The organism is Claveliimonas bilis, from assembly GCF_030296775.1.
Taxonomy (GTDB): Bacteria; Bacillota; Clostridia; order Lachnospirales; family Lachnospiraceae; genus Claveliimonas; species Claveliimonas bilis.
In genome coordinates, this window is sequence record NZ_AP027742.1 from 2,189,730 (window position 1) to 2,305,072 (window position 115,343).

Annotated in this window: 108 protein-coding genes (2 of these 108 cut by a window edge); 20 read left to right on the forward strand and 88 right to left on the reverse strand. The window is 44.6% G+C overall.

Annotated features, from left to right (window positions below; genetic code table 11):
- The 3 genes in view from topA to R2J37_RS10700 are tightly spaced (at most 30 nt apart) and all read right to left on the reverse strand, a layout consistent with a single transcriptional unit that may run on beyond the window.
- Positions 1-658, reverse strand: the beginning of a protein-coding gene (topA, locus tag R2J37_RS10690) for a type I DNA topoisomerase (protein WP_316264956.1). The gene continues 1,421 nt to the left of window position 1, outside the view; only the first 658 of its 2,079 coding nucleotides appear in the window; its start codon is at positions 656-658; the stop codon falls past the left edge of the window.
- 30 nt (positions 659-688) lie between these two features.
- Entirely contained in the window at positions 689-1,777 is a 1,089-nt protein-coding gene (dprA, locus tag R2J37_RS10695) for a DNA-processing protein DprA (RefSeq protein WP_316264958.1), read from the reverse strand.
- Entirely contained in the window at positions 1,774-3,315 is a 1,542-nt protein-coding gene (locus R2J37_RS10700; RefSeq protein WP_230105709.1) for a YifB family Mg chelatase-like AAA ATPase, read from the reverse strand. Before R2J37_RS10700 ends, dprA begins: the two co-directional genes overlap by 4 nt.
- A gap of 257 nt (positions 3,316-3,572) precedes the next feature.
- On the opposite strand from R2J37_RS10700, the gene sigK reads away from it, so the two are divergent.
- Entirely contained in the window at positions 3,573-4,190 is a 618-nt protein-coding gene (sigK, locus tag R2J37_RS10705) for an RNA polymerase sporulation sigma factor SigK (RefSeq protein ID WP_230105708.1), read from the forward strand.
- A gap of 22 nt (positions 4,191-4,212) precedes the next feature.
- Here the strand turns inward: sigK and R2J37_RS10710 are convergent, their stop codons facing one another.
- The 8 genes from R2J37_RS10710 to mtaB all read right to left on the reverse strand — a co-directional run bounded on the left by R2J37_RS10710 (position 4,213) and on the right by mtaB (position 10,778).
- Positions 4,213-5,445, reverse strand: coding sequence for a peptidase U32 family protein (locus tag R2J37_RS10710; RefSeq protein ID WP_230105707.1), 1,233 nt, complete (start codon positions 5,443-5,445; stop codon positions 4,213-4,215).
- 55 nt (positions 5,446-5,500) lie between these two features.
- Complete coding sequence (locus R2J37_RS10715; protein ID WP_230105706.1) at positions 5,501-6,142, reverse strand: O-methyltransferase; 642 nt, start codon at positions 6,140-6,142, stop codon at positions 5,501-5,503.
- 110 nt (positions 6,143-6,252) lie between these two features.
- Entirely contained in the window at positions 6,253-7,920 is a 1,668-nt protein-coding gene (locus R2J37_RS10720) for a ribonuclease J (RefSeq protein ID WP_230105705.1), read from the reverse strand.
- A gap of 18 nt (positions 7,921-7,938) precedes the next feature.
- A complete protein-coding gene (locus tag R2J37_RS10725) occupies positions 7,939-8,409 on the reverse strand; it encodes a Fur family transcriptional regulator (RefSeq protein WP_230105704.1) in 471 nt (156 codons plus the stop codon).
- 6 nt (positions 8,410-8,415) lie between these two features.
- Positions 8,416-8,673, reverse strand: coding sequence for a DUF1292 domain-containing protein (locus R2J37_RS10730; RefSeq protein ID WP_230107604.1), 258 nt, complete (start codon positions 8,671-8,673; stop codon positions 8,416-8,418).
- A gap of 47 nt (positions 8,674-8,720) precedes the next feature.
- Positions 8,721-9,152, reverse strand: coding sequence for a Holliday junction resolvase RuvX (gene ruvX / locus R2J37_RS10735; protein WP_256193762.1), 432 nt, complete (start codon positions 9,150-9,152; stop codon positions 8,721-8,723).
- A gap of 5 nt (positions 9,153-9,157) precedes the next feature.
- Positions 9,158-9,421: an IreB family regulatory phosphoprotein gene (locus tag R2J37_RS10740; RefSeq protein WP_230105702.1), complete on the reverse strand. Its 264-nt coding sequence runs from the start codon at positions 9,419-9,421 to the stop codon at positions 9,158-9,160.
- 55 nt (positions 9,422-9,476) lie between these two features.
- A complete protein-coding gene (gene mtaB / locus R2J37_RS10745; RefSeq protein ID WP_316264964.1) occupies positions 9,477-10,778 on the reverse strand; it encodes a tRNA (N(6)-L-threonylcarbamoyladenosine(37)-C(2))-methylthiotransferase MtaB in 1,302 nt (433 codons plus the stop codon).
- A gap of 195 nt (positions 10,779-10,973) precedes the next feature.
- Here mtaB and R2J37_RS10750 point away from each other — a divergent pair, with 195 nt between their 5' ends.
- Complete coding sequence (locus R2J37_RS10750) at positions 10,974-11,210, forward strand: HPr family phosphocarrier protein (protein ID WP_230105700.1); 237 nt, start codon at positions 10,974-10,976, stop codon at positions 11,208-11,210.
- Between the two features lie 84 nt (positions 11,211-11,294).
- Here R2J37_RS10750 and thiI read toward each other — a convergent pair whose 3' ends face one another.
- The 5 genes from thiI to R2J37_RS10775 form a co-directional block, all read right to left on the reverse strand.
- Positions 11,295-12,476, reverse strand: coding sequence for a tRNA uracil 4-sulfurtransferase ThiI (thiI, locus tag R2J37_RS10755; protein WP_256193755.1), 1,182 nt, complete (start codon positions 12,474-12,476; stop codon positions 11,295-11,297).
- Between the two features lie 26 nt (positions 12,477-12,502).
- The gene (locus R2J37_RS10760; RefSeq protein WP_230107603.1) at positions 12,503-13,660 is read right to left on the reverse strand and encodes a cysteine desulfurase family protein; all 1,158 of its coding nucleotides are present in this window, start codon (positions 13,658-13,660) and stop codon (positions 12,503-12,505) included.
- A 56-nt stretch (positions 13,661-13,716) separates the two neighbouring features.
- Entirely contained in the window at positions 13,717-14,454 is a 738-nt protein-coding gene (locus R2J37_RS10765; protein WP_230105698.1) for a 16S rRNA (uracil(1498)-N(3))-methyltransferase, read from the reverse strand.
- Complete coding sequence (gene prmA, locus R2J37_RS10770; protein ID WP_230105697.1) at positions 14,455-15,408, reverse strand: 50S ribosomal protein L11 methyltransferase; 954 nt, start codon at positions 15,406-15,408, stop codon at positions 14,455-14,457.
- 78 nt (positions 15,409-15,486) lie between these two features.
- Positions 15,487-16,068, reverse strand: a complete 582-nt coding sequence (locus R2J37_RS10775; protein ID WP_230105696.1) for a manganese efflux pump MntP — start codon at positions 16,066-16,068, stop codon at positions 15,487-15,489.
- A gap of 286 nt (positions 16,069-16,354) precedes the next feature.
- On the opposite strand from R2J37_RS10775, the gene R2J37_RS10780 reads away from it, so the two are divergent.
- The 3 genes from R2J37_RS10780 (at position 16,355) to R2J37_RS10790 (ending at position 18,378) form a co-directional block, all read left to right on the forward strand.
- Positions 16,355-17,419, forward strand: coding sequence for a sensor histidine kinase (locus R2J37_RS10780; protein ID WP_316264968.1), 1,065 nt, complete (start codon positions 16,355-16,357; stop codon positions 17,417-17,419).
- A gap of 1 nt (position 17,420) precedes the next feature.
- Positions 17,421-18,128: a response regulator gene (locus tag R2J37_RS10785; protein WP_316264970.1), complete on the forward strand. Its 708-nt coding sequence runs from the start codon at positions 17,421-17,423 to the stop codon at positions 18,126-18,128.
- A gap of 97 nt (positions 18,129-18,225) precedes the next feature.
- Positions 18,226-18,378, forward strand: a complete 153-nt coding sequence (locus tag R2J37_RS10790; protein ID WP_230105693.1) for a hypothetical protein — start codon at positions 18,226-18,228, stop codon at positions 18,376-18,378.
- A 243-nt stretch (positions 18,379-18,621) separates the two neighbouring features.
- On the opposite strand, the gene R2J37_RS10795 is transcribed toward R2J37_RS10790, so the two are convergent.
- The 13 genes from R2J37_RS10795 to R2J37_RS10855 all read right to left on the reverse strand — a co-directional run bounded on the left by R2J37_RS10795 (position 18,622) and on the right by R2J37_RS10855 (position 31,504).
- Positions 18,622-19,080: a CRISPR-associated endonuclease Cas3'' gene (locus R2J37_RS10795; RefSeq protein WP_230105692.1), complete on the reverse strand. Its 459-nt coding sequence runs from the start codon at positions 19,078-19,080 to the stop codon at positions 18,622-18,624.
- A gap of 141 nt (positions 19,081-19,221) precedes the next feature.
- Positions 19,222-20,181, reverse strand: coding sequence for a DUF2971 domain-containing protein (locus R2J37_RS10800; RefSeq protein WP_316264972.1), 960 nt, complete (start codon positions 20,179-20,181; stop codon positions 19,222-19,224).
- 368 nt (positions 20,182-20,549) lie between these two features.
- Entirely contained in the window at positions 20,550-21,716 is a 1,167-nt protein-coding gene (locus R2J37_RS10805) for a helix-turn-helix domain-containing protein (protein WP_316264973.1), read from the reverse strand.
- Positions 21,717-21,937: 221 nt separating this feature from the next.
- Positions 21,938-22,270, reverse strand: a complete 333-nt coding sequence (locus tag R2J37_RS10810; protein ID WP_230105689.1) for an antibiotic biosynthesis monooxygenase family protein — start codon at positions 22,268-22,270, stop codon at positions 21,938-21,940.
- Positions 22,267-22,890: a class IV adenylate cyclase gene (gene cyaB, locus R2J37_RS10815; protein WP_230105688.1), complete on the reverse strand. Its 624-nt coding sequence runs from the start codon at positions 22,888-22,890 to the stop codon at positions 22,267-22,269. Before cyaB ends, R2J37_RS10810 begins: the two co-directional genes overlap by 4 nt.
- Before the next feature lie 61 nt (positions 22,891-22,951).
- Positions 22,952-24,559 (reverse strand): potassium/proton antiporter, encoded by a 1,608-nt coding sequence (locus R2J37_RS10820; RefSeq protein ID WP_316264975.1) that lies wholly within the window; start codon positions 24,557-24,559, stop codon positions 22,952-22,954.
- Between the two features lie 191 nt (positions 24,560-24,750).
- Complete coding sequence (locus R2J37_RS10825; RefSeq protein ID WP_230105686.1) at positions 24,751-25,545, reverse strand: HAD-IIA family hydrolase; 795 nt, start codon at positions 25,543-25,545, stop codon at positions 24,751-24,753.
- Positions 25,546-25,548: 3 nt separating this feature from the next.
- The gene (locus R2J37_RS10830; RefSeq protein ID WP_230105685.1) at positions 25,549-26,706 is read right to left on the reverse strand and encodes an ABC transporter ATP-binding protein; all 1,158 of its coding nucleotides are present in this window, start codon (positions 26,704-26,706) and stop codon (positions 25,549-25,551) included.
- A gap of 18 nt (positions 26,707-26,724) precedes the next feature.
- The gene (locus tag R2J37_RS10835) at positions 26,725-27,561 is read right to left on the reverse strand and encodes a carbohydrate ABC transporter permease (RefSeq protein WP_230105684.1); all 837 of its coding nucleotides are present in this window, start codon (positions 27,559-27,561) and stop codon (positions 26,725-26,727) included.
- Entirely contained in the window at positions 27,551-28,435 is an 885-nt protein-coding gene (locus R2J37_RS10840) for a carbohydrate ABC transporter permease (RefSeq protein ID WP_230105683.1), read from the reverse strand. The genes R2J37_RS10835 and R2J37_RS10840 overlap by 11 nt, the downstream gene beginning before the upstream one ends.
- A 57-nt stretch (positions 28,436-28,492) precedes the next feature.
- Positions 28,493-29,347, reverse strand: a complete 855-nt coding sequence (locus R2J37_RS10845; protein WP_316264976.1) for a MurR/RpiR family transcriptional regulator — start codon at positions 29,345-29,347, stop codon at positions 28,493-28,495.
- 4 nt (positions 29,348-29,351) lie between these two features.
- Positions 29,352-30,164: a metallophosphoesterase family protein gene (locus R2J37_RS10850; protein WP_230105681.1), complete on the reverse strand. Its 813-nt coding sequence runs from the start codon at positions 30,162-30,164 to the stop codon at positions 29,352-29,354.
- A gap of 14 nt (positions 30,165-30,178) precedes the next feature.
- Complete coding sequence (locus R2J37_RS10855; protein WP_316264978.1) at positions 30,179-31,504, reverse strand: ABC transporter substrate-binding protein; 1,326 nt, start codon at positions 31,502-31,504, stop codon at positions 30,179-30,181.
- A gap of 283 nt (positions 31,505-31,787) precedes the next feature.
- Between R2J37_RS10855 and R2J37_RS10860 the strand changes: the two genes are divergently transcribed.
- The 5 genes from R2J37_RS10860 (at position 31,788) to R2J37_RS10880 (ending at position 37,578) form a co-directional block, all read left to right on the forward strand.
- Positions 31,788-32,969, forward strand: a complete 1,182-nt coding sequence (locus R2J37_RS10860; RefSeq protein WP_465221512.1) for an IS91 family transposase — start codon at positions 31,788-31,790, stop codon at positions 32,967-32,969.
- Between the two features lie 25 nt (positions 32,970-32,994).
- Complete coding sequence (locus R2J37_RS10865; RefSeq protein ID WP_230105678.1) at positions 32,995-33,204, forward strand: hypothetical protein; 210 nt, start codon at positions 32,995-32,997, stop codon at positions 33,202-33,204.
- Positions 33,205-33,444: 240 nt separating this feature from the next.
- A complete protein-coding gene (locus tag R2J37_RS10870) occupies positions 33,445-33,924 on the forward strand; it encodes a DUF2798 domain-containing protein (protein WP_316264979.1) in 480 nt (159 codons plus the stop codon).
- Between the two features lie 86 nt (positions 33,925-34,010).
- Complete coding sequence (locus tag R2J37_RS10875; protein ID WP_334303270.1) at positions 34,011-35,744, forward strand: ABC transporter ATP-binding protein; 1,734 nt, start codon at positions 34,011-34,013, stop codon at positions 35,742-35,744.
- Positions 35,731-37,578 carry an ABC transporter ATP-binding protein gene (locus R2J37_RS10880; RefSeq protein ID WP_316264980.1) on the forward strand — a complete coding sequence of 616 codons (1,848 nt, stop codon included), beginning with the start codon at positions 35,731-35,733 and terminating at the stop codon, positions 37,576-37,578. Before R2J37_RS10875 ends, R2J37_RS10880 begins: the two co-directional genes overlap by 14 nt.
- A 22-nt stretch (positions 37,579-37,600) precedes the next feature.
- Here R2J37_RS10880 and R2J37_RS10885 read toward each other — a convergent pair whose 3' ends face one another.
- The 4 genes from R2J37_RS10885 to R2J37_RS10900 form a co-directional block, all read right to left on the reverse strand.
- Positions 37,601-38,734: a linear amide C-N hydrolase gene (locus R2J37_RS10885; RefSeq protein WP_316264981.1), complete on the reverse strand. Its 1,134-nt coding sequence runs from the start codon at positions 38,732-38,734 to the stop codon at positions 37,601-37,603.
- Positions 38,735-38,823: 89 nt separating this feature from the next.
- Positions 38,824-39,642 carry a DNA-3-methyladenine glycosylase family protein gene (locus R2J37_RS10890; protein WP_316264983.1) on the reverse strand — a complete coding sequence of 273 codons (819 nt, stop codon included), beginning with the start codon at positions 39,640-39,642 and terminating at the stop codon, positions 38,824-38,826.
- A 174-nt stretch (positions 39,643-39,816) separates the two neighbouring features.
- Positions 39,817-40,842, reverse strand: a complete 1,026-nt coding sequence (locus R2J37_RS10895) for a DnaJ C-terminal domain-containing protein (RefSeq protein ID WP_316264985.1) — start codon at positions 40,840-40,842, stop codon at positions 39,817-39,819.
- A 76-nt stretch (positions 40,843-40,918) separates the two neighbouring features.
- Positions 40,919-41,350, reverse strand: coding sequence for an Hsp20/alpha crystallin family protein (locus tag R2J37_RS10900; RefSeq protein ID WP_316264987.1), 432 nt, complete (start codon positions 41,348-41,350; stop codon positions 40,919-40,921).
- A 319-nt stretch (positions 41,351-41,669) separates the two neighbouring features.
- Between R2J37_RS10900 and R2J37_RS10905 the strand changes: the two genes are divergently transcribed.
- Entirely contained in the window at positions 41,670-42,989 is a 1,320-nt protein-coding gene (locus R2J37_RS10905) for an IS30 family transposase (RefSeq protein WP_316264989.1), read from the forward strand.
- Between the two features lie 380 nt (positions 42,990-43,369).
- Here R2J37_RS10905 and R2J37_RS10910 read toward each other — a convergent pair whose 3' ends face one another.
- The 23 genes from R2J37_RS10910 to rho form a co-directional block, all read right to left on the reverse strand.
- Positions 43,370-44,185, reverse strand: a complete 816-nt coding sequence (locus R2J37_RS10910) for a class I SAM-dependent methyltransferase (protein ID WP_256194939.1) — start codon at positions 44,183-44,185, stop codon at positions 43,370-43,372.
- A gap of 42 nt (positions 44,186-44,227) precedes the next feature.
- On the reverse strand, positions 44,228-44,848 hold the full coding sequence (locus R2J37_RS10915; RefSeq protein WP_316264991.1) for a GNAT family N-acetyltransferase: 621 nt from the start codon (positions 44,846-44,848) through the stop codon (positions 44,228-44,230).
- A 223-nt stretch (positions 44,849-45,071) separates the two neighbouring features.
- Positions 45,072-45,722 carry a YczE/YyaS/YitT family protein gene (locus R2J37_RS10920; protein WP_316264993.1) on the reverse strand — a complete coding sequence of 217 codons (651 nt, stop codon included), beginning with the start codon at positions 45,720-45,722 and terminating at the stop codon, positions 45,072-45,074.
- Positions 45,723-45,922: 200 nt separating this feature from the next.
- Complete coding sequence (gene yedF, locus R2J37_RS10925; RefSeq protein WP_230105658.1) at positions 45,923-46,534, reverse strand: sulfurtransferase-like selenium metabolism protein YedF; 612 nt, start codon at positions 46,532-46,534, stop codon at positions 45,923-45,925.
- Between the two features lie 31 nt (positions 46,535-46,565).
- Positions 46,566-47,717 carry a double-cubane-cluster-containing anaerobic reductase gene (locus R2J37_RS10930; protein ID WP_230105657.1) on the reverse strand — a complete coding sequence of 384 codons (1,152 nt, stop codon included), beginning with the start codon at positions 47,715-47,717 and terminating at the stop codon, positions 46,566-46,568.
- A gap of 2 nt (positions 47,718-47,719) precedes the next feature.
- Positions 47,720-48,496: an acyl-CoA dehydratase activase gene (locus R2J37_RS10935; RefSeq protein WP_230105656.1), complete on the reverse strand. Its 777-nt coding sequence runs from the start codon at positions 48,494-48,496 to the stop codon at positions 47,720-47,722.
- A gap of 45 nt (positions 48,497-48,541) precedes the next feature.
- Entirely contained in the window at positions 48,542-48,802 is a 261-nt protein-coding gene (locus R2J37_RS10940) for a putative Se/S carrier protein (RefSeq protein ID WP_230105655.1), read from the reverse strand.
- A 4-nt stretch (positions 48,803-48,806) separates the two neighbouring features.
- Positions 48,807-50,081: a double-cubane-cluster-containing anaerobic reductase gene (locus R2J37_RS10945; protein ID WP_230105654.1), complete on the reverse strand. Its 1,275-nt coding sequence runs from the start codon at positions 50,079-50,081 to the stop codon at positions 48,807-48,809.
- A gap of 164 nt (positions 50,082-50,245) precedes the next feature.
- A complete protein-coding gene (locus R2J37_RS10950; RefSeq protein WP_256194946.1) occupies positions 50,246-51,397 on the reverse strand; it encodes an aminotransferase class V-fold PLP-dependent enzyme in 1,152 nt (383 codons plus the stop codon).
- A 185-nt stretch (positions 51,398-51,582) separates the two neighbouring features.
- Entirely contained in the window at positions 51,583-52,845 is a 1,263-nt protein-coding gene (locus R2J37_RS10955; RefSeq protein ID WP_316264997.1) for a nickel pincer cofactor-dependent isomerase, group 22, read from the reverse strand.
- A 144-nt stretch (positions 52,846-52,989) separates the two neighbouring features.
- On the reverse strand, positions 52,990-53,571 hold the full coding sequence (locus R2J37_RS10960; RefSeq protein ID WP_230105651.1) for a 50S ribosomal protein L25: 582 nt from the start codon (positions 53,569-53,571) through the stop codon (positions 52,990-52,992).
- Positions 53,572-53,706: 135 nt separating this feature from the next.
- Entirely contained in the window at positions 53,707-54,729 is a 1,023-nt protein-coding gene (locus R2J37_RS10965; protein WP_316264999.1) for a DNA/RNA non-specific endonuclease, read from the reverse strand.
- Positions 54,671-55,462, reverse strand: coding sequence for a zinc dependent phospholipase C family protein (locus tag R2J37_RS10970; RefSeq protein ID WP_316265000.1), 792 nt, complete (start codon positions 55,460-55,462; stop codon positions 54,671-54,673). Before R2J37_RS10970 ends, R2J37_RS10965 begins: the two co-directional genes overlap by 59 nt.
- A gap of 263 nt (positions 55,463-55,725) precedes the next feature.
- A complete protein-coding gene (locus R2J37_RS10975; RefSeq protein WP_316265002.1) occupies positions 55,726-56,808 on the reverse strand; it encodes a substrate-binding domain-containing protein in 1,083 nt (360 codons plus the stop codon).
- Positions 56,809-56,851: 43 nt separating this feature from the next.
- The gene (locus R2J37_RS10980) at positions 56,852-57,700 is read right to left on the reverse strand and encodes a DUF368 domain-containing protein (protein ID WP_230105647.1); all 849 of its coding nucleotides are present in this window, start codon (positions 57,698-57,700) and stop codon (positions 56,852-56,854) included.
- Between the two features lie 13 nt (positions 57,701-57,713).
- Positions 57,714-58,769 carry a histidinol-phosphate transaminase gene (gene hisC / locus R2J37_RS10985; RefSeq protein WP_230105646.1) on the reverse strand — a complete coding sequence of 352 codons (1,056 nt, stop codon included), beginning with the start codon at positions 58,767-58,769 and terminating at the stop codon, positions 57,714-57,716.
- Positions 58,770-58,779: 10 nt separating this feature from the next.
- A complete protein-coding gene (locus R2J37_RS10990) occupies positions 58,780-59,967 on the reverse strand; it encodes a pyridoxal phosphate-dependent aminotransferase (protein ID WP_230105645.1) in 1,188 nt (395 codons plus the stop codon).
- A 12-nt stretch (positions 59,968-59,979) separates the two neighbouring features.
- Complete coding sequence (locus tag R2J37_RS10995) at positions 59,980-60,900, reverse strand: DUF2156 domain-containing protein (protein ID WP_316265005.1); 921 nt, start codon at positions 60,898-60,900, stop codon at positions 59,980-59,982.
- Between the two features lie 53 nt (positions 60,901-60,953).
- Positions 60,954-62,027 carry a peptide chain release factor 1 gene (gene prfA / locus R2J37_RS11000; protein WP_230105643.1) on the reverse strand — a complete coding sequence of 358 codons (1,074 nt, stop codon included), beginning with the start codon at positions 62,025-62,027 and terminating at the stop codon, positions 60,954-60,956.
- Between the two features lie 26 nt (positions 62,028-62,053).
- Positions 62,054-62,911, reverse strand: a complete 858-nt coding sequence (prmC, locus tag R2J37_RS11005; protein WP_416386683.1) for a peptide chain release factor N(5)-glutamine methyltransferase — start codon at positions 62,909-62,911, stop codon at positions 62,054-62,056.
- Entirely contained in the window at positions 62,901-63,839 is a 939-nt protein-coding gene (locus R2J37_RS11010; protein ID WP_230105641.1) for a DUF1385 domain-containing protein, read from the reverse strand. The genes prmC and R2J37_RS11010 overlap by 11 nt, the downstream gene beginning before the upstream one ends.
- A gap of 75 nt (positions 63,840-63,914) precedes the next feature.
- On the reverse strand, positions 63,915-64,118 hold the full coding sequence (rpmE, locus tag R2J37_RS11015; RefSeq protein WP_230105640.1) for a 50S ribosomal protein L31: 204 nt from the start codon (positions 64,116-64,118) through the stop codon (positions 63,915-63,917).
- Positions 64,119-64,217: 99 nt separating this feature from the next.
- Positions 64,218-65,690 carry a transcription termination factor Rho gene (gene rho / locus R2J37_RS11020; RefSeq protein ID WP_316265009.1) on the reverse strand — a complete coding sequence of 491 codons (1,473 nt, stop codon included), beginning with the start codon at positions 65,688-65,690 and terminating at the stop codon, positions 64,218-64,220.
- Between the two features lie 254 nt (positions 65,691-65,944).
- Here rho and R2J37_RS11025 point away from each other — a divergent pair, with 254 nt between their 5' ends.
- The 3 genes from R2J37_RS11025 to R2J37_RS11035 are packed head-to-tail and all read left to right on the forward strand — an operon-like array spanning position 65,945 to position 68,551.
- The gene (locus R2J37_RS11025; RefSeq protein ID WP_316265011.1) at positions 65,945-67,093 is read left to right on the forward strand and encodes an NAD(P)-dependent malic enzyme; all 1,149 of its coding nucleotides are present in this window, start codon (positions 65,945-65,947) and stop codon (positions 67,091-67,093) included.
- 7 nt (positions 67,094-67,100) lie between these two features.
- The gene (gene mnmL, locus R2J37_RS11030) at positions 67,101-68,069 is read left to right on the forward strand and encodes a tRNA modification radical SAM protein MnmL/YtqA (RefSeq protein WP_316265013.1); all 969 of its coding nucleotides are present in this window, start codon (positions 67,101-67,103) and stop codon (positions 68,067-68,069) included.
- Complete coding sequence (locus R2J37_RS11035) at positions 68,039-68,551, forward strand: DUF4364 family protein (protein WP_230105636.1); 513 nt, start codon at positions 68,039-68,041, stop codon at positions 68,549-68,551. The genes mnmL and R2J37_RS11035 overlap by 31 nt, the downstream gene beginning before the upstream one ends.
- 12 nt (positions 68,552-68,563) lie before the next feature.
- Here R2J37_RS11035 and R2J37_RS11040 read toward each other — a convergent pair whose 3' ends face one another.
- From R2J37_RS11040 to R2J37_RS11070, 7 genes are all read right to left on the reverse strand, one after another.
- The gene (locus R2J37_RS11040) at positions 68,564-70,279 is read right to left on the reverse strand and encodes an ABC transporter ATP-binding protein (protein WP_256194965.1); all 1,716 of its coding nucleotides are present in this window, start codon (positions 70,277-70,279) and stop codon (positions 68,564-68,566) included.
- Between the two features lie 15 nt (positions 70,280-70,294).
- On the reverse strand, positions 70,295-71,224 hold the full coding sequence (cysK, locus tag R2J37_RS11045) for a cysteine synthase A (protein WP_316265016.1): 930 nt from the start codon (positions 71,222-71,224) through the stop codon (positions 70,295-70,297).
- Between the two features lie 40 nt (positions 71,225-71,264).
- Complete coding sequence (locus tag R2J37_RS11050; protein ID WP_256194969.1) at positions 71,265-72,047, reverse strand: SseB family protein; 783 nt, start codon at positions 72,045-72,047, stop codon at positions 71,265-71,267.
- Positions 72,048-72,180: 133 nt separating this feature from the next.
- Entirely contained in the window at positions 72,181-74,010 is a 1,830-nt protein-coding gene (locus R2J37_RS11055) for an ABC transporter ATP-binding protein (RefSeq protein WP_230105632.1), read from the reverse strand.
- Between the two features lies 1 nt (position 74,011).
- Positions 74,012-76,291, reverse strand: a complete 2,280-nt coding sequence (locus tag R2J37_RS11060) for an ABC transporter ATP-binding protein (RefSeq protein WP_256194972.1) — start codon at positions 76,289-76,291, stop codon at positions 74,012-74,014.
- A 28-nt stretch (positions 76,292-76,319) separates the two neighbouring features.
- Positions 76,320-76,820 (reverse strand): MarR family winged helix-turn-helix transcriptional regulator, encoded by a 501-nt coding sequence (locus R2J37_RS11065; RefSeq protein WP_230105630.1) that lies wholly within the window; start codon positions 76,818-76,820, stop codon positions 76,320-76,322.
- A gap of 190 nt (positions 76,821-77,010) precedes the next feature.
- Positions 77,011-77,616 carry a nucleotidyl transferase family protein gene (locus tag R2J37_RS11070; protein WP_230105629.1) on the reverse strand — a complete coding sequence of 202 codons (606 nt, stop codon included), beginning with the start codon at positions 77,614-77,616 and terminating at the stop codon, positions 77,011-77,013.
- Positions 77,617-77,812: 196 nt separating this feature from the next.
- Between R2J37_RS11070 and R2J37_RS11075 the strand changes: the two genes are divergently transcribed.
- Positions 77,813-78,487, forward strand: coding sequence for a Crp/Fnr family transcriptional regulator (locus R2J37_RS11075; protein ID WP_230105628.1), 675 nt, complete (start codon positions 77,813-77,815; stop codon positions 78,485-78,487).
- Between the two features lie 36 nt (positions 78,488-78,523).
- On the opposite strand, the gene R2J37_RS11080 is transcribed toward R2J37_RS11075, so the two are convergent.
- Genes R2J37_RS11080 through R2J37_RS11090 form a run of 3 tightly spaced genes read right to left on the reverse strand, consistent with a single transcriptional unit; the run spans position 78,524 to position 81,482 of the window.
- The gene (locus tag R2J37_RS11080) at positions 78,524-79,216 is read right to left on the reverse strand and encodes a site-2 protease family protein (protein ID WP_256194976.1); all 693 of its coding nucleotides are present in this window, start codon (positions 79,214-79,216) and stop codon (positions 78,524-78,526) included.
- Positions 79,217-79,218: 2 nt separating this feature from the next.
- Positions 79,219-81,045, reverse strand: a complete 1,827-nt coding sequence (ftsH, locus tag R2J37_RS11085; protein WP_316265021.1) for an ATP-dependent zinc metalloprotease FtsH — start codon at positions 81,043-81,045, stop codon at positions 79,219-79,221.
- An 11-nt stretch (positions 81,046-81,056) separates the two neighbouring features.
- Positions 81,057-81,482, reverse strand: a complete 426-nt coding sequence (locus tag R2J37_RS11090; RefSeq protein WP_316265023.1) for a hypothetical protein — start codon at positions 81,480-81,482, stop codon at positions 81,057-81,059.
- Positions 81,483-81,708: 226 nt separating this feature from the next.
- On the opposite strand from R2J37_RS11090, the gene R2J37_RS11095 reads away from it, so the two are divergent.
- Positions 81,709-82,254 carry a TetR/AcrR family transcriptional regulator gene (locus tag R2J37_RS11095; protein WP_230105624.1) on the forward strand — a complete coding sequence of 182 codons (546 nt, stop codon included), beginning with the start codon at positions 81,709-81,711 and terminating at the stop codon, positions 82,252-82,254.
- 26 nt (positions 82,255-82,280) lie between these two features.
- Here R2J37_RS11095 and R2J37_RS11100 read toward each other — a convergent pair whose 3' ends face one another.
- The 11 genes from R2J37_RS11100 to R2J37_RS11150 form a co-directional block, all read right to left on the reverse strand.
- Entirely contained in the window at positions 82,281-83,294 is a 1,014-nt protein-coding gene (locus R2J37_RS11100) for a P1 family peptidase (protein WP_316265026.1), read from the reverse strand.
- 35 nt (positions 83,295-83,329) lie between these two features.
- Positions 83,330-85,966 (reverse strand): heavy metal translocating P-type ATPase, encoded by a 2,637-nt coding sequence (locus tag R2J37_RS11105; RefSeq protein WP_316265027.1) that lies wholly within the window; start codon positions 85,964-85,966, stop codon positions 83,330-83,332.
- 119 nt (positions 85,967-86,085) lie between these two features.
- Positions 86,086-87,147: a ribonucleotide-diphosphate reductase subunit beta gene (locus R2J37_RS11110; protein ID WP_230105621.1), complete on the reverse strand. Its 1,062-nt coding sequence runs from the start codon at positions 87,145-87,147 to the stop codon at positions 86,086-86,088.
- A 36-nt stretch (positions 87,148-87,183) separates the two neighbouring features.
- Positions 87,184-89,709 (reverse strand): ribonucleoside-diphosphate reductase subunit alpha, encoded by a 2,526-nt coding sequence (locus R2J37_RS11115; RefSeq protein WP_316265030.1) that lies wholly within the window; start codon positions 89,707-89,709, stop codon positions 87,184-87,186.
- 6 nt (positions 89,710-89,715) lie between these two features.
- Positions 89,716-90,864: a sporulation integral membrane protein YtvI gene (ytvI, locus tag R2J37_RS11120; RefSeq protein WP_316265032.1), complete on the reverse strand. Its 1,149-nt coding sequence runs from the start codon at positions 90,862-90,864 to the stop codon at positions 89,716-89,718.
- A 12-nt stretch (positions 90,865-90,876) separates the two neighbouring features.
- The gene (gene yihA, locus R2J37_RS11125) at positions 90,877-91,479 is read right to left on the reverse strand and encodes a ribosome biogenesis GTP-binding protein YihA/YsxC (protein ID WP_230105618.1); all 603 of its coding nucleotides are present in this window, start codon (positions 91,477-91,479) and stop codon (positions 90,877-90,879) included.
- A gap of 50 nt (positions 91,480-91,529) precedes the next feature.
- Positions 91,530-93,884, reverse strand: coding sequence for an endopeptidase La (lon, locus tag R2J37_RS11130; RefSeq protein WP_316265034.1), 2,355 nt, complete (start codon positions 93,882-93,884; stop codon positions 91,530-91,532).
- A 94-nt stretch (positions 93,885-93,978) separates the two neighbouring features.
- Positions 93,979-95,238, reverse strand: a complete 1,260-nt coding sequence (gene clpX, locus R2J37_RS11135; RefSeq protein WP_230105616.1) for an ATP-dependent Clp protease ATP-binding subunit ClpX — start codon at positions 95,236-95,238, stop codon at positions 93,979-93,981.
- Positions 95,239-95,326: 88 nt separating this feature from the next.
- Positions 95,327-95,911: an ATP-dependent Clp endopeptidase proteolytic subunit ClpP gene (gene clpP, locus R2J37_RS11140; protein WP_230105615.1), complete on the reverse strand. Its 585-nt coding sequence runs from the start codon at positions 95,909-95,911 to the stop codon at positions 95,327-95,329.
- Between the two features lie 38 nt (positions 95,912-95,949).
- Positions 95,950-97,236 (reverse strand): trigger factor, encoded by a 1,287-nt coding sequence (gene tig, locus R2J37_RS11145; protein ID WP_230105614.1) that lies wholly within the window; start codon positions 97,234-97,236, stop codon positions 95,950-95,952.
- A gap of 123 nt (positions 97,237-97,359) precedes the next feature.
- Entirely contained in the window at positions 97,360-97,911 is a 552-nt protein-coding gene (locus tag R2J37_RS11150; RefSeq protein ID WP_230105613.1) for a DJ-1 family glyoxalase III, read from the reverse strand.
- 138 nt (positions 97,912-98,049) lie between these two features.
- Between R2J37_RS11150 and R2J37_RS11155 the strand changes: the two genes are divergently transcribed.
- Complete coding sequence (locus R2J37_RS11155) at positions 98,050-98,499, forward strand: CYTH domain-containing protein (protein ID WP_316265037.1); 450 nt, start codon at positions 98,050-98,052, stop codon at positions 98,497-98,499.
- A gap of 110 nt (positions 98,500-98,609) precedes the next feature.
- A complete protein-coding gene (locus R2J37_RS11160) occupies positions 98,610-99,017 on the forward strand; it encodes a helix-turn-helix transcriptional regulator (RefSeq protein WP_230105611.1) in 408 nt (135 codons plus the stop codon).
- 32 nt (positions 99,018-99,049) lie between these two features.
- On the opposite strand, the gene R2J37_RS11165 is transcribed toward R2J37_RS11160, so the two are convergent.
- The 11 genes from R2J37_RS11165 to R2J37_RS11215 form a co-directional block, all read right to left on the reverse strand.
- On the reverse strand, positions 99,050-100,264 hold the full coding sequence (locus R2J37_RS11165) for an aspartate kinase (RefSeq protein ID WP_230105610.1): 1,215 nt from the start codon (positions 100,262-100,264) through the stop codon (positions 99,050-99,052).
- A gap of 31 nt (positions 100,265-100,295) precedes the next feature.
- On the reverse strand, positions 100,296-101,498 hold the full coding sequence (locus tag R2J37_RS11170) for a cofactor-independent phosphoglycerate mutase (RefSeq protein WP_316265040.1): 1,203 nt from the start codon (positions 101,496-101,498) through the stop codon (positions 100,296-100,298).
- Positions 101,499-101,519: 21 nt separating this feature from the next.
- Positions 101,520-102,740, reverse strand: a complete 1,221-nt coding sequence (locus R2J37_RS11175) for a homoserine dehydrogenase (RefSeq protein ID WP_230105608.1) — start codon at positions 102,738-102,740, stop codon at positions 101,520-101,522.
- 19 nt (positions 102,741-102,759) lie between these two features.
- A protein-coding gene (gene prfB / locus R2J37_RS11180) for a peptide chain release factor 2 (protein WP_230105607.1) occupies positions 102,760-103,867 on the reverse strand; the annotation gives its coding sequence in 2 pieces (ribosomal slippage) (positions 102,760-103,791 and positions 103,793-103,867; 1,107 coding nt in all).
- A gap of 42 nt (positions 103,868-103,909) precedes the next feature.
- Positions 103,910-106,483: a preprotein translocase subunit SecA gene (secA, locus tag R2J37_RS11185; protein WP_316265042.1), complete on the reverse strand. Its 2,574-nt coding sequence runs from the start codon at positions 106,481-106,483 to the stop codon at positions 103,910-103,912.
- A 98-nt stretch (positions 106,484-106,581) separates the two neighbouring features.
- Complete coding sequence (gene hisA, locus R2J37_RS11190; protein ID WP_230105605.1) at positions 106,582-107,352, reverse strand: phosphoribosylformimino-5-aminoimidazole carboxamide ribotide isomerase; 771 nt, start codon at positions 107,350-107,352, stop codon at positions 106,582-106,584.
- A gap of 109 nt (positions 107,353-107,461) precedes the next feature.
- A complete protein-coding gene (locus R2J37_RS11195; RefSeq protein WP_230105604.1) occupies positions 107,462-107,782 on the reverse strand; it encodes a hypothetical protein in 321 nt (106 codons plus the stop codon).
- A 113-nt stretch (positions 107,783-107,895) separates the two neighbouring features.
- Positions 107,896-109,848, reverse strand: a complete 1,953-nt coding sequence (locus tag R2J37_RS11200; RefSeq protein ID WP_230105603.1) for a fructose-1,6-bisphosphatase — start codon at positions 109,846-109,848, stop codon at positions 107,896-107,898.
- A gap of 27 nt (positions 109,849-109,875) precedes the next feature.
- Positions 109,876-110,634 carry a 4-hydroxy-tetrahydrodipicolinate reductase gene (gene dapB, locus R2J37_RS11205; protein WP_230105602.1) on the reverse strand — a complete coding sequence of 253 codons (759 nt, stop codon included), beginning with the start codon at positions 110,632-110,634 and terminating at the stop codon, positions 109,876-109,878.
- Between the two features lie 130 nt (positions 110,635-110,764).
- Positions 110,765-111,655 (reverse strand): 4-hydroxy-tetrahydrodipicolinate synthase, encoded by an 891-nt coding sequence (dapA, locus tag R2J37_RS11210; RefSeq protein WP_230105601.1) that lies wholly within the window; start codon positions 111,653-111,655, stop codon positions 110,765-110,767.
- Positions 111,656-111,770: 115 nt separating this feature from the next.
- Positions 111,771-112,400 carry a single-stranded DNA-binding protein gene (locus R2J37_RS11215; RefSeq protein ID WP_230105600.1) on the reverse strand — a complete coding sequence of 210 codons (630 nt, stop codon included), beginning with the start codon at positions 112,398-112,400 and terminating at the stop codon, positions 111,771-111,773.
- A 180-nt stretch (positions 112,401-112,580) separates the two neighbouring features.
- On the opposite strand from R2J37_RS11215, the gene typA reads away from it, so the two are divergent.
- Both typA and R2J37_RS11225 read left to right on the forward strand, forming a co-directional pair.
- Positions 112,581-114,410 carry a translational GTPase TypA gene (gene typA, locus R2J37_RS11220; RefSeq protein ID WP_316265044.1) on the forward strand — a complete coding sequence of 610 codons (1,830 nt, stop codon included), beginning with the start codon at positions 112,581-112,583 and terminating at the stop codon, positions 114,408-114,410.
- A gap of 35 nt (positions 114,411-114,445) precedes the next feature.
- Positions 114,446-115,343, forward strand: the 5' portion of a protein-coding gene (locus R2J37_RS11225; protein ID WP_316265046.1) for a phosphatase PAP2 family protein. Its footprint extends 2 nt past the window's final position; the window shows 898 of its 900 coding nt (coding positions 1-898); its start codon is at positions 114,446-114,448; the stop codon is cut by the window's right edge — 1 of its three bases falls inside, at position 115,343.

Here is a 115,343-nt window from a genome sequence, read left to right on the forward strand (position 1 = left end):
TCGTCATTTTTTGCTTTTCAGTCCCATAGAATTTAGCTGTCAGAGGCTTCCTCTCACCCTTTACTTTTAAGACGGCATCCAGAGTCCAATATTCTTCGGGAATAAAGGCATTGATCTCTTCCTCCCGGTCTGCGATGATCCGAAGAGCCACAGACTGTACACGTCCGGCGCTTAATCCCCTCTTTACTTTCGCCCACAAAAGAGGACTGATCTTATATCCAACGACACGATCCAGCGCCCGCCGGGCCTGCTGGGCATCTACAAGATCCATATCAATCTCTCTTGCATTTTTAATGGATGCTTTTACTGCATTTTTAGTGATCTCGTTAAAGCTGATCCTATATGTCTTTTTATCTTCCAGTTTCAATGCTTTACACAAATGCCAGGAAATCGCTTCCCCTTCGCGGTCAGGGTCGGTTGCAAGATAAACTTTATCCGCTTTTTTTACTTCCTTGCGAAGGCTGGCAAGAATATCCCCCTTCCCGCGGATGGTAATATATTTCGGTTCATAATCATGCCCCACATCGATTCCAAGCTGACTTTTTGGGAGATCCCGCACATGACCATTGGAAGCCATAACTGTATAATTACTTCCCAAAAACTTTTTTATTGTTTTTACTTTTGCAGGAGACTCTACAATAACAAGATAATGAGCCATACTTTTTTCCTCCAATACCCTCTGCGTTTCTTATTCTGAACGGATATAATAATTTTTCGAAATTTCCTGAATGTATCCTTTTAATTCCAAAGCCACCAGCGTTTCCATAACCTGAAACGGTTCCAATCCTGTTTCTTCTATGAGCTGATGAACTCCCTTGGGAAACAAATCGAGACAACTATACAATATATTTTCGGTGCTTTCAAGCATTTTTTTATTTTTGTCTGATTTTTTAGCGAAATTCTTCCTTAAATAGCCCATTGTTTTCATCTCCTCCACAAAGTCTTCCGCTGAAATCAATATCCCCGCTCCCTGCCGGATCAAAGCATTGCATCCCCGGCTCAAAGGACTTGTCACCGGTCCCGGAAGCGCATACACCTCCTTTCCCTGTTCCAATGCAAAATCTGCTGTAATCAGCGAACCGCTCTTTTCTCTTGCTTCCATGACAAGTACAAGCTCCGAAAGAGCGCTGATGATCCGATTTCTTCTGGGGAAATTCCCCTGCAGAGGCGGACTGCCGGGAAGCTGCTCCGATAAGATTCCTCCTGATTTTTGTATATCAACATAAAGTCCCCTGTTCTCCCGCGGATAGCATACATCCACGCCAGATCCCAATACAGCATATGTGCATCCGCCTGCATTTATTGCCCCTCTTCCTGCCGCCCCATCTATCCCCCTTGCCATCCCGCTGATGATCTGTACTCCCGCCCCTGCAAGGAGTTCCGCAAAAGCGATTGCCTGCCTTTCTCCATAAGCACTGCACTGTCTGGCACCTACAATTGCTGCCGACACCCTGTCTTCTTTTGGCAGATTTCCCCTGACAAACAAAGCATAAGGCTGGTCATTCAAGTCTTTCATTCTCTGCGGATAAGCCGGATCAAAATAAGGGATAAACTTTATATTTTTCTCCAGAAATCTTTCATACTCTTCTCCCACTTTGCTGTTCTTCTGACAAAATCCGATGGTTTTTCTGTCATTTTCTGTCAGGTATTCCTGCTTTTTCAGCAAGCTTTCTTCTATATAATATATGGCTTCCCCACTGCCCGCTGCATCCCGCAGCCTTCTCTTTTTCTGATGTGAAAGTCCCCGGATCGAAGCAAACCAGTATTCATATTTCATTTCAGATTCCCCCAGTATCTTTGATCCGGCATACGATAGGCGATTGCCTCTCTTAAATGTCTTACGCCAATCTTCTCCTGTCCTGCAAGATCCGCAATGGTTCTTGCCACCTTCAGTGTTTTGTGATAAGTACGCGCCGTCAGCCCGATCCTTGTAAACGCTTCTTTTATCACTCTTTCTTCCTCCGCTCCCAAAGAGCAGTATAAAGAGATCCTGGATGCCGGAATCAGGGCGTTGACAAGAAAATCCTCCTCTTTGTATCTTCTCCTCTGACGTTCCCGGGCCTCACATACCCGGGCTCTGATCTCTGCAGAGGATTCCTCTTTTGATGAAGATTTCAGCGTACCGTAATCCAGTCCCGGCGAGTCAATACAAAGGTCAATACGGCTAAGCAGCGGTTGGCTGATTTTCCCCAGATACTGCTGGATCTGACCGGAAGTACAGCTGCACCTTGACAAATCCGGATAGTATCCGCAGGGACAGGGGTTCATTGCTGCAACCAGCATAAAATCAGCAGGAAATATATACACTCCCTGTTTTCTCACCAGCCGTATCCTTTTTTCTTCCAGAGGCTGACGGAGCACTTCAAGTACCGGTCTTGCAAACTCTGTCAGCTCATCCAGGAACAGAACTCCCTTATCTGCCATAGTGATTTCTCCAGGCACAGGATACTGGCCGCCTCCGATCAGCGCCGCCTTTGTCACTGTATGATGCACCTCCCGAAAAGGTCGCTTTGTTATAAGCGGGAACTCATTTTGCAAAAGTCCCTGTACGCTGTATATTTTCGTCAGCTCAATGCTCTCTTTTTCGGTCAGAGGGGGAAGTATGGTAGAAACGCGGCTTGCGATCATAGATTTTCCGCTTCCCGGCGGTCCGATCATCAAAAGATTATGCCCGCCGCTTACTGCAATTTCTGCTGCACGCTTTACACCTTTTTGCCCTTTTACATCTGCAAAATCCAGGGAAGATTCCTTCTCTGTCCTTTCTGCAGTTATTTTGCTTCTCCTACTCTTTTGGGGCACAATACCGCCGGACAGTGTTTCCCACAATTCTCGGAGCGTCCGGAATGCATAAATGCGGATCCCGTCTACTAAAGCTGCTTCCTCTCTGTTTTCTACAGGAATCAGGCACATCTTCATCCCCTGTTCTCTCGCTTCCCACACAATAGGAAGCACTCCCGCCACCTGACGGATAGAACCGTCAAGCCCCAGCTCTCCTACAACAACTGCAGATTCCAGTACCGAGATGGGAATTTCCCCCAGAGACACCAGGATAGACAGTGCGATTGCAAGATCAAAAGAAGAACCTCTCTTTCTTATATTTCCGGGAGACAGATTGATCACCGTTCTTTTGGGCGGAAAAGTAATGCCGGAATTTCGGATAGCTGTCCTTACTCTTTCTCCGGCTTCCTTCACCTCTGCCGCAAGGTACCCCACCATATGAAACATGGGGAGTCCGGTGCTTAGATCTGCCTCCACCTGTACAAATTTTACTTCAAGTCCCTGGAGAGCTGCGGAATATACCGTACCTACACTCATCATATTCCTCCTTTTTCATTTGACATGTGAGATTGTTTCCTCAGGCAGACTGCCTGAATTGAAATTGATCGAAACAGAACTTTTTGATCATTTATGTTACCTTTTATAGTCCACATAATATATTATTTACGTAAACTTGTCAACTCAAATTCCCATGTTGCTGTTTTCTTGGACAAAAGAGATATTTGCACATGGAAAAGCACGAATCAGCCTGTTTTCACATAGACTGTAATTAACTACGCTAAGAGGTGCTTCTATTGAAATCCTTTCCTTCTCCTCTAACAGCCGCTGAAGAGCAATACTACCTGCAGAAATATACGGAAGGAGACCTGGAAGCCAAACACATCCTTATCGAGAGAAACCTGCGCCTGGTCGCGCACATCGTCCGCAAATACCAGACTGCAGATGAGGACACAGAAGATCTTCTCTCCATCGGCACCATCGGGCTGATCAAAGCGGTCGTTACTTTCAATCCTGACAAATCTGTACGCCTCGGAACTTATGCGGCAAGGTGTATCGAAAATGAAATTTTGATGTATTTAAGAACGAAGAAAAAATCTTCAAAAGAAATCTCTCTCTATGAACCCATCGGAACAGATCGGGAGGGCAATGAAATCCAGCTTTTTGACATCATTGAATCACAAAATGATGATGCCCATGAGAAAGTTATGCTGGGAGACGATATCCGGCTTCTGTACTCCAAAGTGGAATCCGTCCTCTCTCCACGGGAACGTCTGGTCCTGAAAATGAGATATGGTTTATATAACGAAGAAGAATACACACAGCGGGAGATTGCCAGACAGCTTGGTATCTCTCGTTCTTACGTTTCCAGAATCGAAAAGAGTGCAATAGAAAAGCTGCGGGCCTATTTTTGATCTGCCCGCAGCTTCCTGCACTTTATTCTATTTCTTTTCTTCTTAAAATATCATACCGATCCGCTTTTTCTCCCAGATCCACATACAGAACCTGCTTCGGATGAGGCGCGCTCTCCTGTTCGTTTCCATCTTCATCAAGAATCCTCTTCACCTTTACCTCTGCATTTGTTCCGTCCGGCTTCATGATCTCAATCTGTTCCCCCACAGAAAATTTATTTCTCTGTTCGATCCGGTACAATCCGTCCTTTTCTTCTCCTATGATTCCAAGATAGGTATAATCTTTTGCGTAAGTATTGTTGTCATATATCTGGCTTGTCTCATCCGGTTTTCCAAAATAAAATCCCGTGGTAAACTGCCGGTATGTACAGCCTATGATCTGTTCCAGATACCAGGGCATATTTTTCCGATAAAGCTCCGGATCTTTCTGGTAGTCGTCAATAGCCCGGCGGTATGTTCTTGCCACTGTAGCTACATAGAGGGCTGTTTTCATGCGCCCTTCAATTTTCAGACTGTCTATACCGGCGTCGATCAATTCCGGGATATGCTCGATCATGCACAGATCCTTGGAGTTAAAGATAAACGTACCTCTTTCATTTTCATAAACCGGCATATATTCGCCAGGTCTTGTCTCCTCCATGACAGAATACTTCCATCTGCAGGGATGGGTGCAGGCTCCGTGGTTTGCATCTCTTCCTGTGAAGAAATTGCTCAGAAGACATCTTCCGGAATAGGAAATACACATAGCGCCGTGCACAAAACTTTCAATTTCCATCTCTTCCGGAATATTGCGGCGGATCTCCTTGATTTCTTCCAGAGACAGCTCCCTCGCCGACACCACCCTCTTTGCCCCCAGGCGCCACCAGAAATTATATGTTCCATAATTCGTATTGTTGGCCTGAGTGCTGATATGCCGCTCGATTTCAGGACAGATTTCTCCTGCAATATCGAAAATGGCCGGATCGGCAATGATCAGCGCATCGGGCTTCATTTCCTTCAACTCTTCAAAATATTCCCTCACTCCCGGCAGATCATCATTGTGAGCCAGAATATTGGCTGTCACATAAACTTTTACTCCGTGTTCGTGAGCAAACTTTATCCCCTCTTCCATATCAGAACGGGAAAAATTCTTTGCTTTCGCACGCAGTCCAAATGCCTCTCCGCCGATATAAACTGCATCGGCTCCAAAAATAACTGCTGTTTTCAATACTTCCAGGCTGCTTGCCGGGATCAGCAGTTCCGGGTGTCTTTTCTTCATTTTCTCCCTTTATCCTTTCCATTATTGTTTCATACTCAGCTGTTTTATACTGAATCTATTGCTTTACACTCAGCGCAATTCCATCTCCCAGCGGAACAATGGAAGTAAGAAGTCTCTCATCGTGCTTCAGTTCATACAGATATTCCCTCATTCTGCTGTGAATGGTCCGGTTTCTCCTCTCCACCGCAAAGCGGGATTCCAGAATATCTCCATCCTGCAGCACATTATCAGATACCAAAAGGCCTCCTTTTCTTAAGAGCCGGATCGCCTCCGGCATATAATGAATATACTGTCCTTTTGCCGCGTCCATGAAAATAAGATCAAAGGGTCCCTCGAGACCTTTCATCACTTCCAGGGCATCCCCCTCTACCAGGGTAATTGCCTCTTCTTTTCCTGCCCGGCGGAAATTTTCCCTCGCGATCGGAATACGCTTTTCATAATTTTCAATTGTAGTAATATGACATCCCTCCGGGGCATAGGCGTTCATCAAAAGCGCGGAAAATCCCACTGCCGTTCCGGCTTCCAGTATACGCATGGGCCGATGGATCTGAAGCAATACCTTCAGAAAGCTTTGGGTTTCCTTTCGGATGATCGGCACATTCGCATCCAGAGCCTCCTGCTCAATTTCCTCCAAAATAGGCAAATCCCGGCTCTCCAGAGAGTTGATAAATGTTGTCAAACGTTCGTCCGTTATCACTTTTACATATACTCCATTTCATTTTTACACAGGGTTATTTGCAGTTTTACCCACCACTTACGTTAATTTGGGACGTAACACTTTTGAAAAGTGTTACGTCCCAAAGTGTATTAAACATCCATAATAATCGGCAGGATCATCGGGCGTCTCTTCGTGCGTTTCCAGATAAATTCATTCATCGTGTCACGTACTACCAGCTTGATCTTGCTCCAGTCAGCGCCTCTTTGCCGATGCAGGCAATTGTCCACCGCCTCCACCAGCACTTTTCTTGCATCTTCCATAAGACCTTCGGATTCTCTGACATATACGAAGCCTCGTGATACAATATCCGGTCCTGCCAGAAGCTGGTTAGTTCCCCGCTCCAGCGTCATGACAACGATCAGGATTCCGTCTTCTGCAAGATGCTGACGATCTCTCAATACAATATTTCCTACATCGCCGACACCAAGACCGTCTACCAGCACTTCTCCTGTGTGTACTTTATCGACTACTTTTGCTTCCTTATCGCTGACTTCCAGCACATCGCCGGACTGCAGCATAAAAATGTTCTCTTTCGGGATTCCAAGGGACTGTGCCAGAGAAGCGTTTGCCTTTCTGTGACGGTATTCCCCGTGGATCGGAACCGCATATTTCGGTTTCACAAGAGAATAGATCAGTTTCAACTCTTCCTGACAGGCATGTCCGGAAACATGGGCATCCTGGAAAATAACGTTGGCCCCTTTTTCAGAAAGTTCATTGATCACTCTTGATACAGACTTTTCATTCCCCGGTATAGGATTGGAACTGAAAATAACCGTATCTCCCGGCATGATCGTCACTTTCTTATGAATATCAGCTGCCATTCTGGATAACGCAGCCATAGATTCTCCCTGGCTTCCTGTGGTGATCAGAACTGTCTTCTCCGGCGGATAATTCTTCAGCTGGTCAATCTCGATCAGAGTTTTATCCGGTACGTTCAGATAACCAAGTTCCTGAGCCGTAGAAATGATATTTACCATGCTCCGGCCTTCCACAACAACTTTTCTGTCATATTTGTAAGCCGAATTAATAATCTGCTGCACGCGGTCCACGTTGGATGCAAATGTAGCAATAATAATCCTTGTATTACGGTGTTCCGCAAACAGATGGTCAAAAGTATGACCTACTGTGCGTTCTGACTGTGTAAATCCGGGTCTCTCGGCATTGGTACTGTCTGACATCAGCGCCAATACTCCTTTCTTCCCAATCTCTCCGAATCTTTGCAGGTCAATAGCATCGCCAAATACCGGCGTATAGTCCACCTTAAAGTCTCCGGTATGCACCACGATCCCTGCCGGTGAATAGATGGCAAGGGCAGAGGCATCCTGGATGCTGTGGTTTGTCTTGATAAATTCAATCCGGAACTGTCCCAGATTGATAGACTGTCCGAATCTTACGACCTTCCTTCGTGTACTGCGCAGAAGGTTATGCTCTGTCAGCTTCTTTTCAATAATACCCATTGTAAGTTTTGTTGCATAAATGGGAAGATTCATTTCCTTTAAAACATATGACAGCGCTCCGATGTGATCCTCGTGTCCATGGGTAATGACAAATCCCTTTACTTTCTGAATATTATCCTTCAGATAAGTAATATCCGGGATGACCAGATCAATACCGAGCATATCATCCTCCGGGAAAGCCAGACCGCAGTCCACCACAATAATACTGTCTTCGTATTCAAAGGCAGTAATATTCATTCCGATCTTCTCCAGGCCTCCAAGCGGAATGATACGCAGTTTTCCATTGTTTTCTTTCTTCAAGTTTACACCTCCATAGGTTTATTTTCCGTTATTTTGCTTTTCCCGACATTTTCTGCACTGTCCATAGAATTTCAGCTCGTGATCCATAACGTGGAAGCCTGTTTCTTTCTCAATATGATCCTCCAGGTTCTCCAGAAGATCATCCCGAAATTCCATTACGCTCCCACAGTCACGGCAGATCAAATGATGATGGTGATGATGGGGTTCTGTTCTTTCGTCGCAGAAATCCCCTATCTCGTACCGCACACACCCATCATCCAAAATAATCCTATCTACAAGCTGCATTTCCAGCAGAAGCTGAACCGTCCGATAGATCGTTGCCAGACCGATCTCCGGATAGTCCTCCTTCACCAGTTCAAAAATGTCTTCTGCAGTCATGTGCTGCTCATGATGCTCTGCAAGCACTTGTAACACAAGTAACCTTTGATTGGTTACTTTGAGTCCTTTTTCTTTCAGCATTTCCTTAAATTTTTCCTGACTTATAGACATAGTATGCTACCTTTCAATTTCAACATCTTCAAGCAGTTCCTCAAATACTTTGGATACGGCCATCAGCTCTGTATCATCCTCCACAATTTCGTAAATGCTGTCTGTATCTTTATCTTCTGATCTATCCTTCAAAATCAGGCATTCTGCATCGCCTTCTTCTGAATCAGTCACCAGAATATAGGACGTTCCGTTAATTCTCGTCTGCTCCAGTACGTAAAACTCAACTTCCTCCGCACCATCTGCACAAAATTTAATTTTTTCCATCATAATTAACACCTCAAAACAAGCTCTGTAAATCTTTGGCGCCGCCTTTATCGCTCTGTCTGTGTATTTGCATCCAGATATCCCTGCAATATAAAAACAGCCGCAATCTGATCCACATACTTCTTGCGGTCTTCCCTTCTAACTTTGCTTTCTTTTAAAGTCCGTTCCGCTTCCACTGTAGTCAGACGCTCGTCCCACATCACGACCTCCAGGCCGGTACGCCGGCGGAGCATCTCACCAAACTCCAACGCTTTTTCCGCTCTTTCTCCCACATCGTAATTCATATGCCGGGGAAGTCCCAGTACGATGGACTCCACCTGATATTCCCGAATAATCTCCTCAATGCGGGCACATGTTTTTCTAAGCTTGTTCTCTTCCTTTCTCCAAATGGTTTCCACTGCCTGCGCTGTAATGCCCATGGGATCACTTACAGCCACACCTACAGTCTTGGAACCATAGTCCAGTCCCATAATTCTCATAGAAATTATTCCCAATCATGATGCGCAATATACGTCTTGAGCATCTCTTCTACCAGTTCATCCCGCTCTACTTTCATGATCAGGCTCCTCGCTCCATTATGGCTGGTAATATAAGTGGGATCTCCGGACATAATATAACCCACGATCTGGTTGACCGGATTATATCCCTTTTCGCTCAGCGCTTTATACACTATTTCTAGGATGTCCTTGGCCTGAATCTGCGGGCCGCTTTCCACCTGGAAAAACTGAGTATTTGTTAATTCTCTCATATTCACGTCCTCCAAAAATACTTCATACTTATTCTACTCTATTCCCATCTGAAATTCAATGAATTATTTGTAAACGGTTCTCAATTTCTACATTTATCAACTGATTCGCCAAATTTTCTGGCGTTTTTTGTCCGACTTTCACATATTCCGGAGTATAGCCGACCTGATAAATACCATCTTCTCTTTGCACAGCCTCCTCTATAAGCACTTCCCTGCTGGTGCCGATCAGCTTTTCTTCATAAGCGTTCTGTTTCTTCCGGCTAAGTTGGATCAGCGCATTGCTCCGCTCTGCTTTTACTTGCTCCGGGACCTGCCTGTCCATAGCAGCAGCCTTCGTCCCTTTACGGGGGGAATATTTGAAAATATGTGTCTCATAAAAATTAACTTTATCAATAAAGTCTCTGGACTTTTCAAACTCCTCCTCGGTTTCTCCCGGGAATCCTACGATCACATCTGTCGTGAGAGCCGGATCCTGAAAATATTTTCGGAGAAGACAACATTTTTCATAATATTCTTCAGAGGTATATCTCCGGTTCATTCTTTTCAGCGTTTCGTCGCATCCGCTTTGCAAAGAAAGATGAAAGTGGGGGCAAATCTTGGGAAGTTCTGCCAGAGTACGTGCAAACTCCTCTGTAATGATCCTTGGTTCCAATGAACCCAGCCGGATCCTTCGTATTCCTTCTACTTTATGCACAGCCTGGATCAGATTCAGCAAATTGTCCTCCTGATCAATTCCGTAAGAGCTCAAATGGATTCCTGTCAGTACGACTTCTTTATATCCGCCTTTTGCCAGCTCTTTTACTTCCCGAACCACATCTTCTCTTTTCCGGCTTCTCACCCTTCCTCTTGCATAGGGAATAATACAGTAGGAGCAAAACTGATTGCATCCATCCTGTACTTTGATATATGCGCGGGTATGTTCTCCCGTATGGGTCAGATGAAGCTCCTCATACTCCGAAGTATGACCAATATCTACAATTTCTTTTTGAACAGCAGTCTGCCTGCCTCTCTTTTCCCTCTCCTGCCAATAGTGTTCCAGGATTCCGGCAAGCTCCTGCTTTCTGTTGTTACCGATCACAATATCGATCCCTTCCTCCAGCTCATCTCCCCGCGCCTGCACATAGCAGCCTGCCGCAACAATAACCGCATCGGGATTCATTTTTCTTGCCCGGTGAATCATCTGTCTGGATTTCCGGTCTGCCATATTGGTTACTGTACAGGTATTAATAACATAGACGTCGGCTTTATCATGAAAGGAAACGATCTCATAACCGCTCTTTTCCAAAATCTCCTGCATCGCTTCTGTTTCATATGCGTTTACTTTGCATCCCAAATTGTGAAGTGCTGCCTTTTTCATTGATTTCCTCTCTTTTCTTATATTGCTTTGTATAAATGATATCGTAAGCTGCTCTGCCTGACGGCTTCATACAAATTGTTGTATGCTTTAACGAATTTCAGCCTGATTCTTTGGCAATTTGTTCCTTGACTTTTATCTATGCACCTCTTAAGATGTTTATAGAAAATGAATTAGAAATCAAGGAGGTTTTTCCAAATGAAAACAGTACAAATTTCTTTAAACTCAATTGACAAAGTAAAATCTTTTGTAAATGATATTACAAAATTTGACTATGATTTCGATTTAGTATCCGGCAGATATGTAATTGATGCCAAATCTATCATGGGTATTTTCAGCCTGGACCTGTCCAAGGCAATCGACCTGAATATTCATGCCGACAATGACAGTGATGTAGCTGAAATCCTGGAAGTTCTGAAACCATACCTTGTATAGACCGATTGGTACTGCACCGAATATCATATAGACAAACATAAAATAACAGATACGCCGAAATGCTCTGACATTCCGGCGTATTTTTTACTGAACTTCAATCACTTCCACAGAACGAACAGCCTGCTCCACAAGCTCATCAATCTTCTCTGTCAGATTTTCCTCTGACTTGTGAATTACATTGATATTAGGCTTTGTCACAGGATGCTTTGCCACAAAAATCGTACAGCAGTCTTCAAAAGGCTGAATAGAGGTCTCATAAGATCCGATCTTTTCCGACACTTCCACAATCTCTCTCTTGTCGAAACCGATCAGCGGACGATAAACCGGAAGCGTACATACTTCATTTGTCGCCGCAAGGCTCTGCATAGTCTGACTTGCCACCTGTCCGATACTCTCTCCTGTGATCATGCCAAGGCACCCGTCTTCCTTCGCAAAACGCTCTGCAATTTTCATCATATAACGCCGCATAATAATGGTCAGTTCCTCATGGGGACACTGATCATAAATATAGAGCTGAATATCTGTAAAGTTTACCACATGAAGCTTAATGGGACCCGCATAGGATGCAACGATCCTGGCCAGATCCACCACTTTTTGTTTTGCCCTTTCACTGGTATACGGAGGTGCATGGAAATAAGTGGCCTCCAGCGCCACACCCCGTTTTGCAATCATGTACCCTGCCACCGGGCTGTCAATTCCTCCAGACAGAAGGAGCATTGCTTTTCCATTTGTTCCAACCGGCATTCCTCCCGGCCCCGGTATAATTCTGGAGTAAATATAAATCTGTTCTCTTACTTCGATATTGAGCAGGACATCCGGCTTATGGACATCGACCCGTATTTCAGGAAAAGCATCCAAAACCGCCTCTCCCACCAGGCAGTTGATCTCCATGGAATTGACCGGATAAGTCTTTCTGCTTCTTCGCGCTTCTACTTTAAAAGTAAGGTTTTTATCCGGATACAATTCGTCCATATAGGCAACTACATCCTTCTTGAGCTGCTCAAATCCGCGGTCTTCCACACAGACAACCGGACAGATACCGACGATCCCGAACACTTTCTGCAGGCAGGATGTCACTTCATCTGCATCATACTCTCCCTCGCAGTCCACGTAAATTCTGCCTCTTGACTTGTGAACTTTAAAAGAACCGTCCGCTTCCCGAAGTGCATAGCGGATCTGTCTGACAAGCGCATCCTCAAACAGATAGCGGTTCTTTCCCTTAATTCCGATTTCTCCGTATTTTATCAAAAAAGTATGAAATGTCATTTTTCTTCCCTCTCCTTCGCTGACGGCTATCTTCGCGTATAGCGCCGCAGCACCGGTACTAAATTATATAGTGTTTCCAGTGTATAGTCAATCTCTTCTCTTGTAGTAAACTCTGACATACTGAACCGCAGCGTGGCATCCAGATATTCCTTTCCTGCTCCAATACCTTTAAGCACACCGCTGATGGCCGGGTGATTGGATGCGCAGGCTGATCCGGAAGAGACACAGATTCCCTTTTCTTCCAGCGCGTGAAGAAGCACCTCGCTCCTTACTCCCGCAAATCCCACACTGATGATATGGGGCGCGCTGGTCTCATCATAAAGACCGTGCACTGTCGTATCTTCCAGCTTTGTCACACCTTCAATAAAATGCTTTTTCAGCTCCCTCATGCGGGCCACCTTCTCTTCAAGGTCTGTATAGATTTCCTTTGCCGCAAGTGCAAGCCCTGCAATGCCAGGAACGTTTTCCGTGCCGGAGCGGATATTTTTCTGCTGCTCCCCGCCAAAGACAATGGGTTTTATCTTCACTCCTTCTGAAATATAAAGCACGCCAGTTCCCTTCGGCCCATGGATCTTATGCCCACTGATGGACAGCAGGTCAATCTTGGACCTTTTCGGATAAATCCTGTATTTTCCAAATCCCTGCACTGCATCCACATGAAAAACGATCTCTCTATTGTAGGCCTTGACAATCCCGGCAGCCTCATCTACCGGCTGTACAGAACCCACTTCATTATTTACATACATAACGGAAACCAGGATCGTTTCCGGGCAGAGAGCTTCCTGAAGGTCAGACAGTTTCACCCGTCCAAACCGGTCTACCGGAAGAAACGTCACCCGGAAGCCTTCCTCCTCTTCCAGATAACGCATGGTATTCAGGACAGCCGGATGCTCTATGGATGTAGTGATCAGATGATTTCCCCTTCTCTTATTGGCACGGGCAGCGCCGATCAGCGCAAGATTGTCACTCTCCGTTCCGCCGGAAGTAAAGAAAATTTCCTTTTCCTGAACTTTTAAAAGCTTTGCCAGAATTTCCTTTGCTTCTTTTATATAATGCTCTGCCTCCACTCCTTTCATATGCATAGAAGAAGGATTTCCATAATCCTCGCACATGACCTTTCTTACAAGATCCCCCACGCATTCATACGCTTTGGTAGTGGCAGAATTATCAAGATAAACTTCCATCATTTCCCAACAACTCCTGATCTATTGATTCATTTTTACTATTAACTTATGCGCTTCTAGGATTCCAGGTGATACATCAGCAATGAGAGTACGGTAATAGCAGCTGTTTCCGTTCTTAAAATCCGCCGCCCGAGTGTAATGGTCGCAGCACCCTTTTTATCTGCAAGATCAGCCTCCTCTTTCTCAAATCCGCCTTCAGGCCCGATAAACACGCCCACAGACTGTCCCTGCTTCACCGAGGAGATCACCTCCCTGGAATGAGCGATCCCCTCTGCCAACTCATAGGGAAATAAGATCACATCCAAAGCAGCGGCATATTCCAGCGCTTCCTGATAAGACATGATCCGGGAAACCTGGGGAATCACTCCCCGCCCCGCCTGTTTGGCGGCGCTTTTGGCAATCTCATTCCATCGCTGCACCTTCTTTTCTCCCTTTTTGGCATCCAGCTTTACTACTGATCTTTTCGTGATTACAGGAATGATCTCTGCCGCTCCCAGTTCTACCGCTTTCTGGATAACAAGCTCCATCTTGTCTGCCTTTGGCAGACCCTGGAACAGGCAGATCCTGGCATTGAGCTCTGTATCCAGCTCCTTTTCCTCAAGGATCGTAAGGACCGCCTTCCCTTCTTCATAGCATTCTACCGCGCACACATATTTCCGGTTGTTCCCATCGCTTATTTCCACCTTTTCCCCTTTTTTCATCCGAAGTACATTTTTCATATGGTTCACGTCAGAACCTTCCAGATAAATATAGGGCTTTTCCACCTGCATCGGTGTCACAAAAAAATGCTGCATCTATTTCTTCCTCGCTGTTACGCTGACCCATTCTCCCTGGTGTCCGATTTCCAGAATTTCCATTCCGGCTGCTTCCACAGCCTCTTTGACTGCCTCTTCTTTGTCATCTATGATTCCGCTGGTGATATAGATTCCCCCGCTCTTTAAGTGAGAAAGAATAACAGGAGTCAGAGGGATCAGGACGTCCGCCAGAATATTGGCTGCTACAATATCATATTTTTCATATCCCACCTTATCCTGGATTTCCTTATCATCAATAATATTTCCGATCATCACCTCATACTGATCTCTGGAAATTCCATTTACTTCCATATTCTCATGGGTGGCATCGATGGCACAGGGATCAAGATCCGTTCCCACACTATGCCGTGCTCCGAACTTCAAAGCCAGCATTCCCAGGATTCCGCTTCCGCACCCCACGTCCAGTATCTCTGTGTCCGGCGTGACATACTTACGGATCTGCCGGATACAAAGCTGCGTCGTTTCATGCATTCCCGTTCCAAAGGCTGTTCCCGGATCAATATGAATGATCATTTTGTTTTCATCCTCCGGCTTTACATCCTCCCAGGATGGGATGATCAGCACATCATCAATCGTAAACTGGTGGAAATACTGTTTCCAGTTATTTACCCAGTCCACATCTTCTGTCTGTGATTCCTCAATGAACGCCTCACCGATATCCAGAAATTCCGACAGATCATCCAGCTCTTCTCTTACTCTCTGAAGTACAGCGTCTTTATCTTCTTCCTCCTCCAGATAAAACGTAATGTATGCTATCCCATCATCTTCGGCTGTTTCCGGCAGGATATCCACAAACATCTGCTCTTTATCTTTCTGAGTCAAAGGGATTTTATCCTCAATCTCTACTCCCTGGATCCCCAACTCCATCAAAGTACTGCTGACGATCTCCTCTGCGGCAGTCGTTGTCTTTAACCGGAATTTATTCCATTTCATAGCTTCACCTCAATTGTTTTCTTATTTTTTCTATTTCGTCCTTTTGCAAATCGGTCAAATACCTGTCATTTTAGTGTATCATATCAGTCCCAAATGCTCAATGAGGATTTTCACGCCAAGCAAAATCAAAATCACGCCACCTGTGATCTGTGCCCCTTTCTGCCAGCGTCCGCCAAAGATATTTCCAACCTTGACTCCCGCTGCTGAAATAAGAAAGGTCGTTACGCCGATGAAGCTGACTGCCGGCACGATCTCTACTTGCAGAAATGCAAAAGTAACCCCTACTGCAAGCGCATCAATACTTGTAGCTACCGCAAGTCCCAGCATGGTTCTGATATCCAGCGATTCCTCTTCTTCTGTCGCTTCTCCACATTCTTTACATTCTCCATCTTCAAATGCTTCTTTGAGCATCCCTCCTCCAATAATGCCCAAAAGAATAAATGCGATCCAGTGATCAACAGATGTGATCACATTTTTAAACTGAATTCCCAAAAGATATCCGATCATCGGCATGCCGGCCTGGAACACGCCAAAATACAATCCAACGACCCCCGCCTTAGTCCAAGTACATTTCTTCATGGCGAGGCCCTTACAGACAGCTACTGCAAAGGCATCCATTGATAATCCTACTGCCATCAGAAAAAGTTCTGCAATTCCCATATATTTGTCTCCTTTTGTTGTTTTCCCTTCCGGAAGGTTCGGCGATATCACAAAAAAGACCTATCCGCAGGTCACTCCCACGGATAAGTCTCATTATTTAAAGTAATGCCAGATGTTCTCACATCAGTATGTTGACAATACTGCGCTTATATGCGCCAACTACTCCCTTATCGCTTGGCTTATTATATAGAAATTCCTATAGCCTGTCAACCTTTACTTTTCCTTTGTTGTATGTTACATTTTTCTTATCTTGGACAGCAATGCGATTGCAAAAGGAGGTTAAAAGGTGAAGAAGATACTTTCCAATAACTGGATGATTACATGTCTTATACTGATTCCTGCAACAATGCTTTCCTTTTTATTCTTTCGTTTTGTCCCGGAAAATTCTGCCAATATTGCTCTGATCTATATACTGGCACTGATCATCATTTCTCTTTGCACCAGCGGTTATCGATATGGTATCTTCACCGCTCTGTTTTCTGTCGTCTGCATCAATTATTTTTTTACCTATCCTTATTTTGACCTCAATTTCACATTGACCGGTTATCCTATTACCTTTATCGGAATGCTTGTCATTACCTTACTGACCACCACAGTCACCAGCAGACTGAAAAAGCAGATTGCCATTAACGCTGAAAGGGAAAAAGAAATGGAAGAAGCGGAACGTGAAAAACTAAGAGCTAACCTTCTCCGCGCTGTCTCCCATGATCTAAGAACACCGCTTACCGGGATTATCGGAGCCTCTGCTTCTTATCTGGACGCCGAGGATTCTCTCTCTTCTCAGGAGAAAAGAGAACTGCTCCAGAATATTAATGATGACTCCCACTGGCTCCTTAATATGGTAGAAAATCTGTTAAGCGTTACCCGTATCCAGACCAATGACCGAAAGGTACATAAGTCTCCTGAAGTTGTAGAAGAAGTTGTATCAGAAGCCGTATTAAGGCTGCAGAAAAGGATTCCCGACGCCCGTTTTGAAGTCCATGTGCCGGATGACTTCCTGATGATTCCCATGGACGCAACCCTAATTGAACAGGTATTGATCAATCTTCTGGAAAATGCAGTCGTTCATTCTGACAGTCATCTTCCTACTGTCCTTACTATCAGTCAATCCGACCTCTTTACCACCTTTGAAGTGAAAGATTTCGGGCGGGGAATTGATGAAAACCGGATCGACAGTTTGTTCCTCGGTACCTACTCATCCGGTGACAGCAGTGATATTCACAAAGGCATGGGAATCGGACTTTCTATATGCCGGACAATTGTAGAAGCCCATGGCGGAGAAATCACAGCCCGAAACCATGAACACGGCGCAGTATTCACATTCACCTTACCAAATTCGGAGGAAAATTAAGATGCAGCAAAAAATAACCGTCCTTTTTATTGAAGATGAGAAAAATATCCTGGCCTTTATGAGCAAAGTGTTAAAAAATCACGGGTACAAAACTGTAACAGCAAGTACCGGAAAAGAAGGACTCCAGCTGATCAGTTCCAACTGTCCCGATCTGATTCTGCTCGATCTTGGCCTGCCTGATATAGACGGACAGTCCATCATCCGCTCTGTCCGAAGCTGGACAAGCTGTCCGATCATTGTAATCTCTGCCCGAACAACAGAAAAAGAAAAGGTACTGGCTCTGGACAACGGCGCAGACGATTATATTACAAAACCCTTCGGAACCTCCGAGCTTCTCGCAAGAATCCGGACAAGCCTCCGTCACAGCAGCCGCCCTCTGGCTGCGTCGTCCGCCAATATTCATACCTATCACTGCCGTGACCTGGTACTCGATTTTGACAAGAGAAGCCTTACTATTTCCGGGGAATTTGTCCATCTCACCCCTGTCGAATATAAAATAGTGGCGCTCCTGGCTCAAAATTCAGGCAAGGTCATTACCTACTCCACTCTTCTCCATGATGTGTGGGGACCATACGCTGATGAGGACAACAAGATCCTCAGGGTAAATATGGCTAATATTCGCCGAAAAATCGAAAAAAATCCGGCGCAGCCGGAATACATCTTTACAGAAGTAGGCGTAGGATACCGCATGAAGGAGGAGGATTGTTAAAATTTTGCTAAAGAATCTCGAGATCTCTTTCCTTTGCCGGGCCCAAGAATTAAAATAAGGGTTGTACATCGTTGAAAAGGCAAAGGAGTGGTCTAAAATGGATATCGGAAATATAGGAATGATGCTGCTTGTAATTATCGGAGGATGTACCGGACTTCTGACGACAGTTGTCATCACGCTGGGAATCCCCATTGTAGTAATCTGGAAAATCATCCGCCGCATTACAAAGGGTATTCCGATCACAAAATAGAGGCATTCTGCCCCTGTAACCTTACATATCATCCCACGGATTTTTACTTGCAAATCCAAAAAACAAATGTTATAATCAAACCGCTTAAGCGAGCAGTGCATGTCACGTAAGTCCAGTTGACAGCCTGCTCGTTTATTTTTTTGCAAGAACAAAGAGTTCCCTTGCGGAACTCTCGCGCCGAGCGCGGTCGCTTTAGCGGCAACTTCCACTTCTCGCGAGTGCGCATCCCGCGGAGCGTTTTATTTAATAGGAAAGAAATTTCCTATTAAATAAAAAAACAATTAATTCCGGCAGAAACAGTTCGCTTTTATATTCACTATAGTCCTCAAACTGTCTCTTCATCCTCCCCTGCAGCGTCGGCATATCGCTGCTGTCATTTGCAAATCCCCCATCCGGTATCCCGGAATGATGTCCTGCAATGCAATATTCCATCATCAGCGCCATAGGACCAGTTGTATAATTCTCACAGGCAGCCAAGGCTCCACAGGTAGAATGCTCTACCCGGATATTGGCACCATTGATCCTTTTCGTAAAAGATTCCTGGTATTTCCCTACATCATGAAGCAGCCCTATTACAAACAAAAAGTCTTTCAATTCAGGAATAGAAAATTTCCGACATAACTCAGCCGTATTCTCACAGTGAACTTTTACTGTTTGTATCGAACCTGTAAACTCATTTCTGTGAGCTACATATTTTTCCAAACTACCCCTTCTTTCGTATAATTACATATGTTTTCACACTAACAAATAAATTTACAAAGCATTGATTCGTCCCATCATTTGTTCTATATTAAATTAATCCTTTAATTTATAATATCATAGCCCCTATCTTTTTCTTACAACTTAAATATTGGGATTTGGCTCAATAACTACTAATTTGAATCCCGGTTCCCAGTAATTAATTTCGGTTTTATATACCGATATCTTTCTTTTCCTACATATATCTATAATTTCTTTTTGATTATTTCTTTCACACTGTGCCCCCAAAATTACAGCTTTCGGTCGTACTTTCATATAACTAAGATTAGACGAATTTTCCAAATTAATATGTCTTGGAATCACACGCCATTCCCTTTCATATGACCAATCCTGTGACTTTTCTAATAAAGTTGTTCGAAGTTTTTCTACAGACAAATGACACTGTGGTGGGGTTACATCTCCTAAAGTTTTCATTCGATACGCTCTAACATATTCTTCTAATTCTTCTGTAAGATCAATTTGTTGTTCAACATAATTTACTGGTCTCAATAATGGTTTTTTTTTGATAACTGTATTATCCGCAGTAAAATTATCAGCATTAGCAATAGCGTCTCTATCATAGATAATAGCAAATCCTTTATGATTGTCTGCATAATGTGACCACATCAACATTGATAAATAATCTTCTGAAAAACATATAATTCTAGCATTATTTCTAAGGGACTCTTTTAATTCTTTTGCCGCATTATGTATAGACTGAAAAAAACTCTCTAAAAAATCATCTTTTTTATTACCATACCACATAGCAATGCCAAAAGAAGCTAAAAATTTATCTTTTTCCTTTAAACACTTAAGATAATTTTCCATTCCTATATTAAGATTTTCCGCGACATCATCTAATATTCTAAAATAGTTTGCATATAAAAGTGTATCAAACGGATCATTAAAATTAATAGGTGTCGAATAGTAAAGACGATCTTTTTTCAAATTTTCAATATTCTGTAAAATACAGGTTCTATATCTAGTTAACGTGTTTTCCTTTAGCAAAGAAGCCATCGTAAAATCATATTTTTTAAAATCAGGTGGCATTTGATTATTATTCATAATAAATATTCCTTTCACCCAAAATCTACTGTTAATGGAACACCATGTTTTATATACCGAAAAAGGACTGCGAAATCAACATCTTATTTTTATAATTTCAGCAATTCTACTACACCATTTTCTTTCAAAATGACGATTTTTGACGCTCCCAGACAAAAAGTAAGAACCCGCAAAAACCTTGTAAAATAAGGCTTTACGGGCTCTGACGCCACAGGACAAAACCACCCCAAACGAGCCAAGAGGTGAGTACTAATTTTTTTAATAATATTTTTGGAGAATTAATTCTTCTTGACCAGATCCACTCTCATCTTTAACTTTTTTTTACAGATCTCTTCATTCGCCCTTTTCTGACTTCCGCCGTTTGAGTTTTATCCCTGCTTTTCGAACAGTGCAAACACTGTCTTCACGAATTCATCCTCGTTCATCTTGCTTTCCACATATTCATCAAAAGCTTCTTCATCAATTTTCTGTCCGTTGACCACCTGATGGTACTCTGGATAATTCTGCTCCACTTCCTTTCTGGTAATCACATAACTGCTGCCGCTGAAGTTATACCGTATATATTCCAAATTCCTAATCAGGGCAAATGCGGAAACTGAATTGTAAATCAGTCCTTTTTCTGTATAGAGATCTTCATTTCCATACCAGTCTGTTGTATGGTAATCGATGGTTGCGCCACAGTTCTCCGAATCAATCTCAAATACATATCCACGCTCTGACAGAGGCAGCGCATGGAATAAATTCCCGATATTGCTGTTGTCTCCGATGTAATTACTCTGATACCGGATAATCTGCCTTATCCCGCATTTATCCCGGTTAAAGGGGCTGACCGGAACTGTATCCACGCCATACTCCTTTTTTGTATCAATAATAAAATACTCATTCGGCGTATCTGCATTAATCTGAAACACATGATAAAACAAGTTGCGGTATTCTATGATCTTCCCTTTGGTAAAATAAGTTATAGTCGAATACCGGTAACCAGGCGGGCGTTTATATTCTGATACGCCCACAAAGTCAGCCGCTATAAAACTCCCGATCAGCAGCAGAAATGCACCGGCACCGACCAGTATTCTCTTCAGCAAGGACATGGCTCTTAATTCCCGGAAAATCCCGGCTGTTATCAGAAGACATCCGAGGATGGAATAGATTTCTCCCCAACTGCTTTCCGGTTCGAATATAGAAAATGAGAATATACAGATCAGGATTCCTACGATCATGATACAAACAGATATCTTCTTATGTTCATTTTTGATTTTCTTTACACTGTAGTCAATAGCGCTGATCAAATTCTTTTCTGCACGGGCGGCACTCTCTTCCTCCCTGATCTCTTCTCCGGCCAGAAGCTCATTCAGCGTGATCTCCAGTTCCTTACTTAGCGGTTCCAGCATCGACAAGTCCGGCATATAGTTTCCATTCTCCCAGCGCGATATGGTCTTATTGGTGACGCCAAGTCTCTCCCCCAGCTGTTCCTGGGTCAGTCCTTTCTTCTTGCGATTGACGGCGATGAACGCCCCAATCTTCTTACTGTCCATATCTTCAACTCCTTTCCAGACATATCTTATCCTTTCCGCCAAAAAACGTACACCCCACAGATAGCGAATCCCGCAATATTCCATGATTTCTGATATCATACTATAAAAACACCATTGGAATCCACCCTCAAAAGGTATTGATTTCAATGGTGTTTCTTTTACCGCATGGGCACCATATCATTTGTGCGCCTCACAAAATTTTACCGGTTTGTTCCTTTCAGCTATTTTCGAATATATGCCCTGTCTTTTTCGGAGATTCTTTCTTCATCTGAAAGGTACCTTTCCACCCTCATATGGAGATCATACTTCTCTCGAAGTTCAGCAATCCTTTCCATCATGGGCGATGCATGATGCCGGTCAATGGCTTCCTGACCTTTCCAGCTGTCAATCAACAGGACGGTTTCCGGATCCTCCAGAGGGATGAAGTACTCATAACGAAGATTCCCTTCTTCATTGCGGATCATTTCAACCATCCCGCTCTTTGTCATTTCTTCTGCAAATTTTCTCGCATTTCCCTTTTCTCCCGTATAATATAAATTTACTGTTATACTCATTTCTTCTGCACCTCGCCCTCTTCTTTCTTCTGCAACATGGACAGATAAGAAGTTCTTATGGTGTCTTTCTGTTCATACCCCAGTTCCTTCATAACTGCTTCAATCTCTTTCAGGCAGGCTGGCCTCTGCTCCTCTCCCTGACCTATGATCTCCAGTTCCAGATAATTTCCCAGGCCTTCTACCCGATCTACGGCCACGGTAACTCTTCCTCTGGTATAGGTGAAACGTGTCTTTCTGACAGCGCATGGTACAGGCAGGAATGTAAGCTCTTCCAGGATCCGCTCTAGAATCTCCGGTGTTTCCAGATGCATCTCCAGCTCCATTCTGGAGACGGATACCTGATCTAGTTTCGGACCTTTGCAGTTGAATTCTGCCCTGGTTTTTCCCGTATCCAAATCTGTTACCCGGCGAATCCGAAGAGCTTTGTCATGTTCCCTCAAATCATAATGTGCGCTGTTATAATACACGTCCTCTTCCCGGCATGTACCCGCCAGGCAGAATCCATCTTGTTCCAGACGCTTTATAGTGTCTTCCAGACTGCACACCGGTATCTTCACTTCCACTTCCACCGGTGTGTATTCATTCCTCATTTCTATCTTAACCTCCGTTTTGTTATTCATCAGGCCCCTCTAATAATATTCAAATAATCATCTTCCACTTCTAAAATTGTAGCCCCTTCGTTTATATCTGCTTTTTATTGATGAACTGAGTCAGTACCAGAATATCCCCCGGTTGGATTACTGTGCTTCCATCCGGAATAATCGTTTGAATCCCTCTCTTTATCAAAATTACACGGTTGGATTTTTCGCGAAAGCTCTGTGACAGAGGCCTGTTGGCATATTGCTTTCCACGCTCTACTACAACCTCACGAAGTGCCAGTTTTGCCCGATCCTCAAAGCTTCGAGCCGCAAGCACAAGCAAATCTCCCACTTCCAGCCTGGTATCACCGTTCGGAATGACAATTTCATGATTCCGCACAATCATAGCAACCAGCAGATCAGCTGGAAACTGCAGATCAACAAGTGTTTTCCCGCACCAGGCATGACCTGCATCAATCCGAAGTTTTATAAAACTGATATCACTATCTTCCTGATAATCGTTGAAGGTACTGCCCACATCTGCCGTCAGGTCAATCATAGCAAGCTTTTTCGCTACTGCCGGAAGCAAAGTCCCCTGGATGGAGATAGATAACAATACCATACAGAATACAAGATTGTAGAGATTGTATGTTGTTTCCACGCCAGCAAGGACCACGGAAATCGCAAATACGATTGACGCCGCACCTCGAAGTCCGGACCAGGATACCAGCGCAATCTGTCTAAGTTTTGCCCTGAACGGAACTAACAGTGCTGTACAAACTACCGGTCTTGCAACCAATGTTAAAAATACCATCAGAATAACCGCCGGCACAATGACAGACGGAAGCTTTACAGGAGTTACAAGCAAACCAAGTAAAAAGAAAATCTGCACCTGTGCCACATGTGTCAACACATCAAAAAAATGTACCAGATATTTCTTTTTAGGAAGATTGGAGTTTCCAATCCAGATTCCGCATAAATACACACTCAGATAGCCATTTCCATTTAGCTGTGCCGGAATGGTATAGGCAAGGAACATAACCGCCAGTAGGAAAATGGTATGGCTTTGCTGCGAAGGAAGAAGCTGCCGATGAAGCAGCTTTACCGCCAGATACCCCATCAAAATCCCGCAAAAAACTCCAATAATGATTTGCTGTGCCAATAAAAGCGGAACCAAAACAGACTCTCCGCTCAGAAACGCAATAGCAACCGTAGTAAGCATGTAGGACATGGGGGCGTTGGAACCGGACTCCACCTCCAGCAAAGAGTCTGTGTGATATTTCAAAGCCAGATTCTGTGAACGTAAGATGTTAAAAACCGAAGCCGCATCTGTTGAAGAAATAACGGAGCCGATCAGAAAACATTCCAGCCAGGGAAGGTTTAATGCAAAATGTGCAAACATTGCTACCACTCCGGCGGTTCCTATAACACCAAGTGTCGATAACAGAATGGAGGGAGCCAGTACCGGACGGGCTGTCAGAATATTAGTCCCAAACCCGCCATAAAACATAATAAAAATCAGGCAGATGGAACAAATTACATTAACCACTCCATAATTGTCAAATGGAATTTTCAGAACTCCGTTTTCCCCAAAAAACATGCCCAGTGCAATAAAAATCAACAGCGATGGGACAGGAATTTTCTCTAGCAACTGATTCAGCAGAATACAGATCAAAATCACAACTCCCATCAACAATAAAGGTTCATTCAAACAATCACCACTTCCCTCAAATCTATTATTGATATATAAAGTTACTAAATTTTTGACTGAATATTGCCAGATAATGGCAAAAGATTATTGTTTTTAGAAAGATGGATTTATTATAACAAAAAGTATTCTACATGTCCATGGTTGCAGTTCCTGCAATAACCGGGTATATTTACTATGTGAACCATCTGATTTTATCCTATCAGCAAATTTTCTAAGAGGCTCTTTGCATCTTCAAATACATAAGATATCAAAATATTACTATTTTCCATATCCTTCTTGGAAGTCGCACCACTTAGTAGTAATGCGCCTTCCACTCCTGCATTTTGTGCACATACCATGTCAGTATCAATGCGGTCACCGACGACAATCGCTTCTTCAGAATTACAGCCTGTCTTCTTTAAGCATAACTCTACAATATCAGGTGCCGGTTTTCCTATATATCTTGGTTTTCTTCCTGTAACACATTCAATCATTTTGCAGATTGAACCACAATCCGGAATAACTCCACAATCTGTAGGACAGCTCAAATCCATATTAGTTGCATAAAATAAAACATTTTCATCCTGTAGCAAGCGGCAGGCATCCGCAAGTTTTTGAAAAGTCATAGTTTTATCCAAGCAGATTAATACGCAGTCAATATCTTCTTCATAATGATCTACAATATGTAATCCTCTTTTTGCAAACTCTTCTGTCAATTCAGAACTTGCCATAAGAAAAATTTTCTTATCAAATAAATTTTTTTTGAAATATTCTGCCGTTAAAACGCCTGCCGTCATAAACATTTCTTCAGATACTGCTATCCCCCATTGTTCAAAATACGCAACATAATCCTGCTGGCTTCTTGTAGAATTATTCGTTATAAAAAATATAGTTTTTTTCTTTTCCACTAGATAATCCAGTAATTCTCTTGCACCGTTTATCAATTGATTTCCTAAAGCTATTGTACCATCGATATCAAATAGGAAAAGTTTCTTTTTTTGCAACATATTTCATTTTTCCTTTTTATTTACATTTACCTCATTCATGTGAATGCTCATAAGCATTGGAATTTCTTTTGGATATCCGATTGATTTCCCATTTTCTTTTTTGAACAAATGAATTTTCTCTGGATTTAGGTTGATATAGACATTTTTACCACACTGTGGAACCATATCTTCACACAATGCAATCAACTCTATTCCCTCTACCTCAAGATAAACACCATATCGATTTCCGTAATCTTCCACATATTTTACTGTCGCACACAAAGTATCTTGTTCTTGCTTATCACTGAATATCAAATGTTCGGGTCTAATACCTAATAATAGGTTCTCCGTCTCAGCACATAGTATTTGTTTGCACCAAATTTCCGGTATATGAACACTTTGTTTTCCTATCCATAATTTCCCTGATCCATATTTCGCATCCACAATATTCATAGATGGAGATCCAATAAATTTTGCTGTAAAGATATTTGCCGGACGGTTATAAATCACCGATGGATGATCTATCATCTGTAGTTCTCCTTTGTTCAACAATGCAATTCTGTGCCCCACAGTCATGGCCTCAATCTGATCATGAGTCACATAAACCAGAGTCTGGTGATATCTCTCATGTATTTTCACCAGCTCTTTTCTTGCATGAAGTCTTAATTGCGCATCCAGATTAGACAACGGTTCATCTAATAGAAAATATGGGGAACGTTTTACCACCGCTCTCGCCAATGCCACTCGTTGCCTTTGTCCACCAGATAACTGCTTGGGTGTTCTTTGGGCATATTCTACTAAATCAAGCATTTCTAATGCTTCATCTAACCTTTTTTTAATTTCACCTTTTTCAATTTTATGGGCTTTTAAACCATATGTAATATTCTGGGCCACAGTCATATGTGGATACAAAGCATAGTTTTGGAACACCATTGCCACATTTCTTTCGCCGCACGGTACATCATTTACTCGTTTTCCTGACATATATAAGTTACCTGAATTAATATCTTCCAACCCTGCTATAATTCTTAATGTTGTAGATTTTCCGCATCCAGATGGTCCCAGAAGAATAATCCTTTCTCCATCTTTTATTTGCAGATTAAAATCTTTTATTACATAATTTTTACCGTAACATTTATCTACCTGCTCGAATATAATCTCTTTAGTATTCTTGTTATTCATTCCTTATCCCAAACCTTCCTATCCTTTAATGCCAGACATTGCAAACGTATTAATAATGTATCTTTGAAAAATCAGATATAATATCAGAGGAATTATCATCGTCATAACAGACACCGCCATGGCTAGAGAAAAATTTGTCCCACCTTCTGCACTGACAAACATTTGCAGCGCTAAGGATAAGGTATAGTTTTCTTTACTCTTTAGAATTAAAACCGGCCATACATATTCATTCCAAGAATTAATAAAAAAGATAATCCCTGTTGAAATAACTGCCGGACGAGCCAATGGCAATACAATGTCTTTCAATATCTTGAAATTTCCAATATTATCTAATTTTGCAACTTCAACTAGTGACTTATTGATGCCTCTCATTGCCTGCCTCAACATAAAAATTCCCAACACATCTGCAAACTGTGGCAACATAACACCCCAAATGGAATCTGACAATCCTAATTTTGAAATCAATAAATAATTAGGAATCATGGTAACAGTAAACGGTATAAACATTGTGCTCAGCATGATAAAATATATCAGCGTTTTCCCTTTAAATGTAAAATAGACAAATGCATATGCCGCCAGCAAGCTCGTAATCGTTTTAAGGCATGTCACTATTATTGCAATCACAAATGTATTCACTGTAATTTGAACAAATGGTAATTTTTCAAAAACTTGAAAATAGTTTTCTATTGTAGGGTTTTGAGGTATCAAACTCATTACTGTATTAACAGCTTCTTGATTTGTCTTAAATGAGTTGCAGATTGCAAATACAATTGGGAAAAGAGATGTAATTACCATAATTCCCAAAAGGATATGCCAAGGAATTTGCAAGTCTTTTATCTTGTGTCTAGTTTTCATAGTAAACTCCTTTCTCTACAAATCGAAATTCTAAAACAAGAAGCAGCATAAAAATAATCACTGTAATGACCGCCACAGCGGAGCTTGAACCCGTTCGATACAGAGTAAACGCCTCATGATACGCCATATATATCAAATTTGAGCTGGCATAATTAGGTCCACCCTGGGTAATGACTTTTATAGGTGTATAAACGTACTGCAGCCCCTGTACAATAGTATATATGAATACGTAAATTCCTGTTGCAGAACTCATCGGAATAATGATATCCTTGAAAATCTTAAGTGTAGAAACACCATCCAATTTAGCAGCTTCAATCACTTCCTGCGATACTCCAGATACCCCTGCTAAAATAACTATAAAATTGTATCCAAATGCTTTCCACGAAGTAATAATACATAATACTGCAATCACCCAGCCTTCCGTTTTAGACCACACAGGAATGGTTATTCCAAAATTATTACATATAATTGCTATAGGTCCAGACACTGGATTTAATATCCATGTGTATAAAATAGATCCGACCACAAGTGATATTACACTTGGAAGAAAAAATATGGCTTTATAGAAGTTTTTCCCCTTCTTAATAATCACTGACAATATAAATGATAAAATGTATGGTATCACCATATTAGCAATTAATAATATAAGAATATATACTAATGTATTTTGTAGAATTTTCCATGTATTTGAATCTGTAAATAAAGTAATATAATTATTTAAACCAACAAATTCTTTTGTAGAACTCACAAGATTCCAATCAAAAAAGCTTAAATATATCGTCTGTGCCATGGGATAAAACATAAAAATCCCAAATGCTAAAATCGATGGAATTAAAAAAAGATACCCCAGACCTTTTTGTTTTATTTTTTTCATAACGCTCTCCAATCATTGTATCTGCCTGCTAATTATCCAAAGACAGATTTCTCAAGTCTATTCAAATCTCATTTTATTAATAATTTCCGAGTTTTTCTCAATTCTTTTTGTAGTCTGCTCATATCTGGAAATTCCAAGACAAGTACAAAGAGCATCCATTACTGCAATATGACTAATTCTAGATGATACTGCCTCCATGACTCCTTCAGAAGCTGAAGAACAAATTACAAGTGAAATATCCGCGACATCTAAAATAGGACTCCTTACAAAACTTGTCAGCGCAATTACTTTTGCGCCATTTTCTTTCGCCAAACGCAAGGTCTCTATCGTTTCCTTTGTTCTTCCGGTATGAGAAACTCCCAAAACTACACAATTCTCATCCAGCATACTGGCGGCTATCTTCGCTTCATATGGATCTGTAAAACAAAAAACAGGATATCCAATTCGATACAAACGCATGTACGCATCATGCACAATTGTAGAAGATGTATACATTCCACAAAAAATAATTTTATTTGCATTTCGTATACATTCCACGGCCTCACCAAATTTTTTATGATTTATGAAATCTCGAGTTTCGCTTAACACTTGTATACTTGCCCCTAAGACCTTGTCTAATATTTCTGCCGTACTGTCATCCTTTTTTACATTCCCAAACGGAAGAACCGGTTTTTCCTTTGGACGGCATGCCAAATTGAGTTTCAATTCTCCAAATCCACCCAAATGCAGTATTTTACAAAATCTCACAATGCTGGATTCTGCAACTTCAAGATTTTTTGCCAACTCCGATATTGAAAGTGTTACCACTTCCTCTGAATTTTCCAAAATGTAATCCGCAATTTTTTTTTCTACACGATGAAAACTAGGATACATACTTTGTATTAACAAAATACAATTTTCTGCTTTCTGCATTTTTTTACTCCTTTTTATCCAATACTTCTTTCAAAATCTCCTTTGGTATTTGGTAAACCTCCTTAGTTCCACATATGCAATTTTCTACTTTCATCCCATCATTGTCCATTATACAAGAAAGATAGCCACTTCTTTCCTGCTCTGAAATACCTTTCTCAATATAATCAAACCCACATGCAGATGATTCTACTGTAAATTGGCAAATCTGTTTTTCTATCTTCATACTGTTCCTATGTACATGACCACAAAAAATACCTTTTACATTTGAACGTGACAAAAATTTCTGTAATCTTTTTCCATTTTTTCCTATTTGAAGCAAATAATCATCCCAAAAAAGCGGGTGATGCACGAAAACAACTATTTTGTCCTTTTTATCGTAAATCCGTTCCAGCCATTCTATCTGAATGTCATCAATTTCACCCACTCCATGTTCCCTGTCTGCGCTATCTAACACAACAATCTTCCATTCTCGTATCTGATAAAAATAATAGTACCTTCCATGAGTTAGCTTCTGCTCAAATACATTGCAAAACGCTTCTTTATTGTCATGATTTCCAAGCGCCAGTAAAACCGGCACCTGGATTCTTGACTCATCCAAAATCTTTTTAAACTGGTGATAGTCAACTTCTTCTCCTTCATGAACTAAATCACCGCTTATCACAATAAAATCAAGGGGTTGGCTTTGAACGACAGACAATATTTTTCTAAGCTTTTCATCCGGAGATAATAATGAAGTGAACATGCCGCTCAATAATCCTACACTGTAATCTTTTCTTATATGCGTATCTGATAATTGTGCAAAATGAAGTTGACTCATTATTTTCCTTCTTTCTATTCCATAATCTGATTAATGGAATCTTGTGTTTCTTTCATTTCCTTCTCTATGTCTACGGTTCCGCTTAATATCTGATCTCTCATATCAATTAACATTTGTTCTGCTTCCAGACCTGCATCACCTGGAAAAGATGCCCATGAAGCAACACCGTTCATTTGATCTGCCGCCGCTGTAAACATAGGGTGCTCTTCTACAAAATCTTTTAATCCGTTTTCTGCCTCAATTACATTATTTCTCGGAGGAACATAACCGGTTCCCTCGGTCCATTTTGCCATTGATTCAACAGAGTACAGATATTTTTCAAACTCCCATGCTGCCTTTTGTTCTTCTTCGTCTTGCGCAGTAATAGCTAGGAAGCATCCTCCTGCAGGTACAACTCGATCTTTCCCTTCCCACACGGGTGAACTTACTGCTCTGACATCAAACTGTGCCGTATCTTCTATCGTTGCCATATATGCTATCGTAGTATGCAACATAGCAACTTCTCCATTAATAAATGCCTGAAATCCTTCTTCCCAGCTTGCGTGCAATGCTTCCTGGTCAGATACCATATCAGCATACATCGTATATGCTTCAACCCCTTCTTCAGAAGCAAAAGAAGCTTTATATTTCCCGTCTTCTTCTGAAATAATCTGTGCGCCATTACTTTCCAACAATGCTTGTTGATTCCAACTATCAGGTCCTTCACGCATATACAGGCCATACTTACCTGTGCTTTCTTTTATTTTACTTGAAAATTCTTCCACTTCTTCCCATGTTTCGGGTCCCTCTTCTGGAAGCCCCGCTTCCTTTAATATATCAGCATTGTAGAACAAAACCGGTGTACTTAAAGAATAAGGCATTCCCACCTGCTCACCATCACTATTTTGCGCCAATTCTAAAATATTAGCATTGAAATTATCTGTAATAAAACTACTATCTTCCGGGAAAAATTCATCAATTATATTCTGTGGTGAAACATAATCAAAATTACTCGAGAAATAATTCAAATAAGTCCATCCTATCTGTACTACAGCCGGCGCATTACCTGCTGCTGTTTCAGCCTGCAAATTCTGCATTAATCCTTTATATTCCTCTGGATTGTATCGCGCTACTACTTCAATTTCATTATTAGATTCATTAAATTCCTTTACTAATTCATCAACCGTTTTTCCACCTACAGTTTCCGAATTAATATGCCAATACTCAATTACTGTTTTGTCTTCATTGTTTTTGGTATTCTCTGCCTCTCCTTCTCCTGCAATACCACAGCCTCCTAACATTCCCATCGTCAAACCACATGATAATACAACTGCTACTCCTCTTAATTTCTTTTTTCTCATGTTCTTCCTCCTTGTTTTTATTCACTTAACAAAGAACTTATTTCATTTTCTTATCATATCCGCGGAACTAAGTTCATTTTTATAATACCATGTGCCTTATCACCCAACTATCATCATTCAGTAAATCATATGTAAAGTTTTTGTAAGAAACATACATGTATGCGAATCATTCTTTGACGCTTTCATCCATAAAAAAGTGTCTTCGACACTTCAACTCCCCCGCCCCTCAATCTTGAGGGGATTAGGGGTTTCTTTTTGTGTCTTTTCCCTTCATAATAGTCTTATGAATATCTTACAGAAGATTTTTACAGACCATTTTGAAGAAATGCTCTATATCCAACATCCTCGTGACTCTGTCATCGAAAATGTAGAAAAAATGATCCATTACGGCGATCCCTCTTTTGGTGGCACCATGTATGCCTGCCCTTCCTGCGGTAATCTTAAGTTTCTCCCTTTTCGCTGTCACTCCCGCTTCTGTCCTTCCTGCGGTAACATGTATTCCATTGACAGGACTACCTCGATGTCTTTTAAAATCATCCATGTCCAGCATCTCCATTGTGTGTTTACCATTGCCAGAGAACTCCGTCCTCTGTTCCTGCAGGACCGTTCGCTCTTAAATTGCCTCTTTTCTGCTGTCAACCGCGTCGTCTCCCGTATGTTCCTCAAAGATAACTATGCTGAACGCTTTACTCCTGGTTTTATCTGTGTCCTTCATACCTTTGGCAGGGATCTGAAATGGAATCCTCATATCCATTGTCTCGTTTCCGAAGGCGGCGTTGGCCTCTCTCTGCGCTGGCGCCACAAAAAGCACTTCAACTACAAACTCCTGCGGGATTCTTTCCAGACCGTTCTTCTCAACGAATTACATTCCAGGATCGGTGACCCTTTTAAAAAGCTTAAGGCTTCTGTCTATGCCGATCACAAAAATGGTTTTTACGTCCGGGCCTTACCCAACAAATGTAATCCATCTCACGTGATCAAGTACATTGGCCGTTATCTCGGACGCCCTGTGATCGCAACCTCCCGCATTGATTCTTATGATGGCGAATTTGTTACCTTTCATTATCATCGGCATGAAGATGAAAAACTGGTCTCTGAAACCATCCCGGTCCTTGATTTCATAGCCAGGCTTACCCAGCATATCCCGGAAAAACATTTCAAAATGATCCGTTACTATGGCATCTATGCCAGGCACCGTAAATCTGACAAATACCTCCGCCGGGCTATTTCAAGAGAAAAGCATAAGATATTTCTTTCTTTTAACCGTTGGCGGGATTCCATCCTGCATTCCTTCGGATATGATCCTTTAAAGTGTCCTTCCTGTGGTACGACCATGCTTTTTCTTGAATTATATTTCAACCACAGACCGGTTCCTTTGCATGAATTATACGAAAAGGTTATGCGAAAGCATCGGTGCCGGGCTCCTGCCTCTTTTTCTTTTCTTCCATCGTCTCCTTCTGCGTGATACAATCAATATATCTGATACAGAAATGGAGGCGGACAATATCAAACGAATTACTGAGGCAGAACTTGCAAAGGAACTTCGGGAACAGTATATAAAAAATCCTCCAGAAGGTATGACCTCTGATGAAATCCGTGATATGAGCGACGATGACCTTTTGGACATGGATTATTTCTTACACGAATTTGACGATCTGGATGATGACGGTTTTGGCGAAGAAGGTTTTTATATTTTCTAAAACAAAATCGTCTGTTTCCTATGCCCGCCTTTGTGCGGGCTAGTTTCATTCAAGAGTTCAGCAAAAGTTGAACTTTCCTATAAAGGAACAAAGAGTTCCCTTGCGGAACTCTCGCGCCGAGCGCGGTCGCTTTAGCGGCAACTTCCACTTCTCGCGAGTGCGCATCCCGCGGAGCGTTTTATTTAATAGGAAAGAAATTTCCTATTAAATAAAAAAACAATAGAATGTGAGGTTATGCACATGCCAAAAAATCGTTTTCAGGAAATCATTTTTACTTTACTGATGTCTTTCTTTATGGTACTTGCGATGGAAATTTATAATACCGCTCTCCTTCAGGGAGGCATGTCTAATTCCTGCTTTATCCATGCACTGTCGGAACTTCCTTTTATGATTCCTTTGTGCTTTGCAACCAGCTATTTTCTGATGGATCGGATTGCTTCCGGAATTGCGTTTCGTATGGCGGATCCAAAGAGGGATCATCCTGTACTTGTCACTCTTGTGCGCGCTGGCGTCACTGTATGCTTTATGTGTCCTTCCATGAGTCTGTGGGCAACCCTCATCTTTAAGCAAGCTGGAGTGCAGATTGCAGCAGTGTGGCTTCAGACAGTAGCCATCAATTTTCCCATGGCGCTTTGCTGGCAGATTTTTTTCTGCGGTCCGCTTGTCAGATTTCTGTTCCGCCTGATCTTCCGCCGGCAGCTTCAGGAATGTACTCTGTAAAGAGAGGAAATTATTTCGTGATTTTCTTTCCTAACCCTGCTATAATATCTTTATAAATGAGGAAGGGAGTCCTTATCTTGCATGATCTGAAACGGATTTTTTCTCATCTCGGGCCATTCAGGCGGGAATTTATTCTCAGTATTCTCTTTATTATCGCGGAAACCGGATTTGAACTTGTCATCCCTCTGATCATGGCCGACATCATCGATGTGGGAGTGGCAAACAGAAATATACATTATATTCTTATAAAAGGTATGCAGATGGGAATCTGTGCTGTCCTGTCTCTCATTACAGGACTGTTTTACGCAAAATTTGCCGCCAAAGCCGCCCTTGGCTTTGGTGCTTTTGTGCGCGAACAGGAATTTGCCCGTATTCAGACATATTCCTTTTCCAATCTGGATCATTTTGCCACCTCCTCTTTGATCACTCGTATGACAACCGATATCACCGTGATACAAAATGCGATCACCGGAGGAATACGGCCGATGGTAAGAGGTCCTGTTATGCTCATTCTCGGACTTTTTCTTGCTTTCCTGATGAATGCAAAACTCTCGCTTGTTTTCCTTGCCTGCATCCCTGTGCTTGGAGTCATCCTTTTTTTCATTGTGCGAAAAGTCGCGCCTCTGTACGGAAGACTGCAGATATGCATGGACAGAGTAAATGCCGCTATCCAGGAAAATCTCACCGCCATCCGTGCTGTGAAGGCTTTTGTAAGAGAGGAGTATGAAGAAGAATTTTTTGAAAAGGCTAACCACTCTCTTGCAGATACCAGCCGCACTACCTTTCACTTTGCCGTTCTCAATCTCCCTGCTTTCCAGGCCACCATGTACACTGCCATTGTGCTGATTCTCTGGTTTGGCGGAAACTTTATAAGGACCGGACAGATGCAGGTAGGGCAGCTTACCGGTTTTCTAAGCTATGTATTGCAGATCGTCAATTCCCTCATGCTGATCTCCAACGTATTTCTTATGCTTACCCGATCTCTTGCCAGTGCACGGCGAATCAATCAAGTATTTGACGAATGTCCAGATCTTTCTGATCCCAAGGATCCTGTCACCGAAATTTCAGACGGACGGATCGACTTTGAACATGTATATTTCAAGTATAAAAGAGACGCACAGCAGTATACCCTTTCTGACATCGACCTTCATATCCGTTCCGGGGAAACAGTAGGAATTATCGGCGGGACCGGTTCCTCTAAAACCACCCTGGTACAGCTCATTCCCCGACTCTATGACGCATCCGGCGGCAGAGTACTTGTAGGCGGATCCGACGTCCGTTCTTATTCTCTTTGTGCTCTCCGGGACGCTGTGGGAATTGTCCTTCAAAAGAATGTGCTTTTTTCCGGGACGATCCGTGAAAATCTCCAGTGGGGAAATCCCGACGCTTCTGATACAGAGATTTGGAATGCTTGTCATACTGCCTGCGCTGATGAGTTTATCCGCCATTTTCCTGACGGACTGGATACCAGACTGGAGCAGGGCGGCATTAATTTGTCCGGCGGGCAAAAGCAGCGGCTGTGTATTGCCCGTACTCTTTTAAAGCATCCGAAAATTCTGATCTTTGATGATTCTACAAGCGCAGTTGACACCGCCACGGAAGAAAAAATGCGCCGCAGACTTTCGGCTCTTTCTTCCATGACCAAACTGGTCATTGCCCAGCGGGTTACTTCTGTCATGCATGCAGATAAAATCCTGATCCTGGATGACGGACACCTTCATGCCCTGGGCACTCATGAGTCGCTCCTTGCATCCTGCCCCGTCTATCAGGAAATTTATGATTCTCAGATGAGAGGAGGCACGACAAATGGCAACGCTTAGCAGAAAACGTCCAAAAGATCCGAAAAAAACTTTCGTCAGGCTTTTATCCTATATGGGAATGCATAAGTTTCTTCTGGCTGCCGTGGCTGTTCTTGTCACCATCAGCGCCGGAGCAAACCTTCTTGGCACCTATATGGTAAAGCCTCTTGTCAATCGGTATATTGTTCCCGGTGATTTTTCCGGCCTGCTTTTTGGTGTCCTTTTTACTGCCGCCATCTACCTCGCCGGAGCGCTCTCTTCTTATGGCTACAGCCAGACCATGGTAAAGGCAGCGCAGAAGATTATCTATGATATTCGCCGGGATCTGTTTCACACGATGGAAAAACTTCCCCTGGACTATTTTGACCGGCATCCTTACGGAGATACCATGAGCCGCTTCACCAACGATGTGGACACCATATCCGATGCCCTGAACAACAGCTTTGCCATGATTATCCAGAGTTTTATTCAGGTTGCGGGGACACTGACAATTCTTTTTGTCCTGAACTGGCGCTTAAGCTTTCTTGTTGTTCTGGGCTATATCTCTATGTTTCTCTACATTCGCTACAGCGGGAAAAAAAGCACCTACTATTTCAACCGTCAGCAGCAGTACCTTGGAGAACTGAACGGATATATTGAGGAGCTGATTCAGGGACAGAAGGTGGTAAAAGTCTTCAACCATGAATCTGACAGCCTGCAACATTTTCAGGAAAAAAATGCTCTGCTGCAGGAAGCCGGTACAAAAGCAGTTTCCTACTCCAGCACGATGATTCCCATGGTCGTCAGTATTTCCTATATTAACTATGCTGTAGTATCTGTCCTGGGCGCTCTTATGGCTATTTACGGCATGACAGATATCGGCAGCCTTGCCAGCTACCTGATCTTCGTACGCCAGTCTACCCTTCCGGTAAACCAGTTCACGCAGCAGTCTAATTTTATGCTCTCCGCGCTGGCGGGTGCAGAAAGGATCTTTCAGATGATGGAGGAAACACCAGAGGAAGACGATGGAACCATTGTCCTTGTCAATGCAGCCGAAACCGCAGATCACACCCTTGTCAAATCCAAGAAGCACACAGGAATATGGGCATGGGAGAATACTTCTTCCCACATGCTCACTCCATTAAAAGGTGATGTACGCTTCCACCATGTTTCTTTCGGATACCGGGAGGACAAAATGATTCTTGACCAGATCAGCCTCTATGCCAAACCGGGACAAAAGATTGCCTTTGTCGGTTCCACCGGAGCCGGGAAAACAACAATAATCAACCTTATCAGCCGGTTTTATGAAATCAGCAAAGGAACGATCACCTACGACGGAATTGATATACGTAATATCCGTAAGGAGTCTCTTCGCCGTTCCATGGCTGTCGTACTCCAGGATACTCACCTCTTTACCGGAACTATTGCTGATAATATTCGTTTTGGAAAACTGGACGCCTCCGACGAAGAAGTAACGAAAGCCGCTGTTCTTGCCAACGCCGATTCCTTTATCCGCAGGATGCCGGACGGATATGACACATGGATCACCGGAGACGGCCAGGGCCTTTCCCAGGGACAGCGCCAGCTTCTTGCTATTGCAAGGGCAGCCGTGGCAGATCCCCCAGTTCTCGTTCTTGATGAAGCAACCAGCAGCATTGATACGCGAACGGAACGCCTGATTGAAAAAGGCATGGACCGCCTCATGGAAGGACGTACCGTCTTTGTCATCGCCCATCGCCTCAGTACTGTGCGAAACGCCAATGCCATCCTCGTTCTGGAACACGGACGGATCATAGAACGCGGGGATCATGAGGAACTTTTGGCTCAAAAAGGCATGTACTACCAGCTCTATCATGGCATGTCTGAGCTGACCTGATCTGTATTTAAATTTACCTCCGTTATCTTACTCTTTCTTGACTGTATCCGTCCCTTCCATTCAATTCAAGCTGTACCGGCTCCTGCCGCTCTTTCAGATCGGCAAGGGCTGCACAGCGGATATTCATATTCTCAAAAGTTGTCCAGTAAAACCTTCCCGACTGTGCACACATCACGGAGGTGTAAATCGTATAGTCATAGGGAACCATTCTCTCATCATACGGCATATTCTCCCCCGGTTCGCCGACCACTGCAAGTCCCGGCGGGAACGCAGCGTGATGCATCATATGAAACAGCCTTGTCACCCCGTCTTTTTCATTCTTTCCCTTCACCCCATACTTCTTCAAAAAGGCCAGACGCACAAACCGTGACGGAGAGGTAAAATCTCCTGGAAGCCCCAGAGTACCGCTGCCGGAAAAGCAGGGCTCTACTCTCTCTCCATCAAACTCCCTTATGCCATAATCTTCCTGCCTGATCTGCACATAATTTAAGATGTTCAACCGATGCCATTCATAATCCGGGCTGTTCGTCATGATTCCCATTGTATCCGGATAGACATGAAGACCATCCCGCCGCTCCTCTACTACAATGCTTCTTCCCCTCCTGTCTGTAAACATCCAGTGCACCTGCACCACAGTTCCCAGAATCGGCAAATCTACAAGACTGATCCGGTTTTTCAGTTCTTCTTCTACTTCCTTTGTATCTTTGCACTGCAACAGGACATGTGTCAGGAGCACCGAAGGCTGTACCGGTATACGTCCGGACTGACAGTTCTTTGGATATGCGGCGAATTTACGGAAATAGAGCTGACCTCCCATCAGCCCTTCCTCGTTCATGCCTTCATAAAAAAGAGGCGTGTCGGAAAGAAAAAGCCCTCCGATTCCAATTGCCGCATATTTTCCCCGCTTCTTTGAGGGTAATGTCTTTTCTTCCGGCAGTACGCCGCCGCATGTATCATAAGGAATCTCCGCCGGGACATACAGGACATTTGTCCCTTTCGCTATCCTGTTAAAATCGAAGTTTCTTCCCCACAGTACAAGACCATCTTCTGTCTCCCAGGACATAGCGCTGCATCCTCCCTCAGATGCCAGAAGAAATTCCCTGGCATTCCGCTTTCTTTCCTCCTTCTTCAACTGGTTTTCCCTGCATTTCTCCATCTGATTTCTCCTTTTTTCACTTATGCCCTTATTATATCCTGGCTGCAAGGAAAAATATGCAGTAACTGTCACATTTGCTGTTTCCGATCTCAGATTTCCGAATGCTGCAGATCATAATAAAAAATATACTGCTGCAGGATTCCTTCCGACCCTTTATATTTTTCAAAAGGAAATCCCTGTGGATAGTTCTTTTTTAGAACTTTTTTGATATGTGTGTCAACGGGAAATGCTTCCAGATGGTGGAGTGCAAAAAGACAGATACAGTCTGCCACCTTCTCCCCTACTCCGCTAAGCTTCATCAGCTCCTTGCGTGCCTCTTGATAGCACATCCCTTTTATCTTCTCCAGGTCTGCTTCTCCGGAAAGCACACTGTTTACCGTATTTTTTATATATCTGCTTCTGTATCCAAGATTACATGCCCGAAGTGCATCTTCATCCGCCTGAGCCAGTTCTTCCGGTTTCGGGAACGCATAGTATTCCTTTCCCTGTAAATCAGTCATCTTTGTTCCATATCTCTGTGATAAAAGTTCCAGAATTTTCTTGATACGGCGAATATTATTTTGCTGTGAAACGATAAAAGACACGATCATTTCCCACAGATCCTGACGCAAAATCCGAATACCGGAACCGAAACGGGCCGCATCCATAAGATAGCTGTCCCTGGGATCAATTGCCCTTATACAGGCGCTATAGTCTCCATCCATATCGAAATATCCTCTCCAAAATTTTTCAAACTCTTCCCTGGTACAGGAAAAAAGAAAGCTCTGGTCCCCCACTTCTTCTATTTCCAGGTAATACCCGGACGCAATCAGAGCATACCGCTTCTCTCCTACAGGATCCATTCGGAAGCACTGGCCGGATGCGCAGATCTGTCCTGGATGAAAGTTCTCTTTTGTAATTTTTATCATTTTCCGGTTGTCTCCTTATTCTAAATTACCCTTTTTCCTCTACACGGGTATGTAATCATTATATCACGTGTATAAAAAAGGAAGGGAAAAATCACAGAACAGCTCCTTCGCTTTCTCAGTGATCTTCCCTTCTGGTTCTTCTTACAGATAATTTTGTATACCCTGGACTGGAACTTAAGCTACACTCTTCCTTCCATGACCGCCGTTATTCAATCCTGCCGCTTTTTCAAACTCTTTTAATTTCTTCTTTGCCTCCGGATTTAAATTTCTCGGCACCTCAATCTGTACTGTTACATAATGATCGCCGTGTATCCCCGGATTTTCCAGAGACACAATCCCTTTTCCCCGCAGCCGGATCTTCGTACCTGACTGTGTACCTTCTTTTATTTTGCACATTACATTTCCATAGAGAGTATTCACCAGAGCTTCCCCTCCAAACACTGCTGTTGTAAATGGAATTTGAAGGGTAGAATAAACATCTATTCCTTTTCGCTCAAATCCTCTCTTTTCTCCTACTTTCACTTTCAAGAGAAGATCTCCCGGCTCTCCGCCTCCGTTTCCGGGCATTCCCTTCCCTTTCAGACGTATGCTCTTCCCGGTGTCAATACCTGCCGGAATATGCACCTGAAGGGTCTGTACCTTACCGTCAGTCCCACTGGGATCCTGGAAACTTATAATCTTATCACATCCAAAGACAGCCTCTTCAAAGCTGATATTGGTTTCTGCCTTTAAATCGGCGCCCTTTTGCCTGAACCCGCCTGTATGAAAATCGTTTTGAAAACCGCCGAAATCATTGCTGTAAAAAGACCTTTTTCCAAAACCGTCTTTCTTTTTTCCATGAAAAAAGTTGCCGAAAATATCATCAAAAATGTCATCCATATTTCCATTTTCAAAATGAAATTCCTGATAACCGCTTCCTGCAGATCCTCCGTATGTTCTGCCCGAATAACCACTGCCTCCCGGTGCGCTGCCGTCAAAGGCAGCATAGCCAAACTGATCATACATTTTTTTCTTTTCAGGGTCACTTAGGATCGCATAGGCTTCCGTAATTTCCTTAAATTTCTGCTCTGCCTGCGGATTGCCGGCATTTGTATCTGGATGATACTTTTTAGCTAATTTCCTATATGCTTTTTTTATTGTACCTGCATCTGCATTTTTATCCACTCCAAGAACCTCATAGCAATCTTTTTTTGTTTCCAATTACATCACCTCCCGATCCTTTGCCTTTTCACCAACGCTAAATTCCCCGGAAATCATTCCGGGGAATTTCTGCAGGTTATCCTTCAATTGTAACATAACGGTTTTCTTCCACCTGCTTCTCATCCACTTTAGGAATGTCTAATGTAAGAATACCATTCTCAAATTTCGCATGGATATCATTCTGCGTAATATTCTTTCCAACATAAAAGCTTCTGCTCAGATTGCCTGTGAAACGCTCCTGACGGATATATTTTCCTTCCTTTTTCTCTTCATTGCTGACATTTCTGGCAGCGCTGATCGTCAGATATCCTTCTTTCAATTCTGCCTTAATATCTTCTTTCTTGAATCCAGGCAGATCAATCTCCACTTCATAACCATTGTCTTTTTCCTTAACGTCCGTCTTCATAATCTGATCCGTACGTCCTGTATATCTTCTGTCCACCTCCGGAAATGAAAAATCAAACCAGTCATTAAATAAATTCTCTCCAAAAATACTAGGCATCATCATAAATCATCTCTCCTATCTTTTATTTATATTAGCATTTCCTGCAGTAAAATATGCAGCTGAAATGTTGTTTTTGAACTTCAGGAATCTGCTCATCTCTATCTCTATCTCTATCTCTTTCCCTTTGTTCTATTTGTAATATAACACTTATTATTAGCAGTGTCAATAGGTGAGTGCTAATTTTTCTAATTTTTTACGGCTTCCGTTAATTGAAAAAGTTATTTCTGTTTTTTTTCCTTTTTTGCTTCTCTATAAATCAGGGGTGGATTTTACCTTTGCAATCGTGTTATCCTGTACTCCCCGGAGCGGATTGGAGGTCATCATGGCAACTCATCATATTGGTAACTTTAAGCATCTTACTCTTTCTGATCGTGCAGAGATTGAAATCATGATCGAAAAAGGCTTCTCTTTTTCTCAAATGGCCAGGGCTCTTTCCAAAGACTCCTCTACCATCTCTAAAGAAATCCGGCGGCATCGTTTCCTTGTTCCACACTATCGGGACGAGAACAGCCGCAGACGCTCGGAATGCGCTCATTTTTCTTCCTGTACCAGGCAGCACCTGTGCGGACGCACTTCCTGTCTCTCCCTTTGCTCCAAATGCCGCAGCAAGCGCTGTTCTTTTTACTGTCCGGACTTTTCTCCCTTGATCTGTCCACGGCTCTTAAAGCCTCCTTACGTTTGCAACAGCTGTCCTAAACTGCGTACTTGTTCCCATGACTTCTATTTTTATCGGGCAAAATACGCAGAAGATTCCTATCAGGAGGTCAAATCTTCTTCCAGATCCGGGATCAATCAGTCTCCGGAATCCCTGGAAAAACTGGACAAGCTCATCTCTCCTCTTTTGAAGCAAGGGCAGCCTCTGTCCCATATTTATCTCACCCACAGGGAGGAGATCAACTGTTCCCAGCGGACTCTTTACAACTATATCGATCTCCGTTGTTTCTCTGCAGTAAATCTGGATCTCCCCAGAAAAGTTTCTTATAAACCCAGGAAAAAACGGCGGTCTGAACCAGAAATTCCCGGCTATCGTATGGGGCGCACATATCTGGACTTTGAGCAGTACATAGCCGCTCATCCAGACTGTTCCATTGTGGAAATGGATGTGGTGGAAGGCGCCGGCGGCAAAAGCTCTCCTGTCCTCCTTACTCTTTTCTTTCGCAGCTGTTCCTTTATGCTCCTTTTTCTCATGGAGAGCGACTGCAGAGCTTCTGTCAGGGATGTTTTTGACTTCCTATATGCCTCCCTGGGACCTGCCCGGTATTCTAGGCTTTTTTCCGTGATCCTGACGGATAATGGTTCCTCTTTTAAAGATCCTTCCGTCTTTGAACGAAATAATGGCCATGGTTCTCATACTCTCATTTTCTACTGTGACCCGATGGCTTCCTGGCAAAAGGGAAGGTTGGAAAAGAACCATGAATTTATCCGCTATGTTCTTCCCAAGGGAAAAACTTTCTCCGGGTTGACACAGGCACAGGCCACGCTCATAGCTAATCATATCAATAGTACGGCAAGAGCCAGTCTAAACGGCTGCACCCCGTTTGAACTGGCTCTTCTCCTATTGGACAGAAAACTGCTGGAGCTCTGCCATATGGCATGGATCCCGGTTGATCAGGTCACACTGAAACCTACGCTTTTAAAGTAAATTTTTTCAACAACCTAAAATACAAAAAGCTCCGGGCCAATGACAGGATTTCATACAAACCATACAGAAAAACCGGTGGAAGTTAGTTTTTCAAAAACACTTCCTGCGGTCTTTTTTGAATGTCATAAAATACACATCCAGCTGCTTTTCTCCTTTTCATTATAAAGAAAATGTCCCTTAAAATCTATGGAAATCCAGAAATAAGTTTTTCTAAAATCCTTTATTTATCGATAAGATCCGATGGTGGAAATTAGTTTTTATTATAGAAACCTTTTTACGGCTTCTTGCCAGACAGTTACCCGACCCAAAAGAAGTAAAAAAATACCGGGGATTCCCGGTTATGGTATTCTGATATAAGACTGGCAGTGTATTTACCAATCTTATTTTCGTCCTACCAGCATCCGGGAGTCTCCCAGCATCATCCATGCTGCGCGGCGGTGTGAACCGAAGGCTTCCTGTGCTGTATTGATGATCTGTACTTCCTGGTATCCCATTTTGCGCAGTTTCTCTACGAACTTCTCCATATCCCCGTACATCCGAGGCTTCATGTCGTCGTTAAGGGCAAACACACCGCCTTTTTTCAGCACCCGCAGACTTTCCAGCAGCAGGGCCTGCTTGTCCGCGCCGTTGATATTATGATAGACATAGTTGCTCACCACAGCGTCAAAACTCTCATCCGGGAAATCCAGTTTCCGTGCGTCGCCGCGAAGAAACCTGCAGCGGCCGGCTGTGCCCTCGCTCTGCGCATTTCTCTCACACATGGTCTGGCTGTAATCGTAAACAGCCCCCCAGTAATCAATGCCGGTAACTTCCGTCTCCGGCCAGGATAGCGCTGCCCTGATGGAGAGCGCTCCCGATCCGCAGCCCACCTCCAAAAGCTTCCCTTTCCCGTCATAATCGAGATGGGATAAAAGAACCTCATGAACCTTTTCCATCATGCCGCCTCCGCCAAAGGCGTACTGTCGCCGGATCCAGGTGGTCCAGGCAAGCAGGATCAATACTGCTACTGCAGCGATCAACGCTAAAATTCCAATCACCCTTATGCCGGGAATAAAATGCGATACGACGCATAAAACTGCCATAAGGACAACCAGCGCGCCCATCATATAAAAGACCGGCGCGGACATCCAGTTCCCATAATTTTCTCCATGTGTACCGAGTCTAATCGAATCCCGGTTTCTTCCATTCATCTTCATATCCTTTATCTTCCTATACTTCCTTTCTGCTCGAGACGATATTCATAAATAAGCGTTTTCTGTCCGGATCCGTCCGGATCCGTCCGGAAACGGCTTTTCTGCCTTTTTTATAAATCCCCGTTTTTCATAAAATTTCCAGGTGGCCAGTGTATTGGTCAAAAGCCTCACTGTACTTGCCCTGTCAGCTTCCGCTCTGTCCATAAACTTTGACACCAGCACCGTACCCAGCCCTTTCCGATAGTCCTTTCCGGATGAAAGGGCTGCCAGTTCGAGATCGCAGCTATCAAAATATTTTTCCTCCCGCTCACGCAGCTGCAAAAGGAAATCATCCAGCTGCTTCTGAAAGGCTTCGGACAAGCGATACTGTCCCAGATAGAACTTCAAAAACATCCGGCACCACGCTCCATAATGCTTTTTACATCGGTCAAAATCCGACTTTTTCGGATGAAATTTTTTATCATAAATGCCACAGATAAACCCCACAACCTGGTGATCCGAAGTTTCCGCCACATAGGTGAAACTGCATTTTTCTATAAGGATCTGGACATAATCCCGCAAAAATCCTCTGTCATTTCCGTCAATGGGACATGTAAAAAAGTCTTCATAAAAACATCGGCTGCAGTCTTTTACATCTTCCGCTCTATATGGCCGGATCGTAAACATAAAATTTCTCCTCTCTGCCGGCTGGTCAGGTTTATCGCCTTCCTTTTGTATAAATATCTTTGCCCTTCATTTAATCAGTTTGCATGTTTCTATTTAAGTTAGTTAAAACTAACTATTTGTTGTTATAATAACCTATTTGAAAACAAATATCAATATCTTTTTCTTGTATTGACAAAATTTTATGCCGAATATGTTATAGCATCGTTATATATGACTGTCAAAACTATTCCTTTTCCAGTTCCCACTTTGACAACAATTTCCCCAGTTGTTTTGCAAGCATCCCAACCAAAAGAGCCGCTGCCACTGTTCCTTCTCTCACGCCCTGAAGCTGTCCTGTAAAGGAAAGCGACAAAATACAGGCAATTATAACCAGCGTTACGTCAAACCCTACTTTCATATATCCAAACTTTATTTGAGGAAACACTTTGCAGATTGCCAGTACTACTCCCTCTCCTGCCAATACTATCACTCCCGCCTTAACTTCAAAACTGACTCCCACGGCCACCAACAGGATACCGACAAGACAGACGAGCCACTGCTGCCAGTATGTATCACAGTGGATTCCCTGAACTGCCCACACACCGAAGTCCGTGAGATAGCCGAAGAAGAACGCCACCGGAAGCTGCATAAGCTGAATTGGGTGATAATTTTTCCTCAAGATCAGTATCTGCAGCAAAATAAATACACAATGCATTGTAATTGTAGCCGTCCCTACAGTCAGCGAAGTAAACAGACTGACCACATACGGTACGCTCGAAATCGGAGAGGTTCCCAGACTTGCTTTAATAGAAAATGCGACGCCAAATGCCATGATTGAAAGGCCCACCAGAAGGAGCAGATAGCGTTTTAAAATATAGACAGATAACTTATTCAATATATTTCATTCCTTTCCCTTTTCCGTCATTTCCATTATAACACTATCAAAAAAAATGTGTATGCCTGATACAGAGAAGTACATCACGGCTCAAAAAGCCGGGGCAATAAAATTTACCCCGGCTTTTGTCATTTTAAGTTTAATATGCTCTACTTTTTACTTGACAATTCAAATATCCTGTAACACCTCGTCTGCTTTCTTTATGGACGGATGATCCTTCCGGCTCCTGCCATTGTCTCGACAATGCTGTACATATTTGTCACAGTTCCGACAGCCAGCTTTTCTTTTAATCCGTAATAATCCAGACAGGTTCCGCATGTCATGATCTCCACGCCCTGTGCTTCCAGACTCTTTAAGTCTTCCAGCGAATCCGACCCTTCACAGGTCAGGGTTGCTCCGCCATTGTAAAACAGCATGGTTTTAGGAAGTGTATCCAGCTGTGTGACAGCAAAAATAAATCCTTTGATCAAAACTTTTCCAAGGGCATCATTTCCCTCTCCCATGCGGTCAGAAGATACGACAACAACGGTATTTCCTCTGGCATCCGGGATGCAGGCAGTTTCCTCTTCCTCTCCGGCAGCCTGTGATGGCGCTCCTTCCATTTCAATCACGATCCGGAACTCTTTTTCTCCCTTTTTCTCGGAAGTTACTTTCCCTCCGCTGGATGCTGCCATTTTTGATACATTCTGTACGGCAATCTCATTATCTACAAGAACCTCTATTGTCTCCGGTCCTGTCAGCTCCTGCATTGCCTTCTTTGTCTTAATCACCGGAATCGGGCAGTTATCTCCCATTGCATTTACTGTTATCATGTTTCTTCCACCTTTCTTTGTGTCTATATGATTACAGCATTTCAATAAATGCTGCAATTCTCGTATTCAGCTGTCCAATATCTGCCTGTGAATAATCTGTTTCCACATTGAGATATGGAATCCCTTTTTCCTGGTTTACGAATTTGCGGATGCTAAAAGCCTCCACATTATAAGTATGACACGCCTGCAGCGTCATTTCAACTACTCCATCCACTTTATATTCATCAATCAGACGTCCCAAAAGCTCCAGTCTGTTGGGATTAGGAGTCATAACGGAACATCCGATATTCAGATATCTTCTTGCCAGAGCATCATACACATCAGGATTCTCCTCATCTACCAGCTTGTCAATGGATTTGGCGCCGGTACAGTTTTCGTATGTAACAACGACTGCCCCATTGCTCTCAATTGCCTGGATCACCTTTTCTGTCGCTCCTCCAACAGGACAGCCGGTGAAAAGAATACGGGGCATCTTCTCCAGCATTTTTCCTTCCGCATATTCTTTTTGTATCTTTTCTACCAGGGCATCTACCTCTGCCGGAATTTCTCTCCGGTCAAATTTGAAGGTACTTCCATATAATACCTTAAAAAGGTCATGTCCGCAGATCGGAACCGGATCATGTTTCATAACTTCATACAATTTTCTCAAAGAGCGCCGTCCGGCATTGTTCACTTTGATTGCTTCCCGGATATCATCCTCGGTGATCGTTACGTCAAATTTCTTTTCCAGATATTCTTTAAAGCGAATGATCTCGCTTTTCCAGAGCTTCAGCGCTTCCTCGCCCTGTGTATTTGGAAGTTCCATCAAAAACACATCTTTAAATTCAGACATATATTCATACATCTTTTTCTTTCCGTCGCAGGTTGTCTCCCCGACTACCACATCGGAAAAATAGAAAAACGGGCATTTGTCTGTCTTCGCAAATCCGTAACTGGATTTGATCAGAGGACAGAGATTTTTGGGGAGATCCCTCTCTGCTTCCGGTATTGTCTCATCGGAAGTGGAACACAGTCCCACTGTGGCGGCTCCCATAGCCATTGCAATCTCCTGGGGGAAATAAGTACAATATGCTCCCACAATAGGAACTCCCTGCTCTTTTAATTTTTTTACTCCGAGAAAAGAATTTTTCCTTTGCTCTGCAAATTCTTCAAATACCTCTGGCAATTCTTTGATCAGTTCCATTTTTATCTCCTTTTATCTGTTTTTGTCTTTTCTTTTGCCAGCAGTGCCGCTCCCAAAGCGCCTGCATATCGTCCCTGTTCAGTAGGGCATACTTTCTGTCCGATTTTTTCTGACAGTATTTTTGTAAAATATTCACTGCTGCTAAGCCCACCTGTCAAAATAATATGATCCGGCAGGTTTTTCCTCATTGCAAGCTGAGCCACTTTAGCTGCAACAGAATCCACAACACCAGCCGCAATGTCCTCTCTCTTTCTGCCTTCCCCAATATAATTGATCACTTCTGATTCAGCAAAGACTGTACACAATGAGCTAATAGAAAGTGTATTTCCCGCAGCGGCCATATCAAAAAGTTCCTGAAGCGTAACTCCAAGACGGTTTGCCATGATTTCCAGGAATTTCCCGGTCCCTGCAGAACACTTATCATTCATAAGGAAATCCTGCACCATGCCATTTTCGATGAGGATCACTTTCGTGTCCTGTCCTCCCACATCGATGACTGCGCAGTGATCGCTTCCCAGCTCCCGGCCGCCTCTTGCATGGCAGGTAATCTCTGTAATAACATAATCTGCATAATCTACCGCAATTCTTCCATAGCCCGTAGCCACGACTTTTGCCTGGCCTTCCTCCATATTGATTCCGTCTTTCTTCAGATTTTCACGGATCGTCAACGCTGTTTCCTTACTGCTCCAGCCGGTAGGCATGGTAAATGCAAGTTCCTTTTCTCCTCTTACCACCACCTTGGCAGCTGTTGAACCAATATCTATTCCTATATAATTCATGTACTATCCCTTCGTCTTTTGCTTCTTCACTATTCCGGTCTTTCATCAGCAGTACCGGTCTCTGCCGGGGTTGATATCCTTTTCAACCACCACCATATCCAGAATTTCAATATCGTTTTCCTGAATACATTTCTCTATTTTCTCCCTATCTTCTTCCTGATAAATCAGGGAAATCCCGCAGCACTTGCTTGCACTTCTCGGAGTCGGGGCGATGACCGCCCTGATTCCAAGTGCCTTCAGCTCTCTGTGAAGCCGCATTCCATTATCATGATTGGGAAATAAAATGTAATGCTGTTTTTCTGACATGGGCCTATGCCCCCAGCATTTCTATAAATGCACTGATTCTTGTACGAAGCTGCTGTGCATCACTGTCTACATAGTCTGTTTCAATTCCAAGTACCGGAATTCCTGCTTCCTTCAGCGCTTTTTCCACCGTATATCCCTCTACGTCATAAAGGCTGCAGAATTTCAGATTTACATCAATAACTCCATCCACTTTATATTCTTTTGCCAGGCGGACAATATCATCAATTCTTGCGCTGTTTGGTGTAAAGCATGCACAGTTGATTCCCATATATCTTTCTGCAATAGCGTCGATCTGTTCATCTACCGTCGTCTTTGTCTCATCTACAAGGCGTTCAAAATATCTTGTGCCGGTGCACATTTCTTCACAGACAACTGCTCCTCCGCTTGTTTCTACCAGATTATGGATCTTCCAGTTTGGAATAGCCAGAGGTGTTCCTGTCAGCATAATTCTCTTTGTTCCTTCCGGAAATACGCTCACACCCTCTGCTACTCTGTTTTCCAGTTCGTCGCACAGTTTATTTGTCATTTCTGTAAATCTTGTGGGATCATCATAGAATGCGATCTGTGAGATCAGAAGTACATCTTTTCCACTGATGGGAAGCCTGTCATTTCTGCGAAAAGCGTACAGTCTTTCCAGGGCTTTCCTCTTCTGATTGATCATATGAATACTGTCAGCAAGCTTTTCCGCTGTTATTTTATTTCCGGTAAAATCCTCTACTACTTTTTTAAATTCCCGGATTTCATCCGCCCAGGAACAGACATCCTTCTCTCTCTTCATCTGGGGCAGATCCATTACATGTACCGGAACATCCTCTGCCAGAATTTCCCATGCTTTTTTCTTTCCGTCGCATGTAGTTTCTCCCACATACATGTCAGCAATACGGAAAAACGGACAGGTACGGTCCAGTCTGGCACCTACTGATGCCTTGATCAAAGGACAGGTATTGGTAGGAAGAACCTTCTCTCCTCCCGGAACCCAGAACTGTGATCCGCCGCACAGTCCTGTAGCGATCGCATCTGCTGCAAATACAATTTCATCCGGCACATAGACACAGAATGTCCCGAATACTTTCCCGCCTTTTTTCTGATGTTCGATCAGCTCTGCCGGACGGACCCCGTGTATTTCTGCAACGACAAAGTTAAAATAATCCATTGCCTCCGGCCTGTTTTCCTGGGAAAGATAAACATCGCCAAATGCCTGTGGCAAAACTTCGCACAACTGGTCGTGTGTGTCCACATCCATTCCCAAATCTTCCCACATCTTTCTGTAATCTGCCATAATAAAATAACCTCCTCTTTTTGTACTTTCCACAGTACTCCTTCTATTACGGTAACACTTTTAGAATTTCCAAACAATTATAAAGAGGCCGTTTTCTTATTGCTTTTTATAATAATTCTCTCATTTTATTGACTTTTTCTATAAGTCCTTTTCACTTTCTGCTGTTACAATTCCTTAAATGCCTGAATACACTGATCGATCTCCTCTTTTGTATTAAAAGTACTGAAAGCAAAACGAACCGTTCCCTGAGGATAGGTTCCGAGTATATAGTGTGCTGCCGGTGCGCAATGCAGGCCCACCCTGGTCATAATGCCATATTTTTGTTCCAGCTTAAAGGCTGCCACCGCGTTATCTGTCTTTAGAAAATCCAGTGAAACCACCGCAACTCTCCCTTCGGTCCCCTTCTTTCCCGCAATACGTATCTGCGGAAACTGCTTCACCTGTTCCAGGAAATATTTCGTCAGATCCATCTTTTTTTGATGAATCTTCTCTATTCCCTGCTCCTTAATATAAGATAAAGCTGCATGAAGCCCGATAATTCCGGGAAGATTAAGGGTTCCGCTTTCATATTTGTCCGGCAGGGTTTCCGGCATCTTAAGGCTGTCTGACTGGCTGCCTGTACCTCCCATGATCAGTGGTTCCATCTTGTCATCCAGAGAAGAAGAAATCAAAAATCCTCCGATTCCCTGGGGGCCTAAAAGACCTTTATGGCCGGTAAAAGCAAGGAAATCAATTCCGGTCTTCTTCATGTCAACCGGAATCGTTCCTGCACTTTGGGCTGTATCCACCACAAAATAAATCTGCCGTTCCCTGCAGATTTTTCCTATTTCCTCCACAGGCACAATCGTGCCGCACACATTAGAGGCATGAAGGACAATGATTGCTTTTGTATTTGGGCGGATTTTATGCTCCATATCTTCCAGAGACACATTTCCCTCCTCATCCGTATAGACAGCCTCATAGCAGACGCCCCTTTTTTCCATGGCGTACAGTGGCCTCATCACCGCATTATGCTCCATTCCCGTCACAAGGACATGATCTCCGGACTTTAAAAATCCGCGGATAAAATAATTCAGGGAATGGGTAATTCCCGGTGTAAATATAACCTGCCGGGAACTTTCTGCATGGAAAAGATCAGCCAGCTGTTCTCGCGTTTCCAGTACCGTATCTGCCACTTCATATGCTCCCTCATAATTCCCTCTGTTGATATTAAATGCCCCTTCTGTCAGCAATCTGCCGACTTCCCGGGCCACTCCGGGAGCCTTTGGATAGGAAGTGCTTCCATTATCAAAATAAATGGATGATTTTTTGTTCATGGTTATACCATCCCCCTTTGTTTTATCTTCCTTTTCAGCTATATATAACGGTATCACTTTTCTATATTCTCAACAATTCAGGGGAAAGTATTTCTTATCGTTTTTTTCAATAAGCACTGCTTATTTATTTGTATTCTCTATTATCCTTCTATTCAATATCCTGACACAAACAGAGGAAGGCGGCATTACAAAAATTCTTCCAGATGACCGTTGTCATCAAACTGAAGTTCCTGCCCTTCTTGAAGCAGTTCAATATCAGGATTGTTTTTCAGCTCCTCATACAGAGCTTCTGATACCCAGAGTTTTTCTATATTATTGGTATTTTTGATCCGAATGATCTTTGCTTTTTCCAGTTCGTCCAAAGCAGCAGTGGCAATGGCTGCCTCAGTAGCCTCTTGGTCATTTGCTTCTATACATGGAATTTTCCCCTGGGCAGGAGCCATGGAAGCCACTGCATTTTTGGCTGTGGCAGCAAAATCAATCTGATCCAGGACCTCCTTTGTGGAAAAATCTGCCAGACCGATCCCAATGGCGTTCCCATGAGACTCCTCTGTAAGGTGAAGAACAACGATCCTGGTGACCTGCGGGATTTTCGGTTCTGACTGTCCAGTCACAAAAACTCTTCCGATCACTTTTGTATCCATGCCTGACCCTGAAATATTTTTCCCCATCTCATCTACGATCAGAACATCGATCTGATCTGCCGGAAGCTTCATTCTTTCTTTTTTCACTTTCTCAAGCAGCTTCTTCTCTGTCTCCAAAAAATCTTCCGGTTTCCGCAAATAGATGCCACTCAATTCATGAACTGCATTTTCTGTTATCATTACTCCAAAAAGGACATTCAGCCTGGCGCTCATAAACTCTGCTGTTTCCCTGATTACCGTCCCATAGCCATATTTTAATGCAAGGGAATGGACATTCTGGCAGCCTCTTGGATTTCCGATTCCAATAGCCATCATTTTCAGTACGCCACTCTCTGTTACATCCTCAAAATCTGTGTGCATCTTCACCCTGTTTATAAGAACTACCGCGTCAAATTCCCGGCACAATACATTACCGTAAACCGTAAATCCATGCTTTTTTGTTTTTCCCCATTCTTCCGTATCTCCACTGCACAGGATGGGGGCTGCCACCTTTTCTTCTGTGATACCAAGGGATGCCAGCACCTCCCTCTGTCCTTTTGCCGTTCCGTTCCCATGAGACCCCATTGCTCCGAAAATATACGGCCTTCCGCCTGCCTCTTTTATTTTTTCTACAGTCTGCGAAACAATAGGGACAATCTTATCAATGCCCCGGCTTCCTACTGCAATTCCTACTTTTTTCCCCTTAATCCTGTCAGGATCAATGGAAGCTTTTTCATATTCCCTTTCAAATTCTGTTTCTATATTGTTGATGTTTTCCCTGCTGTAGTCGTGATTGTAAATTTGGTACATCTTTGGAAATTTCATACTCTTTTCCTCCTGTTAAATCCATTATACATCCGGCCGTCAGATCTTGTATATAGGGCAGTACGAAGGACTTTCCCATAAAACTCTCCTATAAAATAAAAAAGGATACACAAGTTGTACCTGCGTATCCTCAAATAAATATTTTTATTCTGTTTCTTCAGCCTCTTCGTCCTCTGAAGCACTGTTGTGTATTTCTGTGACAGCTACTACCGTTGTCTCCGGATTTGTAATAAGATCAATGTCTTTCTTCTTAGCAATATCCAGATCTTTCACCTGAAGCGAATCACCAAGTTTCATATCTCCCACATCGATCTCTACCTTCTCAACCAGTGCCGCCGGGACTGCTTTATAGGAAATCTCATACAACATCTGCTGTACGAGTCCTGTATTTACCTTTTCGTGATTCAGCAGAATCACCTCAGCTACAGAGTGAACTTTTTCACCGCTCACCAAAGCCTGGAAATCAATCTCGTATATATCTGTTTTCAACGGGCTAAGGTCAATCTCTTTGATCAGGACATCCATGGTCTGGCCGTCAACTTCCAACATGATCTGGCTGCCTTTTCCATGGCCTTTGATCAGGCGCTCTGCATCTGTCTTTAATATCTGTATCGGCATGGACTCTTTCATTTCTCTGCCAAATACATTTCCGGTAACAAAGCCTTCCCTTCTAAGTTTTTTCGCTTTTGTCTGCATGTTTCTTTTTTCAGCTTTTAAAGTATTCATTTATCTTTTCCTCCAAAATCTGATTGCTTAACAGCCTTCAACTTTGCAAAACAAAGAGGTCAGTTAAATCGGTTTCCTTGTTACATGCATATTATAACACTTATAGCAGAAAATACTTATTAAATTTTTATAAACTTATGGCTGACACCTTCCGCAGGGAGAATAACCTTGTTCCAGAAGTTCTTCCCTGTTCCCTGAAAATTCTTTTTTATTTCGGGCTTTCATATCAGATACGCTGGAGCAGTCCGGTTTATGAAACTTATCTGTGTTTTCATTGATAATATAAGTCTCTCCCTTCTTGTCCTCTGCATCACTTGTCTCTCCTTTTTCCAGGACATCTGCATCACTGGCTTCCCGACTGTCCCCACGGCTGTAGTCAATTTCTATTCCCGGCTGTATATTATAAACATATACGTTAAAAGAAACGCCTCTTCCTTCATCCTCAACAGATTCTGCCTCCATCCATACACCGGATGCTACCAGATTATCTCCCTCAAACACCGGCGTGACCCGGTACATAACATGATTCTCGGTCTCCTTCACATAATCCGCAATCTCGTTTTCAAAAGGAAGCATCCCTTCTGTATTCATGTATCTTGTTCCTGTGATCAGATTTTTTTCATTGGCATTTTCTGCAGTAAGCTGATAGCCGATAAGATGACAACGGTTATAGAGATATTTTCCCTCTACAGTGTCATATTTTACAGTGTGCCATCCCGACGGTTTTATCTCTCCGATCCCTTCCCTCTCCTCTTCCGGCATAAGATCTGTACCCACACAGGCTTCGGCACTCTGGCACCGTCCCAGCTCATCCAGTTCGCTGTACGTTTCATAAGAATCTGTTGTCAGCTCTTCTTCTGAAAAATCCGGTTCTCCTTCATCCACCTCCACATAAGGTTCTCCTGTATATTCCGGCACTTCTTCCAAAGAGATTTCCTCTGATGATACCGAAGACACCGGAACGTTTTCCTGTTCTGCTCCTCCACTCTGTGCCTGACAGGCAGTCAAGCAAAAGCATAGGACTGCCAGGATCAGGCTAAGGAACTTTTTCTTCGAACGTTCCGGCAGGCTGCTCTGATTTTCTTTTATTTTTTCCTGATTATCCAAATGTCCGGTCAAGACGCCTCTCCAGCCCCTTTCCTGTCTGCACGCTTTCATCCAGGCTCTCCGCCATTTTTACGGCAAGGCCGACAGCTCCATCAAATCTCCTCTTCAGTTCCTGATTGCTCTCCCGGCATTTGGGATTATCAATGCGCTGATTCATCAACCCTTTTAAATAGGGATATTTCCCTGTCATCTTCATAGCTGTATTGATCAGAGCCTGTTTCCCAGGACCGCGGGTCGTAAAAAGTTTTTTTACCGTTCTCAAATCCTTCAGGGAGCGGAGAATTACTTTACTTGTCATATTTTCATAAAAAGGCCGAATAGCCTCTGCTGTTGCGATATCTACCGGCACAAGCTTAGCCATGGGATAGGAAAAGGGATCTCTTCCATCCAGACGCAGCAACATTTTTTCAAACTCTTCTTCAATCTCCAGATGCTGAACTCCGCTCTTTCCAATGTAAGTTTCCACGTAAGGATGACATTCACTGTCCAGAATATAATGGCAGAGAAATCCAAGAAGATATGCGTACTCTCTTGTCTTTCTTCCTCTTTTTCGCACAACCTTTACTGCGTGTTCAAAAAACGGATATGCTGAAATGGCATGAAGATGATTACCGTATTCTGAAACCTTATTAGGAAGGTACGGACGGTAAAAGAAAAAGAGATCTGGTCCCTGGAGACCGATTCTGAATTGTCTGTAATATCTTTTTACAATTTCCTTCAGCTCACCGTTCAGCCGGGCTGACACCTCTTTGCCAAAACGGTCATGTGCGTAAAATGCAGGCATATGCCCACCTCCTTTTTAACTTTATACCCCTGATTCTCAGTATACATCAGCTTTACTGATTATTCATCTTAATTTTCTCTAAACATTATTTTAATAAAGGCCTTTTACCGTGGGATAGCTTTTATAGAATAATCCGCTGCTATTATATCAATATTTTGTAGGCAGCACTACCAATTACCACAATTTTTAGTAATATTCGCAGTTTTACACAGGGCTAAAAGCAATTTTACACAGGGCTGTAAGCAAATTGGGACGTAACACTTTTAAAAAGTGTTACGTCCCAATTTGCTTACATTCTCTTCCGTAACAGCCAATGTTTCTGCTCTGTAACATGGCACCATAAATTCTTCTTCCTCTCCGACCAGTTCGTATTCTTCTGTAATCGTTTCGGAAAAGTTACCGCCTTCCGCCATCTGAACTGCGTATTCAGCTGCCTTTTCGGCCAGCTCTTCCGCCGGTATATAGATGGTCATTGTCTGTGTGCCCTCCCGGATCCGTCTGCAGGCGTCAGAATCTGCATTCTGTCCGATGACTGCCATCTCGCCTGTTCTTTGCTCGCTTTCCAGGATTTCAGCCGCCATGCCGGCCATACGGTCTGTTGCACATACAATTGCATCTGCCTGTTTTCCTGCATTTTGAAAAGCCTCTTCTACAGCATGCTTTTCATCTTCCCCGCTCCAGGAAGCGGCGCATCCTCTGTAAGCAATCTCCCAGGAGTTTCCCTCCAATTCCTCTTCCAGAGTATCTGCTGTATTCTGGCTGCTCCGGTCGTTCTCCGGCCCGCATACAAGCAGAATGCTTCCCCCTTCCGGAAGCTGATTTTTGATTTCATCGGCAATCTGTTCCCCTGCCATCCGGCTGTCTGCTGCCACAAAGAGATCTGTCTGTTCTCCCTGAACCAGGCGTTCGTAAGAAACTACCAGGATTCCCTGGTTTCTCGCATTACGGATTTCTGTTTCCAGGGCGCTGCTGTCCACAGCAGCGACAATAATTACATTGACGCTTTCATCTGTAAACTCCCTGATCTGCTCTTTTTGCGTTTCTACGTCCCCTTCGGCGCTCTGGATCTCCACCAGGGCTCCCAGCTTCTGAACCGTATCTTCCAAAACTGTCCGCTCTATTTCGCGGCGTTCCTGCTCCATGGAATCAAAAGATACACCAATTTTTACTTTTTCGTTTTCTTCTTCCTGCATATTTTCCTGTGCTTTTTCCTTTGCTGCCGCTGTTCCTTCCCCTGCTGCCGTACCGCTTTCTGTCTCATCAAACGACCTTGGGAAAGAACAGCCGCTAAAACTGACGACCGCAAAAGCAGAGATCAAAACTGCCGCAAAATATTTACACTTCATATCTTTTCCTCTTAGAATCTGCAGGCTGGGCCTCCGGCATTTTCTATTCACCGCCAAGCTTACTTGCCACAAACCATCCGGCAATAAAGGAGATGATTCCTGCCCCCAAAGTCATAACTGAAAAACCGCTCCAGTCTATCTTTAAAAGAATTGCAATAGGCGAAGCCACAATGAGGCCAATGATCGCATAATATGCGTGGATCTCCGCTTTCATGAAAATAAATTCAATCAACTTGGCAATCAGGAAAATTCCGAGAATTACACCGATACCAAATGGAATCAGGATACCGCACTGTACCAGAATACTGTTAATGTCAAAGGATAAAACCGCGTCGATAAATTTGTTAATAGTTCTTAAAATAGTATCATAATACCCTAAAAGCATAAGCATCATAGAGCCGCTGACTCCCGGAATTACCATCGTCGCCGCTGCAATGATCCCAACCAGAAGAAGCTTAATTACATTAATAAGGGTAAAACTTACATCTGCTTCCTTTCCTCCGGTTTCTCCCATAACAGCCATCAAAATAACAACAGCAAAAAATATCACCATAGGAATTATTTTTCCTACTGTGACGGAATGACCTTTTACTTTCTGAAAAATAAAAGGCAGGCTGCCGGCAATCAGTCCGCAGAATGCAAAGTTTGTTGGAATCGGGTAGTTCTCCAAAAGGAACTCAAATACCCTGGACAAAATCACGATAGCAAGCCCTGCACCGATAAAAATTGGCAGCAACAGTTTCATACTCTGCCGGAACTCACTTTTTAAATGTGTAATCGCGTGGATCAGCTTATCGTATAACCCCATGGCAACCATCATAGTCCCGCCGCTGACTCCCGGAATAATATTGGCAATTCCCACTACTATTCCCTGTAACACTGCTTTTAACATAAGTCTCTTCTCCTTATTTCTGCATATATTTTTTCAAAAATTCAAATAATTTCTGCATTTCTTCTTCTGTACCAATAGTAATCCGCAGGTACTGGCTGATCCGTTCACTGTCCCAGTGCCGTACATAAATTCCCTGCTCCTTCATGGCATCAAACATCTCTTTTGCATCATATTCAGGATGAGATGCAAAAATGAAATTTGCTTTTGAATCTGTGAAGGAAAATCCAAGATCTGCAAGTTCTTTTTTTGTCTTTTCCCTTGTATCTGTAATCTTTTTTACCGTATTTTCAAAATATTCCTGATCTTTTACCGCAGCCTCTCCACATACAAGAGCTACCTTGTTTAGCGTATAGGAATTGAAAGAATATTTTACATCGTTCAAATAACGGATCAGTTTCGGATTGCTGATAGCATAGCCGATCCGCATTCCCGCCATGGAGCGGGCCTTGGAAAAAGTCTGCGTCACTACCAGATTATCATAGCGCTCTATCAGTTCTATAGCGGATCTGCCGGCAAAATCAATATAGGCCTCATCCACGATCACAACAACATCCCGGTTATGTTCCAGAATATCTTCTATAAAATCCAACTCCTCATAAACAGCCGTCGGTGCATTTGGATTCGGGAAAATAACGCCGCCGTTCTCCCTGTAATAATCTTCCTTTACGATCCGGAACTCTTCATTCAGTTTCGGGCACTCATAAGGAATGCTGTACAGCTGAGCCCATACTTTATAAAAAGAATAGGTAATATCCGGGAAAAGGATTGGCTTTCCCGAGTTAAAAAAGGTCAAAAAGCACATTGCCAGTACATCATCTGACCCTACGCCTACAAATATCTGGTCTTCTCCTACTCCGTAACAATCTGCAAGAGCTTTTACAAGAATACTGCAGGAAGGATCCGGATAAAGCCGGAAATCCCCGGAGTCTACTTCTCCAAGCACCCTGTCCACTTCCGGAGAAGGCGGATAGGGGTTTTCGTTTGTATTCAGTTTGATCACCTTATTTTGGGGCTGTTCTCCCGGTACGTAAGGTGTGACTTTTCGGATGTTTTCTTCTAATCTGCTCATAGCTGTCCTCTTAAAAATACTCTTTTGCAAGCTCTTTAAACTTCGGAAGAGAATTTACAATCGTCTCATGAGCTACACAGTATGCCAGTCTCACATAGCCGGGGCAGGCAAAAGAGCTGCCCGGAACCATGAGAATATTATATTTCTTAGCCGCCGCACAAAATTCTTTTTCATCCTCTATGGGTGATTTCACAAACAGATAGAAAGCCCCTTCCGGTTTAATACAGGTAAAACCGCATTCTTTCAGACCTTCGTAGAGTGCTTCCCTGTTTCTGTTATAAAAAGAAATATCCGTCTTTTCATTAAGGCATTTTGCCACAACCTTCTGCTGCAGCGTCGGCGCATTGACAAATCCAAGAATACGCGTAGCTACATTGGCTGCAGACTGCACTTCTTCACTGTCTGTCACTTCATCGGGAATAACCAGATATCCGATCCGCTCTCCGGGAAGGGAAAGGGATTTACTGTAGGAATATCCCACAATGGTGTTGTCATAATACTTTGTCAGATAAGGTACTTCTGCTCCGTCATAGACAAGCTCTCTGTAAGGCTCGTCCGAGATCAGATAAATATCTGTTCCATATTCTTTCTGCTTTGCCTCCATAATAGCCGCCATTTTCTGAATGGTAGCTTCTGAATAGACCACTCCGGTAGGATTGTTCGGAGTATTGACAATGACCGCTTTCGTTTTTGGAGTGATTTTCTGTTCAAACTCCTGAAGTCTTGGCTGGAATGTCTCTGTATCAGGAGAAATTTCCACCAGCACGCCGTCATAGTTGTTTGTGTAGGAACGATATTCTCCAAAATAAGGAGCAAATGCAATGACTTCATCTCCCGGATTGAGCAGCGTTTTAAAAATAACGTTCAAACCGCCGGCTGCCCCCACTGTCATAATAATATTTCTCTCGCCAAAGGATGTCCCAAATCTTTCATTCAAAGAATCCGCCACTGCCTGCCGTACCTCCGGATAACCACTGTTACTGTTGGTATATCCATGAAGTGCAATGGGATCTTCACCTTCCACCAGCTCCACGATGGCTTTTTTTACAGCTTCCGGTGCCGGAACATTGGGATTGCCCAGACTGAAATCATATACATTTTCCGCTCCGTAAAGGGAAGCCAGGCGATTGCCCTCTTCAAACATTGCCCGGATAGCGGAACTGTTTGCCACCATACCTTTCATTTTATCTGCGATCATTCTATCTCCTCCTTACTGTACATCTGCCGGGCTTTTCTCTGTTACCAGCCCTTTCTCTACCATAAACACCGGCCGGTAGGAACGTTTCGCCTTCCTAAGGCCTTCCTCCCCGGTATCCTCTTCCCGGTTCACATATTTGTACTGCATACATTCATGCTCTACGAACTGCTGATTGATCATCGGATAGGCACCCTGAACATCCGGAAATGCCTTTTCAATATGCACAACAAATGTATCGGAACAGATTGGCTCTCCCATGGTAAATGCCACAATCTGGTTATCCACACGGAGAAGCCCTCCTTTTAATTCCAGCTCCTCAAAAAGCCGCAGGGAATTGAGCGTAACGCACATCTCTGAATTTTTTTCCGGATCATCGTTGCATCCGTTTTGATTTCTCCACTTCAAAGCCATTTGGAAACATTCTTCCACATTGTCTTTTGTAATCGGCTCATAGCTCCATCTTCCCTCGTATGTGGCTTTGAATTTATTAATGTGATTTCTTTTTCCGTGAAGTTTCTTACCGGAAAGTGTACAGAGCTTCTCCGACTCATATACATAGTCGGCCAGATCTTCATTGTACTCCACCTGGAATCTTCCCGGATACCAGTTCTCCAACTGTTCAAAATTATCTGGAGTCACATTATAAAGGCAGAATGCTTTGCCCCTTTCCTTACTGTACTGATCCAGCCTGTCAATGGCTTTCCTTACACAGTCCGCCTCACCTGCCGGATAGGCAAATGCAAGCCTGCCTTCGTCTTCGCTTTTAAAGACCAGTGTATCCTCAATAACTGCATACGTTACATTATAAAATCTCGCCCACAAGAAAACATTCACAAAAGTCCGTTCACAGCTTCGGCTTGTATGATGTTTAAAATAATGTGTGATAATCTCCTTATCTTCCAGCTGTGGACGTTTAAAATCATATTCCAGCATATTCTACCCTTCTTTTCCATTGTCTCCTGTCTGTTGTTCTCTGCTCCGGTTCTTTATTCTTCATTCATATTTGCCAGTTTTGCCGCCTGATCCGCTGCAATCAGACTGTCGATGATCTCGTCCAGATCCCCATTCATAACGCTGTCCAGTTTGTGCAGCGTCAGCTTGATACGATGATCCGTCACCCTTCCCTGGGGGAAGTTGTAAGTACGGATCTTCTCTGAACGGTCTCCGGTTCCGATCTGACTTCTTCTGGCTTCCGCTTCTGACGCCTGTTTCTTCTCCATTTCCAGATCATACAGCTTGGACCTAAGCAGCCTGAAAGCCTTTTCTTTATTTTGCAGCTGAGACTTTTCCGTCTGGCTGTAGATCACGATTCCGGTGGGATAGTGAGTCAGACGCACCGCAGAGTCTGTCGTATTGACGCACTGTCCTCCATTTCCGGACGCCCTCATAACGTCGATACGGATGTCCTTTTCGTCGATCACGATATCCACTTCCTCCGCTTCCGGCATAATGGCAACCGTGATCGTGGACGTATGGATACGTCCGCCGCTCTCCGTTTCCGGTACTCTCTGCACGCGGTGTACACCGCTTTCATATTTCAGGCGGGAGTATGCGCCCTGTCCTGTGATCATAAACACAACTTCTTTAAATCCGCCTATTCCATTCTCACTTACGGAAATCAGCTCTGTGCGCCATCTTCTGCTCTCTGCATAGTGGACATACATACGATAGATCTCTGCTGCAAAAAGAGCAGCCTCATCACCGCCTGCCCCGGCGCGGATCTCCACAATAACATTTTTATCATCATTAGGATCTTTAGGAAGAAGCAGAATCTTCAGCTCCTGCTCCAGACTCTCCACTCTCGCCTTGGAATCATTCAGCTCCTCTTTGGCAAGTTCCCTCATTTCTTCATCTGTTTCTTCTTCCAGCATAGCAAGGCTGTCCTCAATAGCCTGCTTGCATGCTTTGTATTCTTTATATGCCTCAACAATGGGAGTCAGATCATTCTGTTCTTTCATAAGTCTGCGGAAGCGTTCCTGGTTATCTGCTACTCCCGGCTCCTGCAGCTCACTCATAATTTCTTCATATCGAATGAGCAGATCCTCTAATTTGTCAAACATCTTTTCTCCTCCTACCTATTTTCACACTACGCTTTATTGTACCTTCCCATTACCACACGGTCAAGTCCCGCCAGATCCTTTTTTACAGTGACCAGGGTATACCCTGCCTCCTCCATAAGGTTCGAGACAGCCTCTTTCTGGTCCCATCCGATTTCAAAGAGCAGCCAGCCTTTCTCTGACAGATGCTCCCTTGCTTCCTCTATGATCCTCCGGTAAAAATACAGTCCGTCTTCTTTCCCGTCCAGAGCGATCCTCGGATCATAAAGCCGGACTTCATCCTGAAGCTCCTCGATTTCAGACGTCTGGATATAGGGAGGGTTGGACACGATCATATCATATGCGCCCTGTATATTTTCAAAAAGATCACTTTGGATAAAATGAACCCGCGCGCCCAGGCGGTCAGCATTTCCCTTAGCTGTTTTAAGAGCCTCCGGTGAAATATCACTTCCTTCGCACTCTATTTCCCATGCCGGTTCTCTTCCCTCAAGGATCATTTTGCTAAGGCTGATGATAATGCATCCGGATCCTGTGCACAGATCCAGGATCCGCATATGGTTCTCTGCTTTTTCCAAAGCAGTCTCCACAAGAATCTCTGTATCCTGCCGCGGAATGAGAACGTGGGGATTTACCCGGAAGGAAAACCCCATAAATTCCTGCTCTCCTGTAATATGCTGCAGCGGGATCCTCGAAGAGCGCCTGCGGATTGCTTCCATATAAAGAGAGCTTTCCTTTTCTGAAAGCTCCCTTTCCGGATCCAGATAATACCTGCTCCGTTCCACCTTTGCCGCATATTCCAACAAAATCCAGGCGTCCAGCTCCGGCTCCGGAACCTTTGCTTTCTTCAAACATTCCGTCCCTTCCTGAAGCGCACTTTTAAGAGTCAGACTCTGTTCCAAATGTTTCTGCTTCATACTTCCTCCAGTCAAAGACAGCCTCTACTGCCTGTATTGCCACTTCGATCATATTGTCATCCGGCTCCTTTGTCGTCATCTTCTGAATCCAAAGCCCCGGTCTGCTCAGAAAATTTATCAGCCAGTGATCTGAATTTCCTGCCAGTCTTAAAACTTCATAGGAAATGCCTGCTATTACGGGAAGAAGAGCAATTCTCACCACCACCCGCATAACAACAGAATCCACCTGGACAAGCAGAAGAAGAATGATGCTGATAGCCAGCACAAAGAACAGGAAACTGGTTCCGCACCGCTTATGCTGCCTGGAACTGATCCTGACATTTTCCACATTCAACGGAAGCCCGTGTTCAATGCAGTTGATGCATTTATGCTCTGCCCCATGGTACATAAACGTTCTCTGTATATCTTCCGTTTTGGAAATCAGCATAATATATATAAGAAAGATTCCAATTCTCACAAACCCTTCAATTACTGTTCTGATATGGTAGGACGGAATCAATGGCTTCAAAAGTCCGGAAAGAAAATAGGGCAGTATCATAAAAATGGCAACTGCCAGCACAATGGAAAATGCCATTACTCCGCGCATCATCCATTTTTCCTGTTGCTCTTTTTTCTCACTTTCTTCCTTAGTAAGGGGCTTTGTCTCCTCTTCTTCCTCAAAAAAGGAAGCCGAGTACATCAGTGTCCGCATTCCCAATACAAGGGAATCGATAAAATTGAAAATTCCACGGATAAACGGAATCCTTGCCAGGCGTCCCACCTTACCTGCCGCTCCGGTATAACGATCTTTGTGTACCTCTATCTCTCCGTTTGTCTTTCGGACAGCTACTGCATAGTCTTCTTTGTTTTTCATCATAATGCCTTCCAGCACTGCCTGACCGCCGATGTTCGATGATTTCATACCTTCCTCCTGCCGTTTCTCGTATATGCAGAACGGGTTGAGATTGTAAAAACCTCAACCCGTTTACCGTTTTTCTTATTTGTCCAATCCGTATTTCTTGTTGAACTTATCTACACGTCCGCGTGCCTGTGCAGCTTTCTGCTGACCTGTGTAGAATGGATGGCATTTGGAGCAGATTTCTACGTGGATATCCTCTTTTGTAGAGCCTGTCACAAATGTGTTTCCACAGTTACATGTCACTGTTGCCTGATGGTAAGCTGGATGTATTCCTTCTTTCATTTCGTTTCACCTCTTCTTTATTCTCGCTGCGTATATACGCATGGATTCTTTTCGTTTTCTAAACAGCTCTGTAATTATATCACAAAACTTTCTTCTTGTCTATATTATTTTTGTCTTTTTTACCATTTGAACAAGTTCCCTGTTTGTCTTTGTCCGGGAAAACATATTCAGGATATTGTCTACGGCCTCTTCCGCTCTCATACCGTTCAATGCGCGACGCATAGAATCCACAGCTTCCTGCTCTTCCTTTGTGAGAAGGAGGTCTTCACGCCTTGTCCCGGATTTCGGGATGTCGATAGCCGGGAACATTCTCTTCTCTGACAGTTTGCGGTCAAGAACAAGCTCCATATTTCCGGTTCCTTTAAATTCCTCGTAAATCACATCGTCCATCTTACTTCCGGTATCTACAAGAGCTGTTGCCAGGATTGTCAGGCTTCCTCCCTCCCGCATATTTCTTGCAGCGCCGAAAAACCGTTTGGGCATATGCAGAGCCGCAGGATCAAGTCCTCCTGAAAGCGTCCGCCCTGACGGCGGCACAGTGAGGTTGTAGGCTCTTGCAAGACGGGTAATACTGTCCAGAAGGATCATAACGTCTTTTCCGTGTTCTACCAGCCTCTTGGCCCGCTCGATCACCATCTCCGACACTCTTTTATGGTGATCCGGCAGCTCGTCAAAAGTAGAGTAAATGACCTCTACACTTTTTCCCTCAATGGTTTCCTTAATATCTGTTACTTCCTCCGGGCGCTCATCGATCAAAAGGATCAGAAGATGTACTTCCGGATTGTTTTTTCTGACAGAGAGTGCCACCTCTTTTAACAGAGTAGTCTTACCTGCCTTTGGAGGAGAAACGATCATACCTCTCTGCCCTTTTCCGATAGGAGACAGAAGATCCATGATCCGCATGGCTGTACTGCTTCTTCCGCTTTCCAGGGACAATCTTTCATTTGGGAAGATTGGGGTCAGATCTTCAAAATTGGGCCTTCTGGCTGCAACAGCCGGATGAATGCCGTTGATCTTGGACAGATACAAAAGAGCACTGAACTTTTCCTGCTGGGTCTTGATTCTTGTATTTCCCTCCAGAATATCTCCGGTCTTCAAATTAAAACGCCGGATCTGGGAAGGAGAAACATAGACATCATTTTCCCCCGGGAGGTAATTTTCACAGCGAATAAAGCCATATCCGTCTGGAAGCACTTCCAGAATACCGTTGGCTGTCACCCCGCTGTCCAGGCGGTCAATATCATGCAGCTCCCGGTCTCCGGTATTGGCTGACAGCTCTTTTGCATTCTCCTCTGTCAGTCTGACCTGTGCAGAATTGTTTTTTCTGAAGGACTCATTTTTATGCTGCTCGCCTCTGGACTCGTTTCTTACATCCTGCTTTGTTACAGTCCTTTTCTCTTCCGGTTTTTTTTCTTCTTCTTTCTTTTCCTCTTCCTTCTTTTCTTTTTCGTCTTCTTCTACCATGCGGTCGATAAGCTGTGCTTTTTTCATTGTGGAAATACCGCGCAGTCCCCTTGCTTTTGCCAGATCTTTTAACGTGGCAAGAGGCAGAGTCTCATATTTTTCTCGCATATACACTGATCCTTTCTTACTCAATTTTTAAATCGATTCGGGAATTTTCGTCTGACTTGACAACCTGAAATATAGAGCTATTATACTATATCTTTTTCCCTTTTTAAAGTCCTAATTTTATGAAACTATACAGGTATACGCAGGACAAGGAATCCTGATAAAAATATTGCACCTGTTTTCAAGGAATGGTATGATTATTAACAGTTCTAACAAGTCTATAAAAATCTATAAAAATAAGAAGAAGGTGGAATATAATGACGATACAGGAAAAAGCTTTAGAAATGCATAAACAGTGGAATGGAAAGATAGAAACCGCTGCCAAATCACACGTCCGTTCAAGGGAAGATCTCTCCATTGCTTATACGCCGGGCGTGTCCGAACCCTGCAAGGTAATCGCCGAAGATCCGGAAGCGGCATATACTTACACCATGAAATCCAATACGGTAGCAGTTGTTTCTGACGGAAGCGCCGTTCTGGGACTGGGAAATATCGGCGCTTTAGCCGCCATGCCTGTCATGGAAGGCAAGGCCGTCCTTTTCAAGGAATTTGGCGGCGTCAATGCAGTCCCTATCTGCCTTGATACACAGGATACGGATGAAATTATCCGCACAGTCGTCAATATCGCTCCGGCTTTCGGAGGCGTCAATCTGGAGGATATCAGTGCACCCAGATGTTTTGAAATTGAAGAACGGCTGAAGCAGCTTCTTAACATTCCCGTATTTCACGACGATCAGCACGGAACTGCTATTGTGGTGCTCGCAGGAATTATCAACGCTCTGAAAGTCACAGGAAAACACAAAGAGACCGTAAAGGTTGTCGTAAACGGAGCCGGAAGCGCCGGAGTTGCCATCACCAAGCTTCTCCTTCAGTATGGTTTCGCACATGTCACTATGTGCGATATCAACGGAATTATCAGCAAAGACTCTCCTGGCCTGAACTGGATGCAAAAACGGATGACAGAAGTCACCAATCTGGAGAATAAAACCGGCACTCTCGCCGACGCCCTGAAGGGTGCTGACATTTTTGTAGGAGTTTCCGCTCCCGGTATTGTATCAAAAGAAATGGTTGCTTCCATGAATCAGGATGCCATTCTCTTTGCCATGGCAAATCCTGTGCCGGAGATCATGCCGGATCTGGCAAAAGAAGCCGGTGCAAAGGTTGTCGGAACCGGCCGTTCCGATTTTCCAAATCAGGTAAATAATGTAGTCGCTTTTCCGGGTATTTTTAAAGGGGCTCTGGAGGGACGTGCCATTCAGATCACTGAGGAAATGAAGCTGGCGGCAGCTCTTGCCATTGCAGGGCTTGTGCCGGATGAAGAATTAAATGAAAACAACATCCTGCCGGAAGCTTTTGATCCTCGTGTGGCTGATGTCGTAAGCCGTGCAGTCCGAGACCACATTTAAAATCTGTATGGAAGATTTAAAACCTGTCTTCTGGGGAGAAAAGCGCTATCATTCCCTGGACTGGCATCTGAAGCATGTTTTCGGAGAAAAGCTGTATAAAATTTCCCTAAACGGACATATGAGCTGTCCGAACCGCGACGGAACGCTGGGAGATAGGGGTTGTATCTTCTGCAGTCAGGGCGGTTCAGGAGATTTCGCATCCGATCCCGGTCTTTCTGTAACCCGGCAGATTGAAACCGGGAAAAAACAGGCAGAAAAGAAATTTAAAGGCACAGGTTATATCGCTTATTTTCAGGCATACACCAACACTTATGCTCCCGTTTCTTATCTGCGCCGCATTTTTACAGAAGCAATCCTTCATCCCGATATACGGGTCTTGTCCATTGCCACCAGGCCGGACTGTCTGGAACCGCCTGTACTTCAGCTTCTTGAGGAGCTAAGCCGGATCAAACCCGTCTGGGTTGAGCTTGGCCTTCAGACCATACATGAGAAAAGCGCCAAGTTTATCCGGCGGGGTTATCCCCTTTCTGTTTTTGAGGATGCGGTAATGCAGCTTCGCGCACTTGATATTCCTGTCATCGTCCACACAATTCTCTTCCTTCCGGGAGAGACTCACGAACAGATGTATGAAACCATTTGTTATTTGAACAACACAGATATCCAGGGAATCAAACTTCAGCTGCTACATGTGCTGAAGCATACGGATCTTGCGGACTACTACAAAGAGCATCCGTTTCATATCCCTGACATGGAGGAATACATTCATGTGGCAGGTCAGTGCCTTTCTCTTTTAAGACCGGACATTGTCATCCACCGGCTGACCGGCGACGGGCCGAAACCGCTGCTCATCGCACCTCTTTGGACAGGAAATAAAAGGCTTGTATTGAATCAGATGCAGGCATATCTGAAATGCCAGAATATCTGGCAGGGAAGGAGTTATGATTCATGGCAGAACCATTTACATTATACAAACTGATCATCTTGTACATGCTGGAGAAAGTAGATTTTCCTCTGACTAATTCACAGATTTCTGAATTTATTCTCGATAAAGGCTATACCACTTATTTCAAGCTGCAAAGAGCCATTGCCGAGCTTAACGAATCCGGATTCATCCGGGAGGAGTCTACTCACAGCAGAACCTTCTACCACCTCACGGAAGAAGGGGCTGAAACCATACAGTATTTCCGCAATAAGATTTCTCCGGCCATCCAGTCCGACATTGATGAATTTTTAAAGGAAAAACATTACGAACTGAAAAACGAAGTCTCTGTCAAGGCGGACTACTTCCCCAATGGCAATATGGAATATTCCGTCCGCTGTCAGGTAATGGAAAACCAGTTTCCTCTTATCGATCTGACCATTACCGTTCCGTCGGAAGCGGAAGCCCAGACAGTAGCTAACAACTGGAACAAAAAAAATCAGGAGGTTTATGCTCTCATTATGCAAAACCTCCTGTAAACAGAACTTTTTTTATTTTAATTCCTGAGTGCGGTACAACTGAGCATATTTGCCGCCTTTGCGCATCAGCTCCTCGTGTGTACCGCTCTCCTGTATTTTTCCTTCATCTATAAGCACAATTCTGTCTGCATTTCTCACTGTAGCAAGACGATGGGCGATCACAAGAGTGGTACGCCCTTTTGTCAGCTCATCGAAGCTTTCCTGGATCTTACTCTCCGTAATGGTATCCAGCGCGGAAGTCGCTTCATCCAGAATCAGGATCTTCGGATTTTTCAGGAAGATCCGGGCAATAGCGATCCTCTGCTTCTGCCCTCCCGACAGCATCGTTCCCCGTTCTCCAATGTAAGTATTAAACTGATCCGGCATCTCCATAATATCATCGAAAATTTCCGCTTCTTTCGCCGCCTTCACGACCTCTGCATAGGAGGCATCCGGTTTCCCGTATCTGATATTTTCCAGGATAGTGTCCGCAAACATGAAAACATCCTGCTGGACAATTCCGATATTATCCCTAAGCGAACGCTTTTTCACACTGCGGATATCTGTGCCGTCGATCCGGATGCTTCCTTCTGTGACATCATAAAATCTTGGTACAAGCTGGCACAAAGTGGTCTTCCCTCCTCCGGAATGGCCTACTACAGCCACCTTCTGTCCCGGCTCAATGTGAAGTGTCACATGGGTCAGCACTTCTGTATGCTCATCGTAGGAAAAGCTGACATCATCAATATCGATCTGCCCTTCTTTTACCTCCATATCTTTCGCATCTTCCCGTTCCTTTACCGCCGGCTGGATACGCATGATCTCATCAAACCGTTTCAGCCCTGCCGTTCCATTTGTAAAAATTTCCGCAAAATTGGAAAGTTTTCGGATCGGGGTAATGAACGTACTGATATAAAGATTAAAAGTAATAAGATCTACATAGTTCATTCTGCCCTGCATGATCTGCCATCCTCCAAACGTGATGACAGCCACCGGCATAATACACATAAAAAACTCCAAAGAGGCGTTAAACCTTCCCATGGCTTTGTAGTAAATCCCCTTTGAGTTCTTAAACCGGTCATTGGATTTTTCAAATCTCTCCTGATCCACTTCCTCATTGGCAAACGCCTTGGAAGTCCTCATCCCGGAAATACAGGATTCTATATCCGCATTAATAGCAGCCATTTTCTCCTTCACTTTGACCGACGCATCCGCCATGCTCCTTCTGCATACCATGACAACCAAAAGGAAGATGGGAATAATAATCGCCACTACAAGGGCCAGCCGCCACTCAATGGAAAACATGAATCCAAGAGCCCCCACAATCGTAAGGACAGAGATCAGAAGATCTTCCGGGCCGTGATGGGCAAGCTCGGTAATCTCAAAGAGATCCCCGGTCAGCCGGTTCATCAGTTTTCCGGTACGGTTCACATCATAAAACTCAAAGTCCAGATCCTGCAGATGGCAAAACAGCGCTTCCCGGATGTCAGCCTCCACCCGCACACCAAAGGTATGCCCCCAGTAGGTCATAATATAATTACACACTGAGCGAAGCACATAACTGACCGCCACAATGGCCATTACCGTAAAAAATGTCTGATACATTTTATCCGGCAGCATCTCATACATGGCATTTCTTGATACCAGCGGAAATGCAAGATCAATAGCCGCCACAAGGACAGCACAGCACATATCCAGTATAAAGATTCCCCGGTGGGGTTTGAAAAAGGAAAATAAAGTACGAAACATTTTCCGTTCCTCTTTCTAGTCAAACAGCGGTGTGGAGAAGTATCTCTCCGCGGTATCTGCCAGAACAGTTACCACTGTTTTGCCTTTTCCCAGCTCCCTTGCCATCCGTTTTGCCACAGCCACATTGGTGCCTCCGGAAATTCCGCACATAAGCCCTTCTTTGGCAGCAAGCTCTTTTGCTGTTTCGAGCGCCTCTTCATCTGTAACAATCTCAATCCGGTTGTATATATTCTGATTTAAAATTGCCGGGATCACTCCATCGCCAATTCCCATCTGAATGTGGGTGCCAATCTCTTTTCCTGACAAAATAGCCGCATTTTCCGGCTCTGCTGCCCAGATTTCCATATCCGGATTTTCCGCTTTTAATGCTTCTCCGATTCCTGTAATGGTACCGCCGGTTCCGATTCCCGAACAGAATCCATGAATAGGCCTCGCCACCTGCTCAAGGATTTCCTTTCCTGTCTGTTCTCTGTGAATCTCCGAGTTGGCTTCATTTTCAAATTGCTGGGGCACATATACATTGGGATCCTCTTTTGCCATTTTAAGAGCTGTCTGGAGACATTCTTCAATACAATCTCCAATGTTTCCCGCATCATGGATCAGCTTTACTTCTGCTCCGTAATGGCTTACCAGCTTCCTTCTCTCCTCGCTGACAGAATCCGGCATAATAATAATCGTCCTATACCCCTTCACTGCTCCGATCAGAGCCAGACCAATTCCCTGGTTGCCGCTGGTAGGTTCCACAATTGTAGTTTTCCCCGGCTGGATCAGCCCTTTCTCCTCTGCTGTCTCGATCATATGCAGAGCGGTCCTTGTCTTAATAGATCCCCCTGCATTCATTGCTTCAAATTTTACCAGAATTTCTGCGTCATCAGATCCTGTCATATGATTCAGACGGATCAATGGCGTATTTCCCACTGCTTCTAAAATATTGTTGTACACCATTTTTCTCTTCCTTTCTCTTTTCAGTATTAATATATGTAGCTTACCCTTTTGCGTCTTCTTTTTTCTTCCGGGCAATCTGCAGGGGAACATTTACCCCCATGGGATTTACCATAACTCCTTTTGCTTCCGGTGCAAGGATCTCGCCCAGTTTTGCAAATTCCACTACTGCAGCCTGAAACCGCTTTTCCCGGTTAAATTTTGCAAACTCTGCCGCATCTGTAAAAACAGGCTGGAATATTGTCCCATCCTTTTGCTTCATAACCGGAAGTCCTTTTTGTGGCTCCACCGGCACAATATAGCGTCCTTTCTGGAAATCCGCCAGCATTTCTTCCTGCAGTTCTTTGACAGCCTCCTCCTTTGCCGCATTTGGATCCCGCCGTACCGCCTGCATCAGATAGAGGGCCGTAAGATGAAATTCCGGATTTTCCACGTGCACCTGACCTTCCGGAAGTTTGTCCGCCTGAGGTCTTTTCACAAACTCGTCCAGCTGTATCCTTGTCTCTCCCTCCAGTCCTCTGCTGACAAACAGGGCATTGACGCCCATGGCAAAAAGGCTGGAATAAAAGGCAAGAAGTTGTTTATTCTCCACCTTCACAATACTGACAAGTTCTTTGTTTTCCAGCAGTTTTTTTGCCTCCTGCTTTGCCTCTTCCTCTGTCCAGAATATCAGGACCTGATCATCGTATGTATCCGGATCACAGGATACGTAAGGCATTTTTGTAAATCCGGACATAAGAACATAAAGCTCCGATGCCATCCTAAGCTTCGTCAGAGCTTCCTGCTTTTTTACACCGTTATTCTGATTACTGTTATTTTGTGCCATGTATATTTTCCTTTCTTTCCTTAAACAATCCTTTTTCTATCATACATCATTTATCCGCCAAATGGAATACAATGCAAAATAAAAATTCCTGCAGACGGCACTGTTTTCAGTGCTGCGCCGCTGCAGGAATTTTTTATGCACTCTTTGCAAACTGTGAATTGTACAGTTCTGCATAGAATCCGTTCTGTTCCAGCAATTCTTCGTGTGTTCCCTGTTCCACAATATCTCCGTCTTTCATGACCAGGATCATGTCCGCATCCCTGATTGTGGAAAGACGGTGAGCGATGATAAAGCTGGTCCGTCCCTTCATCAGATTGTCCATGGCTTTCTGGATCCGCACCTCTGTCCTTGTATCTACCGAACTTGTTGCCTCATCCAGGATCAGGATCTTCGGATCTGCCAGGATTGCTCTTGCAATCGTCAGAAGCTGTTTTTGTCCCTGGGAAACATTACTTGCCTCCTCATTGAGCACCATATTATATCCGCTTGGAAGCGTCTGTACAAACCGGTGCACATAAGCCGCTTTCGCCGCTTCCACCACATCCTCGTGAGTAGCATCCAGCTTTCCGTAACGGATATTTTCCTCAATAGTGCCGTTAAACAACCAGGTGTCCTGCAAAACCATGCCGAACATTTTTCTTAGTTCTCCCCTGTCAAAATCCCTGATATCATGACCATCCACCTTAATCGCTCCACTGTTCACATCATAGAACCGCATCAGAAGTTTTATCATCGTCGTCTTTCCGGCTCCTGTCGGTCCCACAATGGCGATCTTCTGTCCCGGCTCTACCTTGGCATTAAAATCATTGATGATGATATGGTCCGGATTGTATCCGAAGTGCACATGGTCAAATTCCACCCGGCCCTCCAGATTCTCTGTGGATACCGGACTTTCAGGCGAAGGCTCTTCCTCCTCCTCTTCGAGAAATTCAAACACCCTCTCGGAAGCTGCCGCCGTAGACTGCAGCATATTGGCAACCTGTGCTACCTGCTGGATCGGCTGTGTAAACTGACGGACATACTGAATGAAAGACTGGATATCTCCCACCTCAATCGTATTCCTGATCGCCAGATAGCCCCCCAGGATGGACACCGCCACATATCCCAGATTTCCTACAAACTGCATAACCGGCATCATCATACCGGAGAAAAACTGTGATTTCCAGGCAGACTGATACAAAATGGTATTTGTCTCATTAAACTCCCGGATAATGTCTTCTTCTTTATTGAAGGCTTTCACGATGTTATGACCACTGTAAACCTCTTCTACCTGACCATTAATGTGTCCCAGATATTCCTGCTGGTCTTTGAAATACCGCTGGGAATGCTTGACGATCACAGAAATCAGTCCCATGGAAACCGGAAGGATTAAAAGGGCAATGAGTGTCATCAAAGGGCTGATGCTCAGCATCATAACAAGTACGCCGATGATGGTCGTCACTGATGTAATGACCTGTGTAGCACTCTGATTCAGGCTCTGCCCCAGGGTGTCAACGTCATTTGTAATACGGGAAAGAATCTCTCCATGAGTCATTTTATCAAAATAGTTCATAGGCATACGGTTGATTTTTTCCGAAATTTCTTTTCTCAGGCGGTAAGTCATCTTCTGTGAGATTCCTGTCATAATATAGCCCTGTATAAAGGAAAGTATAGCGCTGACACAGTAAAGCCCCATCGCCCCAAGCAAAATCTGCCCTACTTTTCCGAAGTCAATCCCGGATCCTCCTGACACTTTGCTTACCAATCCGTTAAAAATCTCTGTCGTTGCTTTTCCTATAATCTTAGGTCCTGCTATATTAAAGGCTGTGCCTCCGATGGCAAAAATAGCTACAAACAGTATAGCAATCTTATACTTTCCCATATAATCCATCAGTTTTTTCATGGTGCCTTTAAAGTCTTTTGCCTTTTCCCCCGGCGCCATGTGGCCGCCCATATGTCCATGTCCTCTTTTTCCTGGTGCCATCCTAGCCCACCTCCTTCATGTCATTTTCCAGTTCCTTCTCAGAGAGCTGTGAAGATGCGATCTGATAATAGGACTCGCAGTTTTTCAACAATTCCTTGTGGGTACCGATGCCGGCGATTTTTCCGTCATCCAGGACAATAATCTGTTCTGCATGGAGAATGGTGCTGATCCTCTGGGCAACAATAATTACTGTGCTGTCTTTTGTCTTCTTGTTAAGAGCATTACGGACTGCCACATCTGTTTTATAATCCAAAGCGGAAAAGCTGTCATCAAAAATATAAATCTTTGGATGTTTTGCCACCGCTCTGGCAATGGACAACCTCTGCTTCTGTCCTCCGGAAACATTGGATCCACCCTGCGAGATCGGACTTTTGTATTTTTTCTTTTTATTTTTAATGAATTCTGTTGCCTGCGCAATCTGTGCTGCTTCTTCCATTTCTTCCTCTGTCCCGTCCGGATTGCCATAAAGGATGTTGGACGCAATATCACCTGAAAACAGAATACCTTTCTGCGGCACATATCCCAGCTCGCTTCTTAACTTATGCTGTGTAATGTTCCGGATATCATGGCCATCCAATAAGATCCTTCCCTTTGTCACATCATAAAATCTGGGGATCAGATTTACCAAAGTTGTTTTACCGCATCCGGTACTTCCGATAATCGCTGTCGTCTGCCCCGGCTTTGCAGTAAAATTCAGATCTTCCAGTACATCTTCCTCTGCTCCCGGATAGCGGAAGGATACATGATCGAATGTGATCTCTCCCCGGCAGTCCTCTATTTCTTCCGGCTGATCCGGATCCAAAATCATGGTATTGCTCTGAAGCACTTCATCGACACGCTCGGCAGATACGGCAGCTCTTGGAAGCATGACAGAAATCATACAGATCATAAGGAAGGCCATAATGATCTGCATAGTATACTGGATAAATGCCATCATATCTCCCACCTGCATTGTACCGTCGTTAACGCTGTGAGCGCCGTTCCACACGATCAAAACAGAAATCCCATTCATGATAAGCATCATGACTGGCATCATAAAAGTCATGGCACGGTTTACAAAAAGATTCAGCTTTGTCAGATCCGTATTTGCCCTGTCAAACCGTTTTTCTTCATGCTCCTCTGTATTGAATGCCCTGATAACCTGCAGACCGGTAAGGATCTCTCTGGAAACCAGGTTAAGGCGGTCTACCATTTTCTGTACGATCTTAAATTTCGGCATTACAACAAGGAACAGTATAATTACAACTGCAAAAATCAGTCCCACTGCCAGACCAATGATCCATGACATATCCACATTGGTATTGAACACCTTCCAGATACCGCCGGCAGCGATAATAGGTGCATACAATACCATCCTTAAAATCATGACTGTCAGGATCTGTATCTGCTGAATATCATTGGTGCTTCGGGTAATCAGCGAAGCGGTAGAAAAGGTATCAAACTCATTGTTGGAAAATCCTACAACCTTGTGGAATACCTTTTCTCTTGTCTCCCGTCCCACACTTGCTGCAACCCTGGACGCCATCAGACCTACCAAAATGCTGGCCAGCATTCCAAGAGCGGCAAGCGCCAGCATTTTGCCTCCGGTGCTTAGGATATAACTGTTCTGTATGGCATCCATATCCAGTCCCAGATTTTCATAAACAGAACGGATATAGACTGTGGCCGCCTGTTCCACAATGGTGTCCGGCATATCCTTAAGTCCCTCATCCATCTGGCTTACCATCTCATCCCTCTGGGCTGCATCCATCATGGAAAACATCTCAAAGACTGTCATGTCATTTGAAATTTGTACAGGCATTTCTGCCTGTCCCTGCTGAAGCGGCATCGTCTGTTGCATTTGCTGCTGCATCTGCTCCTGCATCTTTTCTTCCATTTGTTTCGTCATATCACTGTCAGATTCGAATCCCGAAACAAGAAGCATTGGTTTTCCCAGTATATCAGAAAGTTCCTGCGCCTTATCCTCCTGTCCGCTGATTTCGTCTTTTAAACGGTACACCGTTCCATCGTAATCATAATCCCTGTCTTTGCTGACCTCATACGCATTCTGTACTTCTTCCTGGTCTTTCGATGGGACAAACAAAAGAAGCTTGTTTAACTCCTCCTCTGATATTTCCTCCGGAATTGTCTCATCAACACCGCCCTGCTGAATACCAATATTTACAATATCAGAAGTATAGGACGGAAGGGACAGATCACAATATGCCTGTACCATCAATACACATAAAATCAAAAAAACGGTTCCTGCATAAGGCTTCAGGAACTTAAACAGCTTTCTCATATACTTATGTCTCTCCTTTTTGTCATGATTATTCCTCTTTATCCTGGGGATACATCCGGCTGATAATACAGTTCATATCCATTCCATCCATTTCTTTGGATTTCAGGATATTTTCTTCCATCTGCAGTAAAAATCTCCGAAGAAGAAGCTTCTCTTCCGGCAAAAATCCCCGAAACATGATTTCCTCTATCTGGCGGAATACTTTCTTCATGTCATCAATACATCCAGTCCCCTTTTCCGTCAGGTGAATCCTGATTTTCCTCTGATCCAGTTCATCCGGCTGTTTTATCACATAGCCTTTCTCCTCCATTTTCCTAAGAGCAACCGTCATGGACGGCGGTGTGATCCCGATTCTGGCGGCCAGCTCTCTCTGTGTCAGATTCCCACGATGGCTCAGTGTGAACAGAATACCTGCCTGCCCCGGATTCAGATCAAAATGCTCCAAAAGATGTATTGCCTGATACTTTGTCAGATGAAGAAGCTGCTGCAAAATCATCTGAACAGGAGCATTTCCGTTCTCCAATTTCATTTCGCACCTCCCTATTAGTTAGATGTCTAACGGTTATTTTAGTAGTGTTGATCACTAAAGTCAACGTATAAAGACTAATTTTTATTATCTTCTTATACTTTTCACAAAAAATTTATTAAATATCTAATCAAAAAATGCAATTTGGCACGTAACACTTTTAAAAAATGTTACGTGCCATGTTATTTTTTTATCAATCTATATCTTCTTCTGCTATTTTGCTTTTCGCATCCGGTTCTCCCTGTACCAGGTGAAGATGCCGGATTCTCTCTTCCAGCCCCCGCTCCACAATGTACTGATATACGCTCTTGGGAACCAGATGCTCCCACTCCTCTCCGGTGGCAATACAGCTTCTCACCCATGTGCCGGTCACTCCGGCTTCTTCCTTTGTCCGCCTCCAGAGTACTTCTGTTTTCAGCCCCAGGCTGTTTAAGATTTTCAGCTTTTCTTCTTCCCAGCCATCGCAGATTCCCAGATAGTACACGCCATCCTCTGGGACGTACTGTGTAATATACTCCGGGCGGTTAATGGGAAACGGCATAATCTCATACTCTGATGCCGGCACTCCAAATTCTTCCATCGCCAGGCGTATCATCTCATACCGTTCCAGATAGGTCAGCGGATTTGCGCCTCTTGTGGAGCGGTTTTCATCGTTGACCGATTCCCGCACATAGGACGGGTCCGGATTAGTAATCCCAATATATAGCTTTTGGCACCGCATTTTTGCTGCCAGCAGATATTCCATATGTTTCAGGTGCAGAACCTGAAATCTTGCATTTACAACCCCTTTTTCTACCATAGCTGATTCTCTCCTCCTGTTTTCTTCTTCCCAGTATACTCTGCCTGGCAATGAAATGCAACCAGACACACTCTCCCTTACAAATACAGCCGGAAATCTCACCCGATTACGGTTGCCAGGTTCCTTTTCCTATATTAAAATAATATATAACGCCAGTAAAGGGTGATTCCATTCAAGATAAAAAGGAGGTCTCTTTATGCTTCAAAGTGAGCAGCAGACTTATATTGAAACTTCTCTTCCCTTTTGGGATAAACTGACTTCTTCCGAAAAAAATATCGTGCTGCAAAATGCAGCCTTTTCTTTCTACAAAAAAGGAGAATCCATTCACAGCGCCGAGTACAAATGCCTCGGGCTTCTCCTTGTAAAATCCGGTTCGCTCCGCGTATATATTCTATCGGAGGATGGCAGAGAGATTACGCTGTACCGTATCCAGGAAGGGGAACTCTGTGTCCTTTCTGCTTCCTGTGTCCTTCAATCCATCACATTTGACGTATACATTGACGCTGTGACAGACTGTGAACTCCTTCAGATCAGTTCTTCAGCCATTGCACTTCTGATGCACGACAACATCTATGTGGAGGCCTTTGCATACCGTGCAATTACAGAACGATTCTCTGATGTCATGTGGGCAATGCAGCAGATTCTGTTTATGAGCTTTGACCGGCGCCTCGCCATCTTCCTACTGGATGAATCTGCTTCATTAAAATCCGATGAACTCCATATGACCCACGAAGAGATCGCCCGGCTGATGGGAAGCGCAAGAGAGGTAGTCACCCGTATGCTGAAATATTTCTCTTCAGAAGGGTATGTCGAACTGTCCCGGGGCATGGTAAAACTCACAAACAAAGCCGCCCTGCGGCGACTTTGCTGATTTTCTGTTCAAATAAAGAAAAAGGCTTTTGTACGATTACACATATGTTCCGCCAGAAGGAACTACAGCTCCTCCGGAGTCAATTCCCATCAACGCGCTGACGATCGTCCACATAAGACGGAAAAGCCAGTTTCCCACGGAGTTCATGGGATAACTTAAGGCTCCGCTCATCAGAAGGACTACCAGGATCAAAGTCCGGTAGGGGCGTATTCTCGCGTAAAAATATGCCACTTTTGGGTAAATCTGTTCCAGTACATTGGAGCCGTCCAGCGGCGGAAACGGGATCAGATTGAACACGCCAAGACCGATATTCATCTGCACAGAATAGTAACAGAGCAAAAAACCTGTCTGCGCAAACGCCGAGTCCTCTCCTCCGTATACCGCAAAGAGCATGCACAGCACGAGAGACAGAAAGGCTATAATAAAGTTCATAACGGGTCCCGCAAGGGACACCAGTATGATTCCTTTCCTTCTGTCTTTATAGTATCTGGTATTGATCCTTACCGGTTTTGCCCATCCCACATGGAAGAAGATGAGGCAAAGCGTTCCCGCCAGATCCAGGTGCTTCAGCGGATTCAGGGACATTCTCCCTTCAAGCCTTGGAGTGGGATCTCCCAGTTTTTCAGACACCCACCCATGTGCATATTCGTGAAATGTTATGGCAATTAAAATTACCGGAACGGTGTAGAGCAGAGCTCTCAACTGCTCTAAATAATATTGAAATACCATTTCTATTCATCCTTTTTGAGCAAAATCTTCATAAATTCTTCCCCGGTTATGGTCTCCCTCTCATAGAGATACTGTGCGATCTCATCCAGCTTCTTTTTGTTTTCCCGAATGATATTCGCAGCTTTTTCATATTGTTCTTTTACCACATCTACTACCTTTTTGTCAATTTGTGTCTGAGTTTCCGGGGAACATGCAAGTGAAGTATCACCTCCAAGATACTGGTTCGTCCGGGTTTCCATGGCCACCATTCCGAACTCCTCATTCATTCCGTATCTTGTGATCATGGCTCTCGCAAGCTTTGTCGCCTGCTCAATATCATTGGATGCTCCTGTTGTAATAGAATGAAATACTATTTCTTCTGCCGCCCTTCCTGCTGTCAGAGTTGCGATCTTATTTTCAATTTCTTCCTTGCTCATCAGATAATGATTTCCCTCATCTACCTGCATAGTATATCCGAGGGCGCCGGATGTACGGGGCACGATCGTAATCTTCTGAACCGGAGCAGACTGTGTCTGCATTGCTGCAACGAGGGCATGGCCTACTTCGTGGTAAGATACGATCAATTTCTCTTTGTCTGTCAGAATCGCATTTTTCTTCTGGTATCCGGCAATGACAACCTCAATACTTTCTTCCAGATCACTCTGTGTTGCAAACTTTCTTCCCTCTCTCACGGCCCGAAGCGCCGCCTCATTGACAATATTTGCCAGTTCCGCCCCTGAAGCTCCCGAAGCCATACGCGCAATTTTATTAAAATCTACATCTCCGGCAACTTTTATCTTCTTGGCATGTACTCTTAAAATGTCCTCCCGCCCTTTCAGGTCCGGAAGTTCAACAGGTACTCTTCTGTCAAACCGGCCCGGTCTTAAAAGTGCCGGATCCAGAGATTCCGGTCGGTTTGTGGCAGCCAGTATGATAACGCCGGTATTTTCCTCAAATCCGTCCATCTCTGTCAGCAGCTGATTCAATGTCTGCTCTCTCTCGTCGTTTCCTCCGATCTGTCCATCCCTCTTTTTACCGATGGCGTCAATCTCATCAATGAATACAATACAGGGAGCTTTTTCCTTTGCCTGACTGAACAGATCTCTCACCTTTGATGCCCCCATCCCCACAAACATTTCCACAAATTCGGATCCTGAAATAGAAAAGAAGGGAACACTGGCCTCCCCTGCAACTGCCTTGGCAAGCATGGTTTTTCCTGTTCCCGGAGGGCCTACAAGAAGGATCCCTTTCGGCATGGAAGCCCCAATTTCTTTATATTTCCCGGGATTGTGCAGATATTCCACAATCTCCGTCAGATTTTCTTTCGCTTCATCCTCCCCTGCCACATCTGTAAATTTGATCCCTTCCGTAGAATTCACATAAATTTTGGCATTACTTTTTCCCATGCCAAACATCATGGAATTAGCTCCCCCTGCCTTTTTAGTAAGTTTACGGGACATATACTGTCCGATCAGAATAAAGATTACCAGAGGAATGATCCAGGAAAGCAGCGCACTTAAAACCGGAGAGGTCTGGCGGATTTCTTCCCCATAAAACGAAATTCCCGCATCATACAGTCTCTGAGTCAGCTGGTCGTCCTCTACCATAGCGGTCTTATAGACTGCTGTCTCGTCCTCGTCTGTAAACAAAATAGTATTTTCCTGCTGCTGGATCTCTACCTTTCCTATCTTTCCTTCTTCTGTCATAGATATAAATGTACCATAGTCTACTTCTTTGATCTGTCTTTCTGAAATCCATGGCATTGCCAACAGATTAAAGAGAAGCAGTACAATAATAACAATCGTATAGTAATAAATCAGTGGTTTCTTCGGTGATTTTACCTGCTGCATATTTTTCCCTCCTACTGTTCTTCGCATTTCATCTGTGCGTCAATGGCTGTCAGCGCTGCTAAGAGAGCGTGATTCATTGCCTGTACGGCAAAATCAATACTATATTCCGCATACAGCGTCTTTGCCTCTGCTTCTTTTTCTACTGTAGTCCCGTCCCCTCCTATGTCGTCTGCTATACTGTCAATAAGCTCTTTTGTGCGGTTCATATATTCCAGCTGTGCTTCAGCCAGCTTATATACCGCCCGGGAACGGCATCCTTCCATCCTCTGTTCCAGTATATACCCTTGCTTATCACACTCGTTCCGCATCTGGCGCATTTCCTCCAGGATTCTTCGATGATCCTCATTCTGGCAAACTTTCATTCTTCCCTGAAACTGCTCATACTGACATTCCAGTTCATAAAGCTTTGCCGCAAAAATGCCCTGACCGATCTTCATGCTTCATCCCTCCGTTTCTATTATTTACTTTATCACCTTCTTTTTTCTTCTTCCATTATCAATCTTTTTCAAATGACTAGACAGACTGCTGCATCTGTAAAGAAGATATCTGGACAGCTCTTTTTTTCTATGTTATGATTTTTCATATTGATGGAGGGCGGGAAAATAACACAGATATAAAAGCAGCTGTTGTCTTTCAGTGCTTTTACAACAGGAGGAAGTATACTTGACTGAAAATTTGAAAGAAAAAATTGCCCATACCTTTCTCGAAATGACTGGCAAAAAAGGCATAGACAAAATCACAATTAAAGACCTGGTAGAGAAATGCGGTATTTCCCGTCAGGCCTTTTACTATCATTTTCGCGATATCCTTGATGTTATCGAATATATACTCCAAAGTTCAGCTGATCGTCTTATGGAATGCTGTCTGTCTGCACCCTCTGTCCAGGATGCTCTCTATCTGTTTGTAGACTTTTCCATCGAAAATCATACTTTTATCCAGCGCCTCTTAGACTCCCGTCAAAGGGACAGCATGGAAAACTTACTTTTTCACACTTTCCGCAGTTACATGGAAGAAATGTATCAAAACAAAGCCTCTGAAATCCCCATCAATTATCATGATTTGAAAGTAGCTTTGGATTTCTATACTTACGGCATTGCCGGGCTTTTAATGGAAAATATCAGCCGGAACACCTTGGACAGAACGGTTCTTGCAGATCAGATGTACCGTCTTCTGGCCGGACAGATCATACTCTTCCCTACCGAGAAATAAAATGTTCCGGCTCTATACTTTTCCGATTATTTTATCCTTTGTAAAATATCTTCCGCAGCCGGTACTCCGTGCAGGCTCTTTGCCGAAAGGACCGCTCTATTTACCGCATTTTCCATTGCATGGACCGCAAGGAGACTTACCATATCTACATTGGCATTTATCCGGCTGCTTCCAACTGCTGCCGCATAAATGCTGTCGCCGTCAGCAGATGTATGCACAGGGCGGATCGTTCTGGCATATCCGTTATGGGAAGCAGATGCCACTCGCTTTAACTGCATTTTATTCAGATCTGCATTACAGATGACGATTCCAATGGTGGTGTTTGCGGTAAAGAGATTGTCCCCTTCCTGCTGCGCAATGCCGGACAGCAATGCCTGCTCGCCATCTTCGAATCCGTCTCCTTTTCCATTCCGCATGCCTGCTATCTTCTCATGAGTCTTACTGTCATAGATGTCTCCCAGAGCATTTACCACAACAAGAGCTCCTACTTTCAATTCTCCTGCCTGCACAGCGTAGCTTCCAAGACCTGATTTCATCATCCGCTCTGCTCCCATAGCCTTTCCGACAGTAGCTCCTGTTCCTGCACCTACATTTCCCATTGCAGTCCTTTGATCCCTTTCGTAAGCATCCTGGCAGGCCAGATATCCCATCTGAAGATCCGGACGCACATCGGCACGCCCGATCCCCAGATCATAAATACAGGACTGGCAGATCAGGGGAACCTTGGCGTACCCGGTCTCAAATCCGACTCCTTTTTCTTCCAGAAATTTCGCTGCGCCGCATCCGGCTTCCAGGCCAAAGGCGCTTCCTCCACTCAGTACGATGGCATGGATCATCTCTGTGGAAGCCAGCGGCTCCAGAAGAGCGCTCTCTCTGGACGCCGGTCCTCCTCCTCTTATATCTACAGCCGCTGCCATTCCTTCTTCGGCAATCAGAACAGTACAGCCTGTCGCTGCCTCCTCGTCGGAAGCATGTCCGATCCGTATTCCCTCAAACTCTGCAAGGGAAATCTCCTTTGTCTTAAATGATTCTTCTTTCATTATACGGTCATTCCTTTCTGCTCTGGGGCCTTCTCTTACTCTGCCGTGCAGCTTACCGGTTCATAGCCGGCTTCTTTCACCGCGTCCATCAGAACCTGATCAGCCACATCTGCCGACAGCTCTACTTCAGCCTGCTTTTTGTCAAGATCGACCTGGGCGCTTTTTACGCCTTCTACTGCTGCAAGTGCTTTTTCCACATGCATTTTACAGTGTGCACACATCATACCTTCTACAATCAGTTTCTTTTTCATGACCATACTTCCTTTCTCATTTTCATCTTGGTTTTTATTCTGCATATCCACGTCAGCGGCCTGCATATCTGCGCCGGCTGCCTCCTGAATCTTGCTTTCTCTTTCATTTTCACTGCGGCTGGGCCCAAAAAGCCGGAGCCTTAAGGCATTGGTAACAACGCACACAGAGCTTAGGCTCATGGCTGCCGAACCGATCATCGGACTTAGGCGAAGTCCGAAAGCCGGGAACAGTGCTCCGGCCGCCACGGGGATCCCCAGAATATTATAGAAAAATGCCCAGAAAAGATTCATGTGTATATTGCGGATCACCGACTTGCTAAGTTCAATCGCAGTCACCACATCCTGAAGAGAATCCTTCATCAATACCACATCAGCTGATTCAATGGCAATATCCGTACCTGCCCCAATGGCAATACCGATGTCTGCCCGTGTCAGAGCCGGCGCATCATTGATTCCGTCTCCCACCATGGCAACCTTATGCCCTCTCTCCTGATAAGAGCGGACACACGCCTCCTTTTCCGTCGGAAGCACATCAGACACAGCTTCTTCAATATCCAGCTCCTGGCGGATCGCTTCAGCAGTCACCTTGTTGTCTCCGGTCAGCATGACAACATGAAGGCCCATTTCCCGGAATTTCCGGATTGCCTCACGGCTGGAATCCCGGACGGTATCTGCCACGGCAATAATACCGGCAGCACGTCCTTCTCTTGCGAAAAGAAGAGGTGTCTTTCCCTGAGATGCAAATTTCTCCATCTTGTTTTGCACTTCTTTGGCGTCCACTCCTTCTCCCAGCGTCTGTTCTTCCTTCATAAACGCCAGATTCCCGGCTATATAACTTTGTCCCTTTACCTCTGCACGAACTCCCCGGCCGGCTGTTGCTTCAAAATTCTTAACTTCCGGAATGTCCAACCCATCTCTTTTTGCCTTCTCCACAACTGCCTGTGCAAGAGGATGTTCGCTCCCTGCTTCCACCGCTGCTGCCTGGGCAAGAAATTCCTGTACTTCCATACTCTCATCTAAGAGTTCAATGTCTGTCACCTGGGGATGCCCGGAAGTGATCGTTCCCGTCTTATCCAAAATGACCGTATCAATGGAGTGAAGATTTTCCAGACTTTCTGCTGATTTCACTAAAATACCGTACTCCGCCGCTTTTCCGGTTCCTACCATGATCGCCACGGGCGTTGCCAGTCCAAGGGCACAGGGGCAGGAAATCACCAGAACTGCTATGGCATTGGAAAGAGCAAATTCAAAGGTCTGGCCAGCCAGGATCCATACCACAGCTGTCAAAACAGCAATTCCGATCACCACAGGAACAAAAATGCCGCTGACCTTATCAGCCATTCTTGCAATCGGGGCTTTGGAATTTCCCGCTTCATCCACCAGACGGATAATCTGGGAAAGAGTAGTATCCTCCCCTACTTTAGAAGCCTGGAACCGGAAGGTTCCGTTTTTATTTATGGTGGCGGAAATCACTGTATCGCCGGGCTGTTTCTCCACCGGTATACTCTCGCCTGTAATCGCCGCCTGATCCACATAGCCATACCCCTCTGTCACAATACCATCTACCGGTATGCTCTCTCCGGGGCGTATCACTACTGTGTCACCTGCCGCTACCTGCTCTGCCGGAATTGTCATCTCTTTGCCGTCCCGGAGGACCACTGCATTTTTCGGCGCCAGATCCACCAGCTTTCCAAGAGCATCCGAAGTCTTGGATTTCGAGCGGGCTTCCAGATATTTTCCCACTGTCACAAGGGTCAGTATCATCGCTGAAGATTCAAAGTAAAGGGCATGTGCGTACTCGTGCACCAGTGCCATGTCCTGATGACCGAATCCATACGCCATGCGGTACATGGCAAACAGTCCGTAAACCAGAGAGGCTCCCGATCCGATGGCTACCAGCGAGTCCATATTGGGAGCGCGCTTTACCAGTGCTTTCAGCCCTACTTTGTAAAATTTTCGGTTCAGTACAAGAATCGGAATCGTGAGAATAAGCTGTGTCAGAGCTGAGATCATCGCATTTTCCATACCTGTCAATATTCCAGGTACCGGAAGTCCCATCATCGCTCCCATGGCTACATACATCAGCGGAATCAGCAGAATAACCGAAGCGGTCAGACGTACTTTCATACTCCGTCGTTCCTCCTCAGCCCGGCTTTGCCGGCTCTCCCATTCACTCCGGAATCCTCCGGACCGGTCTTTTGCATCTGCCCCTGTCAGGGAGGCGCCGTAGCCAATTCCCTGCACGGACTGCAGAATCGTTTCTCTATCCAGTTTCGTCTCATCATAACGAACTGTCATCTGATTGGCAAGGAGGCTGACATCTACCTCCTCCACCCCTTCTAATTTCTGTACACATCGGGTTACATTTGCCTGGCAAGCTGCGCAGGTCATCCCGGTAACATTATATTTTTCTTTCTTCATCTGCCAGGGTCTCCTTTCTTTCATACCCCCTAGTGGTATTTCTTCTATATTATATACCCTGCCAGCGTATTTTGCAATACTTCTTCTGTGTATTTTTTGAAAACCATTCTCACTTTATTTTACAGATCATCTACCAATGCTGTTGATTTGGCATAAGCTGTTGATCTTGCCTCAAAAAAGTCTGTCTTTACCATATTGGCATTGGAATACTGGGATACCCATTTCATGGATTCCGGCTCTTTCTCCTGATCAGGATACAACACCTCATATCCCAGAGAAGTCCACCTGAGATTTCCCAGATACTGTATATAATCTGTCACCATCTGTCTGTTCAGCCCGGGGATGTCATCGCCGATAACATAATGTCCCCATGCGATTTCCTGTCTCACGCCTTCCTTCAGAAGCTCCCGCAGCTCATCTACCATCTCATCTGTAAACAGCTCCGGATGTTCCTTGCGAAGCTCCAGAATAATACTGCGGAACAGCCACAGATGTGTATTCTCATCCCGGTTGATGTAGCGGATCTCCTGAGCAGATCCCGGCATTTTCCCGTTTCTTGAAAGATTGTAGAAGAACATAAATCCGGAGTAGAAATACACGCCCTCCAGAACATAATTGGCCATCATAACCTTAAGCAGCGTCGCAGCATCCTTTTTTTCCTGAAACAGATTATAACAGTTTCCGATAAACGTGTTTCTTGCCAGAAGGTGCTCATCGGTTTTCCACTGATACAAAATATCCATCCTCTCATCCGGTGAACAGATACTGTCCAGCATATAGGAATAAGACTGTGAATGAACGCATTCCTGGAAGGTCTGAATATTCAGACACAGATTTACCTCATTTGCCGTAATATACTCTCCTACACATGGAAGATTGGCTGTCTGGATAGAATCCAGAAACACAAGAAAAGAAAGGATCTTATCATAGGCCTTTCTCTCCTGGGGAAGCAGCTTATGATAATCTTTCAGATCCTGAGATAAATTGATCTCCTCGGGAATCCAGAAATTGTTCATTGCCTGACGGTACCAGTCTGATACCCACGGATATTTCAGATTATTATAATCATTGAGATTTGTCGTATTTCCGGCGATCATCCGCCTTTTTAACACTTCCGTATCCCCATTTGGATTAAACAACGGTTTATGGGGAAGCGGTTTTGTTACATCAAATTCCTGCATTTTTCTTCCTCCTCTTTTGCCAAACAATCCTGCCCCTTAAGAGGAGCAGGATTCGCATTCTTCTACTTCCAGCGATTTGGAACGCACATAATATACCGTTTTTACGCCGCTCTCCCATGCCAGCAGATACAGGTTCAGCACCTGCCGCATGGTATAGTCGTTGGTAATATAAAAATTCATAGACTGTGCCTGATCGATATGCCGCTGACGCACGCCGCAGGCTCTCACAGACCACTCCTGGTTAATGTGATGAGCATTGGTGTAATACCAATAAGTATCCATACTAAGATCCGGCGCCACCCTGGGAAGCATAGCTCCTTTTTTCTCTTCCAGGAAATACTTGTTCATAACCGGATCAATACCGGCTGTTGTTCCTGCAATAATAGAGGTAGAGCTGGTAGGCGCAACAGCGAGAAGATAAGCGTTCCTCATCCCCTGTTCTCCTACCTTTTTCTCCAGGGCCTTCCATTTTTCCGAGTCATATCCTCTCTTCCGGAAATAGTCTCCGTTTTGCCAGTCAGATCCTTCAAAATAGCGGTAGCTTCCCTTTTCCTTTGCATAATCGGAACTTGCCTCTATTGCAGCATAATTAATCTTTTCAAACAGAGTGTCCACAAAAGCAAGGTGTGCTTCGCTCTGCCAGCCGATCTGATTCTTCGCCAGCATATGATGATAACCGCTGACACCAAGACCGATGGAACGGTAATTCTGATTTGTAATTTTGGCGTACGGAAGCGGATAGAAATTCAGATCGATAACATTGTCCAAAGCCCGCACCACTGTCCGCACGGTCTCCCTCATATAGTCATCATCCTCTACCGGGAGATTGCCAAGGGAAAGGGAGGCCAGATTGCAGACAACAAAATCTCCTGCCTTTGTCTCATTTACAACAACCGTATCCCCTTCTTTTGTTTTAATCTCTGTACTTACCGTAGAAATAGGCGCCATATTCTGGGCAATTTCCGTACACAGATTGGAGCAGTAAATGATTCCTCTGTGAGGATTCGGATTTGCCCGGTTTACAATATCTCTGTTGAACGTAAAAGGCGTGCCTGTCTCCACCACAGATTTGATGATCAGCCTTACCAGTTCTTTCAGATTGATGGCACGCTTGGTAATGCGGGAATCATTGACACAGTCCAAATAACGTTTCTCCCACTCTTCACCATAGTAATCCTCCAGACAATATCCTTTTATCAGGAAAATATCATGAGGGCACATCAGATACCAGTCCTGATCCATATTTTCCCGTACCATTCTCCAGAAAAGATCCGGATAACATACTGCCGGGAACACATCATGGGCTTTCATCCGTTCATCTCCGTTATTGGTACGCAGCTGAAGAAATTCCGGCAGATCCCTGTGCCATGCATCCAGATAGACCGCGGCAGCCCCGGCTCTCACTCCCAGCTGGTCTACCGCTACTGCTGTATCATTGACAATCCTCACCCAGCGTATCACACCGCCCGCTGCGCCTTCAAATCCCCGGATCGACCCTCCGGCCGCACGAACCTTCCCGAAATACAGGCCCATTCCGCCGCCATATTTGCTGACCTGTGCAAAGTTATCTACAGAGCGGAAAATTCCCTTTAAACTGTCAGGCACAGTATCAATAAAACAGGAACTGAGCTGATGGAAAGGCTTCCTTGCATTGGACAGAGTCGGCGTTGCCATCGTCACTTCCAGTTTTGAGAGCATATCATAAAACCGTTTTACCCAGGACATCCTGTCTGCTTTCTCCTTCATGGCAAGATGAAGGGCAATGCCAAGAAACATCTCCTGCACACTTTCCAGCGGTACATGCTGATGTGTACAGATCACATACCTCTTAATGAGAAGTTCCAGCCCTGAGAATGTAAAAAGAAGATCTCTTTGGGGCTGGATATAAGATTCTGCCTCACAGATTTCCTCCCGCGAATAGTTTTCCAGAATGAACGCTCCATACAGCCCTTCCGCTGTAAGATAGCGGATCTTATCATAAAGGCTCCAAAGTTTTCGGTCTTCCTCCTCCTTTTTCAAACGGCTGTTAAACTGAAAAGCAAGAAGATTCCCGGCAATGTTTTCCCACTTTGGCGCCTCCTGGCTTGTCAGTTCCGTTGCTGCCTTCACAAGAGCAGAGAGTTTTTCCTCTGCTGTCATCTGACTTTTCATAAAACCGGCAAATTTGCCTGCCAGCGCTGAAAGCGGATAAACATCTGAAGGATAGGTTTTCTGAATCCCGGCAAGCACTTCTGAAAGCTGCTCCATCCCCACCAGGCTGACAAGTTCATTCCTTACTTTTCTAAGCTCTGTCCGTTTCTGACGGTAAAGGATATAAGCTCTGGCTTCTTTAAAATGTCCTCTCTCCATCAGAGCTTCTTCTACCTTGTCCTGAATTTCCTCCACACTTCGGATCTTATCCTGTTCCATTTTACGTTCTACAAGGCCAAGCAGCTCTTCCAACTCCCCCGGAGCAGCCGGATCCTCGCAGGAGAGAAAGCTCTTTTCCATTGCCTGCATGATCTTGTCCGGGGAGTAGACCTCCTCCTGCCCGGATCTTTTGATAATCTTTTCAATTGTCATATAATCCTAGTCTCCTTCCCGAAGGCTTATGATGCCCTCTGCCAGAATTTTCACATCATCCAATATATAATCAAAGGCTCCTGCCTGATAAAGGTTCACCACGATCATACCTAAAGGCACTGCAAAGATCATTCCAAAAAGTCCTCCCATTTTGTAGCCTGCATAGAGAAGTACAAGGGTAAAAAGCGGATTTAAACCAATGCTGTCTCCCACAAGCTTTGGCTGAATCAGCTGCCGCACGATCTGTGTAACAGCATACAGAATCAGAAGTCCTACCACTCTCCTGTAATCCCCGGTCAAAAGTTCATATAATGCCCAGGGTATCAGCGCAGTACCGGTGCCGAAAAACGGCAGGAAATCAAGAAATGCTATACCAAGGGCAAGAAGAATGGAAAAATGCATTCCCATAATACCGAAACCGCAAAGAAGAATGACAAATACAACTGCCATAATCTTGAACTGTGCCTTAAAATATCCGCCAACTGCATATTTCAGATTATCCATAACCATTGTCATGCGCTTTACAATAGGAGAAGGAAAGATATGCTTTGCCCAGATGATAACGCCCTCCCGATCTGCAATAAAAAAGTAAGCTGAAATAATCGTTACAATAGTGGATATCAAAATAGACGGAATCCTCTTTGCAATATTACCGGCGGCCTCCACCGTCGGCTGGCTGATCCCTCCAACCAGATTTCCTGCTGTTTCATCAAGATTCTGTACAAAGGTCTGCAGCCCTTCCTGTACACCGCCCGGAAGAATCTCAAAAAACTGCGATGTCTTCTCCCCGATTACTCTGAATCCCGCTTCCAGATCCCGATACATGGATGGGAAATCCTCGATTAAAACTGTAATCTCTCTCCAAAGGCGACTGAAGATGAGATAGATCACTCCGACACAGATTGCCAGCGCCAGAATAATAATAAGGGCTGATCCCAACCGCTTTACAATTTTCAACCGCTTTTCCAGCCATACAACCAGAGGACTTACAATAAATGAAAGAAACCATCCGATCACAAATGGCATAAAATAGAGAAGTGCCTTTATACCAATATAAACAAACAAAACCGTTCCCAGAAGGCTGAAGGCAAGGCTTACTACTACTTTCCAGTAAGGGCGGTGGTCATTCAGTCTTTCCCTGACATTCATTTCCATTTCAGCACCCTCCTACTCCTCATCAGAACTTTGCAGAATTTCTCTTTCTACCAGATTCCATATTTCCTCTCTCCCCTGCTTGGTAACAGAAGAAAAGGGAATCAGCCTGGTTTCCGGCAAAAGTCCAAGTCCCTGCCTTACCATTTTGATATGCTTGCTTACCTGACTTCGCTTCAGCTTGTCCATCTTGGTGGCAATGATGATGGGATGACATCCCTGGCTGACAATCCAGTCATACATCATTTTGTCATTTGCTGATGGTTCATGTCTGATATCGATCAGCAGGAATACTGCCTGCAGCTGTTTGGATGTATGAAGATATTTTTCGATCATCTTTCCCCAGTTTTCCTTTTCTTTCTGGGACACTTTCGCATATCCGTATCCCGGCAGATCCACAAGATATATCTCATCATTGATATTGTAAAAATTGATGGTCTGAGTCTTTCCCGGCGTAGCGGAAATACGGGCAAAAGACTTCCGGTTCATGAGTGCATTGATCAAAGAAGACTTGCCGACATTAGACTTGCCGGCAAATGCAATCTCAGGCCTGGTATTTTGCGGCAAAGTACTGGTAATACCGCATACAGTTTCCAAATCTACTTTTTTTATGATCATTTTATTGTCCTCTTCTTTCCTTATAAAGCTTTTGCAGCTGAAGACCCCGTCTACTCTTTCTGGTCTATGTCAAAGGCTCTGCGAAGTACCTCCTCCATATGAGATACCGGTATAATCTCCAGCCCTTTTGTAATCTCCAAAGACAGTTCTTCCACATCCTCCTTATTTTCCTCTGGCACAAGAACTGTCTTCATTCCTGCACTCTTCGCCGCCAGAAGCTTCTCTTTCAGACCTCCAATGGGAAGTACTCTTCCCCGAAGGGTAATTTCTCCTGTCATGGCAATGTCTGCACGTACCTTCTGCCCTGTAACAGCCGAAAGCATAGCAGTCGCCATGGTAATCCCGGCGGATGGGCCGTCCTTTGGAACTGCGCCTTCCGGAATATGAATATGCAGATCATGCTTTTCAAAAAAGTCCTCCGCAATATCATATTCCCTGCCGATGGAACGAATATAGGTAATGCCTGTCCGGGCGGATTCCTTCATTACATCTCCCAGCTGCCCGGTCAGGATCATCTCTCCTTTTCCCGGCATCACGTTAACTTCAATCTGCAGCGTATCGCCTCCTACGCTGGTCCATGCAAGACCGCGGACGATTCCTACTTCATCCGTAAGATTTGCCTTCTGGTATGTATATTTCTCTCTTCCCAGATATTTATGCAGGCTGCTCTCTGTTACACGGACTGTATCCTTTTTGTTTTCCAGTATCTCCCTGGCCGCCTTTCTGCAGATATCTCCGATTTTTCGCTCCAGCTGTCTTACTCCTGCTTCCTTCGTGTAATTTCTTGCCATTTTCCACACAGCGCCTTTGCTGATATGGAGCTGTTCGCTTTTCAGCCCATGCTTCTTCAACTGTTTTGGGATTAAATGCTCCATGGCAATGTGCATCTTCTCATTTTCTGTATAGCTTGAAACCTCGATCACTTCCATACGGTCAAGAAGGGGCCGGGGTATGGTCTGCAGCGTATTGGCAGTAGTTACAAACAAAACTTCAGAAAGATCAATAGGCACTTCCAGATAATGATCCCGGAAACGATAATTCTGTTCTCCGTCCAGCACTTCCAGAAGAGCGGAGAAAGTGTCTCCTTTATAATCATTGCTCACTTTGTCGATTTCATCCAGAAGCATAAGGGGATTTTTTACTCCCGCACTTCGAAGACCTGCCGCAATTCTTCCCGGCATGGCTCCTACATAGGTTTTCCGGTGTCCTCTGATTTCCGCTTCATCCCGCACTCCCCCAAGAGAAATGCGGACATAGGGCTTCTTAAGAGCACGCGCCAGAGATTTGGCAATGGAAGTCTTTCCAGTTCCCGGAGGTCCCACCAGACAAAGGATCGGACTTTCTCCCTTTCTTGTCAGAGCACGGACTGCCAGAAATTCCAGCACTCTTTCCTTTACCTGCTCCAGTCCGTAGTGATCCTCTTCCAGCACCTTCTTCGCATATGCAATATCCTTATGATCCTTCACCGCTTTATCCCAGGGCATCTCCAGCATGGTCTCAATATAAGTGCGGATCACGCCGTTTTCTGCCGGGCTGTTCATAGAGCTTTTAAAGCGGTTGATCTCCTTTTGCAGTTTTTCTTTTACTTCCTTTGATGCCTTTAATTTTGCTGCAGCCGCTTCAAATTCTTCTGCATCTGAGATTGTATTGTCCTCTCCCAGCTCTTCTCTGATCTGTTTCAGCTGCTCTCTTAAAATATACTCTCTCTGGTTCTGATCTACTCTTTCTTTAACCTTCTTCTGTATCTCTTCCTTGATATCCATGATCTGCATCTCATTTACCAGCTTGAACGCCAGCATCTGATAGCGTTTTAAAAGATCCGGCTCTTCTAAGAGTTCCTGCAGATCCTTCTGTTCCAGAGGTACGTTTGCCGCAATCTGATCTACTACCTGACAAAGTTTTGTGTATTCCTGTATCTGCTTTATCATGTCTTTAGGATATTTGGGCAGACGCATCACATATTCCATGTAAATTTCTTTCAGCCCTCTTGCCATGGCTTCCAGATTCGCACTGTTTGCCTCACTGTCCGTCGACAGCTCCGGTGTCTCATTGACATTGTCGATCACTGTTACATTCGCTCTCATATAGGGATCGGTGAACTCAATGGTATTGATCACAGCCCGTTTTTCCCCTGAAATCAACACACGCAGAAGATTTCTGGGAAGCTTGATCACCTGGCGGATGGAAGCAATGGTTCCGATCTGCTGAAGATCTTCCATTCCCGGCTCCTCATCCTCAATATCTTTCTGCGCTGTCAGAAAGACTTTCTGTCCCTCTTCCTGCATCGCCTCTTCTATAGCCTGTATGGAACGTTCCCGACTCACATCAAAATGTGTCACCATCTCCGGAAGAACTGTCATCCCCCGAAGTGCCACCATAGGCAGGCTCTTTACTTCTTTACTCATCTGTCATCCTCCGTGATTTTCTCTTCGATTCTGTACAGGATTGCCCTATCTGACATAAAAGCGGGCACAATCAAGCTTGTGCCCGCCCCCTTGTTTATGCACTTTCTATTTGTAAATGATCATGTTCGCAGATAGGAGTACCTGTTCCATCTACGGCTGCTTTCGTAATACGGCAAGCTTTCAGCGTCTCATCTGATGGGGCATGATACATAGTATCCATCATGATATTCTCCATAATTGCACGGAGTCCTCTCGCTCCGGTCTTTCTCTTCAGCGAGATATCCGCAATTGCTTCCAGCGCATCCCTGTCAAAGGTAAGCTCCACGCCATCCAGTTCCAGCATTTTCTGGTACTGTTTTACAATCGCACTCTTCGGCTCTGTCAGAATGCGGATCAGCGCATTGCGGTCCAGCATTTCCAGAGATACTGTTACCGGAACACGTCCCACCAGTTCAGGAATGAGCCCGAATTTTACCAGATCCTGCGGAAGCACCTGCTTCAGCAGGCGGTCAATATCATCTTCGTGTTTTTCCGCAATCTCCGCATTAAATCCAATGGATTTCTGATCAATCCTTTTCTCCACGATCTTCTCCAGGCCCTCAAAAGCCCCGCCGCATATGAAAAGGATATTTGTTGTATCAATCTGTAAAAGTTCCTGATGAGGATGCTTTCTGCCTCCCTGTGGGGGCACGCTTGCAACCGTCCCCTCTATGATCTTCAGAAGTGCCTGCTGAACTCCCTCGCCTGAAACGTCACGGGTAATGGAGGGATTTTCTGATTTTCTTGTGATCTTATCGATCTCATCAATATAAATGATCCCGTATTCCGCCCTCTCAATATCTCCGTCTGCTGCCTGAATGATCTTAAGGAGAATGTTTTCCACATCTTCTCCCACATATCCGGCCTCGGTAAGCGCCGTCGCGTCTGCAATGGCAAAAGGAACATTGAGAATTTTGGCAAGTGTCTGGGCCAGAAGCGTCTTTCCGCATCCTGTCGGTCCCAGCATCAGAATATTGCTCTTCTTCAGCTCAACGGACGGATCCTTCTCTGCCATAATACGTTTATAATGATTATATACTGCAACAGACAACACCTTTTTCGCCTCTTCCTGTCCGATCACATATTCGTCAAGAAAAGCTTTGATCTCCTCCGGCTTCAGAAGATTGATATCATCAAAAGGGTTGATATTTCTGGTATTTTCATATTCAAACTCTTCTTCCATGATCTCTGCACATACATCAATGCATTCATCACAGATATAGACGCCGCCCGGACCGGCAATAAGCTTGCGGACCTGTGACTGCGTTTTATTGCAGAATGAACATCTGATCTGATCGTCGTTTCTTCCTGCCATCTCTTCACCTCTTCAACTATTTCTTTCTAAGACAAACAAAGGACAGGCAGACCAGGGGAGATATCCCCGGCATGCCTATCCCCCTGTTCTATTTACGGCTTGCGATAATTTCATCTACCAGCCCATATGCCTTTGCCTCCTCTGCGGACATAAAATTATCCCTCTCTGTGTCCACACGGATGACTTCAATCGGCTGTCCTGTATTCTCTGCCAGGATCTGATTCAGATTTTCACGGGTTTTTAAAATATGCTCCGCTGCAATCTGGATTTCTGTCGCCTGGCCCTGTGCTCCGCCAGACGGCTGATGAATCATAATTTCCGCATGAGGCAGGGCAAATCTTTTTCCCTTTGCGCCTCCTGCAAGGAGAAAAGAACCCATACTTGCCGCCATACCAATGCAATATGTGCACACATCGCATTTGATGTACTGCATTGTATCATAAATTGCCATTCCTGCTGTAACAGAACCGCCCGGACTGTTGATATACAAATGGATATCTTTCTCCGGATCCTCTGCTTCCAGAAACATAAGCTGCGCAACGATCACACTTGCAGATACATCTGTCACCTCTTCCCCAAGGAAGATGATCCTGTCTTTCAGCAATCTGGAATAAATGTCGTAGGAACGCTCTCCACGGCTGGTCTGTTCAATGACATAAGGTACTAAGCTCATGTAAATTCCTCCTATTTTTTACTGTCTGCCGCAATGTATTATTCTGTCACTGCGTTTTCTACCAGGAAGGTTACTGCCTCCTGTACAGCCATATCTTCTTTCATCTGTTTCTTTTCTGCTTCGCCCATGTATTCTTTCAGCTTGTCAGCTTCCATCTTATAGGCTTCCGCCATTTTTGCAATCTCTTCGTCCAGCTTTTCATCGCTGATCTCAATATTCTCTGCTTTCGCAATTGCTTCCAGAACAAGACGTGTCTGGATCCGTTTTACTGCCTGCGGCTTCAGATCTTCCATCATCTTCTCTGCGCTTGATCCTGTAAACTGATAGTACTGCTCGATGGTAAGTCCCTGCTGTGCCATTCTCTGTGAGAAATCATCCAGCATCTGTCTTGCCTGTGTATCGATCATCGCATCCGGAATCTCCATGGAAGCATTTGCAATAGCCTGTTCTACAGCCTGATCTTCCTGTTTGGATTTTCCTTCCTTTTCCTTCTGTTCTTTGATCTTTGCTTTGATATCAGCCTTATATTCATCTAATGTATCAAATTCGGAAACTTCTGCTGCAAATTCATCATCGATCTCCGGCAGCTCTTTTGCCTTGATCTCATGAATCGTGCATTTGAATACAGCAGCCTTTCCCTTCAGATCTTCTGCATGGTAGTCCTCCGGGAATGTTACATTGACTTCTGTCTCCTTGCCGGATTCTACTCCGATAAGCTGCTCCTCAAATCCCGGAATAAAGGAACCGGATCCGATTGTCAGAGGATAATTTTCTCCTTTTCCTCCCTCAAACGCTTCTCCGTCAACAAATCCTTCAAAATCCAGGATTACTTCGTCTCCGTCCTGTACCGGACGGTCTTCTACTGTAATTGTTCTTGCGTTTTTCTCTGCCTCTTCCTGCAGTTTTGCATCAATTTCCTTCTGTGTCACGCGGTTGGAAACCTTATCAACCTTCAGCCCTTTATACTCTCCAAGAGTTACCTCCGGCTTTGTTGCCACTTCCGCTGTAAAAATAAACGGTTTTCCTTTTTCGATCTGTACAATGTCAATCTTCGGCTGGGAAACAATATCCAGACCACACTCGTCATAGGCTTCAGAATAAGCCTTTGGAAGAAGGGCATTTGCAGCGTCATCGTAGAAAATCTCTGCGCCATACATTTTCTCTACCATCTGGCGCGGTACTTTTCCTTTCCGGAATCCCGGGATGCTGATCTTGGATTTCTGTCTGTTATACGCACTCTGAAGCGCTTTTTCTAAATCATCTGCAGAAACTTCAATTGTAAGTTTCGCCATGTTTTTTTCCAGTTTCTCTACCTGTAAACTCATGAATCATTTCCTCCTGTTTCTATCCTGCTCTTTTTATACGGTCTGGCGCCGCATATTTTGCAGGCTCTTCAGCTTTACACTCATTCATAGAGTATAACACAAACTATGTAAAATGGCTAGACTCTATTTTAGATAAATAATGGAGTCCGCTATCTCCTCCGCCTTCAGTTTATCTGTAAGAACCTCGATCAGCTTCAAAGCGAAATCAATCGCTGTTCCCATACCCCGGCTGGTGATGATATTTCCATCCTGAATAACCGGAACTTTCATGATAACAGCCCCGGAAAGTCTCTCTTCCACCGACGGATAGCAGGCAGCTCTCTTTCCTTTCAAAATGCCCATTGCGCCCAGTATTCCCGGTGCGGCACATATCGCCCCTATATATTTTCCATTTTCGTGGAAATCCTTTACTACTCTTAGTACTCCCTTATGCTCTTCCAGGTTCTTTGTTCCCGGCATTCCCCCGGGCAGAATGATCATGTCAAATTCAGCGAAGTTTACTTCCTCGAACAGATCTTCTGTCTGCACATTGATGCCATGAGCTCCATGGACCATATAGTCGTCTGAAATGGATACGGTATCCACATATATCCTTGCACGCCGAAGCAAATCTACTGCTGTGAGCGCTTCAATTTCCTCAAAACCATCCGCCAGTAACACCGCCGCTTTTTTCATAGTGATTCCTCCTTTTATCTTCTGCATTTATAGTATCAGACTGCTTCTGAAAAAGCAATTTATTTACAACTGTCTTTTTATGGATTATGATAGTTACAGTTCACGGCAACTCACAAGAAAAGTAAAAAGGAGACATATATGGAAATCGAGAAAAAATATCTGATCCCGGAAATTCCGTCTGATCTGAATATCATAAAAACGAGGCGCATTGAGCAGGGATACCTTTGCACGGATCCCGTTGTACGCATCCGCCGGGATGATGACAGTTTCTTCCTCACCTATAAATCAAAAGGCCTCATGGTGCGGGAGGAATACAATCTTCCTCTCACTTCCAGTGCCTATGAACATCTGCGGTCAAAAATCGACGGAAGGCTCATTCGTAAATTCCGCCATGTCATTCCTATAGACAACAACCTTTTCATAGAACTGGATGTCTTTCAGGATGACCTTTCCCCTCTCATTCTGGCCGAAGTAGAATTTCCTTCCGAGGAAATAGCAGAAAACTTCCAGCCGCCGTCCTGGTTCGGTGAGGATGTCACTTTTTCCTCTCTTTACCACAACAGTACCTTAAGCAAAACAGAAAAATAATATTTGCAACATTTTGTTGCTTTTTCACTTTATTTTTCGTTTTGTTGCATAACGCCCCATTTGTCAGGTTAATTGCTATACTAAAGATACTTTAAAACGGAGGTATAGCAATGCCCAACATTCAACTTGCACGAAATCTCAAATATCTGCGTTTAGCGTACGGGCTCACCCAGGACGATCTGGGTGCTTTTCTCAATATCTCCAGACAGGCTTATTCCAACTATGAAAATCTGAAACGTTCGCCGGATCTGGATTCCCTGATCCGTCTTGCAAGCCTGTATCACCTCTCTCTTGATGACCTTGTCAGCAGAGAGCTCTCTTCCTTCATGGAGTCAGACCATTCTGTACAGATCCAGGAAGATAAGAATTTCTTCCGTCTTGGCGTTGACCGGGCAACAGAGAACAGGATTTATCTGACAAAAGAAGAAACGGAATTTATTTCTAAATTCCGCACCCTTGCTCCTGAAGACCGGCAGATCGCTCTCGGCTTCATAGATTCACGTTCTAAAAAAGTCTGATCCTTCCTGATCACAGCCATACGGCTTCGCTCTTACTCCACAAGCGCAAGAGCAAATCCGTCATGAACCGCATTCATAGCTTCGTCAATATCCTTCTCATCGATCAGAACGGTAATTCTGATCTCTGAAGTTGAGATCATACTGATATTAATTCGGGAATTGTAAAGAGATTCGAACATCTTCGCGGCAACTCCCGGATTCGTCATCATTCCCGCACCTACTACAGAAATCTTCGCAACTTTTTCATTATAGCTGATCTCCTGAATAGTCAGCGCTTCTTTGTGTTCTTCCAGAATTTCCAGAGCACGTTTCAACTCATCCTGGGCAACTGTAAAGGAAATATCTTTTGTCCCCTCTCTCCCTACAGACTGCAGAATGATATCCACATTAATATTGTTTTTCGCAAGTGTATTGAAGATCCGGAATGCGATCCCCGGCTTATCTTCTACTCCCATCACCGAGATCCTTGCAGTATTTTTGTCACCGGCTACGCCTGTAATCAACATTTTTTCCATCTTTACTGTCTCCTTAATAATTGTTCCTTCACTGCGGTTCAGACTGGACCTTACTACCAGTTCAACCCCGTATTTTTTCGCCATTTCCACAGAACGGTTATGCAGAACCTTTGCTCCGCATGTAGCAAGCTCCAGCATCTCATCATAAGTGATCGCCTCCAGCTTCCTTGCATTTTTCACCACCCTGGGGTCTGCCGTATAGACTCCGTCCACATCGGTATAAATCTCACACAGGTCTGCGTTGAGGACTGCTGCCAGGGCAACCGCTGTTGTATCAGAACCTCCCCTTCCCAGCGTGGTAATATCTTCGTATTTGTTCACTCCCTGGAATCCTGTCACAATTACGATTTTCCGGGAATCCAGCTCATGCAGGATCCTCTTTTTGTCTATAGACTTAAACCTGGCATTTCCATAACGGGAAGTGGAATTCATTTTTACCTGAAATGCATTCAGTGAAACCGCCGGAACGTCCATTGCATGCATAGCCATTGCCATCAGAGAAACAGACACCTGCTCTCCTGTTGTCATAAGCATGTCAAGCTCTCTTTTTTTCGGTTCCGGATTAATGGACTGGGCAAGGGCGATCAGATCATCTGTGGTGTCTCCCATGGCCGAGAGTACAACTACCACATCATGCCCCTTCCTGTAGTCCTCAATGCAGCGTTTTGCCACATTATATATCCTTTCTCTGTCTGCGACGGACGAACCGCCGAACTTCTTTACAATTAACATAGTCCCTCCTGTTTCTCCTTCATCCTTTACTTTAATCCAGCTCCAGAAAATGTGCCATCAGCCGGTATCCTTCCGGCCAGACAAACGCGCTGTCCGCTGCCGCCCTCTCACTGTATGTATGAATGCCCCCGGCTGTTTCCCGGCTGTCATAGATCAGGTACGGAACTGCGTCTCCTGTATGGGTACGTACCTCGATCGGCGTCGGATGATCGGGAAGGATCATAATACGGAAATCCTCTCCGGATCTTTCCATTCCCTCCACAATTCTTCCCAGCACTCTTTTGTCTACATTTTCAATCGCTTCTATCTTCGCCTTTGTATCTCCCTGATGCCCCATCTCGTCAGGCGCTTCCACATGGACATAGGCAAAATCATAGCCGTCTTTTGTCAGAGCATTGACCGCCGCATCTGCTTTGCCTTCATAGTTGGTGTGAAGCCCTCCATTGGCCCCCTCTACAACAACGTTATCCATCTGCGCCCCTACAGCAAGGCCTTTCAGCAGATCGACCGCCGATATCATCACGCCTCTTTTTCCTGTCTTTTCATAAAAGGACGTCAGAGACGGGCGGGTCCCGGCTCCCCAGAACCAGGCAGAATTGGCCGGATGCAATCCCTGCCTACATCTTTCCTGATTGATTGGGTGCCCGGATAAAATATCGTAACTTTTCTCCATCATCTTACGCAGAACCGGATCCTTGGGAAGATATTCTCCAATCCGCTTTGTAAGGATATCATGGGGCGGCGTAAGATCCAAGACCTGCCCCCGTTTCCAGATCAGAAGATGCCGGTAACTTGTTCCCCGGAAAAATTCATACCCTTCCTTTTTCAGTCCTTCCCGCAGAGCATCCAGAAGGATTCCCGCATCCTTGGTACTGATCTCACCGGAACTGTGATCCAGGATTTTCTTATCCTCATAAGGCTCTTCTTCTGTGAGAGTCACCAGATTACATCGGAACGAAACATCTGTCTTCTCCATATTGACACCGATACTTAAAGCTTCCAGGGGAGATCTTCCAGTGTAATATATGTCTGGGTCATATCCCAGGACGGACAGATTCGCCGTATCACTGCCCGGAGCCATTCCGGAAGGAACCATGGCTGCAGTTCCGATCTCTGCAGTTTTTGCCAGACGATCCATCACCGGAGTATCGGCTGCTTCCAATGTCGTCTTTCCATTCAGCTCCTCAAGAGGTCTGCCGGCCATTCCATCACTCAAAACAACAATATATTTCATCTGTTTCCCCTTTCTGCTCTTTTACTCTTCCACTCGGATCATTCCGAGAATACTGTCCCGGAACGTTTCCGCTTTTTTCTCGTATTCTCCTTCCGGCATGACCGGGGTCAGAAAGCCAAATTCTCCTTCCACTCCCTCTGCCTTCGCATATTGAAGCATACCAAATTCCTCTGTCAGCTTTTCTTCAAAGTCTTCTTTTTTCCCTTTCATACGTACGAAGAAACGGCGTTTTACATCTTTTTTATCTTCCAGTGCAAGCTTCTCTTCGCTCCAGCCTACGCCCAGGTTTCGGTTCAGGTGTTTTGCTTCCTCCACAATGTCTCCCACTACCGCGCTGGCAGTCGGCAGTTTCCCTGCACCGCTTCCGTAAAACATGGCGTCGCCCAGCATATTTCCATGAACAAAGATAGAATTAAACACTCCGTTGATAGAAAAAAGCGGATGCTCTCTGTGAAGGAGGAAAGGCGCCACCATAGCGTTTAACTTCTCTCCGTCTCTCTTGCAGGAGGCAAGAAGCTTAATGGTCATTCCCATCGCTTTTGCATACTTCATATCTTCTACTGTGATCTTTGTAATTCCCTCACAGTAAATATCTTCAAAATCAACCTGCTGTCCGGATATGATCGAAGAAAGGATCGCAATTTTACGGCAGGCATCGTAGCCTTCCACATCTGCCTCCGGATTGCGCTCCGCATAGCCGTTATCCTGCGCTTCCTTCAACACTTCTTCGTAATCTGCTCCCTCATAGAACATTTTCGTCAACATATAGTTTGTTGTTCCGTTAAGGATTCCTGTAATCTCCTCGATGACATCTCCGGTCAGAGACGAGTGAAGCGGACGCAGGATCGGGATTCCTCCTCCCACACTGGCCTCAAACAGGAAGTTTACATTTTTTTCTTTGGCAAGTTTCAGAAGAGAAGCTCCGTGTTTTGCCACCAGGGCTTTATTGGAGGTAGCAACGCTTTTTCCCGCTTCCAGGCTCTGCCTTACAAATGTATATGCCGGCTCAATGCCTCCCATCACTTCTACAACGATCTTCACTTCCTCATCCTTAAGGATATCTTCAAAATTGTGGGTAATGATATCCTGTACCGGATCACCGGGAAAATCTCTAAGATCCAGAACATATTTGATCCGAAGCTCTTCTCCGACTCTCTGGTCAATCACTTTTTCATTTGTACGGATTACTTCCACTACTCCGGAACCTACTGTCCCGTATCCCAGTACTGCTATCTTTATCATCCTTTTCCCCTTTCTTCCTCTATTGGTTCTGACTGCTAAGATATGCATTCATAAAAGGATCCAATGCACCGTCCAACACAGCAGTCACATTTCCGCTCTCTTCTCCTGTTCTGTGATCTTTCACCAGCGTATAAGGCTGCATCACATAAGAACGGATCTGATTTCCAAATCCAATTTCCTTTATCTCACCGCGGATATCCGACACCTTTTCCGCCTGCTCCTGTTCCTTCAGAAGTTTCAGCTTGGCTTTCAGCATCTGCATGGCTTTATCCTTGTTGTGATGCTGCGACCTCTCATTCTGGCACTGCACCACGATCCCTGTAGGCAGGTGGGTAATACGGATAGCCGAAGATGTCTTATTGACATGCTGACCTCCCGCACCGCTGGCACGGTAGGTATCGATCTTCAGCTCATCCTCCGGCACTTCAATATCACCCGTATTATCTTCCATGTCCGGGATCACATCACAGGATGCAAAAGATGTCTGGCGCTTTCCGGCAGAATTGAAAGGCGAGATCCTGACAAGGCGGTGCACGCCTTTTTCCGACTTCAAATAACCATAAGCATTGGTTCCATTCACCTCAAAGGTGACATTTTTAATACCTGCAATATCTCCGTCCAGATAGTCCAGTACCTGTATGGAAAATCCTTTCCTTTCTGCCCATCTTGTATACATCCGGTAAAGCATGCTGGTCCAGTCGCAGGACTCCGTCCCGCCGGCACCGGCATGCAGAGTCACAATGGCATTGCATGCGTCATATTCTCCCGAGAGCAGCGTCTGTATCCTAAGAGATTCAAAAGCTTCCTCAAACTGTGAGATTTCCTTTTCGATCTCCTCCACCATGGACTCATCATTTTCTTCATGAGCCATTTCGATCAGAACCTGGATGTCTTCCCATGTTCCCTGCAGATGTTTCATGGTATCCAGCTGATCTTTCAGCTCTTTTAATTCTTTCATAATTTTCTGTGAATGCTCTGCATCATCCCAGAAACCTGGTTCCTCCAGCTTTCGCTCCAGTTCTTCTACCCGTTTTTCCTTGCCGGAGATGTCAAAGTGAATCCCTCATTCCGGCAAGAGGTTCTTCATAGGAGCTGATAATGCTTTTATACTGATCCAGCTCGACCACTTACTTTCACCTCTTTCATTTTCAACTGATTCGCAGCGCTCTCTATGCCTTTTTCCTTCCGCAGCACTGCTTGTATTTTTTTCCGCTTCCGCACGGGCACGGATCATTGGGATAAATTTTCTTCTCCGTGCGCTTCTTCGGTGCATTCACTGCAGTATCATCCTTATTGGTTCCAGTCACCTTGGCAACCTGCTCTCTTTCCACCTTCTGTTCCAGCTTGATGTGGAACAGCGTACGAACTGTATCTGCAGTGATGGATTTTGTCATCTCATCGAACATATCATAACCCAGCATTTTGTATTCCACCTTGGGGTTTCTCTGACCGTAGGCCTGCAGACCGATTCCCTGGCGAAGCTGATCCATATCGTCAATGTGATCCATCCATTTGGCGTCAATCACCTTCAGAAGCACGACCCGCTCAATCTCGCGGAGATGCTCCGGCTCCGGAAATTCCGCTTCCTTCATTTCATATGCTTTTACTGCTTTTTCTTTCAGGAAATGTTTCAGCTTCTTCTGGGACATGTCTTTGACATCCTCCGGTGAAACAGGATCCATCATAGGAATGCTTCCGCGAAGGCTTACATTTAATTCCGTCAGATCCCAGTCTTCCGGCTCCTGGTCTGCTGAAATTTCCTTGTCCACCAGATTTTCCACATATTCACTGATCATATGATAGATGGAATCCCGCATGCTCTCTCCATCCAGAACTCTTCTTCTCTCTTCGTATATGATCTCTCTTTGTTCATTCATAACCTGATCATATTCCAGAAGATTTTTACGGATTCCAAAGTTATTATTCTCTATTTTCTCCTGTGCCTTCTCAATGGCGCCTGAAAGCATCTTATGTTCAATCTGTTCACCGTCCTCAACACCAAGGGCGTTGAATACATTCATCAGACGTTCCGAACCGAACAGGCGCATCAGATCATCTTCCAGGGAAATATAAAATCTGGACTCTCCCGGGTCTCCCTGACGTCCGCTTCGTCCGCGCAGCTGGTTGTCAATACGTCTGGATTCATGGCGCTCGGTACCGATGATCTTCAGCCCGCCAGCTTCTCTTGCTTCATCATCCAGCTTGATGTCGGTACCACGGCCTGCCATGTTTGTAGCAATGGTAACTGCTCCATGCTGTCCTGCCTGTGCAACGATCTCTGCTTCCATCTCGTGGAACTTGGCATTGAGGACGTTATGCTTAATCCCCCTCTTTTTCAGCATTCCACTTAAAAGCTCTGACACATCAATAGTGATCGTACCTACCAGAACCGGCTGTCCCTTTGCATGAGCCTTCTCCACTTCATCACACACAGCCCGGAATTTTTCTTTCTGGGTCTTATATACAGCATCTTCCATATCCACACGGATCACCGGTACATTCGTCGGGATTTCTACAACATCCATGCCGTAGATCTCACGGAACTCCTTCTCCTCTGTCAACGCCGTACCTGTCATACCGCTCTTTTTCTCATATTTATTAAACAGATTCTGGAACGTGATCGTTGCAAGAGTTTTGCTCTCCCTTTTTACTTTCACGCCCTCCTTGGCCTCAATTGCCTGATGAAGACCGTCAGAATATCTTCTTCCGGGCATGATACGTCCCGTAAACTCATCGACGATCAGAACTTCGTCATCCTTCACCACATAATCCTGGTCGCGGAACATCAGGTTGTGGGCACGGAGAGCCAGAATAATATTATGCTGGATCTCCAGATTTTCCGGATCTGCAAGATTATCAATGTGGAAGAATTTCTCTACCTTCTTCACACCGTCTTCTGTAAGGTTGACCGTCTTTTCTTTCTCATTGACAATAAAGTCTCCTGTCTCCTCAATCTCCTCGCCCATAATGGCATTGATCTTGGAAAACTCACCGCTGGCTTCTCCTCTTTCCATCTGTCTTGCCAGAATATCGCAGGCCTCATAGAGCTTTGTAGACTTACCGCTCTGCCCGGAGATAATAAGAGGAGTTCTGGCTTCATCGATCAGAACAGAGTCAACCTCATCAATGATAGCAAACTTCAGCCCTCTTTGCACAAGCTGTTCTTTATAGATCACCATATTATCTCTTAAGTAATCAAAGCCCAGCTCATTATTTGTCACATAAGTAATATCACAGTTATATGCCTCCCGGCGTTCATCATTGTCCATGCTGTTCAGCACAACACCTACCTTCAGTCCCAGGAACTCATGTACCTGGCCCATCCACTCCGCATCACGCTTTGCCAGATAATCATTGACCGTTACAATATGGACTCCCTGCCCGGTCAGTGCATTTAAATAGGCCGGCAGTGTAGATACAAGCGTCTTACCTTCACCTGTCTTCATTTCTGCGATACGTCCCTGATGAAGGATAATTCCTCCGATCAGCTGCACACGATAATGGCGCATCCCCAGCACGCGCGAAGCTGCTTCCCTTACTACTGCATAAGCCTCCGGCAGAATATCATCCAGAGTCTCTCCCTTATCCAGCCTTTCTTTAAACTCTCTTGTCTTGTCCTTCAGTTCACTGTCAGAAAGCTGCTTCATTTCCGGCTCAAGAGCCTCAATATGATCCACAATGGGATAGATCCGCTTCAGCTCATGTTCACTGTGCGTTCCGAATATTTTCTCTATAAAACCCATGTTGTTAACTCCTTATTCAAAAAATTACTCTATTCCACATTTTATCACTATCCCAAATCCAATTCAACAAATTTATAAAGTGTTCATAATGTTCACAGTCATGACATATTTTTCACCGCATCATAGGGAATCGTTCCTCCAAACAGATCCAGGGCGCTTCCAATGGTAAAATCCAGGTTCCCTCCGCTGATCTGCCGAAACTGTTCCAGATCCTTAAGACTTCCGATCCCTCCTGCATATGTAATGGGGATTCCCCTGATTTTAGAGAGCAGAGCAACCAGATCTTCCGGCACACCGGCCGCTTTTCCTTCCGAATCCACCCCATGGACGAGGAATTCACTGCAGGATTCCTTCAGCCAGTACAAAATCTCTTCATTTACCTGGATTTTGGTAAATGTCTGCCATCGGTCCGTTACTATATAATAGGAAGCATCTTTTTTCCGGCAGCTTAAATCCAGAACAATGTGCTCCTTTCCTACAGCGTGCACCAGTCTTTCCAGATTATCCCACTGTATCTGCCCTTCCCGGAATACATAGGACGTCACAATAACATGGCTGGCCCCCGCCTCAATAAATTCCGCCGCATTCTCTGCCGTAACGCCCCCTCCTACCTGCAGACCTCCGGGAAATACCTTTAACGCCGCAAGCGCCTGCTGCCTGTTCTTCTCATAATATTCCGATGAAACCGGATTCAAGAGGATCACATGCCCTCCTTTCAGATTGTCCTTTTTATAAAGCTCTGCATAAAACGCCGCATCATATCCGGAAACAAAATTTTCCACAGCCTTATCTCCATGATCCTTCAGGCTTCCTCCCACAATCTGCTTTACTTTGCCGTTATGTATATCTATGCACGGTCTGAATCTCATATCTGCCTCCCTTCATTCCCTTCTTCGGTGAATGATTGAAAAACATTGTCAAATTATTCCAAAAATAATCATACCACAGGCAGACTTGAAAATCCACCTGTGGTATCGCTTATCTGTTTGTATTATTATTACTGTTTTCTATATCCTCTCTGGCATCTTCAGCACCCTGTTCCACGTCATTTTTTATATCTTCTGCTCCATCTCTGACGTCTTCTCCGATGTCCTGTGCCTCATCCTTGATATCCTCTCCGATATTCTCGGCTGCTCCGTCATTTTTCGTCCCGTCTGTAGCATCATTCATCGTGTTGTCAGTACTGTTTTCTTCCTTTACTGCTCCGTTATCTTCTTCATTTCTTCCGCAGCCTGCCAGAGTTCCAAAGGATGACAGCACACACAGGAAGATTAAAATTCCTCTTTTTAACTGTTTCATAAGTTTGTACTCCCTTTCTTCATTTTCTATGAATACTATCCGCAGCTTATGAAAAATTTATACATGTTCCTGTGTTCCATTTTTTTCTAAAACTCTAAAAATCTTTTCATATCTTAAATTTTTTCTGCAATAATTCCTTCCCTGTAGGATTCCAGAAGCCAGGCGAGATCCTCAATACGCTTTTTCAGTTCTCTTCCGATATCGGTATCCCCCACCGTCTTTCTTGCAATGACACGCTTCACGATCGTGCTGTCAGAATGGATATCACTTTCCTTTTCAATGGCTGCTTCTGTAGATTCAAAAGGCTCATGGGCAGCCAGGATAAGTCCATAGGAATTATAGATCAGCGTATAACCTGCAATTCCTGTCTCTTTTTGATATGCTTTGGAAAAGCCTCCATCTATGACAAGAACCTTCCCCTGACATTTAATAGGACTTTCCCCTGCTTTTGACTTCACCGGCACATGCCCGTTGACAATGTGAGTTCCTTCTCCCGGAAGGCCAAATTCCGCCAAAATCCGATCGACCACTTCTTCATTTTCCAGAAATTCATAATAAGGATTTTTCTTTTCTTTGTGGGTTTCTTTCTCGGCCAGAAAATACCTCTCAAAGGTGGCCATCTTATCTTTACCGAAAAGCGGTGAATTTTCATGAAGCCAGATATACCACATCATATCTTTGCCTCTCTCCTTCTCTTTCTTGTCAAGAGCAAAGAAGCCTTTTCTCACATAGCTCTCCAGCACTTCGTAAAGAGCTTTCCCCTTATATACCTTCCCATAAATCCTTACGGATTTCAGACTTCCGTCCGGATTCAGCGGAACGCATCCGTGATAGAGAAGGTTCTGATTGTAGACTTTATAAAGTCCGCCCTTATTCAAAAGGAACCTCATGTGTTCCTGCAGCTTCTGGCATCCGAGAAACGCCCGTTCCAGGCGGTCCATAATATCCTCTTCCTCCTCTGTCAGCGCATAAGGACGGCGCGGATCAATCGTCGGGAAGTTTTTGTCCAGCAGTTCATAGACCTTTCCGTCCAGCTCAATCGTACCATTCTCAAAATCAATGTGATGGAGGAGATTCCTTTTCTCCAGTTTGAATCCCGGATTCTTCTTTATGATCTGCCCTTCCACCTTGAACTGGATAATGGAAATAGCCTTATGCATTTTCACTTCCATCTCTTTTTCCCTTGCCGTGTATCCTGTGCTTCCCTTGAGTGCGAAACAGGTGCAGGGGTCGTCGGCATAGGTTTCCAACGCGTATGTTGCAAGAGGAAGCAGGTTGATGCCATATCCGTCTTCCAGAATATCCAGATTTCCGTATCTTGCACAAATTCTGATAACATTGGCAATACACCCCCTCTGTCCGGCGGCAGCTCCCATCCACAGCACATCATGATTTCCCCATTGAATATCCACAGAATGATGGCGGATCAGCTTGTCCATGATAATATGGGGACCGGGTCCTCTGTCATAAATATCTCCCACAATGTGCAGGTGATCTACCGTCAGCCTCTGGATCACTTCGCTTAAAGCCACAATAAACTCCTCTGCCCGACTTGTCTCAATAATCGTGCTGATAATGGAATTATAATAGTATTCTTTATCCAGCACATCCGCTTTCTCTGTGATCAGCTCTTCGATCACGTAAGCGAAATCCTTCGGCAGGGCCTTTCGTACCTTAGAACGGGTATATTTGCTCATAGTACGCTTGCATACCTCGATCAGCCGGTACAGCGTGATCTTGTACCAGTCTTCCATGTTTGGTTCCTCCCGCCTGATCCGATCCATCTTTTCTGTGGGATAATAAATAAGAGTAGCAAGGGACTGTTTGTCCCGGCTACTCATAGTATTCCCAAATACATCGTCGATCTTCCGGCGGATGGATCCCGATCCGTTTTTCAGCACATGCGAAAAAGCCTCATATTCTCCATGAATATCAGTCAGAAAATGCTCTGTCGCTTTTGGCAGGTGCAGGATTGCCTGCAGATTGATGATCTCTGTAGAAGCACTGGCAATTGTGGGATACAACTCCGAGAGCCTCTCCAGATACTTCATTTTTAGCTCTTCCATATCCATCCTCCCCATTTTCATATGTATTTAAAATTGTATTACATCCGACATATCATAACGTCCTGCCGGTTTTCCCGCCAGATACTTGGCTGCCGCCACAGCTCCCCGGGCAAAAAGCGCTTTGGAATAAGCGGTATGCTTAAATTCGATCACCTCGTCCTCTCCGGCAAAGATCACCTCATGTTCTCCCACAATGGTACCGCCTCTCACTGCCGAGATACCAATCTCGCGGGAATCTCTTGCCTTCCGCTCCCTGCTTCTGTCATAGGTATAGGAATAGACTCCGTCAAGAGCGTCATTGACAGAATCCGCCAGGGCAATGGCTGTTCCGCTGGGAGCGTCCACCTTCCGGTTGTGATGCTTTTCCACAATCTCAATGTCAAAGCCTTCCGGGGCAAGCACACGGGCTGCGTCTTTCAGAATCTTCATAAGAAGATTTACTCCAAGAGACATATTGGCCGAGCGCAGAACCGCCGTCTCCTTAGCAGCCTCTTCCACTTTTTTCAGCTGTTCTTCTGAAAGTCCTGTGGTACACAGCACTACCGGAAGTTTCTTCTCTCTGCAGTATGCAAGAAGCTCGTCTACTGCCGCCGCATTGGAAAAGTCGATCAGCGCATCCGCCTCCACACTGCATTTTCCAATCTCATCATACACTGGATAATCATTGGAAATCCCGGTATATTTGTCCACTCCGGCAACAATTTCCACTTCCGGATCTTCTTTGACCATCCGTGTGATCACCTGTCCCATTTTCCCATTGCAGCCGTGCATAATCAGTCTTACCATTTTCTTTTACCTCCGCTTTCCATCCTCATACGTACTTATTTTCATACGTGAAAGGGACAGAAATCATGCTGTCTTTTGATCCTGTCCCTTTTATTCAGCTTTTTTCAGCTCACCACTCATGCTCTGGCTTTTATGCCAGTTTTATTCCAAAATCCTTCATTGCCTGTGCCAGACTTTTTTCATGTTCCGGAGAAATCTCTGTCAAAGGCATACGAAGTCCTCCGCATTCCATTCCCATCAGATTTACAGCCTTCTTTACCGGAATCGGATTCACTTCACAGAAAAGCTGCTCGATCAGCGGAATTGCCTTCAGCTGAAGTTCACAGGCTCCTTTCACATCTCCCGCAAAGAACTTTGCACAAATGTCATGGGTCTCTTTTGGAGCCACATTAGAGAGCACAGAAATAACGCCTTTTCCTCCCAGAGACAAAAGCGGTACGATCTGGTCGTCATTTCCGGAATACAGATCTGCTTTCCCGTCTGTCAGATACATGATCTTCGCTACCTGTGCAATATTGCCGGAAGCTTCCTTGATCCCCACAATATTGTCCACATCGCGGATCAGCTCTGCCGCTGTCTCCGGAGCAATGTTCAGCCCGGTACGACTTGCCACACTGTACATGATGATCGGCGCCTTGGCTTCTTCCGCTACAGCCTTATAATGTGCAGCCAGTCCTTTCTGTGTTGCTTTATTATAATAGGGAGTAACGATCAAAAGTCCGTCCACTCCGTATTCCACTGCCTCTTTTGACATGTCAATGGTCGTATATGTAGCGTTGGAACCTGTTCCGGCGATTACAGGAAGCCGTTTTTTCGTGCGTTCCACTGCAAATTTAATGCATTCCATATGTTCCTCTTCTGATAAAGTAGAGGACTCTCCTGTTGTTCCGCATATGATCAGACTGTCTGTTCCATTCTCGCAGTGATAGTCGATCAGCTCATCCAGTTTGTCAAAATTCACGCTTCCATCTTCATGAAATGGTGTAACCAGCGCCACCCCGGCACCTGTAAAAATAGCCATACTATTCCTCCTGACCTCTATAATAAAAAATGATATCTTCTAAAAAGTGTATCATTATTCATTTGCAATGTCAATGGAACGTTGCCTGCTTCAGGGCAGTTTGGTACATGGTCTGTCAATCTTCCAGACATTCCAGTTTACTTACCGACACTTCATATGCCGTTCTCTTTTCTGTCTCTGTCTCTGAAAGACGTTTTACGTATTCTCTGCTCTGTATACGCCCAAGCACCTGGACATGCTCCCCCACCTCAAAAGAAGAGGCAAATCTGGCATTTCTCCCCCAGCAGATGCAGGGAATATAATCGGATTTCCCATATGGCCTGTTGACTGCCAGAAGAAGATCGGCAATCTCCCTTCCAAGCGGCGTTTTGCGGTACACCGGCAGTTTGCAGATATATCCGTCCAGCAGGATCGTATTCGTCTTGGCCCCGTCCAACTCTTCATCAATAAAAGACACTTCTCTTACGAATACGGACAATATCAGCCTGTTCTTTTGTTCATCGTGCCTGTTGTAAGAGCGGAACTGCCCTGTCGCCATAATAAACTCCCCTGTGTAATCCTGCGTAACATCCATCAGTCTTTCCGAGATCATCAGCGGAATCCGGTCCTGCGAGCTGCTAAGACGGCGCACCAGCACATCCACCATATAGAATCCTTCTCCAAACACTGTGTGGCTGAATGTAAATCCTGATGCGATCTGCCCCATAATAGTTACCTGGTTGTTTTCAATAATCTTATCTGACATAACGTGTAAATCTCCCTTCCTCCGAATCGTATTCTAAGCTTTTTAGAGTCACTACATAATCTATGCGGGAAAAACAGATATTAGAACTATATTCCTTGTTTTTTTTGGGAAATATGATAAACTAAAACAGTTACAAAATAATGTAGAATGTGATAGATCAAAAGAAAAGGAAGATTTCGTATGAAGACAAAACGCGAAGATGTACGTAATATTGCTATTATCGCCCATGTCGATCATGGGAAAACAACGCTTGTAGATGAGCTGCTCAAACAAAGCGGTGTATTCCGCGAAAATCAGGAAGTAGCCGAGAGAGTCATGGACTCCAATGATATTGAACGTGAGCGTGGAATTACCATTCTTTCTAAAAATACTGCTGTTTATTATAAGGGAACAAAGATCAACATTATCGACACACCCGGACATGCCGATTTCGGCGGCGAAGTAGAACGTGTCCTGAAAATGGTAAACGGGGTGATCCTGGTAGTGGATGCTTTTGAAGGAGCTATGCCCCAGACAAAATTCGTGCTGCGAAAGGCCCTGGAACTGAAGCTCCCTGTCATCGTCTGCATCAACAAGATCGACCGTCCTGAGGCCCGCCCTTCCGAAGTCATCGATGAAGTGCTGGAACTGTTCATCGATCTGGACGCTTCTGATGAGCAGCTGGACTGCCCCTTTGTCTATGCGTCCGCAAAGGCAGGCTATGCCGTGCTGGAGCTGGAGGACGGTCCCCAGAATATGGTGCCGCTTTTTGAGACCATCCTGGATTACATCCCGGCGCCGGAAGGAGATCCGGATGCCGACACTCAGGTTCTGATCAGTACCATTGACTATAATGAATATGTAGGCCGCATCGGTATCGGCAAAGTAGATAACGGCACAATCCGCACCGGTCAGGACATGATCGTCGTAAACGCTCACGACCCGGAGCGTCAGGAAAAAGTAAGGATCAGCAAGCTCTATGAATTTGACGGTCTGAACAAAGTGGATGTGAAGGAAGCTACCATCGGTTCTATTGTGGCAATTTCCGGTATTTCAGATCTTTCGATCGGCGATACCATCTGTTCCCCGGAAAATCCGGTAGCCATTCCCTTTCAGAAAATTTCCGAACCAACCATTGCCATGCAGTTTATGGTAAATGACAGTCCCTTTGCCGGTCAGGAAGGAAAATATGTTACATCCCGACATATCCGCGACCGTCTGTTCCGGGAATTAAATACAGATGTCAGCCTCCGGGTGGAGGATACGGAAAATATGGACACATTCAAAGTATCCGGCCGGGGCGAGCTCCATCTTTCTGTGCTCATAGAGAATATGCGCCGGGAAGGATATGAGTTTGCTGTCAGCAAGGCAGAGGTCCTGTACAAAAAGGACGAAAAAGGAAGGCTCCTTGAGCCGATGGAAACTGCATTCATTGATGTACCGGAAGAATTTACCGGTATTGTCATTGAAAAACTGGGACAGCGTAAAGGAGAACTCCGCAATATGGGCACTGCCAGCGGCGGCTATACCCGTATGGAATTTTCCATTCCCGCACGGGGACTCATCGGCTACCGCGGTGATTTCCTCACAGACACAAAAGGGAACGGGATTCTGAACACAGCGTTTGACTGTTATGCCCCCTACAAAGGCGACATCCAGTATCGCAAACAGGGATCCCTCATCGCCTTCGAGACAGGAGAATCCGTCACATACGGACTGTACAGCGCCCAGGAGCGCGGAACACTCTTTATCGGTCCCGGCGAAAAGGTCTACTCCGGCATGGTAATCGGTCAGAATGCCAAAACCGACGATATCGAAGTCAACGTATGTAAAACAAAGCACCTGACCAATACCCGCTCTTCCAGCGCAGATGAGGCACTAAGGCTGACTCCTCCAAGGATTTTAAGCCTGGAAGAAGCGCTGGATTTCATCGATACAGATGAACTGCTGGAAGTGACCCCGAAGTCTCTTCGTATCCGCAAAAAGATTCTGGATCCAAAGATGCGCAAAAGAAATAATAACAAATCATAAAAACCACTTTTATATTATGGAGAAAGGATTTATCTATGGATTTTCTCTGGCTGCTGGAAGGGATCCGCACCCCTTCCATGGACAAAATTATGCAGGTTATCACCTATTTCGGACAGGAACTCATTCTTGTGGGCATCATCTGTTTTCTTTACTGGTGTGTAAATAAAAAGCTGGCATATCAGCTGGGCTTTACTTATTTCAGTGCCGGGCTGATCGTCCAGACACTGAAGATTTCTTTTCGGATTCCCAGACCCTGGGTTCTGGATCCCAGCTTCCATGCTGTGGAAAGTGCTGTTCCTGATGCTACCGGATATTCCTTTCCAAGCGGGCATACACAGGGCGCCTCTTCTTTTTTCTTTCCGCTGTTTACATGGACCCGGAAGAAATGGCTGAAGGTTTTGTGTATTTTTGCGCCCTTATGCGTGGGCTTTTCCCGTATGTATCTGGGCTGCCATACTCCCAAAGATGTCCTTGCTTCTCTGGGAGTATCCGCTCTTTGCACATGGCTGATCTGGCATTTTCGCGCCCTCTTTTTGGAAGATTCTCCTCACAGCCGAAGTGTGTTCGCTGCCATGCTTATCTTCTCTGCAGGAGCTGCCATTTATGCGCTCCTCCTTCTGAAGAACGGCATTGTTACTGAAGAGCTTGCCTCCGACTGCTGCAAAGCTGCCGGCGCAGGCATGGGGTTTGCCGTAGGCTGGTATCTGGAGCGGACAAGGATACGGTTTTCCACAGCCGCGAAAAACCGCCGGATCCAGGCGGCCAAACTTATCTGCGGACTTGGTATGCTGCTTCTGATCAAAGGAGGACTTTCCTTTATCCTTGGCACATCCATACTTGCAAAAATGATAGAATATTTTATACTTATATTATGGATCATCGTGATATATCCGGCGATTTTCCAAAAAATACTCGGCACCGCCCAGGAGACTT

Coding starts and splice junctions, on each gene's coding strand:
- R2J37_RS10845 (WP_316264976.1), bottom strand. CDS start 29,347: ATGCAGAAAGCAGAAAATTGTATTTTGTTAATACAAAGTATGTATCCT.
- lon (WP_316265034.1), bottom strand. CDS start 93,884: ATGAGTAAAGAAGTAAAGAGCCTGCCTATGGTGGCACTTCGGGGGATG.
- R2J37_RS10960 (WP_230105651.1), bottom strand. CDS start 53,571: ATGAATACTTTAAAAGCTGAAAAAAGAAACATGCAGACAAAAGCGAAA.
- R2J37_RS11150 (WP_230105613.1), bottom strand. CDS start 97,911: ATGAAAAAAGCGGCGGTGTTACTGGCGGATGGTTTTGAGGAAATTGAA.
- R2J37_RS10785 (WP_316264970.1), top strand. CDS start 17,421: ATGCAGCAAAAAATAACCGTCCTTTTTATTGAAGATGAGAAAAATATC.
- tig (WP_230105614.1), bottom strand. CDS start 97,236: ATGAGTTTACAGGTAGAGAAACTGGAAAAAAACATGGCGAAACTTACA.
- R2J37_RS11090 (WP_316265023.1), bottom strand. CDS start 81,482: ATGAAGATCGGTCAGGGCATTTTTGCGGCAAAGCTTTATGAACTGGAA.
- R2J37_RS11070 (WP_230105629.1), bottom strand. CDS start 77,616: ATGGTAGAAAAAGGGGTTGTAAATGCAAGATTTCAGGTTCTGCACCTG.
- R2J37_RS11065 (WP_230105630.1), bottom strand. CDS start 76,820: ATGAAATTGGAGAACGGAAATGCTCCTGTTCAGATGATTTTGCAGCAG.
- dapA (WP_230105601.1), bottom strand. CDS start 111,655: ATGGCTATTTTTACAGGTGCCGGGGTGGCGCTGGTTACACCATTTCAT.
- clpX (WP_230105616.1), bottom strand. CDS start 95,238: ATGGCAGGAAGAAACGACGATCAGATCAGATGTTCATTCTGCAATAAA.
- ruvX (WP_256193762.1), bottom strand. CDS start 9,152: ATGAGAATTATGGGACTGGACTATGGTTCCAAGACTGTAGGTGTGGCT.
- R2J37_RS10860 (WP_465221512.1), top strand. CDS start 31,788: ATGAATATCTTACAGAAGATTTTTACAGACCATTTTGAAGAAATGCTC.
- R2J37_RS10790 (WP_230105693.1), top strand. CDS start 18,226: ATGGATATCGGAAATATAGGAATGATGCTGCTTGTAATTATCGGAGGA.
- R2J37_RS10915 (WP_316264991.1), bottom strand. CDS start 44,848: ATGTTTACGATCCGGCCATATAGAGCGGAAGATGTAAAAGACTGCAGC.
- R2J37_RS11110 (WP_230105621.1), bottom strand. CDS start 87,147: ATGCAGGAATTTGATGTAACAAAACCGCTTCCCCATAAACCGTTGTTT.
- R2J37_RS10865 (WP_230105678.1), top strand. CDS start 32,995: ATGGAGGCGGACAATATCAAACGAATTACTGAGGCAGAACTTGCAAAG.
- yihA (WP_230105618.1), bottom strand. CDS start 91,479: ATGATCATAAAAAAAGTAGATTTGGAAACTGTATGCGGTATTACCAGT.
- R2J37_RS11050 (WP_256194969.1), bottom strand. CDS start 72,047: ATGGCACAAAATAACAGTAATCAGAATAACGGTGTAAAAAAGCAGGAA.
- R2J37_RS10910 (WP_256194939.1), bottom strand. CDS start 44,185: ATGAAGATGAATGGAAGAAACCGGGATTCGATTAGACTCGGTACACAT.
- R2J37_RS11060 (WP_256194972.1), bottom strand. CDS start 76,291: ATGAGAAAGCTGTTTAAGTTCCTGAAGCCTTATGCAGGAACCGTTTTT.
- R2J37_RS10935 (WP_230105656.1), bottom strand. CDS start 48,496: ATGAATTATATAGGAATAGATATTGGTTCAACAGCTGCCAAGGTGGTG.
- R2J37_RS10730 (WP_230107604.1), bottom strand. CDS start 8,673: ATGGAAAAAATTAAATTTTGTGCAGATGGTGCGGAGGAAGTTGAGTTT.
- R2J37_RS10885 (WP_316264981.1), bottom strand. CDS start 38,734: ATGGAGAAATGCAGGGAAAACCAGTTGAAGAAGGAGGAAAGAAAGCGG.
- prmA (WP_230105697.1), bottom strand. CDS start 15,408: ATGAAATGGAATAAATTCCGGTTAAAGACAACGACTGCCGCAGAGGAG.
- thiI (WP_256193755.1), bottom strand. CDS start 12,476: ATGACATTTCATACTTTTTTGATAAAATACGGAGAAATCGGAATTAAG.
- R2J37_RS10810 (WP_230105689.1), bottom strand. CDS start 22,270: ATGAGTATAACAGTAAATTTATATTATACGGGAGAAAAGGGAAATGCG.
- dprA (WP_316264958.1), bottom strand. CDS start 1,777: ATGAAATATGAATACTGGTTTGCTTCGATCCGGGGACTTTCACATCAG.
- R2J37_RS11105 (WP_316265027.1), bottom strand. CDS start 85,966: ATGAAGAAAGAAAAATATAATGTTACCGGGATGACCTGCGCAGCTTGC.
- R2J37_RS10930 (WP_230105657.1), bottom strand. CDS start 47,717: ATGGAACTGATCAAAGAATTGCCAGAGGTATTTGAAGAATTTGCAGAG.
- R2J37_RS10950 (WP_256194946.1), bottom strand. CDS start 51,397: ATGAACAAAAAATCATCCATTTATTTTGATAATGGAAGCACTTCCTAT.
- R2J37_RS10980 (WP_230105647.1), bottom strand. CDS start 57,700: ATGTTAAAAGCAGTGTTACAGGGAATAGTAGTGGGAATTGCCAATATT.
- R2J37_RS11200 (WP_230105603.1), bottom strand. CDS start 109,848: ATGGAAGAGCTAAAAATGAAGTATCTGGAGAGGCTCTCGGAGTTGTAT.
- R2J37_RS10880 (WP_316264980.1), top strand. CDS start 35,731: ATGGCAACGCTTAGCAGAAAACGTCCAAAAGATCCGAAAAAAACTTTC.
- R2J37_RS10890 (WP_316264983.1), bottom strand. CDS start 39,642: ATGATAAAAATTACAAAAGAGAACTTTCATCCAGGACAGATCTGCGCA.
- R2J37_RS10905 (WP_316264989.1), top strand. CDS start 41,670: ATGGCAACTCATCATATTGGTAACTTTAAGCATCTTACTCTTTCTGAT.
- R2J37_RS11025 (WP_316265011.1), top strand. CDS start 65,945: ATGACGATACAGGAAAAAGCTTTAGAAATGCATAAACAGTGGAATGGA.
- R2J37_RS11195 (WP_230105604.1), bottom strand. CDS start 107,782: ATGAAACAGTTAAAAAGAGGAATTTTAATCTTCCTGTGTGTGCTGTCA.
- R2J37_RS11035 (WP_230105636.1), top strand. CDS start 68,039: ATGGCAGAACCATTTACATTATACAAACTGATCATCTTGTACATGCTG.
- rho (WP_316265009.1), bottom strand. CDS start 65,690: ATGCGAGAAAAATATGAGACTCTGCCTCTTGCCACGTTAAAAGATCTG.
- R2J37_RS10955 (WP_316264997.1), bottom strand. CDS start 52,845: ATGAAATTTCCAAAGATGTACCAAATTTACAATCACGACTACAGCAGG.
- hisC (WP_230105646.1), bottom strand. CDS start 58,769: ATGAGCAGATTAGAAGAAAACATCCGAAAAGTCACACCTTACGTACCG.
- R2J37_RS10760 (WP_230107603.1), bottom strand. CDS start 13,660: ATGGAAGTTTATCTTGATAATTCTGCCACTACCAAAGCGTATGAATGC.
- R2J37_RS10800 (WP_316264972.1), bottom strand. CDS start 20,181: ATGAATAATAATCAAATGCCACCTGATTTTAAAAAATATGATTTTACG.
- ytvI (WP_316265032.1), bottom strand. CDS start 90,864: ATGGAAATGAATGTCAGGGAAAGACTGAATGACCACCGCCCTTACTGG.
- R2J37_RS10990 (WP_230105645.1), bottom strand. CDS start 59,967: ATGATCGCAGATAAAATGAAAGGTATGGTGGCAAACAGTTCCGCTATC.
- typA (WP_316265044.1), top strand. CDS start 112,581: ATGAAGACAAAACGCGAAGATGTACGTAATATTGCTATTATCGCCCAT.
- hisA (WP_230105605.1), bottom strand. CDS start 107,352: ATGAGATTCAGACCGTGCATAGATATACATAACGGCAAAGTAAAGCAG.
- R2J37_RS10830 (WP_230105685.1), bottom strand. CDS start 26,706: ATGAATAACAAGAATACTAAAGAGATTATATTCGAGCAGGTAGATAAA.
- mnmL (WP_316265013.1), top strand. CDS start 67,101: ATGGAAGATTTAAAACCTGTCTTCTGGGGAGAAAAGCGCTATCATTCC.
- R2J37_RS10710 (WP_230105707.1), bottom strand. CDS start 5,445: ATGAAGAAAAGACACCCGGAACTGCTGATCCCGGCAAGCAGCCTGGAA.
- prfA (WP_230105643.1), bottom strand. CDS start 62,027: ATGTTTGACAAATTAGAGGATCTGCTCATTCGATATGAAGAAATTATG.
- R2J37_RS11100 (WP_316265026.1), bottom strand. CDS start 83,294: ATGAAAGAAGAATCATTTAAGACAAAGGAGATTTCCCTTGCAGAGTTT.
- R2J37_RS11170 (WP_316265040.1), bottom strand. CDS start 101,498: ATGAAATATATTGTTGTTTTGAGTGATGGAATGGCCGGCAGACCTCTT.
- R2J37_RS10740 (WP_230105702.1), bottom strand. CDS start 9,421: ATGAGAGAATTAACAAATACTCAGTTTTTCCAGGTGGAAAGCGGCCCG.
- R2J37_RS10765 (WP_230105698.1), bottom strand. CDS start 14,454: ATGCAGCATTTTTTTGTGACACCGATGCAGGTGGAAAAGCCCTATATT.
- R2J37_RS10850 (WP_230105681.1), bottom strand. CDS start 30,164: ATGAGTCAACTTCATTTTGCACAATTATCAGATACGCATATAAGAAAA.
- R2J37_RS10970 (WP_316265000.1), bottom strand. CDS start 55,462: ATGCCTGCATTTTACGCACATGACCGTTTTGGCAAAGAGGTGTCAGCC.
- cyaB (WP_230105688.1), bottom strand. CDS start 22,890: ATGAATAACAAAACGGAGGTTAAGATAGAAATGAGGAATGAATACACA.
- rpmE (WP_230105640.1), bottom strand. CDS start 64,118: ATGAAAGAAGGAATACATCCAGCTTACCATCAGGCAACAGTGACATGT.
- R2J37_RS10825 (WP_230105686.1), bottom strand. CDS start 25,545: ATGTTGCAAAAAAAGAAACTTTTCCTATTTGATATCGATGGTACAATA.
- R2J37_RS10855 (WP_316264978.1), bottom strand. CDS start 31,504: ATGAGAAAAAAGAAATTAAGAGGAGTAGCAGTTGTATTATCATGTGGT.
- R2J37_RS10700 (WP_230105709.1), bottom strand. CDS start 3,315: ATGAGTGTAGGTACGGTATATTCCGCAGCTCTCCAGGGACTTGAAGTA.
- R2J37_RS10750 (WP_230105700.1), top strand. CDS start 10,974: ATGAAAACAGTACAAATTTCTTTAAACTCAATTGACAAAGTAAAATCT.
- R2J37_RS10945 (WP_230105654.1), bottom strand. CDS start 50,081: ATGGCAGATTACAGAAAGATGTGGGAAGATTTGGGAATGGATGTGGAC.
- R2J37_RS11040 (WP_256194965.1), bottom strand. CDS start 70,279: ATGTTTCGTACTTTATTTTCCTTTTTCAAACCCCACCGGGGAATCTTT.
- R2J37_RS11115 (WP_316265030.1), bottom strand. CDS start 89,709: ATGACAATTGAAAAGATTATCAAAAGATCCGGGCAGGAGGAGGTCTAC.
- R2J37_RS11175 (WP_230105608.1), bottom strand. CDS start 102,740: ATGATAAAGATAGCAGTACTGGGATACGGGACAGTAGGTTCCGGAGTA.
- R2J37_RS10940 (WP_230105655.1), bottom strand. CDS start 48,802: ATGTCAGAAAAACAGCATTACATTTTATTTCCCAATCATGATAATGGA.
- ftsH (WP_316265021.1), bottom strand. CDS start 81,045: ATGCAGCAGGTAAAATCACCGAAGAAACCACTGATTTATTACTATACG.
- R2J37_RS10965 (WP_316264999.1), bottom strand. CDS start 54,729: ATGAAAGCGTGCAGACAGGAAAGGGGCTGGAGAGGCGTCTTGACCGGA.
- R2J37_RS11165 (WP_230105610.1), bottom strand. CDS start 100,264: ATGTTAATTGTAAAGAAGTTCGGCGGTTCGTCCGTCGCAGACAGAGAA.
- mtaB (WP_316264964.1), bottom strand. CDS start 10,778: ATGAAAAAGGCAGCACTTCACAATTTGGGATGCAAAGTAAACGCATAT.
- R2J37_RS10975 (WP_316265002.1), bottom strand. CDS start 56,808: ATGAAGTGTAAATATTTTGCGGCAGTTTTGATCTCTGCTTTTGCGGTC.
- R2J37_RS10725 (WP_230105704.1), bottom strand. CDS start 8,409: ATGTCTATAAGTCAGGAAAAATTTAAGGAAATGCTGAAAGAAAAAGGA.
- R2J37_RS10840 (WP_230105683.1), bottom strand. CDS start 28,435: ATGAAAAAAATAAAACAAAAAGGTCTGGGGTATCTTTTTTTAATTCCA.
- secA (WP_316265042.1), bottom strand. CDS start 106,483: ATGGGTTTTATAGAGAAAATATTCGGAACGCACAGTGAACATGAGCTG.
- R2J37_RS10805 (WP_316264973.1), bottom strand. CDS start 21,716: ATGGACAGTAAGAAGATTGGGGCGTTCATCGCCGTCAATCGCAAGAAG.
- R2J37_RS10835 (WP_230105684.1), bottom strand. CDS start 27,561: ATGAAAACTAGACACAAGATAAAAGACTTGCAAATTCCTTGGCATATC.
- cysK (WP_316265016.1), bottom strand. CDS start 71,224: ATGGTGTACAACAATATTTTAGAAGCAGTGGGAAATACGCCATTGATC.
- R2J37_RS11010 (WP_230105641.1), bottom strand. CDS start 63,839: ATGAAATCATCGAACATCGGCGGTCAGGCAGTGCTGGAAGGCATTATG.
- R2J37_RS11055 (WP_230105632.1), bottom strand. CDS start 74,010: ATGGCACCAGGAAAAAGAGGACATGGACATATGGGCGGCCACATGGCG.
- R2J37_RS10870 (WP_316264979.1), top strand. CDS start 33,445: ATGCCAAAAAATCGTTTTCAGGAAATCATTTTTACTTTACTGATGTCT.
- R2J37_RS11080 (WP_256194976.1), bottom strand. CDS start 79,216: ATGGTATTTCAATATTATTTAGAGCAGTTGAGAGCTCTGCTCTACACC.
- R2J37_RS10995 (WP_316265005.1), bottom strand. CDS start 60,900: ATGCTGGAATATGATTTTAAACGTCCACAGCTGGAAGATAAGGAGATT.
- R2J37_RS11075 (WP_230105628.1), top strand. CDS start 77,813: ATGCTTCAAAGTGAGCAGCAGACTTATATTGAAACTTCTCTTCCCTTT.
- R2J37_RS11215 (WP_230105600.1), bottom strand. CDS start 112,400: ATGTCAGATAAGATTATTGAAAACAACCAGGTAACTATTATGGGGCAG.
- R2J37_RS10900 (WP_316264987.1), bottom strand. CDS start 41,350: ATGATGATGCCTAGTATTTTTGGAGAGAATTTATTTAATGACTGGTTT.
- dapB (WP_230105602.1), bottom strand. CDS start 110,634: ATGGTAAGACTGATTATGCACGGCTGCAATGGGAAAATGGGACAGGTG.
- yedF (WP_230105658.1), bottom strand. CDS start 46,534: ATGATAACAGTAAATGCAATGGGAGATAACTGCCCGATTCCGGTGATT.
- R2J37_RS11160 (WP_230105611.1), top strand. CDS start 98,610: ATGCCCAACATTCAACTTGCACGAAATCTCAAATATCTGCGTTTAGCG.
- clpP (WP_230105615.1), bottom strand. CDS start 95,911: ATGAGCTTAGTACCTTATGTCATTGAACAGACCAGCCGTGGAGAGCGT.
- R2J37_RS10775 (WP_230105696.1), bottom strand. CDS start 16,068: ATGGGAATTGCAGAACTTTTTCTGATGGCAGTAGGATTATCAATGGAT.
- R2J37_RS11155 (WP_316265037.1), top strand. CDS start 98,050: ATGGAAATCGAGAAAAAATATCTGATCCCGGAAATTCCGTCTGATCTG.